Origin of the sequence: Nostoc sp., assembly GCF_036916575.1 — a bacterium.
Lineage (GTDB): Bacteria > Cyanobacteriota > Cyanobacteriia > Cyanobacteriales > Nostocaceae > Nostoc.
In genome coordinates, this window is sequence record NZ_JBALGC010000147.1 from 57,672 (window position 1) to 140,241 (window position 82,570).

Annotated in this window: 73 protein-coding genes and 8 pseudogenes (1 of these 81 running past the window's edge); 45 read left to right on the top strand and 36 right to left on the bottom strand. The window is 41.8% G+C overall.

Annotated elements, in window-relative coordinates; all coding sequences use genetic code 11:
• Window positions 1-161, top strand: the 3' end of a protein-coding gene (locus V7L29_RS33120) for a hypothetical protein (protein WP_334738151.1). The gene continues 169 nt to the left of window position 1, outside the view; only the last 161 of its 330 coding nucleotides appear in the window; the start codon falls outside the window, past its left edge; it ends in the stop codon at window positions 159-161.
• 285 nt (window positions 162-446) lie between these two features.
• Here V7L29_RS33120 and V7L29_RS33125 read toward each other — a convergent pair whose 3' ends face one another.
• Window positions 447-599: a hypothetical protein gene (locus tag V7L29_RS33125; protein WP_334738152.1), complete on the bottom strand. Its 153-nt coding sequence runs from the start codon at window positions 597-599 to the stop codon at window positions 447-449.
• Window positions 600-803: 204 nt separating this feature from the next.
• On the opposite strand from V7L29_RS33125, the gene V7L29_RS33130 reads away from it, so the two are divergent.
• Window positions 804-1,922, top strand: a complete 1,119-nt coding sequence (locus V7L29_RS33130; protein ID WP_334738153.1) for a glycoside hydrolase family 64 protein — start codon at window positions 804-806, stop codon at window positions 1,920-1,922.
• Between the two features lie 24 nt (window positions 1,923-1,946).
• Window positions 1,947-2,138 carry a hypothetical protein gene (locus V7L29_RS33135; protein WP_334738154.1) on the top strand — a complete coding sequence of 64 codons (192 nt, stop codon included), beginning with the start codon at window positions 1,947-1,949 and terminating at the stop codon, window positions 2,136-2,138.
• Between the two features lie 340 nt (window positions 2,139-2,478).
• On the opposite strand, the gene V7L29_RS33140 is transcribed toward V7L29_RS33135, so the two are convergent.
• From V7L29_RS33140 to V7L29_RS33185, 10 genes and pseudogenes are all read right to left on the bottom strand, one after another.
• Window positions 2,479-2,994 carry a hypothetical protein gene (locus V7L29_RS33140; RefSeq protein WP_334738155.1) on the bottom strand — a complete coding sequence of 172 codons (516 nt, stop codon included), beginning with the start codon at window positions 2,992-2,994 and terminating at the stop codon, window positions 2,479-2,481.
• Between the two features lie 186 nt (window positions 2,995-3,180).
• Window positions 3,181-3,396 carry a hypothetical protein gene (locus tag V7L29_RS33145; RefSeq protein WP_334738156.1) on the bottom strand — a complete coding sequence of 72 codons (216 nt, stop codon included), beginning with the start codon at window positions 3,394-3,396 and terminating at the stop codon, window positions 3,181-3,183.
• Window positions 3,397-3,453: 57 nt separating this feature from the next.
• Window positions 3,454-3,705 (bottom strand): hypothetical protein, encoded by a 252-nt coding sequence (locus tag V7L29_RS33150; protein ID WP_334693798.1) that lies wholly within the window; start codon window positions 3,703-3,705, stop codon window positions 3,454-3,456.
• 490 nt (window positions 3,706-4,195) lie between these two features.
• Window positions 4,196-4,315, bottom strand: a pseudogene (locus V7L29_RS33155) (GNAT family N-acetyltransferase); the annotation flags it as partial.
• On the bottom strand, window positions 4,312-5,667 hold the full coding sequence (locus V7L29_RS33160; RefSeq protein ID WP_334693797.1) for a UDP-N-acetylmuramoyl-tripeptide--D-alanyl-D-alanine ligase: 1,356 nt from the start codon (window positions 5,665-5,667) through the stop codon (window positions 4,312-4,314). The pseudogene V7L29_RS33155 and the gene V7L29_RS33160, both read right to left, overlap by 4 nt.
• A gap of 211 nt (window positions 5,668-5,878) precedes the next feature.
• Complete coding sequence (locus V7L29_RS33165) at window positions 5,879-6,325, bottom strand: tellurite resistance TerB family protein (RefSeq protein ID WP_334738157.1); 447 nt, start codon at window positions 6,323-6,325, stop codon at window positions 5,879-5,881.
• 177 nt (window positions 6,326-6,502) lie between these two features.
• Window positions 6,503-6,640: a hypothetical protein gene (locus V7L29_RS33170; protein ID WP_334693795.1), complete on the bottom strand. Its 138-nt coding sequence runs from the start codon at window positions 6,638-6,640 to the stop codon at window positions 6,503-6,505.
• 357 nt (window positions 6,641-6,997) lie between these two features.
• On the bottom strand, window positions 6,998-7,918 hold the full coding sequence (locus tag V7L29_RS33175; RefSeq protein WP_334738158.1) for a histone deacetylase family protein: 921 nt from the start codon (window positions 7,916-7,918) through the stop codon (window positions 6,998-7,000).
• Between the two features lie 73 nt (window positions 7,919-7,991).
• Window positions 7,992-10,628, bottom strand: a complete 2,637-nt coding sequence (locus tag V7L29_RS33180; RefSeq protein WP_334693793.1) for an EAL domain-containing protein — start codon at window positions 10,626-10,628, stop codon at window positions 7,992-7,994.
• A gap of 607 nt (window positions 10,629-11,235) precedes the next feature.
• Complete coding sequence (locus V7L29_RS33185) at window positions 11,236-13,155, bottom strand: ShlB/FhaC/HecB family hemolysin secretion/activation protein (RefSeq protein ID WP_334693792.1); 1,920 nt, start codon at window positions 13,153-13,155, stop codon at window positions 11,236-11,238.
• 293 nt (window positions 13,156-13,448) lie between these two features.
• Between V7L29_RS33185 and V7L29_RS33190 the strand changes: the two genes are divergently transcribed.
• Window positions 13,449-13,652: a hypothetical protein gene (locus V7L29_RS33190; RefSeq protein WP_334738159.1), complete on the top strand. Its 204-nt coding sequence runs from the start codon at window positions 13,449-13,451 to the stop codon at window positions 13,650-13,652.
• Window positions 13,653-14,121: 469 nt separating this feature from the next.
• On the opposite strand, the gene V7L29_RS33195 is transcribed toward V7L29_RS33190, so the two are convergent.
• Complete coding sequence (locus tag V7L29_RS33195; protein WP_334738160.1) at window positions 14,122-15,897, bottom strand: SWIM zinc finger family protein; 1,776 nt, start codon at window positions 15,895-15,897, stop codon at window positions 14,122-14,124.
• Window positions 15,898-16,091: 194 nt separating this feature from the next.
• Here V7L29_RS33195 and V7L29_RS33200 point away from each other — a divergent pair, with 194 nt between their 5' ends.
• From V7L29_RS33200 to V7L29_RS33220, 5 genes are all read left to right on the top strand, one after another.
• Window positions 16,092-16,226 (top strand): hypothetical protein, encoded by a 135-nt coding sequence (locus V7L29_RS33200; protein WP_334738161.1) that lies wholly within the window; start codon window positions 16,092-16,094, stop codon window positions 16,224-16,226.
• A gap of 303 nt (window positions 16,227-16,529) precedes the next feature.
• The gene (lpdA, locus tag V7L29_RS33205; protein WP_334738162.1) at window positions 16,530-17,960 is read left to right on the top strand and encodes a dihydrolipoyl dehydrogenase; all 1,431 of its coding nucleotides are present in this window, start codon (window positions 16,530-16,532) and stop codon (window positions 17,958-17,960) included.
• Window positions 17,961-18,232: 272 nt separating this feature from the next.
• Window positions 18,233-19,123: an indole-3-glycerol phosphate synthase TrpC gene (gene trpC, locus V7L29_RS33210; RefSeq protein ID WP_334693788.1), complete on the top strand. Its 891-nt coding sequence runs from the start codon at window positions 18,233-18,235 to the stop codon at window positions 19,121-19,123.
• A gap of 242 nt (window positions 19,124-19,365) precedes the next feature.
• Window positions 19,366-19,617: a DUF5340 domain-containing protein gene (locus V7L29_RS33215; RefSeq protein WP_069072137.1), complete on the top strand. Its 252-nt coding sequence runs from the start codon at window positions 19,366-19,368 to the stop codon at window positions 19,615-19,617.
• Window positions 19,618-20,101: 484 nt separating this feature from the next.
• Window positions 20,102-20,770: a carbonic anhydrase gene (locus V7L29_RS33220; RefSeq protein WP_334693787.1), complete on the top strand. Its 669-nt coding sequence runs from the start codon at window positions 20,102-20,104 to the stop codon at window positions 20,768-20,770.
• Between the two features lie 437 nt (window positions 20,771-21,207).
• On the opposite strand, the gene V7L29_RS33225 is transcribed toward V7L29_RS33220, so the two are convergent.
• Window positions 21,208-21,366 (bottom strand): YqaE/Pmp3 family membrane protein, encoded by a 159-nt coding sequence (locus V7L29_RS33225; RefSeq protein WP_334738163.1) that lies wholly within the window; start codon window positions 21,364-21,366, stop codon window positions 21,208-21,210.
• Window positions 21,367-21,507: 141 nt separating this feature from the next.
• Window positions 21,508-21,855 (bottom strand): translation initiation factor, encoded by a 348-nt coding sequence (locus V7L29_RS33230; protein WP_334738164.1) that lies wholly within the window; start codon window positions 21,853-21,855, stop codon window positions 21,508-21,510.
• 246 nt (window positions 21,856-22,101) lie between these two features.
• Between V7L29_RS33230 and trpB the strand changes: the two genes are divergently transcribed.
• The 4 genes and pseudogenes from trpB to V7L29_RS33250 form a co-directional block, all read left to right on the top strand.
• Window positions 22,102-23,337 (top strand): tryptophan synthase subunit beta, encoded by a 1,236-nt coding sequence (trpB, locus tag V7L29_RS33235; protein WP_334694263.1) that lies wholly within the window; start codon window positions 22,102-22,104, stop codon window positions 23,335-23,337.
• Between the two features lie 744 nt (window positions 23,338-24,081).
• Window positions 24,082-25,101 (top strand): CAP domain-containing protein, encoded by a 1,020-nt coding sequence (locus tag V7L29_RS33240; RefSeq protein ID WP_334738165.1) that lies wholly within the window; start codon window positions 24,082-24,084, stop codon window positions 25,099-25,101.
• A 472-nt stretch (window positions 25,102-25,573) separates the two neighbouring features.
• On the top strand, window positions 25,574-26,122 hold the full coding sequence (locus tag V7L29_RS33245; protein ID WP_334694261.1) for a CAP domain-containing protein: 549 nt from the start codon (window positions 25,574-25,576) through the stop codon (window positions 26,120-26,122).
• A gap of 86 nt (window positions 26,123-26,208) precedes the next feature.
• Window positions 26,209-26,310, top strand: a pseudogene (locus V7L29_RS33250) (ribonuclease D); the annotation flags it as partial.
• 379 nt (window positions 26,311-26,689) lie between these two features.
• On the opposite strand, the gene V7L29_RS33255 reads toward V7L29_RS33250, so the two are convergent.
• A complete protein-coding gene (locus tag V7L29_RS33255; RefSeq protein WP_334694260.1) occupies window positions 26,690-26,860 on the bottom strand; it encodes a hypothetical protein in 171 nt (56 codons plus the stop codon).
• A gap of 76 nt (window positions 26,861-26,936) precedes the next feature.
• Here V7L29_RS33255 and V7L29_RS33260 point away from each other — a divergent pair, with 76 nt between their 5' ends.
• The 3 genes and pseudogenes from V7L29_RS33260 to V7L29_RS33270 all read left to right on the top strand — a co-directional run.
• Window positions 26,937-28,568 carry a group II intron reverse transcriptase/maturase gene (locus V7L29_RS33260; RefSeq protein WP_334738166.1) on the top strand — a complete coding sequence of 544 codons (1,632 nt, stop codon included), beginning with the start codon at window positions 26,937-26,939 and terminating at the stop codon, window positions 28,566-28,568.
• A 4-nt stretch (window positions 28,569-28,572) separates the two neighbouring features.
• Complete coding sequence (locus V7L29_RS33265; protein WP_334694269.1) at window positions 28,573-28,677, top strand: HNH endonuclease; 105 nt, start codon at window positions 28,573-28,575, stop codon at window positions 28,675-28,677.
• A 60-nt stretch (window positions 28,678-28,737) separates the two neighbouring features.
• Window positions 28,738-29,265 (top strand): annotated as a pseudogene (locus tag V7L29_RS33270) (ribonuclease D); the annotation flags it as partial.
• 609 nt (window positions 29,266-29,874) lie between these two features.
• On the opposite strand, the pseudogene V7L29_RS33275 reads toward V7L29_RS33270, so the two are convergent.
• Window positions 29,875-30,321 (bottom strand): annotated as a pseudogene (locus V7L29_RS33275) (rhodanese-like domain-containing protein); the annotation flags it as partial.
• 688 nt (window positions 30,322-31,009) lie between these two features.
• On the opposite strand from V7L29_RS33275, the gene V7L29_RS33280 reads away from it, so the two are divergent.
• Window positions 31,010-31,729, top strand: a complete 720-nt coding sequence (locus tag V7L29_RS33280; RefSeq protein ID WP_334694258.1) for a response regulator transcription factor — start codon at window positions 31,010-31,012, stop codon at window positions 31,727-31,729.
• Between the two features lie 145 nt (window positions 31,730-31,874).
• On the top strand, window positions 31,875-32,861 hold the full coding sequence (locus V7L29_RS33285) for a protein rep (protein ID WP_334738167.1): 987 nt from the start codon (window positions 31,875-31,877) through the stop codon (window positions 32,859-32,861).
• A gap of 269 nt (window positions 32,862-33,130) precedes the next feature.
• Here V7L29_RS33285 and pdxA read toward each other — a convergent pair whose 3' ends face one another.
• Window positions 33,131-34,225 carry a 4-hydroxythreonine-4-phosphate dehydrogenase PdxA gene (gene pdxA, locus V7L29_RS33290; RefSeq protein WP_334738168.1) on the bottom strand — a complete coding sequence of 365 codons (1,095 nt, stop codon included), beginning with the start codon at window positions 34,223-34,225 and terminating at the stop codon, window positions 33,131-33,133.
• Window positions 34,226-34,432: 207 nt separating this feature from the next.
• Between pdxA and petM the strand changes: the two genes are divergently transcribed.
• The 6 genes from petM to V7L29_RS33320 all read left to right on the top strand — a co-directional run bounded on the left by petM (window position 34,433) and on the right by V7L29_RS33320 (window position 39,343).
• Window positions 34,433-34,537 carry a cytochrome b6-f complex subunit PetM gene (gene petM / locus V7L29_RS33295; RefSeq protein WP_334694256.1) on the top strand — a complete coding sequence of 35 codons (105 nt, stop codon included), beginning with the start codon at window positions 34,433-34,435 and terminating at the stop codon, window positions 34,535-34,537.
• 259 nt (window positions 34,538-34,796) lie between these two features.
• The gene (locus V7L29_RS33300) at window positions 34,797-35,795 is read left to right on the top strand and encodes an SDR family oxidoreductase (RefSeq protein WP_334738169.1); all 999 of its coding nucleotides are present in this window, start codon (window positions 34,797-34,799) and stop codon (window positions 35,793-35,795) included.
• 130 nt (window positions 35,796-35,925) lie between these two features.
• Entirely contained in the window at window positions 35,926-36,843 is a 918-nt protein-coding gene (locus V7L29_RS33305) for an NAD(+) kinase (RefSeq protein ID WP_334738170.1), read from the top strand.
• A 331-nt stretch (window positions 36,844-37,174) separates the two neighbouring features.
• The gene (gene nblR, locus V7L29_RS33310) at window positions 37,175-37,861 is read left to right on the top strand and encodes a response regulator transcription factor NblR (RefSeq protein WP_334694253.1); all 687 of its coding nucleotides are present in this window, start codon (window positions 37,175-37,177) and stop codon (window positions 37,859-37,861) included.
• Window positions 37,862-38,099: 238 nt separating this feature from the next.
• A complete protein-coding gene (locus V7L29_RS33315; RefSeq protein ID WP_334694252.1) occupies window positions 38,100-38,606 on the top strand; it encodes a DUF192 domain-containing protein in 507 nt (168 codons plus the stop codon).
• Between the two features lie 509 nt (window positions 38,607-39,115).
• On the top strand, window positions 39,116-39,343 hold the full coding sequence (locus V7L29_RS33320; protein WP_334694251.1) for a DUF2949 domain-containing protein: 228 nt from the start codon (window positions 39,116-39,118) through the stop codon (window positions 39,341-39,343).
• 418 nt (window positions 39,344-39,761) lie between these two features.
• Here V7L29_RS33320 and V7L29_RS33325 read toward each other — a convergent pair whose 3' ends face one another.
• Complete coding sequence (locus tag V7L29_RS33325; RefSeq protein WP_334694250.1) at window positions 39,762-40,916, bottom strand: pyridoxal-phosphate-dependent aminotransferase family protein; 1,155 nt, start codon at window positions 40,914-40,916, stop codon at window positions 39,762-39,764.
• Window positions 40,917-41,515: 599 nt separating this feature from the next.
• On the opposite strand from V7L29_RS33325, the gene V7L29_RS33330 reads away from it, so the two are divergent.
• The 3 genes from V7L29_RS33330 (at window position 41,516) to V7L29_RS33340 (ending at window position 43,248) form a co-directional block, all read left to right on the top strand.
• The gene (locus tag V7L29_RS33330) at window positions 41,516-41,725 is read left to right on the top strand and encodes a hypothetical protein (protein ID WP_334694249.1); all 210 of its coding nucleotides are present in this window, start codon (window positions 41,516-41,518) and stop codon (window positions 41,723-41,725) included.
• 720 nt (window positions 41,726-42,445) lie between these two features.
• Entirely contained in the window at window positions 42,446-42,568 is a 123-nt protein-coding gene (locus tag V7L29_RS33335) for a hypothetical protein (RefSeq protein WP_334738171.1), read from the top strand.
• A 131-nt stretch (window positions 42,569-42,699) separates the two neighbouring features.
• The gene (locus V7L29_RS33340; protein WP_334738172.1) at window positions 42,700-43,248 is read left to right on the top strand and encodes a hypothetical protein; all 549 of its coding nucleotides are present in this window, start codon (window positions 42,700-42,702) and stop codon (window positions 43,246-43,248) included.
• Window positions 43,249-43,313: 65 nt separating this feature from the next.
• On the opposite strand, the gene leuS is transcribed toward V7L29_RS33340, so the two are convergent.
• Complete coding sequence (gene leuS / locus V7L29_RS33345; protein ID WP_334738193.1) at window positions 43,314-45,932, bottom strand: leucine--tRNA ligase; 2,619 nt, start codon at window positions 45,930-45,932, stop codon at window positions 43,314-43,316.
• A gap of 86 nt (window positions 45,933-46,018) precedes the next feature.
• Between leuS and V7L29_RS33350 the strand changes: the two genes are divergently transcribed.
• Entirely contained in the window at window positions 46,019-46,474 is a 456-nt protein-coding gene (locus tag V7L29_RS33350; RefSeq protein ID WP_334738173.1) for a gamma-glutamylcyclotransferase family protein, read from the top strand.
• Window positions 46,475-46,490: 16 nt separating this feature from the next.
• Here V7L29_RS33350 and V7L29_RS33355 read toward each other — a convergent pair whose 3' ends face one another.
• From V7L29_RS33355 to V7L29_RS33365, 3 genes are all read right to left on the bottom strand, one after another.
• Entirely contained in the window at window positions 46,491-47,105 is a 615-nt protein-coding gene (locus V7L29_RS33355; RefSeq protein ID WP_334694246.1) for an anti-sigma factor family protein, read from the bottom strand.
• 157 nt (window positions 47,106-47,262) lie between these two features.
• The gene (locus V7L29_RS33360; RefSeq protein ID WP_334694245.1) at window positions 47,263-47,919 is read right to left on the bottom strand and encodes a sigma-70 family RNA polymerase sigma factor; all 657 of its coding nucleotides are present in this window, start codon (window positions 47,917-47,919) and stop codon (window positions 47,263-47,265) included.
• 367 nt (window positions 47,920-48,286) lie between these two features.
• On the bottom strand, window positions 48,287-48,439 hold the full coding sequence (locus V7L29_RS33365) for a hypothetical protein (protein ID WP_334694244.1): 153 nt from the start codon (window positions 48,437-48,439) through the stop codon (window positions 48,287-48,289).
• Window positions 48,440-49,144: 705 nt separating this feature from the next.
• Between V7L29_RS33365 and V7L29_RS33370 the strand changes: the two genes are divergently transcribed.
• Complete coding sequence (locus tag V7L29_RS33370; RefSeq protein ID WP_442944309.1) at window positions 49,145-49,792, top strand: L,D-transpeptidase; 648 nt, start codon at window positions 49,145-49,147, stop codon at window positions 49,790-49,792.
• A 73-nt stretch (window positions 49,793-49,865) separates the two neighbouring features.
• On the opposite strand, the gene V7L29_RS33375 is transcribed toward V7L29_RS33370, so the two are convergent.
• From V7L29_RS33375 to V7L29_RS33430, 12 genes are all read right to left on the bottom strand, one after another.
• The gene (locus tag V7L29_RS33375; protein WP_334694243.1) at window positions 49,866-50,405 is read right to left on the bottom strand and encodes a late competence development ComFB family protein; all 540 of its coding nucleotides are present in this window, start codon (window positions 50,403-50,405) and stop codon (window positions 49,866-49,868) included.
• Window positions 50,406-50,524: 119 nt separating this feature from the next.
• Window positions 50,525-51,460 carry a M23 family metallopeptidase gene (locus tag V7L29_RS33380; protein ID WP_334694242.1) on the bottom strand — a complete coding sequence of 312 codons (936 nt, stop codon included), beginning with the start codon at window positions 51,458-51,460 and terminating at the stop codon, window positions 50,525-50,527.
• A 736-nt stretch (window positions 51,461-52,196) separates the two neighbouring features.
• Window positions 52,197-52,889, bottom strand: a complete 693-nt coding sequence (locus V7L29_RS33385; protein ID WP_334738174.1) for a DevA family ABC transporter ATP-binding protein — start codon at window positions 52,887-52,889, stop codon at window positions 52,197-52,199.
• A 263-nt stretch (window positions 52,890-53,152) separates the two neighbouring features.
• Window positions 53,153-54,325: an ABC transporter permease DevC gene (devC, locus tag V7L29_RS33390; RefSeq protein ID WP_334738194.1), complete on the bottom strand. Its 1,173-nt coding sequence runs from the start codon at window positions 54,323-54,325 to the stop codon at window positions 53,153-53,155.
• Window positions 54,326-54,645: 320 nt separating this feature from the next.
• The gene (locus V7L29_RS33395) at window positions 54,646-55,842 is read right to left on the bottom strand and encodes an ABC exporter membrane fusion protein (RefSeq protein ID WP_442944310.1); all 1,197 of its coding nucleotides are present in this window, start codon (window positions 55,840-55,842) and stop codon (window positions 54,646-54,648) included.
• Between the two features lie 907 nt (window positions 55,843-56,749).
• Entirely contained in the window at window positions 56,750-58,717 is a 1,968-nt protein-coding gene (locus tag V7L29_RS33400; RefSeq protein WP_334738176.1) for a hybrid sensor histidine kinase/response regulator, read from the bottom strand.
• Window positions 58,714-59,190: a response regulator gene (locus V7L29_RS33405; RefSeq protein WP_334694236.1), complete on the bottom strand. Its 477-nt coding sequence runs from the start codon at window positions 59,188-59,190 to the stop codon at window positions 58,714-58,716. Before V7L29_RS33405 ends, V7L29_RS33400 begins: the two co-directional genes overlap by 4 nt.
• Window positions 59,187-61,592, bottom strand: coding sequence for a PAS domain S-box protein (locus V7L29_RS33410; RefSeq protein ID WP_334738177.1), 2,406 nt, complete (start codon window positions 61,590-61,592; stop codon window positions 59,187-59,189). The genes V7L29_RS33405 and V7L29_RS33410 overlap by 4 nt, the downstream gene beginning before the upstream one ends.
• Window positions 61,593-61,662: 70 nt before the next feature.
• Window positions 61,663-61,836, bottom strand: a complete 174-nt coding sequence (locus V7L29_RS33415) for a helix-turn-helix domain-containing protein (protein ID WP_334738178.1) — start codon at window positions 61,834-61,836, stop codon at window positions 61,663-61,665.
• Between the two features lie 139 nt (window positions 61,837-61,975).
• Complete coding sequence (locus V7L29_RS33420; RefSeq protein ID WP_334738179.1) at window positions 61,976-62,785, bottom strand: pentapeptide repeat-containing protein; 810 nt, start codon at window positions 62,783-62,785, stop codon at window positions 61,976-61,978.
• A 443-nt stretch (window positions 62,786-63,228) separates the two neighbouring features.
• On the bottom strand, window positions 63,229-64,704 hold the full coding sequence (locus tag V7L29_RS33425; protein WP_334694232.1) for a pentapeptide repeat-containing protein: 1,476 nt from the start codon (window positions 64,702-64,704) through the stop codon (window positions 63,229-63,231).
• A 478-nt stretch (window positions 64,705-65,182) separates the two neighbouring features.
• Window positions 65,183-65,926: a pentapeptide repeat-containing protein gene (locus tag V7L29_RS33430; RefSeq protein WP_334738180.1), complete on the bottom strand. Its 744-nt coding sequence runs from the start codon at window positions 65,924-65,926 to the stop codon at window positions 65,183-65,185.
• Window positions 65,927-66,323: 397 nt separating this feature from the next.
• Between V7L29_RS33430 and V7L29_RS33435 the strand changes: the two genes are divergently transcribed.
• On the top strand, window positions 66,324-67,076 hold the full coding sequence (locus V7L29_RS33435; protein WP_334738181.1) for an FAD-dependent oxidoreductase: 753 nt from the start codon (window positions 66,324-66,326) through the stop codon (window positions 67,074-67,076).
• Window positions 67,077-67,222: 146 nt separating this feature from the next.
• Here the strand turns inward: V7L29_RS33435 and V7L29_RS33440 are convergent, their stop codons facing one another.
• A complete protein-coding gene (locus V7L29_RS33440) occupies window positions 67,223-69,040 on the bottom strand; it encodes a tetratricopeptide repeat protein (RefSeq protein ID WP_334738182.1) in 1,818 nt (605 codons plus the stop codon).
• Window positions 69,041-69,795: 755 nt separating this feature from the next.
• On the opposite strand from V7L29_RS33440, the gene V7L29_RS33450 reads away from it, so the two are divergent.
• Window positions 69,796-70,356: a DUF4334 domain-containing protein gene (locus tag V7L29_RS33450; RefSeq protein ID WP_334738183.1), complete on the top strand. Its 561-nt coding sequence runs from the start codon at window positions 69,796-69,798 to the stop codon at window positions 70,354-70,356.
• Here the strand turns inward: V7L29_RS33450 and V7L29_RS35735 are convergent.
• Window positions 70,307-70,612 (bottom strand): annotated as a pseudogene (locus tag V7L29_RS35735) (transposase); the annotation flags it as partial. The gene V7L29_RS33450 and the pseudogene V7L29_RS35735 sit on opposite strands and share 50 nt — an antisense overlap.
• A 181-nt stretch (window positions 70,613-70,793) precedes the next feature.
• On the opposite strand from V7L29_RS35735, the gene V7L29_RS33460 reads away from it, so the two are divergent.
• The 14 genes and pseudogenes from V7L29_RS33460 to V7L29_RS33525 all read left to right on the top strand — a co-directional run.
• Entirely contained in the window at window positions 70,794-70,967 is a 174-nt protein-coding gene (locus V7L29_RS33460) for a hypothetical protein (protein WP_334738184.1), read from the top strand.
• Window positions 70,968-71,130: 163 nt separating this feature from the next.
• A complete protein-coding gene (locus V7L29_RS33465) occupies window positions 71,131-71,385 on the top strand; it encodes a SemiSWEET transporter (RefSeq protein ID WP_334738185.1) in 255 nt (84 codons plus the stop codon).
• A 21-nt stretch (window positions 71,386-71,406) separates the two neighbouring features.
• Window positions 71,407-73,062 (top strand): B12-binding domain-containing radical SAM protein, encoded by a 1,656-nt coding sequence (locus V7L29_RS33470; RefSeq protein ID WP_334738186.1) that lies wholly within the window; start codon window positions 71,407-71,409, stop codon window positions 73,060-73,062.
• Between the two features lie 98 nt (window positions 73,063-73,160).
• Window positions 73,161-73,349, top strand: coding sequence for a CPXCG motif-containing cysteine-rich protein (locus V7L29_RS33475; RefSeq protein ID WP_012411100.1), 189 nt, complete (start codon window positions 73,161-73,163; stop codon window positions 73,347-73,349).
• A gap of 19 nt (window positions 73,350-73,368) precedes the next feature.
• Window positions 73,369-73,815 carry an SRPBCC family protein gene (locus tag V7L29_RS33480; RefSeq protein WP_334738187.1) on the top strand — a complete coding sequence of 149 codons (447 nt, stop codon included), beginning with the start codon at window positions 73,369-73,371 and terminating at the stop codon, window positions 73,813-73,815.
• 425 nt (window positions 73,816-74,240) lie between these two features.
• Window positions 74,241-74,407, top strand: a pseudogene (locus V7L29_RS33485) (chlorophyll a/b-binding protein).
• A gap of 343 nt (window positions 74,408-74,750) precedes the next feature.
• The gene (gene crtW / locus V7L29_RS33490; RefSeq protein WP_334694224.1) at window positions 74,751-75,512 is read left to right on the top strand and encodes a beta-carotene ketolase CrtW; all 762 of its coding nucleotides are present in this window, start codon (window positions 74,751-74,753) and stop codon (window positions 75,510-75,512) included.
• 328 nt (window positions 75,513-75,840) lie between these two features.
• Window positions 75,841-76,827: a 7,8-didemethyl-8-hydroxy-5-deazariboflavin synthase subunit CofG gene (gene cofG / locus V7L29_RS33495; RefSeq protein WP_334694223.1), complete on the top strand. Its 987-nt coding sequence runs from the start codon at window positions 75,841-75,843 to the stop codon at window positions 76,825-76,827.
• 788 nt (window positions 76,828-77,615) lie between these two features.
• Window positions 77,616-78,941 (top strand): annotated as a pseudogene (locus V7L29_RS33500) (ATP-binding protein).
• Window positions 78,938-80,107, top strand: a pseudogene (locus V7L29_RS33505) (tetratricopeptide repeat protein); the annotation flags it as partial. The pseudogenes V7L29_RS33500 and V7L29_RS33505, both read left to right, overlap by 4 nt.
• A gap of 174 nt (window positions 80,108-80,281) precedes the next feature.
• On the top strand, window positions 80,282-81,415 hold the full coding sequence (locus V7L29_RS33510; RefSeq protein WP_442944311.1) for a HetZ-related protein 2: 1,134 nt from the start codon (window positions 80,282-80,284) through the stop codon (window positions 81,413-81,415).
• A gap of 198 nt (window positions 81,416-81,613) precedes the next feature.
• On the top strand, window positions 81,614-81,892 hold the full coding sequence (locus V7L29_RS33515; RefSeq protein WP_334738188.1) for a hypothetical protein: 279 nt from the start codon (window positions 81,614-81,616) through the stop codon (window positions 81,890-81,892).
• 27 nt (window positions 81,893-81,919) lie between these two features.
• Window positions 81,920-82,174: a UPF0175 family protein gene (locus tag V7L29_RS33520; RefSeq protein ID WP_334738196.1), complete on the top strand. Its 255-nt coding sequence runs from the start codon at window positions 81,920-81,922 to the stop codon at window positions 82,172-82,174.
• Window positions 82,167-82,570: DUF3368 domain-containing protein (locus tag V7L29_RS33525; RefSeq protein ID WP_334738189.1), on the top strand; the 404-nt coding region annotated here is incomplete at its 3' end. The genes V7L29_RS33520 and V7L29_RS33525, both read left to right, overlap by 8 nt.

Sequence of the window (82,570 nt, forward strand, 5' to 3'; positions counted from 1 at the left end):
CTGGTCAATGGGTGGATATGATTTACAATGATGAACTAATTACAGCAGAACGTGCTCTCAAGGAGGTACAAGAAAACACAGAGTTGGGGCAAGAACTTGTAAGAATTAGTTTTATGGGATATCAAATTAAGCTAGAAGGATTAATGCAGAGTAACAAATAAGGCATTGAATTAGGGCAAACGCATCTTTTCAATAAGGACGTATCAATTTCAATAATGCCTAAAATAATCACATTAACACCGTTTACTGACAATATTTTAGGCAATCTCTTTAACTCCTGGAAAAGAAATCGAACGACAAATTCTGAATTCAAATAATTCTCGATGGACATAGGCAAACCTTGAGCGATCGCATCCGAAGACTTCCCAACTGTAGGTGAGAAATCAGTGATGGGTTTGAGGATAACACCCAATACGGTTCAGTTAAGGCTTAATTCTTTGTCAAAGTCAATTTTTTAACGAACCGCAAAGGACGCAAAGAACGCAAAGGAAGAGAAGGAAGAAATGCTTAACTGAACTGTATTGGGATAACACCAAGGGTGCGATCGCACCAGACAAGATAGGCGATCGCACTTCCTTCAAATAATTCTCAATCGACATAGGCAAACCTTGAGCGATAAGCCTCTGGCTTTACGCTTTGCGTACCGCATGGCGAATTACCAAACAATATTTGCTCATCACTCTTGCAGGTGCAGTTGCCTCGTTTAAATGTTTGCGTTCCACTTTTCATCAGTGAACCCGTGCGATCGTCGCACAAAATCTGTAGCAAAGAACCATACAACTCAATTTTCAAGGAGTAACATCATGAAATTTTCATTTATCGACGAGACAAACCAATCATTTATCAACAATACAAACCAAAAAGGGGAAATTTACTTTGCAATTATTGGTAATAATCCATCGGGTCAAACTTGTCATCTCGATAAAAATGGCACCTTAATTCCATGTGATGTTAGCGATAATGATGCAGAAGGTCATCTCACTAAAAATGGACAAAACTGGTGTAATTATTTCTACACTATTAAGGAGGTTGATGAAATAGAAGTTCCGCATATTATTTCGGGTAGAGCTTACATTAGTCTGGGTTCGCCAATGTATTTAAAAATCAGTCACGCAAATACTTTTATTCAACCGGACACGGCTAATCCATCTGACCCCAATGTAGACGTTTACTTTGATTGGTTAGAGTTTACCATTGATGATAGAGGCTTCCACGGCAATACTACTCAAGTAGACCAATTTGGGTTTCCAATGGTAATTGAATTAATAGCAACTGATGGACATCCACAAGAAGCTGGTATACTTAAAGATAGAAAAAGGAGCGATTTATTTAATAAATACACTGAGACAGTGCCAGCAGAATTTCAATCTTTGGTTCAGAAACCACACGACGAAAAAAAAGCGCCATTTAGAATAATAGCGCCATTTAAAGGGAGTTTTGCTAATGGTGGTAATAACGCAACATACTTCGATGATTATATTGGCAGGATGTGGCGATATTACACGGCAAATCAACTTAAACTTTCAATACAAGAGGGAACATTTATAGGAAAAGTAGAAAATAACATTTTTACTTTTACCAAAGCTGATTCTCCCGATACAAAATATACAATTAACTATCCTAAATCCTGGGAAGTTTTTGAATGTAGTGGAGTATTTGCAACAGGCGAGGCGATTCAAAAGGCAATTCAAGCTCAAATTAGCACCATGTTTAACAGGCATATATTAGAGCATCCGGAAAAAAAATGTGAACCAACAGAGTACTACAAAGAAGCTCCTGCTAATTATTATGCTGAATTCTGGCATCTTCATAGCATAAACAATAAAGCTTATGGATTCCCATTTGATGATGTGTGCAATCAAAGTACTTTACTTGAACATACAGTTCCTCAAGAATTGAAGGTAACTATACGTTGGGATTGATAAGCGCGTTTCTCAGTCCCGCTAGTGCATGTTGACGACGAGTGCGATCCCAAAGCGCGTGCTACACCCCAATCCGGTTCAGCCGGATTGGGCTTCGATTCAAAAAATATATTGATTTCGGGTGGTCATTTATTGAATTCGGGTGGTCGTTTATTGAATTCGGGTGGTCGTTTATTGAATTCGGGCGGTCGTTTATTGAATTCAAGCAGTGGTTAGGGTGGAGTAAAACCCAGATTCAAAGAACAACGTAGAGACTTGTGTGTACACCGTAGCCCCAAAGCATCGGGGAGGGGCGGTTTTAGCTTTAGACAAAACCGGGGTGGGGTGAGGAGGATCGTAATGGTAAGTGAGTGAACTCAAAATCCTGTCTTGACAAGGGTTTCACGTTAAGTTGACACCAATGGGCAGTGCCGTGCCCCTACGGGTGTACCTTACGTAAACGAGAACTGCTATAAACACTTTTACTATCATCATAAACCACATGTAGTTTCCAAGATAAACTACATGTGGCAAAAATTATCTTTAAATTAAAGGTAAATTCATCAAGGAAGTTGCATTACTCCCAACTATAGTTGGCAAGTTTGCCGAGGAAAAATATTGTGCCTACAGAGTTAATTGATAGGGTGAAACTATCGTTGATTAAGTCTAACAGGCGTCCTCTTTGTTTTTTCTCGATTGGTGTTGTAAGTTGTTGGATAGCTGCTGGTAGTGTAGATTGTTGGTTCGCTACAACATTTGTTAACAAGGTATCTACACTCTTAAATTCTGCTAAATTGGTGTCTTCTTGATTATTTCCTAAATTGTCTTGCTCGTACTGTGATGTGGTAGTTTCTTGACAAACTTGTAAGAGCTGATTTAGTATTTGATTCGATAAAACTTGGATATCTTCCAACTCAGGTTTACCCTTATTACTAATTACTACCGCAGATTCAGAATTCCCCTCTACTTGATTATAGTTTGCCGACGGCATTCCTGAAAATTCTAGTTCTATGTCAATAGGCATTTTTAACATTAAAGATATCTGAAATTTGCGTCCTTCTGAATTGGGATTCTGTGAGGGTGTAACAGACATAAGCTTCTATAAAGATTAATGTGTTTAAACAGGGACAAAAAAACAAAAAATGGTAGTCTAGTTAAGAAGGCTACCACCTTAAAAGGTGGTTAAAAAGCCTTCTCTAACAAAGATTTACCTAAAATCAACAGTTAAACTCCCAAACTATATTGCGACAAATGACTGTAGTTGGGTAGACGACTACTGTTAGTAGTAACTATTTTCAGGGAGACTATTGCACTTCTGTGATAGTGCTAACACTTGTGGTGTCAATAAGAGATCGGGCTGTAAATAAACAGGTACTTTCTCTTGTTTAGCAGGTGCTAAATGCACATTTACTAGTGGATAGATGTCGATAGGTATATTCAATTTGATGGGAATAGTGAACTCGCAAGGGGTACAATTACTATTTGGATAGGTCATGATTAGATCTCCTTTTGATTAATGAATGGTTGGAATTGATGAGATTGGTTATGCAGATTATTGGATTGGTTGGGTAGGTAACTGCTGTTTGTTGTATTCTTGACCATTTTCAGGGAGACTATTGCATTTTTGTGGTAGTGCCAACACTTCTGGTGTCAATAAGAACTCGGGCTGTAAATAAACAGGTAATTTCTCTTGTTTAGCAGGTGCTGGATGCACATTTACTATTGGATAGATGTCGATAGGTACATTCAATTTGATGGGAATAGTGAACTCGCAAGGGGTAGAATTACCATTTGGGTAGGTCATGATTAGATCTCCATTTGATTAACGAATGGTTGGAATTGATGAGATTGGTTTATTCATTGTGGAAAATCAGAGGTTTTTAGCTGAACCTTCTGATTCTTAATTGGTAGCAGTGACATGAGTTTATTCATTATGGAAAATCAGAGGTTTTTAGCTGAACCTTCTGATTCTTAATTGGTAGCAGTGAGATTGGTTTATTCACTGTCAGTCAACCAAAAAGTTTTCTCCTCAGGGCGATCGCCTCATTCAAATAATTCTCGATAGACATAGGCAAACCTTGAGTTCAAGGCGATAAGCCGGAGGCTTGACGCTGCGCGTATCGCACTCGAATACTTCATTAGGTGAGAAATCAGAGATATAAACTTAGTTACAGCACAAAGGAGAAGTGAATGAAAGCAAAAATGAAGAAATTGGCTCTCAGAGGATGTTTAAAAAGTGATGATGCGTAAAATTTCCAGTTATTTAGATAATTTGGGAATCCTTTTTAGTTTTTATTAGTAAATAAGGTCAAATAACGCACAACTTCACGATCGCTGGCGTATTTATGAACTATTGGCCAATCTGATTCTACAAAGTCTCGCAGTATGAGACGTTGGGTTTCTAGCGGTATCATTTGGGAAATTCTGCACGTAACTGATTCACTACCCGATCTAGTCCCACGGAATGGGCGGCTTTGAACAATAAACGATCACCTGCTTGCACAAATGTCTTCAACCTAGCCAGCAAATCAGCATGAGTTGCAAAGCACTCCGATGGGATACCTTCGGCACTAAGGGCGATCACTTCGGCATCTTGTCCATCTACCAAAACCAACAAGCCGTCTAAATTCAACTTTCGCACTGTTTCTCCCACTCGCTGGTGCAACTGCTGTGATCGCTCTCCCAATTCTTTCATTGCACCTAATACGGCAATCTTCCGCTTTCCGGGTGTGTCTGCCAATAATTGCAACGCTGCTATCATAGCTTCTGGTGCAGCATTATAAGTTTCATCTAAGATTACCACGTCATTGGGTAAGGTAAATCGCTGCGATCGCCCTGTGGGCATATCCACCACCACACCTGCTTTGAGGCTTGACCAATCAATTCCTAACACTTTTGCTACCGCTAAAGCTGCCAAAAAATTAGTTGCATTGTGACGCCCAGGCAACGGCAGAGATAGTTGGATTCCTGCGACTTCCACAGTCTGGTGATCAATTAACTGCCCTTGGATATCCCCGCCAGAAAAGCCGTAAGTCAAAACTTGTCCTGCCCAAACTTTCGCTGCTGTGGCCATTAATAGGGGATTGTCGTGGTTGAGAATTGCCACACTATCAGCAGGCATTTCGACTAATAACTCACATTTTGCCTGAGCGATGGCTTCTTCCGAACCCAGTAACTCAATATGTGCCGTCCCCACATTGGTAATCACTCCGATTGTTGGACGCGCTATTTGCGTCAGTTCAGCAATTTGTCCTCTACCCCGCATCGCCATTTCAATCACAGCGTAGTCATGTTCTGCGCCAAGTTCTAGGAGAGTTTTCGGGACACCGATTTCGTTGTTGTAATTTCCATAAGTTTTATGAACTCGTCCCTTTGTTCCTAAAACTGCGGCAATCAATTCTTTGGTTGTAGTTTTGCCCACGGAACCTGTTATGCCAATTACAGGAATGTTAAAGCGATCGCGCCACCATCTGCCAATTTTTTGATATGCCTTAAGGGTGTCTTTTACCTGTAATATAGGAAATCCGGGATTTTCGTATTCAAAATCTACAATTGCAGCTATTGCACCCTTTGCGATCGCAGTTGGCACAAATTCATGTCCATCAAACTTATCGCCTCGGAAAGCTACAAATACTTCACCCGGCTTCAGGGTACGGCTATCTGTTTGTATACCGTTACTTACTTGTGTTAACGCAGTTTCAGATAAGTTTACAGTCTGGGCCAAAATAACTTCAACCAGTTGGGTTAGGGTGGCAGAACAACGCATAAGTAATTTACAATTTAAAGTTCAAAATTAGAAAATCGAATTATGACACAACACTGCATTGAACAACAAGATATGCCACTTCAAGGGAAAAATCGCATATCTAAGCCTAGTCACAATAACACCAAAAATAGTGCCAAAGAAGCTTAACTCCTTTGGCACACTTTGTTTATCAGCTATTTAGATAATTTAATTAAACATATATTCTATCGCCCTATCCCCGGTTTTTAATCAAGATTACTTGCACAATTTGTATAGCTATCTCATTAGAAACACCTAAAGCTTGATATAAATCATTTAAGAAGTTTTTTTCTTCTTCAGCTATAATACCTTCAGCTAAGACTAAATCGGTGGCTACTGCAAAGGCTGCTTCCCGCAAGTCTTGAGATAGAGAATCTTTTGCTGCATTAAATAAAGCATTAAAACCATCCCCCTGGAGAATGCCCAAGATTATGTCAAACAGCCTGTTCATCATCTCATAAGGATAACTTTTAAAAAGTTTCGTCCGGGACAGCACAGAAGTGATAGAATTTGCTTGCTCAACAGAAAGGTGACCGTCTGAGGCTGTTGCCATCAAGATAATGACAGCAAAAGCTTCCTCTGGATTGAGTGCTGCTTGGGTTTGCCTTTCTGTACCCAACACAGCGTCGAATAGACCCATTGTAGTAGCTCCTTGGTTAGAGTCCCAATAGCGCTACAGTTACCTGTGTGTTTGGTAAATTTCCAGGTAAGACTGCAACGCTGTGAGACTTTCATACTTTAGTGTTCCCAGGATTTATTCACGGCGAACACTTGCACCCAATGGTTTTTGGCAAGAACTTCACTGCCATTTGTAAACTTAACGTTCTCCTGTCTTTTCTATTGTTTCAATTACCGCCAAACCTATACCAGAAGCTGCTATTAACAGTATTGCTGATATCAAATAGGCGTTGGTCAGCATCCGTAAGGCTTCATCGAAAAAAATGTAGGTGGTCATTGCTTCACCTTTTGAATTTTGTGCTGCTAGTACTTTTTATTTCTCCACACCCCAATAGGTGAATTTCGCTGATAAACTGCTAGCAATTGCATCTTAACAAAACTTTAGCTCTTTCAGACCCCCACTCAAACTTTTTCTTTTTGAAGATTCGATGAACTTTATAAAAAAGGCATTGGGGAGCCACTACGCCCTTGCGCTCTGCCGACTTCAAGCAAGTGGCGTCATTGGGCATGGTAACAGACAAGGAAAACAAGGCAAATGGGAAAGACAAGTAAGAAACTTGTTCAATAATTCTCCCTTGTCCCTCTTATCCCCCTCTGCTCTCCAGTCCCCGGTAATGAAGTAAACAAGAAAAGCTTAAAGTAAACAGCGTTCAATAGTCGCTACAACTGATTGAGAAAGAGTTTCAAAGTCGTAACCACCTTCTAAGCCAAACAGAATTTTACGAGTTACTCCTAGACAATAATCAGTAAATAAAGCATAGTCTTCTGGCTGCAAATTGATACTTGCCAAAGGATCTGCGGCATTGCCATCATAACCAGCACTCACAATCAGTAAATCCGCCTGAAAGTTAGCTAAAAACGGTACAACCTGTCTTTCAAATAGTGGCTGATATACTGCAATATCACTACCAGGGGGTATTGGTAAATTTAATACATTATTATGAAAGCCGCGTTCTGTCGATCTTCCAGTACCGGGATAGCATGGGTACTGATGTAGGGAACAGTAGGCGATGCGTGCTTGGGTTTCGACGATCGCCTGAGTACCATTACCGTGATGCACATCCCAATCAAGGATGGCGACGCGGTTAATTTCGGGTTGTTCTAGGGCAAATAAAGCTGCGATCGCGGCATTAGAAAATAGGCAAAAGCCCATCCCCGCATCACTTTCTGCATGGTGTCCTGGGGGACGCGCCACTACAAAGGCCGGATTAGCTGACTTTAACACAGCCTCAACTCCATCTAACCAGGCACTGACTGCCAACAATGCCACATCATAACTGCGGGGGGAAACTGGCGTATCTCCATCTAAAGGCCCGCCGCCACTAGAAGCGATTTGCCAAAGTTTTTTGATGTAGGCTGGGCTATGCGCTTTAACCAACACAGACATCAGTGATGGTTGTTCTGATGCTGGTGTAGGCTCGCGCCAGGCAATTTTATCTGCGAATGTAGCTGCTTTTAGGGCGGTGGCGATCGCTATCAAGCGTTCTGGTTTTTCCGGGTGGTATTTTCCAGTCTTGTGATTTAAAAATTCGTCTGAATAGATGACTGGCAGCATAGAACGAAAAAGGTTGGCAGCAGGACAATGAATGCTATTGTATCGTTACTAGTAAAAACAGTTTTTCCTTGTACTAGAGCTTTGGTCGTTTACTTTGGAGGATTTCTGTTGCAATCTTTGCACAAAGCGGTCGGTAGAATAAAAAGCCTTGTACATCCTCACAGTTAATAGATTTCAAGAACTCCAATTCCTCTTCTTTTTCTACCCCTTCGGCTGTCAACTTTAATCCCAAGCTATGTCCCAAACCAACTATGGCCTTGATAATATGAGCTACTTTGACATCCTGCGTCAAATGTTGAATGAATGACTTATCTATTTTCAGATTGTGGAGTGGCAAAACCTGTAGGCGCGATAGCGAGGAATGACCCGTACCAAAGTCATCAATGGAGATGTAAACACCCATCTGCTGTAGATTGTCTAACACCGTTCTGGTGAAATCTAAATTTTCAATAGCTGTGGTTTCGGTAATTTCTAATTCTAAAAAGCGTGGCTCCAGTCCCGTTTGTTCTAAAACTTCGGCTATAGTCTCCACCAATTTGGGTTGGCGGAATTGCTTAAGAGAAAGATTGACAGCGATCGTCATGGGTGGCAATCCTATATCTTGCCAGGTTTTATTTTGGCTACAGGCTGTCCGCAGCACCCATTCGCCGATGGGGACAATTAATCCACTTTCTTCGGCGAGGGGAATAAAGACACTGGGTGCGACCAACCCCATCTCTGGGTGCTGCCAACGCAACAGAGCCTCCATTCCAGTAATTTCTCCTGTAAGAATGTTCACACGAGGCTGATAGTATACCGTAAATTCATTACGTTCTAGGGCATAGCGCAAGCTCTTTTCTAAAGTCAGGAGTTCAGGATTTTTAGCGCTCAGAGAAACACTGTAGAATTGGTAGTTATTCCGCCCTTTGTCCTTGGCGTAGTACAAAGCGGTATCCGCGTGCTGGATTAGTGTTTCGGCGTCAGGACTGTTGTGATCAAGTAACGCAATACCGAGGCTGGCAGTCACGTAAAGTTCATGCCCTTGGAGATGAAAAGCATCCTCTAAGGCTTGTAAGATTCTGTATGCCACTAGGGTTACCTCTTCAATATCATTGACTCGTGGAAGTAAGATAGTGAATTCATCACCTCCCCAACGGGCTATGGTGTCTCCGCCTCTGAGTGAGTCTTTTAATCTTTGAGCAACGCTTTGTAACAATTCGTCTCCCAGAGTGTGCCCCAAAGTGTCATTAATGACCTTAAAACGATCCAGGTCAAGGAAGATCACAGCTAAACTTTCGCCATTGCGAGTGGCGTTGAGCAGAGTTTTACGGAGCAATTCGTTAAATAGTAGGCGATTAGGCAACCCTGTCAGCAGGTCATGAAGGGCTTGATAGCGAATCTTTTCTTCTACTTGCTGACGCTGCCGCGCACCAATGATACTGGCAGCCATCGTCAAAAGGGTAGATTCTTCGTGCCTTGACCAATGACGCTCAAAGGTGCAGTCTGCCAAGCCAATGTAACCCCATAACTCGTTTTCCAACCGGAGAGGTACCAAGAGAAGGGATTGAATGCCATCTCGAATCAGGAATTCTTGTTCGGCGACAGGAAATTTTTGGGTAAGTGCGCTAATCGACTGACCGCTAGAGAGAACAGTATACCAACGAACTAATCCAGAAGCTTGATAAGGCTGATTCTGCCAATGGTGGTGGGTAGATTCAATAGAGGAGTGCGTCCATTCAAACCGCAGGCTGACTGCTATTTCCCCTGTAGCAGGATGGGAATGGTTCTGAAAGAGATAGGCACGATCCGCCTTGGCAGCTTCACCTAGTACAGCTAGAGCTCGCTCAATACCAGTTTCGTAATTCATTTCCCCTAGTAAATAATTGGCAGCTTCTGCAACTGCCTGTAGCAAGCGATCGCGCTGGCGCAGTTCGGCTGTGGCTCGTTTTTGCTCTGTAATATCCCTAACAATAAAAGTTCTAATTAAATCACTTTCAGGAAGGTAGAGAACGGATTGTTCAAAAACTTCTGCGCCTACTTCCACCTCCCGCACAAAAGAATTTTTTTCGAGATTCTTAACTGTACTCAGGAGTCCTGTTAAAATGGGGTGTTGCGTCCCAACTTCCCTGAGTTTGGGAAACTTGAGAGCTGCGGCTGGATTGAGATAAGTAACTGTTCCCTCCAAATCCATCTCAATAATTGGATTGGGGATGAGTTCAGGGAAGGATGCTAGGCGAGCTAGGGCGGACTCGCTAGCTGCTTCAAAGGTGGGATCAACAGCTAAAGTTTGAAAAGGATTGGCAGGACTGGCTTGCTCTGATAGGAAACCAGACAAGTCTTCAACATCACAAGATTCTAAAAATGCTTGTTCTGAGATGTTAGAAATAGCGTAATATTTAGCTTGAGCTTGATTACTGCCAAAGGCAATGACATCTCCGGTTCTGAGATTATGAGAGAAGCATTTAGTGCCATTTACAAATAAGCCATTAGTACTTGCTTTACCCTTGTAGTTGCCATCAATAATCTGGAAACCGTATTGGTCAGTCTCTGGAACAGTTACTCGCAATAAAATTGCATGTTGCATTGATACTGACCGGGAAGCTAAAACAATAGTATTTGCAAAATGCCGCCCTAGAGAATAAGTAGTCTCTCGCAAGGGGACAGTTCGCCGCCCTTGCAAGTCTTGAATGACCAACAGATGGCGTATTTTTTCCCGCTCATTTTCTAGCATGGGTGTTCCTCAAATTCTCATATATTTGTGTCTTAGTCTGAAAAATACTACTTCCAGAAGTTCAGACTTTCAGGCTGCACTTCTGGGAAAATTTGCTCAATCAAACTTGTCACCGTCTGTGATTCCAAAATTGGTATAAGGGTGCAAACCAGCCCTTCTCTTGATGATTGAGCTTCTGGAATGAGATGGCTAATTGTTCAATCAGTTTTTGCGGTAGAAGTTCTAGCTGTTTTCTGCACTCATACATAAGTTATAAACTTTGTCCTTTCGTCTATATCATCCAACCTTGTCTTTCTTAGGATACCCAGAATAAAATTAAACACTGAATAGAACACATGGGATATTTGCGGATTTTTCTTCTGAATGGTGGAGAAACTCCGAATTATATAAATAACCGTCTGATATTTATTTTTTAATCAGTCAAATAGTAGTGCTTCACAGAATTTTGCGAAATAGATAGGAGTAAGGCAGGAATTAAATTAATTGGGTGCATCCCACTGGAGAAAAAATATCTGATGATTGGAAATCGAACGCCAGTTGCTTTAATGGCAGGAACTTTCTGGCGGAGCCTCTCGTAGAGAAGGGAAGGAGAATGAACCCCTAAATTTTAAAAAGGATTATAGAATAAACTAAAATACAGACCGTTTTCTTGTAATGTTCTCTCATTTGTTGAGTTAACAGATATTAAAGGAATGCCCCAGTCAAGACGAACGGTGAAGCGATCGCCTTGTGACCAACGCAACCCCAGACCAACAGCAGCTAAAGTATTATGGTCGGGATTCTTTGTATTAGAACTGTTCCAGCCAACACCAAAATCCACAAACGGAACAACCTGTAACGTGCTATTTATCTGGGGTAAACGCAGAATTGGTACTTGAACTTCAGCAGAAACAAAAGTGGCATTATCCGTCAGCAGGTAATCTTGACGGTAGCCTCGAACGCTATCCTGCCCACCTAAGCCAAATTGCTCTAAAGGCACAAGGGTTCTGGATGCGAGTTGCGTATTTAAACGAAGTAAAAGTAAGGTTTCAGGAGCTAAAAGGCGTACCCACTGTGCTTGCCCTTGCCAAGCAAAAAAACGACTATCAGGAGGATTTTGATTAATCGTAGCATTCAACGCATCTATGCCCAAACTGAATTGAGAGCGTAGGGCGATGACTTCACGGCTGTTACGACTCGTCCATTCTTGAAAAAATCGCAACGCAGATACCCTGGTGCGTCCCTGTTCATCAGCACCTAAACTAGGGAAAGGTATTCGCTCTCCTTGGAGATAAGAGGCTTCACTTTCCCGTCGAGAGGCTGTCAACCCAAGGGCGAACTCTTGTGTAGGAGTTTGAACTATGGGCTGGCGGAATGTCAGTTCGTAATAGCGAGAAGCCGATTGGATATCTAAAATGTTGAAAGGAGGTTCAATGACATTACTCCACGTAGTGCCATAGTAGAAGGTAAGGGTTCCGTTCTTGGGATTGAGTGGTAATATATAGCTGGCATCAATGGAATTGCTACCATCGGTATTAGTGTAAGCTACACTCAGAGCATCTCCCAGTCCCAATAAGTTGGCTTCACTCAATTGTAATCGGCGGCGAAAACTGCCAACACTAGGCGATCGCCCATTATCAAGAATTATTTGGCTACTAAGGGTTTTTGCCTCACTAATTTTGACTTCCAACAGACTCGTACCAATCCGCGATCCTGTTGAGAGTTCAGCAGACACGTTTTGAATCAAAGGATTTTGTTGCAAAAGTTGCAGTGCCTCTAATAGACGCTGGCGATTCAGAGGCGGTGATGTCGCTATTGCTAGTCGGCTGCGGACATAATTCCGATTCAACCGCCGAGTCCCAGTTACCTGGATATCTTCTAATTTACCTTCGATTACCTGAATTTTTACAATATAGGATTTGAGTGCTTCTAATTTACCTCCAACCACCTGAATTTTTACAACACGGGATTGGAGTGTTTGGGGTGGAATCAAGGCACCAGAAGTAATGTAACCATTTTTGACGTATAGTTCAGTGATTTTAGAACCTGCTTGAAACAATTGAGTCCGTGAGATCGGTCGTTTGGTAAATTCAGCAGTGGCGAGGGCTAACTCTTTGGCACTAAAGACTGTGCTACCAACAACTTCAAACCGATCAACAACAATAGTTTCAGGAACGTTGCCAGGGAGTGGTTCCTCAGGTGTGGGAGTTGGGGCAGAGGGTGGAAATAGTTCTGCTGGTGGGGGGAGTGGCTGTGGCAGTTCAGGTGAGGGAAGTGGAGGAGATGAGGGTGGTTGGACATCCTGTGGCGGTGGAAGTGGAGGAGATGAGCGTGGTTGGACATCCTGTGGCGGTGGAAGTGGAGGAGATGAGGGTGGTTGGACATTCTGTGGTGGAAGTTGTTGCGACAGGATGAAATTACTAGTTGGTAATTGTGTAGTATCAACAGCTTGAGCTTTCTGTGGACTAGAAGATATGCTGCTAAGTAATAGAAGCATACTGAGCGGTAAGCAGGATACTATAAGATTTTGAGGATATTTATTAATCATCGCACTGGACTATTTTTTGTCAGAAACTATGGGATTATACGGCGACTGCTTCAGATGTGAATCTTACTTCATCTTTTGTCGCTAAAGTTGATATCTGGGACAAATCTCAATTTACAGCTATTTTCAGGTAAATAGACCACGCTCTACAGGCACAGCAATGCTGTGCCCCTACGACAGATGTGATTCAAATACATGAAAACTGCTATAAAAGCTAAATCATCTGGTTATTGCAGACTTAAAAGTATTGATGGTGTTGGATCTGCATAAGCAAGCAGATATGTTGGAATTATCTGTTGCTGCCGGAGAATATAGATTTAGTACCGCAAGGCGGAAGTCAAAAGGAGCCAGTGCGTTGGGCGGCTGTGCCGACTTGTACCCTTACAGGGAAGCAAGCTACGCGCAGCGGCGACCACAGGAGAAGCAACTGGCGTTCAAAAGTCAAAAGTATTACTGTGCGTTCGCTTATTTTGAGAGTCGAAGGAGAATTAAAGCCTTAATGCAAAAGGAAAAAAACTATTTTTAAGTAAACCGTTAATTACTAGTAAAATTTATGACCATCGCCGAAGCACCTGAGAGGCGATTATTTCGGGCATAGGGATAGCATAAATCATAAAATGGCTAAAAGCTCTGTGCTCAACAAAAATGCCTGAATTGATTGAATAGTCTGGATTACAAGCCCTATAAGGCTTAATTAACTCTTAGAGATCAAAAATGAGCGAACGGACAGGTATTATGGAATAAGCTTTTTAGAGCTTTTCAATGGTCTGCTTATTTACGCGCCCGCTGTACTAGAGTATTTGGATGAATCAGGGTTTTGTGTATAGTGCAATCGGTTACACTTCTGACTTCATAAGAGAAGCAAAAACATTTAGGTGAAGAAAGTGTGTAATCCCAAATTAAGCATTATCGAGTTTCTTCAGCCTCTTATCCATTTTGTAAATGGTTTATGCTTACAAACAATAATTTTCAGACCATACCTTCTTGCTTAAACATTCCCATCAATTTACGTTTACGAGCGTGGGTTTGCATCAAGTTTTCCCGATAGTTTAACCAGTCAGCTTTCTTTCCAGATTCCAAGTAGGCATTACGTGCCTTTTTCAACCATTCAACCGCGTAGTAGTAGTATTCGGCTTTACCTGCATCCATAATCTTTTCGGCACGGCGACGAGCATTAATAATCACCCAACCAGGATTGTGAGAGATAGCAGCATCCATGACTCGGTGAATCAACTCTGAATAATAAGAACTGAGTTCACTGACGATCGCAATTGCATCATCAATTAATCCTTCATATAAAAATATATCCACCTTGGCTGATTCTGTTCCCCAACTACCAAAAGTACGGACAATTCTCAGCAGGTCTGTTTTGAGACTTTCCCAGTTTTCCCCAGCCAATTCTTCCATCTTTTGGTAGTCAACAAAGCAGGGCTTCACGTGAAAAGCAGCCTTGATTGCTAATAAAGCAGCTTCACTATTACCCCACTCCAGAGCCAAATCACTTGTCCAAATTCCCAATTCATACTGACAATTACCCGGTAAATTTAATCCACTCTGGGCTATATCTAATGCTTGCTGTAATGCCCCCTGAACACTTAGTGTTTTCGCTAGGGCAAAAGCCTCTTCCATTGAGTTCATCTGGGTTTGAGCAGCATCAATTGCTTCTTCTACCTTGCCCAAACGCCCTAGCATTGTCAGATACTGCTGGGTTTGCCCTTCCGCTTCTGCTAAATATAGATACTCTTGGTAACGTTCCTGACGTTCAAGAATTTTCAGCCGAATTAATGCCAAATCATCTGCATAATCTGGCACGTCTTCTTCCCAAGCTCCCCTTTCGGTGATATTACCTTGGAGAACTTGTACCAGCGGCGGATAATCCCAACCTTGGCGTAAAGCCTCCATAATCAAGCCAAAATCAGCATTCCACTCATCTTGCCAGGCTTCCAAATTTATTTGAATATCAACTTTTTCTTCTGGGGTGAGTTCCACACTGAGAATTGCTTCACACCAAGCATTATTTAATTCCCCAACAATTTCATCGTTTTCAGCACCGTATTCTGCAACATCATCCCAATTATCCACACAGGTAGAGGTAATCACTTCTAAAATAGCGATCGCATTTTCACCCTCTCCCCGTTCGCTAAAATCTACCGCAGTTTGCACTACACTCAGTAATTCTTCGGCAATCGGTTCTTCTTCGTACCCCTCCTCAAAGTAGCGCACGGTATCCCGGAGAATCTGCCGCACTTGCCCCCGAAAGTGAGCCGGATCAATAGTACTGCGGCGCAAGGGTTTTGTGGTTTTTTCCTGGACACCAAGATTAGTCATCCAGCTGACATGGCGGTCAATCGCCTCAATCAGTGGTGGGTATTCTGTTACCAACTCTTGCAGCAGCCTTTGGGTTTGGATATGATCCAGGCGTTCAAGTAGTTGTTCTAGGGTGGGGCGCTGCTGAATATTTTCTGAGTTCCGCGCACAGACCAGCATTGTCGCTACAATGTGTTTGCACCACCCTTCAAAGTCGTAAGCACAAGTGCAGTTGACTGAGGTTAATCCACTGCTATCGAAACTCAGATTGACATGATAAGGTCTAGGTTGACTGCCGACAACATCTGCCTGAAGTAGATGACCACGTTGGGTAACAGCATTGACAGCACCTGCCTCATAGTATGCCTCGCCCCGCTGGAAAGATTTAGCGTTGGCATGACGGCGGATAGTAAATTCACTAATTTGGGGAATAGACATCGAGCGATCGCCTGTGTAAATCCTCTGGATAAATCTTAAATCCAGCTTAGGTCTTAGGCTAACGCGCTGTAAAGAAATTCAAAGTTATGGGCATGGGCCAAACAGGGTATTGGAAGCTTTGAGGTTTTAAGATGGATGAATGAGTATCAAAGATGGATGAATGAGTATCAAAGATGGATGAATGAGTATCAAAGGTGGATGAATCAGTATTAAAGGTGGATGAACGAGTATCAAAGGTGGATGAACGAGTATCAAAGGTGGATGAATCAGTATTAAAGGTGGATGAACGAGTATCAAAGGTGGATGAATCCAGTTCTAACCGAGTTTAGAGTATAAAAAAAATAAGTATCTAGATTTGACTATAATTACTGAAAACGTCCATCTTTTCGCCAGAAGTGAGTGAATCATAATTTTAGTTAGCAATACCCGAACCTTAAATCAGTAAATAGTTATCAGGCGTATGGTAGGGGATTTAAATCAGTTAGCAGTTTCCAGTATTCACTAATAACTGTGTGCTGGGGGCTTAAACCCAGCAACAAAACTGACAAGTGATAACTAATAACTGTTAAAGGGGTTGCGCTGATTGTCGGTCAAGTTGAGAATAAATAGGCGAAGCACACGGGGAAACTAACGTGAGTCAAGAATTTGATTACGATTTAGTAATTATCGGCGCTGGTGTAGGCGGACATGGCGCAGCCTTACACGCCGTAAGTTGTGGTCTGAAAACAGCGATTATTGAAGCTGCTGATATGGGAGGAACCTGTGTTAATCGGGGCTGTATTCCTTCTAAGGCGCTGCTGGCGGCATCTGGACGTGTGCGGGAGTTACGCAATGCCCACCACCTCAAGTCAATGGGAATTCAAGTTGGGAGCGTGGAATTTGATCGCCAAGCGATCGCCAATCATGCTGGTAATCTCGTCTCAAAAATTCAAGGCGACTTAACCAACAGCCTCAAACGTCTAAAAGTCGATATTATTAGGGGTTGGGGAAAAATCGCTGGGGCGCAAAAAGTCTCTATTACTGGAGACGGTGGTGAAAAAACCATCACAGCCAAAGACATTATCCTTTCGCCAGGTTCAATTCCTTTTGTGCCTCCAGGAATTGAAGTAGATGGCAAAACTGTTTTTACCAGCGATCAAGGCGTCAAGTTAGAATCGCTACCAGACTGGGTGGCGATTATTGGCAGTGGTTATATTGGCTTGGAATTTTCTGATATTTACTCAGCTTTGGGTTGTGAAATCACCATGATTGAAGCCCTAGATCAGTTAATGCCAGGATTTGACCGCGACATTGCCAAACTTGTCGAACGAGTGCTGATTACTCCCCGCGATATTGAAACCAAAGTGGGGATATATGCCAAAAAAGTTATCCCTGGTTCACCTGTGGTGATTGAATTAGCAGATTTCAAAACCAAAGAAGATTTAGATGTCATCGAAGTAGATGCTTGTTTGGTGGCTACAGGACGCATCCCGGCGACGCAAAATCTCGGTTTAGAGTCTGTGGGTGTGGAAGTTGATCGGCGGAATTTTATCCCAGTTGACGATCGCATGGCAGTGTTATCAGTCGGTGAAGTAGTGCCGCATTTGTGGTCAATTGGCGACGCTAATGGGAAGATGATGTTGGCACATGCGGCTTCTGCTCAAGGCATCATCGCGGTGGAAAATATAGTTGGGAGGGAAAGAATAGTAGACTATCGCAGCATCCCCGCAGCGGCGTTTACCCACCCAGAAGTCAGCTATGTGGGCTTAACGGAAACCGCAGCTAAGGAATTGGGACAATCCGAAGGGTTTGAAATCGCCGCAAGTCGGAGTTACTTCAAAGGGAATTCCAAAGCGTTGGCAGAAAATGAAGCCGACGGTATTGCCAAGGTGATATATCGCAAAGACACAGGAGAAGTCTTGGGTGTTCACATTTTTGGACTGCACGCCTCAGACTTAATTCACGAAGCGTCAGCAGCGATCGCAAACCGTCAATCTGTCCAAAGCCTTGCACATCTAGTTCACGCCCACCCGACACTTTCGGAAGTCCTGGACGAAGCTTATAAACGAGCGATCGCCATCTAAAACTTAGGAGCGGAGCCGGAGACGCTCCGCTTCCGGTTATAAGTTAGGAGTCAGGAGTTAAGGGACTTCCAAATAAAAAAATATCCCATCCCTGCGGGACGCTACGCGAACGCTTTTATGCCAGGGGAGCAGGGAGCAGAGAGCAGGGGGAGGGAAAGTCGTTTTGATTCGGTGAAATTGGATAATTTATTTTTTGGAGTTCCCTAATAACTCATAACTCCTAACTCTCAACTCTCAACTCATAACTCATAACTCATAACTCAGTACTAATTATGCAAATTCGTCGCCGTTCACCTAACCCAGCTATTAATGTATCCATATTACGTTATCAGGCTGCCGTGCCTGACGGGGCGCCAAACAACATTTTGGAGGAAATTGTCTGGCATAAAGAAGTAGAAGTTGACCAAATGCGCGAAAAGCTGCCTTTGCAAGAATTGCAGAAGCAAGCACTAACTGCACCACCAACCCGTGATTTTGTCGCCGCCTTGCGCCAAGGTAAGACTAAGCCAGCATTGATTGCGGAAGTTAAAAAAGCTTCACCAAGCAAAGGCGTTTTACGAGAAGATTTTGACCCAGTAGCGATCGCCCTATCTTATCAGCAAGGCAAAGCTAGTTGTCTTTCTGTGCTGACGGATGCCAAGTTCTTTCAAGGTAGTTTTGACAACTTAGCTAAGATTCGGGCTGCCGTAGATTTACCCTTACTGTGCAAAGAGTTTATCATCTATCCTTACCAGATGTACTTAGCGCGGGTTCAGGGTGCAGATGCTATTTTGTTGATTGCGGCTATCCTCAGCGATCAATATTTGCAATACTGCCTGAAAATTGCTAACAAACTGAAAATGGCAGCTTTGATTGAAGTCCATAGCTTGGCAGAACTTGACCGTGTGTTAGCTTTAGATGGGGTCTGCTTAGTAGGAATCAATAATCGCAATTTGGAAGATTTCTCTGTTGACCTGCAAACTACTTGCCAACTTTTAGCTGCAAGGGGTAGCCAATTGCAGGAGAAAAACATTCTTGTTGTCAGCGAGTCAGGACTACACAACCCAGATGATTTGAGTTTGGTGCTTACAGCAGGTGCATCCGCTGTACTCATTGGAGAATCTTTGGTAAAACAACCAGATCCCGGCGCAGCGATCGCCCATATCTTGCCGAGGAATTTCTGAAAAAAACACTTTAAAAGCGCTCTTAGCACGGGATAATTACACAAAATTGTTGGGCGATTAGGCTAACTATGCGTAGATACGCAGCAGTTTACCGCCTGATATTATCAATATCTTTGCTAAATCTTTATCGCTACTCGTATCAAAACTGTAAGCAATTAGTTCTTTCATATGTAACAATTCATTGACAAGAGAGAAAATCTGATTAATACAAAATCCCAAATATGAAATCAAAATTTAACTTCATGGAGCAAATTCCTCTACCTTCACCTATTCACTACGAACTTATACTTCAACTCTTAGAAAGACAAACCATGTTAGCAGTAAATGATAATCCAGATTTACGGCATCAGGTGAATCAGCTAATTATTACTCTCCGTAAAGCTGCTGTGCAGCAAAAGCGACTAGAAGAAATTTGCGAGTTTTCCTCTGTAACTATTGATCACCGTTGGTCAATCAATCATCATAATGATAGCAAAGTTGTTGCCCCCGATTGAAGCTGATAATTTAATATCTCAACCTCAAATTTGGCATATTTGTTAAGTTATCTTACTATCATCAGAAAGTGTCTCTGGGTATTGAATGGATCAGTACTTAGAAGTTTCACCGCACTTCCTTGGCTCAAATGCACAGTTTGGAGTGTGATTTAAAAGGATCTACATAGATTCTGCTTACAAAACTTTCTCTGCTTTGCAACAATATCTAGAAATGCTAAATAAGGATTTGAAATTGCTAATACTAACGCTCAGACTTGAATAGATATAAATTTCACTTTATTTAGCTTGTTTCTTCAATTTATACATAGTTATTGTTTCTTTAACTACTAACTTATTTTTGATAATTTATATAATGATTATATTAATGCTGTAGAAAAAATATTATTTTTATAAGACTTTAGCTCTAAAAAAGTTCATCTTGATTTAGAAGAAATTGTAGATCAGCTAAAATTTTGATGAGATTCTCTCTCGAATTTGACGAAAGATGAAATATAACAGTATTCATGAACTCCTCAGAAATAATCAGGCTTGGGTTGCCGAAAAACTAGCTGTAGACCCAACTTACTTTCAGAAATTATCTAGCGGACAAACACCTCCTTTTCTATACATTGGGTGTTCTGATAGTCGTCTGGCATTAACAAAGTTTACCCGTACAGAACCAGGAGAGTTATTTGTACATCGTAATATTGCCAATCAAGTTTCTTTGACGGATATTAACTTTTTAGCCATTTTAGAGTACGCAATTTTACATCTTCAGGTGGAACATATTATCGTTTGTGGTCACTACGATTGCGGAGGAATTAAGACGGCTTTAGAAGGGAGAACTATTGGAATTCTTGATAACTGGGTAAATCCGATTCGGGAACTGTATTTACAGAAACAAGAAGAAATTGATGCCTTGCCAACAAGAGAAGAACGTCTGAATCGTTTGGCGGAAATCAATGTTGTGACGCAAGTGAAAAATCTTTACCAAACTCCCATCATGCGTCAGGCACTCTATAAGCGAAAAGCGCCTATGGTTCATGGTTGGGTACTAGATATAAGCACGGGATTGATCAAAGATTTGAACGTTTCAACTGTGCAATGGCAATTGCACATCTGCCCTTTGCTTCTAGAGTTTAAACTCTACGCCATGTTAAAAAATGAGACTTAATTCGGTATTTACCTCCACACCAACAAAAATGTACATTGGAGACGTAATAAATTATGTGTTTACAACTTTTATTTTAAGTTCAATAAATAGTTGTTTTTTTGCTACATTCTTGGAAATTTTACGTCAAAGTTCTAAATAATTCTAGATTTTTGTCCAATTAGAGCTATGAATACAAGGGTACGTTTTGCCTCTGGCAAACGCACCGTCATATATTAGATCAAGATAATGTGTGAATTAAGTAAAGCACGCTACAAGTTGGATATTTTTTTTATTAGAAGTCCCTAATTGATTCTGGGTGATGAATTATTTTTTAATAATTTGCACACATCCAATTGATAACCCTTCCTCTAGAGGCAATTCATGAATTGCCTCTACGCCAATATTAGTCAGAATCAGTAACGCTGAGATTAGTACACCTAACCTACACCTACAAATAATTATTTCTTAGAAATTATCCACACTGCATGAATAATCCCAGGAATGTAACCAAAAAACGTCAAAAGTATATTAATCCAAAAGTCTATACCAAAACCTACTTGCAAAAAAACTCCCAAAGGCGGTAAGAAAATGGCACACAGAAGACGAACTAAATCCATTTGAACCTCCTGTTAATCTCATAAAAGACAGCTTGTCGGCGAAGTGATTCACCACTGCTCAAGTATATTTGTACCTTTCAAAGATAACATTGCCACTCTCAATCTAGACCATGGTTGAGATGCGGTAAACCGCACTCAAGATTAGCCACCACTAATTTTGGCTTTATAACCTAGCTTGGTCAAAATCTCGACAATTTTCTGCTTGTGTTCGCCCTGAATTTCAATTTCGTTGTCTTTAATTGTCCCACCTGTCCCACACTGGGTTTTCAACTGTTTCACCAAATCTGCCAAGGTTTCTGGTTTGGCTTGAAAACCGCTAATCACTGTGACGGTTTTGCCTTTGCGTCCTTTGCGGGAAGCTTGTACTTTGAGATTTTGTTGTTGTGGGGGCAGTTCTGAAATTGGTCTTTCTGTGGCGGCGGAGTTGTCGTTGCCAAATTCGCGGTAGACAAAGCTTTTGTCAGAAGATTTGGGATTGGAAGAAGACATAAAATGAATGTTTAAGAAAAATTTTAAAGGCAGTGGAAACTTCTACGCAACCATTCTGCTGGGATATCTATTTCTAGGCTAACATCACAAATCCATTGCAAGGGATTTAAAGTAATTGGGCATAGGACATAGGGCATAGGGCATTGGGCATTGAGTCTCAACGAATAATTTAGTCCCCAATCCTTAGTATCCATTCCCCAGACTTTTCTATAATAATTAAATCATTCCCGTCATCAAAATCAAATCGTGGCTACTACTCCCCTATCTCCAAGTTCAACTGCTCAGGTTCCCGATACGCTAGGTCGCTTTGGACGCTTTGGCGGTAAATATGTACCTGAAACGCTGATGCCTGCTCTTGCTGAACTAGAAACAGCTTATCAGCAATACCGTAATGACCCTGGTTTTCAAGGAGAACTACAGCAGTTGTTGCGGGACTATGTAGGACGCGCCACACCATTGTATTTTGCTGAACGCCTGACTGCTCACTATGCCCGACCCGATCGCACGGGGCCGCAAATTTACTTGAAGCGCGAGGATTTAAATCATACTGGCTCTCACAAAATCAATAATGCCCTTGGTCAGGTATTGTTGGCAAAGCGCATGGGCAAGCAACGGATTATTGCCGAAACGGGTGCTGGACAACATGGAGTTGCTACAGCCACAGTTTGCGCTCGTTTTGGGCTGAAATGTGTAATTTACATGGGCGTTCATGATATGGAACGCCAAGCTTTAAATGTGTTCAGAATGCAATTGATGGGAGCAGAAGTGCGTCCGGTGGAGGCGGGAACGGGAACCCTGAAAGATGCCACTTCTGAGGCGATTCGCGATTGGGTAACAAATGTAGAAACGACTCACTACATCCTGGGTTCGGTAGCAGGGCCCCATCCTTACCCGATGATGGTACGTGATTTTCATGCAATAATCGGCCAAGAAACTCGCGCCCAAGCAATCGAAAAGTGGGGTGTATTGCCTGATATTCTCTTGGCTTGTGTGGGCGGTGGTTCCAATGCTATGGGACTATTCTATGAGTTTATTAATGAGTCTTCTATACGGTTTATTGGGGTTGAGGCAGCAGGAGAAGGTGTCAATACCCAAAAACACGCAGCAACCTTGACAAAAGGACGAGTTGGTGTGTTGCACGGAGCAATGAGCTATCTCCTGCAAGATGAGGATGGGCAAATTATTGAGGCACACTCAATTAGTGCGGGGTTAGATTATCCCGGTGTAGGCCCAGAACATAGTTATATGAAGGATACTGGCCGCGCCGAATACTATAGTGTGACGGATGCAGAGGCTTTGGCGGCATTCCAGCGATTGTCGAAATTGGAAGGGATTATCCCGGCATTGGAAACAGCCCATGCGATCGCCTACCTTGAAACCCTGTGTCCCCAACTAACCGACAGTCCTCGGATTGTAATTAACTGCTCTGGACGCGGCGATAAGGATGTACAAACAGTAGCCAAGTTCTTAAATGATGCGTAAGTATACGTAAAATCATTGGGAAAAAGCAATAAATAGGATCAATAATTCCAACCCCTATGCTACTGCAACCAACTCACAACGAGTTGGCAGGCCAAAATTTTGTGCAAAGTTTGAGAATGCACATTTTTAGGAATATATCTCGCAATACGCTTGGTGTTAGCGCCAAAAAACTTAAACTGCGTAGGTTGGGTTGAGAAACGTAGCTTGCTTCCCGTTTGCGTAGCGTCTCCGACAGGAGAAGGGTAACCCAACATTTTCGGTGGTTTGTTGGGTTTCACTTCGTACCCCTACAAGGATCTTGCTACAACCCAACCTACGATTATCCTGAATATAAAAGTTTTTATTTATACTTGTATTTTGTATTTTATAAGTATTAATCCTGAATTGTGTAAGATGTTGATATTTAATCATAATTCATGATCATGATATTTTTCTAAATATTAATACTGAATAATATTATAAATACATAATTTTTTTAACTTACACTAACTAAGTATGACAATCTTCGTGTATTACAAAACGAAGTTTGGAAAAGAGGTTAGATAAAATAATCATACTAATGGTAGAGGAAATTTTTTTATAAACAGTATTATTTTTTCATAATTTTATGGATTTTAAAGTTTACTGGTAGTTTTTGAACAAAAAACGCCAAAAGCAGAAGTATATAGACCTATAATCAAGTTGTCAGATTGATACTAGCTTGGTTAAGCTTTCTGGAGCTAGAGTTTCAGTTAGTTTCAGCAAATGATTAAAACAACAATCTGCAGCGTTGCTTTGGGCACTATTATTCTCAGTAGTGGGGCGATCGCTACTCCTGTAACAAATTTAACTTTTACGCCAAAATATTCAAATGTATCAAATAGTACTGTTAAACTTGTAGCATCTAGCGTTGACACTGCTGCTCTAGAACAGTCGATTTTCAACAAAATTAATGACTACAGAGTTTCCCAAGGATTAAAAAAGCTGACTCGTAATTCTGCCATCGATAATCAAGCCAGGATTCACAGTCAGGATATGGCTCAAGGTAAAGTTCCCTTTGGACATACGGGATTTTCAGAACGTATTAAAGCAGTCGGTATTCCCTACAGTTCAGGTGGTGAAAATGTCGCTTCCAACTATGGATATGATGACCCTGCGACGATAGCTGTTCAAGGCTGGCTCAATAGTCCAGGGCATCTTGCCAATATCAGAGGTAATTTTGAAAAGACTGGGATTGGTGTCGCTAGCAACAGTAGAGGCGAAATCTACTTCACACAAATTTTCCTTACTCCTGTAACAACTTCTGTAACAAATCCTGTAACAAATCCTGTTACAAATTCAACTTTTACACCGATATCTTCAAATGTATCAAATAATACTGTTAGACCTGCAGCATCTAAAATTGACATTGCTGCTCTAGAACAGTCGATTTTCAACAAAATTAATGACTACAGAGTTTCCCAAAAGCTACCAAAGCTGACTCGTAATTCTGCCATCGATAATCAAGCCAGGATTCACAGTCAGGATATGGCTAAACGTATAGTTCCCATTGGACATACGGGATTTTCAGAACGTGTTAAAGCAGTCGGTATTCCCTACAGTTCAGCTGGTGAAAATGTCGCTTCCAACTATGGATATAGTGACCCTGCGACAATAGCTGTTCAAGGCTGGCTCAAAAGTCCAGGGCATCTTGCCAATATCAGAGGTAATTATGATAAAACGGGGATTGGTGTCGCTAGCGACAGTGGAGGCGCAATCTACTTCACACAAATTTTCTTTCGCTGATAGATGTGGTAGAATTTAGGTTTTTTTATAAAATTCCCCAAACTTCAGCCTGCTAGTAAAGCTTTTGCTAAATGTTGAATAATGTAGTTTCAATGACATTTGTCTATTGAATACTACATTAGACCTCTTGCATAAATCCAAAATAAGAAGCCCAAAGAGCCAAAGCTACGCTTTGTCTCCCCTAAGAGCTTGCTCTTAAAGGTTGGGGGTGGGGTGTTAGGGACTTTTGCAAGAGGTCTATTATTTTTTTAGTAATTCATGAAAATCCTAAATTATCAGCAAAAATAACCGTGATTTCATGAAGCTGACCTATTGAAGTATTGACAATTGGAAATGATTTCTTGTACTTCCTATACAAAGATGTAGCCAGATTGCCGAAATTCATCAATACTTAATAGTATCGTGGTATATATCGTCGGAACAATAAGGTAAAGTAGAAGTCTTATATCTCTAATATATTACGCAATTCTCCATGTTCCGACAAACTGCTTTTGGCATCGCTTTAAGTGCGCTTGTCCTTGCTAGTGGATTAACGACTGTTCCGATTCCAAATTATCCTTCTACGAATACATCCACCCGTAATAAGCTGTTGTCGCTTTTTTCCAGTCAGGTTGCAATATCGACTCCTACTTTTAAAACTACGGAGTTAGAAAAATCAGTTTTTGACCAAATTAATCGATATCGGGCTTCTAAAGGACTGCCAATGTTGACCCTAAATGCAAATATCACTCAACAGGCAAGAATTCATAGTCAAAACATGGCTAGAGGTAAAACCCCATTTAGCCATCAGGGATTTGAACGGCGAGTCAAAGCTATCCCTATTCGCTACAACAGTGCGGCAGAAAATGTTGCTTTCAATCGGGGATATAGCAACCCTGTGGACGAAGCTGTTAGTGGTTGGGTCAACAGTCCCGGACATCTAAAGAATATTAAAGGAAATTACAATCTCACTGGAATTGGCGTTGCTACTAATAATCAAGGCGAAGTCTACCTGACACAACTTTTCTTTCGCACTAGGTAGATTTAATTTCTGATTTTTTTGCACAATAATATAGTGTGTGACAATACTTTTGTCTGTTGGACACTGTTATTATTTTTGAACAATTCATGACATTACAAGATTTTCAGGTGAGCGATCGCGACCTCAGTGACGCAGCCCTTGGACAGTATTTAGAATCTACAGCGATCGCAGTTGATACAGAAACGATGGTGCGACCCGTTTAGCCGAAAACTTAACACCCGTAAGGGTCTGGTGAGATGGCTAGCTTGGTTCCTTTTGAACCTTCTCCCAAAGGGAGAGGCTTCGCCAAGACAACTGATTACCTATGTAGGTGAGCCATAAATTGGCAAGTCCTACCCACCAAATGCCCGGTGTGAAAGCACTTTCCCTGCCAAAGCGACTGGACATCAAATTGGTAAAGCGGGATTGAAAGCGAGTCTCCCTAGATGCAATGGGTTTGAAACATCGCAAGCAAGACGATATGGTGAGCCAAAGCAAAGGTGCGATAAAACTTCGTTACGGTGAATGGGTGAAAGCATCTGAGACACCCAAGCCAAAAGGCAGAGGATAAGGAATCGGCTAGAGTCGTTAGACCGATTGGGCATTCCAAATAAACCCGGAGTCCCAGCATCCACCTAAATCGTCAAACAAATAGGTAATCGGAACGGGAAAACCCCATGTCTCCTCCTCTGGCGGTCGATAACAGAGGTAGGCATCCAAGCCAGATGGAGCATGGGAGTAGGATTGGGCAACAAGCAAATGCCCGTTTGTAATGAACGTGGATAAGCTGACATGCCCAGGGTTGATAGTTGGTAACTAAGAGTAAGTAGTTAAAATGCCTAATACAAGCGGTAAAAACGGATTGTGGGATGAATGGCAGCAAATCAACTGGAAAACAGTTGAAAAGGCAGTCATGAAGCTTCAGAAACATATCTATCAAGCGTCAACGGCTGGAAACGTCGCTTTAGTTCGCGCTTTGCAAAAAAGACTGACGCACTCCTGGTTTGCGAAACTCCTGGCAGTTCGCAGGATAACTCAGGAAAATTTAGGGAGAAAAACCGCTGGGGTTGACGGCGTTAAAAACCTAAAACCCACGCAACGCATGAAGTTAGCACTCAACCTGGATATAACCAGGAAGGCTAAATCCATAAAGCGTATAACAATTCCTAAACCTGGGAAAACCGAGAAGCGACACGGCAGTCGCTACAACGGGGGGAACCCCCGCAACGCGCTGCCTCCTCTAGGGATTTCTACCATGCATGACCGTGCCAGTCAATGCTTAGTCAAAATGGCGATGGAACCAGAATGGGAAGCCAAATTTCATGCGGAATCTTACGGGTTCCGTCCTGGTAGAAGTACTCATGACGCCATCGAAGCAATCTTTCAAAGTCTCTCTAGGACAACGGGTGACCGATGGTTTATTGAGGCAGATATCGAAAAATGCAACGACCGAATAAATCATGATTACCTACTAAACAAACTAGCAACCTATCCTGGTATAAGGCAAATCATTAAAGGCTGGTTGAAGGCGGGATGTCTTGATGGGACAAGCCTATTTCCAATCGAAGTTGGCACACCACAAGGCGGGGTAATTTCCCCATTACTTGCCAATATTGCGTTACATGGGATCGAGGAAAGTTTCTCTTTGAGAAAGGTTCCATCATCACTTAACACGCAATATAAACTAGTTCGATACGCTAACGATTTTGTGATTATTTTCGGTGTGGATAAAACCCCTGAAAACACAAAATCACCAAACGGTCGGGCAGGATATCAAGCCTGGATCGACTCACTTAATGAGTTCCTAAAACCTATCGGATTAAGAGTTAAAGAAACAAAAACTAAAGAAGTAAAAGCTTCAGACGGATTTGACTTTCTTGGATTCAATATCCGAAAATATCAGGAAAAAGCCGCGCTCAAAACCATCATTAAACCAAGCATTGATGCTGTTTCCAGACACATTAAACGTCTCAAGGGAGTAATTGACAGTCTACGTCATGCACCTCAACAGAAAGTAATTGCTACACTAAATCCAATAATATGTCGGTGGTGTAACTATTATAGAACTATATGCGCTAAGGAAACTTTTCATAAATGCGATTACGACTTATTCCAAATGCTGTGGGGATGGGCATATACCCGATGTCACGGCACTGGAAAAAGGGATATCAAGCGCAAATACTGGGGACAAGGTAGAGGGTGGAAGTTTGACTCAGGTGAATTCCCGTTACTACGCCATGAAGGAACCAAGATTGTAAGACATACCAAAGTCAAAGGTGTAAAATCACCCTATGACGGCGATTACGTCTATTGGGGACAAAGACTAAGCAATTACGCCAACCTAAAAACCAGAGTACAAACACTGCTCAAAAAACAAGGTGGCAAATGCAATGAATGCGGATTAAAGTTTAGGCATAACGATGCAATGGAAGTAGACCACAAAATTCCTCGTAAATCTTGGGGGTAAGGATATTTATGAAAATCTACAATTATTGCATCGCCACTGCCATGATAAGAAAACAGCATGTTTACGTGGCGTACTACGCTGCAATCAACTCAGGAGCCGTGTGTCTTGAAAGGGACATGCACGGTTCTGAAGCAGAGTTCATCACAGCAATGTGATGTTCGACTGTAACGGATTATTGCCTTCTCGCGATCGCTTGTGTCTTGTCCAGCTATGCAACCTAGAAGGGAAAGTGACTGCAATCCGCATAGCTAAAGGACAAGCTGAGGCTCCAAACTTAAAAAAACTCTTGGAAGCAACAAATGTGGTAAAAGTGTTTCACTTTGCTCGCTTTGACCTTGCGACTTTGCGAGCTAATCTGGGGATTCAGGTTCAGCCTGTTTTTTGCACCAAAATTGCTAGTAAGTTAGCCCGTACTTATACAAATCGCCACGGACTTAAAGATGTGGTGCAAGAGTTAGAACAAGTGGAACTGGATAAAAGCTCTCAAAGTTCTGATTGGGGTAACGCTGCTAGTTTATCTGAAGCTCAACTGAGTTATGCTGCCAATGATGTGCGCTACTTACTTAGTGTGCAGCAGAAGCTAATAGAAATGCTCAAACGAGAAGAACGTTGGGAAATTGCTCAAGAATGTTTTAAATTTCTACCAACAATAGTTTCTTTAGATTTATTGCAATTTAAAGATTTGTTTGAACATTGATCAAACAGTAAAGCCTTTGCAAAAGTTATTGATCTGGAGCACAATCATCACCAGACAGAATATTCTGTCTTCTGACCTCTGACCGAAGTTTCGCAGTCTCCGGCTCCGTTCCTGAATTGAGACTTTTTTGCTCATGAGAAATCAAGATTAGACCTCTTGGAAAATTTCCTAACACCCCACCCCTAACCTCTAAGAGTAAGCAAAGAGGAGAGACTTTGATATAAGTCAAAGGTAGGTGGGGTTCTTATTCTTGATTTATGCAAGAGGTCTATTCGCTAATTTTTTAAGTTATTTTTTGCCTGAGAGCCAACATTAGAATCATTCAGTGTCTCTAGGAGCTTTAGCTTCATTAATGCCTTCTTTGACATTACTGGCTCCCTCTTGAATGCCTTCTTTGACGTTACTGGCTCCCTCTTGAATATTTTCTTTGACGTTGCTGGCTCCCTCTTGAATATTTTCTTTGACGTTGCTGGCTCCCTCTTGAATATTTTCTTTGAGGTTACTGACTCCCTCTTGAATATTTTCTTTGAGGTTACTGGCTCCCTCTTGAATATTTTCTTTGAGGTTACTGGCTCCCTTTTTAATGGCTTCTGTCGGGCTAGTGCCTCCCTGTTGCTGAAGCTCTTGATTATTTTTTAGTCGATCTACAATATTGTAGTCATCTGCACCTGGGGGAGTTTTTGATTCAACAATGCCTTCTGTTGGCCCACCGATCGCCTTCCATGCTGCAAGACCACCTTTGAGTTGGGAGACATGCTCAAATCCATTAGAACGCAGTTGTTGTGCGGCTTGGGCAGTTTCTTCTTCATTAGCACCGTAAACGTAAATATCACGGCTCTTATCCAAAGAAGGTACTGCACGCTCTACCAATTCATCTATTGGCATCGGCATTGCTCCCATAATGTGACCTTCGTTGAAGGTTGGGCGATCGCGCACATCCAGTATTGTAAAAGCTGGTTCGCCCCATTCTAGACGAGTCTTCAGCACATGAACATCAGATTCTGCTTCTATTGGTGGCTGTGGGGGAATGATGCCGCCTGCTAAATTGTTAGTCATAATTATTCCTTACTGACGATATTAAGAGCAATTTACCGGACTAAATATCTTTAATTGCTCTTTCTCTGGGATGAATTTACTCAAAATATCTCCTGAGATAGAGTGGCTAATTTAAATATTCTCTACCATTTAATCCATTGCAAATATAGTCAACTTATACTATCTGAAAGAATTATTTATATTAATTTCAAGAAATATATTTGAAATTTCCGTTCTTGATATCTAATTATTTAGATAAATTATGAGGAAATTTAAATTTCTGAAATTTCCTACCTAACTAATAAAAAAATAGTCTAAAAATGAAAAATATTCAGCCATTAGTACAGGAATTGCGTACTTTTTCAATATCTGTGATCGCTAATAATAATGTCTCTTCAATCTATTACCGCACTATTGGAGTGACACAAGCAGCACTATTGAGGCAATCTTCCAACAATTTTTTATCGTAATATTCGTGACATCTCCCTCACTATTAAAGCTGTTTTTCCTGCTTTAATACTTTCTGGTGATGCTCTCAGTCCTTGGCTGATCATAGTCTCAGGCTGAAACTTGTAGTATAGTATATGCTTAAGAGGGTAGCTACATGTAAATGCACTAGCGTAGATTTTCGTAGACCTTCTTCAAGAGAGCATACCCGTTGGCTAGAGTACAGTTGAAGCGAATCGCCCAATCTACAATAGGCAGCATTATGGTTATGGTTACCACTACTACTCCCAAAATTCTGATCGTTGATGATGACTTCGGTGTCCGAAATCTCGTCTATCGTTTTTTAAGTCGGAAATATCAAATAGAGTCGGCAGCAGATGGTAAGACTGCTTTATCGTTGTTTGAGCAATTCAACCCAGCTTTAGTAATTCTGGATTGGAATTTGCCGGATGTTACTGGTTATAATCTCTGCCAAGAAATGCAGAGTCGTACTAATGTTTTAGTGCTGATACTGACTAGTAGAACTGACGAGGCTGATAAAATTAAAATCTTAAGCGCAGGTGCTGATGATTTCATGACTAAACCATTTAGTCTTGCAGAAGTTGAAGTTAGAGTAGAAGCTCTTTTGAGGCGGATACGCTACATCAATCCCTCTCCAACACAACGTATCGTTTTCAAGCAGCTAGTAATTAATCCAGATGGTCGGGAGGTAACACTTAACGATAAAACTCTCGCCTTAACAGCGCTGGAATTTAATATCTTACATTTTTTGGCAAGTCATCCTAACCAGGCTTGGAGTCGTCCACAGCTAATCCAAAAAATCTGGGGTTGCGACTATGTAGGAGATGGCCGGGTGGTTGATGTGCATATTGGTCAACTTCGCAAGAAGATGGAAGTCGATTCCAGCATACCGGAGTTTATTAAAACTGTGCGGGGCTATGGTTACAAGTTTGAAGCGCCCGACGAAAATACTAATTCCTGAACTTTCGATTTCAGGATTACTTCATAAAAAGAATGCTCAGATGAGTCAGCATTAGTCTTATTGCTTACTTAAATACTTTTACTGAGGCTTGACCGTATAACTTGCGTTAATTTGGGATATTGATACAAACTGATTTGGTAATTTCGTGTCTGCTCAAGCCTTATACAGTAATTTTATTGCTTTTAATATATCGTCTCAAAATAAGTTTCAGCAAAATCAAAATGTACAGAGCTTATCCGAAGTTTCGCCTATAGGTAAAATTTGGGACAAGCACAGAGCTAATACTGATAAAGTCTTACATTATTACGCCAAAGCAGACGAACATTATTTTCAGCAGTATGCGTGGCGCATGAGAATGTGTTCCGAGTTGCTGGAATTTCAATTAGTGCCAGAGGAATCAGAAGGCATTCTCAAGTTAAAGCTATCAGATGCCCGATTCTGTAGGGTTCGTCACTGTCCGGTTTGTCAGTGGCGGCGATCGCTCATGTGGAAAGCAAGGGCTTACAAAATTCTCCCACAGGTTGTCACTGATTACCCCAAGCACCGTTGGCTGTTTGTCACCTTAACTGTAAAAAATTGCCCGATTAAAGAACTCAAGGAAAACTTGGATTCTATAAATAAGGCTTTTAAGCGATTGACTAAATTGAAAGCATGGCCTGTGAAAGGTTGGGTAAAGTCCATAGAAGTTACTAAAGGTAAAAATCGAGTCTCGGCACACCCGCATTTACATATTTTGGCAATGGTGCCGCCTTCCTATTTCAGTCATGGCTATCTTTCTCATGCCAAATGGGTAGCCTTGTGGCAGCAGTGCTTACGGATTGATTACCAGCCTGTTGTTCATATTAGTGCGATCGCAAAACATCATAACCCTTCACTACTCATCCCAGAAATTCTCAAGTATCAGGTGAAAGAGTCAGATTTAGTGGGTGATAAAGAATGGTTTCTAGAGTTAACCCGTCAACTGCATAAAACCAGAGCGATCGCTGTTGGGGGTATACTCAGGCAGTATATGCGGGAATTAGAGGAGAAAAACCAAGACCTCATTAATGAAAGTGAAGAGATAGATGAGGTGGATAGAGAAAGTTTGTATTTCCGATGGGAGCGCAAGTTACAAAGATTTAATATAGAGTGACATCAGTGATATAAGAACAATGAGTGAGCTAAAGCCTACTTGTACAGTTGTCGGGGAAGAATATTTCCTGATATTCAATGGTCATAAAACAACTCAATACTTAAAGACTTTTAATTACTACTTCGTGATATACCGTATTTCGTTTGTATGTAATACACTTTGACCTCTCTCCTAAAAGCAGAGAGGCTTTGAATCTTACTCCCCTTCCCTACAAGGGAAGGGGTTGGGGGTTAGATCTATATTTGACTCAACTGCAAACTGTCATATCATCATTCCTCATTTTTCTTAGCCAATCTTTGACTAACCAACTCAGCCGCTAAATGTATTGCTGCTTTCATACTCGTAGCATCAGCAATTCCCTTACCCGCAATATCAAACGCTGTCCCATGATCAGGTGAAGTCCGAACAAAAGGAAGGCCAATAGAAGTATTAACTGCCCGATCAAATGCCATCAGCTTCACCGGAATTAAGCCTTGGTCGTGGTAAAGTGCCAAGTAGGCATCAGCTGAATTTTGTACTGAAGAATTTCCATACCAAGCTTGACCTGGTTTAACCCACATCGTATCTGGCGGTATTGGCCCATCTAGTTGCAATTGTGGTCGCTTTTGTCGCTCTTGCTCCAACCAGGGGATTAACCAATCCTGTTCTTCATGTCCAAGTTGTCCCTGTTCGCCACTGTGGGGATTCAACCCAGCGATCGCAATTCTCCCATTTTCTATCCCAAAATCTTTCTCCAAACACTCCACCAGCAAATCCAATTTCTGTGTCAGCAACTGCGGTGTTAATGTCTCGGCTACTTGACTTAGGGGAATATGTGTGGTAACTAATATTGCGCGAAGTATCCAACCAGTATGGGGCGATCGCGCTACAAATAACATCCCAAAACGCTCAACACCTGATTTTTGTGCCAAAAGTTCTGTTTGCCCTGGATAATTATACCCTGCGGCTTTCCAGGCAGATTTAGCGATCGGCCCGGTGACAATACCATCAAATTTACCAGCGAGTGTTTGAGCGATCGCATATTCCATATACGCAAAACTAGCTGCACCACTTACTGCATTACCTTTTCCTGGGATGATTTCACCTTTAATTTCCCTATCCAACAGCACATCGCTAACTGACAACTCCTCTGGATTTACCAAAGGTGCTAAATTTTCAGTTGAATTCAGTTTGCGATAAATCTGTGCTAGCAAATCCCGGTTACCCACAACTGTAACGTCATATTTTTGACTAATTTCCGGATCTGCTAAAGCTTTCAAAATTACCTCCGGCCCAATACCTGCCGGATCTCCCAGCGTCATCGCCAAACGCGGACGATTCTCTTTGCAAAAATTTACTAAATTACCTTGATTATTTTGATACATAAAATCTCTTCATAATTATTATCATCAATTTTCCTCAATTTCCCCATCTCCCCTTCTGCCAACAGTAGGGATTGCCTTCTAAACCAGTAGGGATTACCTGCTAAACTAGTTTAAAATTATTTACACAGGTCTAATCCTACAGCAACCATTGAAAAGCTTCTGGTAGACCTAGTTTACACACCACTTTGCATAAGGAGAATCACACCAATGGGCGGCGAAATTTTGAATGCAGCTCTATTGTCCTTCGGTTTAATATTCGTGGGCTGGGGCTTAGGCGCGTTGTTACTGAAAATTCAGGGCGAAGAAGAATAATTGAATGCTGAGTTAGGAGCAAAGCCGGAGACGCTCCGCCTCCGGTTAGGAGTTAAGAGTTATTATTCTCCCCATTCTCCACTCCCCACTCCCTTTTTCATCAAAATGAGAAAAAAGCTTGTCCGTTAACCGGACAGCAATTTCCTCATGAATCTCTCCAAAATAAATTGACTTTCTGAGAAAAGATGTAAACTTTTGTTTGCATAGGTTATTCTGATAACATTCTTTTCATAAAACATTAAAATTTATTACAACCCTCATGACATTATTAATCGTCGGTGCCACTGGCACCTTAGGAAGACAAGTGGCTCGTCGTGCTATCGATGAGGGATATAAAGTACGCTGTCTTGTTCGGAGCAGCAAAAAAGCAGCTTTTCTCAAGGAATGGGGTGCGGAACTGGTACTAGGAAATTTGCGTTACCCTGAAACTCTAGCGGAAGCATTAGAAGGTGTAACCCAAGTTATTGATGCGTCAACATCTCGCCCTACAGATTCATTGAGTATTAAACAAGTGGACTGGGACGGGAAAGTAGCATTGATTCAAGCTGCAAAAGCAGCAGGTGTAGAGCGTTTTATCTTCTTTTCGATTTTAGATGCTGATAAATACCCAGAAGTGCCGCTAATGGAAATTAAGCGATGTACAGAACTCTTCCTGGCTGAGTCAGGCTTGAATTACACCATCTTGCGGCTAGCTGGATTTATGCAAGGATTAATCAGTCAGTACGGGATTCCCATTTTAGAAGCACAGCCAGTTTGGGTGACTGGCAATTCTTCTCCCATCGCTTATATGGACACTCAGGACATTGCTAAGTTTGCTATCCGAGCATTGAGTGTACCAAAAACGGAAAACCAAGTTTTTCCTGTAGTAGGTACTCGTGCATGGAGTGCAGAAGAAATTATCAGCCTGTGCGAACGCTTATCTGGAAAAGACGCCAGAGTAACGCGGATGCCAATAAACTTACTGCGTACCGTGCGGAGCTTAATGCGGTTCTTTCAGTGGGGATGGAACGTAGCCGACAGGTTAGCGTTTACAGAAGTATTGGCTAGTGGTAAACAGTTAAATGCTTCAATGGATGAAGTATACACAGTCTTTGGTTTAGATCAGCAACAAACCACAACGCTAGAAAGCTATCTACAAGAGTACTTCAGCCGAATAATGAAGAAGCTCAAAGAGTTAGACTACGAGAAAAATAAAACTAAAAAGCAGAAATCTAAAAAAACTCCTTTTAAACAGTCTTCAAAAGTCAATAGTCAATAGTGATTACAAAACAGACATTAGTCATTAAACTCTAGACTCTGGACATTTGACTTTAGATTAATGACTAGATGACCAAAAATGTGTAAGGATTACATAATACAGAGCATCGCCTAAACTTGGATATTTGAGTGTGCCGAAAGCAGGCATTATCTATAATGACGTTAAACCGATAGCGGGCCGTGTCGCTATCGAGTTGAAAGACAAGCTAACCGCAGCCGGTTGGAATGTATGTATCACATCGAGTGTCGGTGGGATACTGGGCTACTCTAACCCGGAGAGTCCTGTGTGTCACACCCCCATTGACGGTCTGACACCCCCTGGTTTTGACTCAGATATGGAGTTTGCAGTGGTGTTAGGGGGAGACGGCACTGTTTTAGCAGCGTCTCGTCAAGTAGCCCCCTGTGGTATTCCACTGCTAACAGTGAATACCGGCCATATGGGATTTTTGACGGAAGCTTTCCTGAATCAATTGCCCCAAGCACTAGAACAGGCGATGGCGGGTGAGTATGAAATTGAAGAACGAGCTATGCTCACGGTCAAAGTGTTTCGGGGAGATTCAGTGCTGTGGGAAGCTTTGTGCTTGAATGAAATGGTGCTGCATCGGGAACCTTTGACCTCTATGTGCCATTTTGAAATTGCCATAGGGCGTCATGCGCCAGTAGATATTGCGGCGGATGGTGTAATTGTTTCCACGCCTACTGGTTCTACAGCTTACTCATTGAGTGCTGGTGGCCCAGTGGTGACTCCTGGCGTACCTGCTTTACAGCTAGTACCCATTTGTCCTCATTCCCTAGCTTCTAGAGCATTGGTATTTCCAGATACTGAATCGGTCAACATTTACCCAGTCAATATTCCTCGGCTGGTGATGGTAGTAGATGGTAATGGGGGGTGCTATATCCTACCAGAAGATCGAGTATATATGGAGCGATCGCAATATAGTGTCCGATTTATTCGCCTGCAACCGCCAGAGTTTTTCCGAATTTTGCGAGAAAAATTAGGTTGGGGTTTGCCACATATCGCTAAACCAACTTCTGTAGAATTGCCGTAGTCATTGGGCATTGGGCATTGTTAAAGAGGCGAGGGAGCAAACAGAAAATTCTTCCCCTCTGCTCCCATGCTCCATGCCTTATTCTCCATGCCCCATGCCCAATTTGCTGATTTATTTCCAGAATTACTGCTGTATGGATAGTATTTGGAGTTAGTTATTAAGATTGCATCCAAGAATTCGATGGCTGACATCTGAACGTGCTAAAACATCCTTAGCAGCGTGTCAAATCAGGATTGCTCCATCATTAAAAACTCGTAATTGCACTTTTAACTGATGTAAAGATTTTCTTTGGAATGTCTTTACAATCCCAAATCCAATATCCCAAATTGTTATGACAGTTGCTCAAAGTCCCTGTGTTTTGGTGATTGAAACCGATGAGAGCCTAGCAAATCAGCTTTCTTGCGATTTGCAAGAAGCCGGCTATGAATCAATTTTGGCTCATGATGCGACAAGTGGTTTGCAACACTGTCGCGATCGCCAGCCTGCTTTAATTGTTTTAGATCGGATGCTAGCTGGAGAATCAGGACTCTCATTGTGCAAAAATCTGAGAAGCACTGGTATGCGATCGCCTGTGTTAATTTTAATGGCAAGGGATACAGTCGATGATCGTGTAGCTTGTCTAGAAGCTGGAGCGGATGATTACATCCTCAAGCCTTACCGCTCAGAAGACTTTTTGAAGTTGATTCGCCTCTACTTAAAACCTGATGTGGATACCACGGAGCAGTTGCGCTTTGGGGATTTAATTTTAGACATAGCAACTCGCCGTGCCATACACAACGGACGGGCAATTGACTTGACAATGAAGGAATTTGAACTATTAAAATTTTTAATGGAACATCCCCGTGAGGTGTTAACTCGCGAACAAATTCTGGAAAATGTTTGGGGTTACGACTTTCTGGGTGAGTCGAATGTAATTGAAGTATACATCCGTTACTTGCGGTTAAAAATCGAAGATGAAGGTCAAAAGCGCCTCATTCAAACAGTGCGAGGCGTAGGATACGTTTTAAGAGAATCCTAGTACACTGTAGCGTCAGTTTACCTACGTTTCACAAAGGGATTGAGTCGGGGCAATTCATGAATTTCTCCTACTTGTCTAGCTAGTTGAGATGGTAGCTAGATTTACACCGCACTATACTAGTAATACTTACCTCGTTGCCTCATTGGGAATGCACATTTGGAGGCTCTGCTTCCACTCAACCAGTTTCTGCCTACAACGCTGTAAAATTGAAATCTAAATTACAAAATCGAAAAACTATATGACTCATCGGCTAAGTTTGCTCTTAATGTTGCTGAGTATTTTCCTGATGGGTTGTTCTGTGCCAACAACAGCTAAACCTCCCAACCTCACCTCTGATTCTCAAACTCCAGCACCAGAGAGTTTAGGTCAAACACTACCAATTTCTGCTAAAGCCATTGTTCCTAATGGCACAACGATTCAGTTAGAGGTAGCGCAGACCCAAGAACAGCAAGCGATGGGGTTGATGTATCGACCAGCGTTGCCAGAGAACCGGGGGATGCTGTTTGGGTTTCCTTCAGCACAACCAGTCCAGTTCTGGATGAAGAATGTACCTGTGCCCTTGGATATGGTATTTCTACGTAACGGTGTAGTTAAATATATTCAGGCTGCTGCACCTCCTTGTGCAAGTGAGCCTTGTCCTATCTATGGCCCCAATACACCAATCGATAAGGTGATTGAACTTCGCTCTGGAAGAGCTGCCGAATTGAAGTTGAAAGTGGGCGATATTGTCAAAATTGAGTTTTGAGACTTCGGTGCTTTGTGGGGATAAAGATTTGGGTGGTTACTCTGTTGAAAACCTACACTGCGGAAATTTATGTTTTTTTTGTAAAAAATGTCACTTGATGTGGTTAAACAGTCACTTGTAACGCTACTATTTAAAAACTGTAGTAATAATCTAAAATTCTACTGTCTCCAACCTGAAATCGCGGTCTTAAGGTTTGGTTGCAAAAATATTCCTTTGGGCGTTAGTGTAAATAGTCGCCAATAAGAGAGTATAGGCTATGGAATCTTTGTTACTACATGTGTAATTAAATAAAGCACAAAAGTAAACAAGATGGAGCCAATCTAACTAGATAAAAATACTGCTTGAGAATCGGGCAGATGATTTGTACGAAAATTTCTATTTCTCAGAACCTCTATGAGAAGCCTCTGTTAAAGGCAAATCAAAAAAACTGTGCTGGGGTGTATAGCTGATAACGGCACAGTGATAAATAAAATACTGGCTACTAGCTCCGAGCAATGGTGAACTGATATATGACGATACATTCTACACAAGGAGGTGAGATACAAATGTCACCATCAAAATATTCTCGACTGATTCATTTTTTGCAAGAAGATTTGGCAATTTCCACAGCATCACTGGCGGTGGCGCTTCGGCATCGGGAGCAAGATCCAGGTCCTTTGGCAATGATTCTTTGGCAGTATGGGTTGATTACTCTAGAGCAGTTAGAACAAATTTATGATTGGCTGGAGACGGCATAGCTATAGGACTCATATTTGATTTTTGAAAAAAACTCAGTACACTTTTATTCCTTCTTCCCAGTCCCCAGTCCCCAGTCTTCACGAGTAATTCAGGAATCAAATCGGATTGCTATAAGAAATTCAAAATTCAAAATGTTAGTGTAGCGTCTCTACCAGAGCAAACCCAATTGTGCTAGCCTCTTAGCTATTGATTGGATGCAAATTAATAACAGTAGCTTATGAGTAGCTGATTCAGGAAAATCTAAGCGTGTCACATCCACTCTAGCTTGTGCAAAGGTTGATATATAAGAAATTTGTCTTTGGCGGTTTTTACTCATGTACACATAAATCAACAAAGCGAGTTAAATTATCAACTCGCTCTTTTGATTTAGTGCTGAGTAATGAGTAAAAATCATATTCATTACTCATGACTCAGTACTCAAGAGTGACTAAACACTCTAACTGCTGCTGCTATACCAGATCCAGGGGTGAAATCCTCGTAGCCAAGTTCTCTTAGGGTAACTTCTAAAGATGCTATGCAGCTGAGGATATCGCGATCGCTCACAAAACCCAAGTGACCAATGCGGAAAATTTTGTTACTCAAATGGTCTTGACCGCCTGCTAGGGCAATATCAAAGCGTTTTTTGATCAATGACCGAATCTTATCCGGTTCAATTCCCTGCGGTGCTACAGCCGTAATCGCCGGACTGGCGTAACTATCTGCCGCCAACAAGGGTAAATTTAACCCTTGAATGGCGGCGCGGGTAGCATTCTTGAGCCGTTCGTGTCGAGCAAATATTGACTCCAAGCCTTCCTCTTTCATGATTCGCAACGTGGTGTGCAGCGCTACGATCAAGTTCACAGGCGGAGTAAATGGAGTTGTATTTTTGGCTGTGGCTTTGCGATATTTGCCCAAATCCAAATAATATTTCGGTAGCTTCGCAGTTTTGTAAGCTTCCCAAGCTTTGGGGCTGACAGAGACAAAACCCAATCCCGGCGGAATCATATAAGCTTTTTGGGAACCGGAGGCTACTACATCTAAACCCCAAGCATCCACGGGTAGATTGAACGCACCCAAGCTAGTTACGGCATCAACAATAATTAAAGCTTCACCGTGTTCTTTGACGTAGCGGTTGATAGTTTCTAGATCATTCAACACACCCGTCGAGGTTTCGCTGTGGGTAATGATTACGGCTTTAATTTGCTTTTGGGTATCTGCTTGGAGTTTTTCGGCAAATACTCCAGGGTCTAAGGGTTTTCCCCATTCCACTTTAACTTCTTCTACATTCAAACCGTAGGCTTGACCGATTTCTACCCAGCGTTCGCCAAATTTACCGTTAGAACCAACCAAAATGCGATCGCCTGGAGAGAGAAAATTAATTATTCCAGCTTCTACAGCACCCGTACCACTGACATTTAGCGTCAGCACATCACTTTGAGTTTGATGCAGCCATTTGAGATTTTCCGTCACCTCTGCCAATATGTTGCTAAATTCACTGGTACGGTGTCCAATCGGATGCTTGGCTAATGCCAGTAAGGCAGCTTCTGGCACCGGGGTTGGACCTGGAATCATCAGCATCAGCTTATCGTTCATGTGTCTATCCTAAAAGTAAATTATAAAAGTCAAAATTGTGGGAAGTTGGTTAAGTCTGGTAGCAAATTCTAGATATTCATTTACAAATTACACTCAGTTTGTCACCAGTCTTGTTGTATATTTTCCGAATCCATAAAAAAATAGAGTGGTTAATGAGCGGTCAGCTTCACCTTTGCAATTTATATGAGACTCCAACTCAAATGAAACCTCTGTTCTAGGCAATCTTACCACACACCTAGACGCGGGGTTAAGGCGTCTGCTCGTAAAGGAGCGGCTATTTTAACCTAGCGTGAAGCATTTATCTAGACTCTTACAATTTTAGGCACAGGTATGATGAATTCTTAAATCTTATCCATAATCTGCCTCTATTGTTTTTATATAAACACACAAATCGTCTCGAATATCGCGGAAATCCTCTGTGAAAAAGCTACGTTTTGCTTCAACGAAGGAAGTAACTCCCTACACTATGCGGAAGACTTGGATGTTACTGTTTGCTAGGAGATAGAAGATACCCAACCCAAAGTTTTCAATCTGCTTGGGTCGAGGATTTGTTTTTGGGTTCGCATCTCTAAAGAATACCTCTATCCATTCAGGAGGTAATGATTTATTGCAGTCAAAATCGCTTCGATGCTAATATCCAAGCCTTCTTTGCCTTACTTTATGGCGATTCTCTACTAATGGTTTACAGTGCATTTGCGGTCGAATTTGAGATATTTATGCTACTAATTACTGCACATTGTGAAACTGCACTCAGTGGTAGGCGATGCCATACTCCTACGGAGAAGCAAGCTACGCGGAGCGTCTCGTAGAGAAGGCGGGCTACGCCTACGCTAATAAACTATAACTTTTTATACTATACTTACAAAATTGCTACATTCGTGCTTAGTCTTATTAGTTACCATTCATCGTGAGTTCTTTTTTACTAAGGTCAGTTCATAAACTGTCACTCACTAGATCCCCGGTTTTCTTACAAAAGAGATATTCTTAGTTAGTGCAAGGAGTGATACCATTTCACCACATGTTTGTCACAAGTTATCCCCGCAATACTCCCTCCCAAGGGAGTGTTGCAGATTTCAAATGTTGCATCAAACGAGTGAGTTGGTATAAGCTTTTACGAGAAAGCGCTTGAGTGAGCAAAACCTCAAGCGCTTTTTCGTGTATAAATAAACAGTCTTATTCTCTGGACGATCATATAACTGTTATTAAATACACATATATTAGAGAAATAAACTATTGTTACAATACTTCTTGCAACAGATGTTTCATGTCTTTAACATCTCTACAGAAAAATTAATCTCAATATATTCTTTAAACTTTGAAATTGTTACTCCGCCGCAACTAGCTACAAAGTAAGACCCGTTCCAATACAGCCTACACTTACCGTTTACGGAAGTGTAGGAGATGTCACAAATCGATTTAGTAGCACTTGTCGAAACGGGCAAAAAATGATTTAGCAATGTGTACTCTCTGTCTAATACTAAGTTGTAATAGATAGTATTATTTAGAGGAAGTAAAATCGGTGTACAGCGATGCCTCGTACTCGGATGAATATCTTTCCTCATTTGGATTATGCAGAGTTGACCCAACGCTACCGTCGTTGTCGAGACGTAAAAGAATGCAGCCGATGGTTAATCATTCGTCTGTTGAGCTGACCAGAAAAACCAATGAAAGTAGAGCAAGTAGCTGAAATTACAGGTAGGAGATGTCGGGATAGATCGAATTCGGTCTGCCACTCTCTTAATATACAAAGTCCATTGCTCAGGTATTAAGAAGAACAAACACAATGAAAAGAGTTATCTTAGGGTTCTTACCTTGGATCATTTATTCTGTGTTGGCAAACAGAGGGGAGAGTGGTATCCTCCACGGGGCAATTATTGCACTCGTCCTGACGTTCATTCTTGGACGTGAAAATTTACGTAAAGGCTTCATTTTAGATTGGTGTACGGTCGTCTTTTTTGCCTTCGTTCTAGTTGTGGGTGTTTACTTGCGGCATCCTTTCATTACGCAACATCCAGGACTTTTTGCTGACGGTGCCTTGGCAGTGATTGCGATTGGCTCCTTACTCGTGGGTATCCCATTTACGATTCAATATGCCCGTGAGCAAGTTACTCAAGAACATTGGAATAGTCCTATTTTTATTCGCGTGAATCAGATTCTTACCCTGACCTGGGGGATTGCCTTTGCGCTGAGTGCATTGATCAGTTGGCTGCTGCCGCTCAACGTTTCTACAATTCTACACATTGTCCTGGTTGCGATCGCCATTTTGATGACGATACGCTTCCCCGCTTGGTATCGCAATCGGGCATTAAAAAATAGGAATACAGAGTTATGAATTCAGATGTGATTTAGCAATGGTTGGTCAGCATGAACGCCTACCCTGTTCTCTTCCCTCTACTCTTAGCTAACTACAAAATTCACCAACTTTCCAGGCACCACAATTACCTTTTTAATCTCTTTGCCTTCGATGTAACGCTGGGCAATTTCTGATTCACGAGCATATTTCTCCAACGCTGCTTTATCTGCTTGTGCTGGTACTTGAATCGCGCCGCGAGTTTTACCCATAATTTGAATCACTAAAGTGATTTCATCAGCTACCAAAGCAGCAGGGTCAAATGATGGCCAAGTTTGAGTGTGAACTGAATCACTTTCACCCAATAAATGCCATAATTCATCAGCAATGTGTGGTGCAAAGGGTGCTAGTAGCATCACCAAAGTCCGAATACCTTCTGCGTAGACAGGTGAATTTTTACCGTCGGCATCAGTTAAAGCATTACTCAACTTCATCAATTCTGAAATAGCTGTGTTGAATTGATATTCATCTTCCACGTCTTCCGTCACTGCTTGAATAGCCGTGTGAATCGCCCGCCGCAATTCCTTTTCTGCCTTAGTTAAATCAGATTGGGCTTGTTTACGGGATACCCCAGCCGCAATATAATCTGTCACCAAACGCCAAACCCGATTTAAAAAGCGGAATTGTCCTTCCACATCGGCTTCATCCCATTCCAGGTCTTTTTCTGGCGGCGCTTTGAACAAAATGAACATCCGCGCTGTGTCTACACCATATTTAGAAATTACATCTTCTGGCGCGACACCGTTACCCTTTGATTTAGACATGGTGGCATAAACAAGTTGCAGTGGTTCACCTGTCTTAGGATCTCGTGGATCAGCCGGATTTACAAGATTAAAGGGAACCCACTTATCTTTACCATCCTTATTGGGATTTGTGTAAGTTAAACCCTGTACCATACCTTGAGTTAACAGGCGTTGGAAGGGTTCGTCAAAGTTCAGTAACCCTCTGTCCCGTAACACCTTAGTAAAGAACCGCGAATACAACAAATGCAAAATCGCGTGTTCAATTCCACCTACGTACTGATCCACTGGCATCCAGTCGTTAATTTTACTGGAATCAAAAACCTGTTGTTCATTCTTAGCGTCAGGGAAGCGCAAGAAATACCATGAGGAATCAATAAAAGTATCCATCGTGTCAGTTTCCCGCTTTGCTGGAGTGGCACAAGTTGGACAAGGCACATTTACCCAGCTTTCCAACTGAGTCAAAGGTGAACCGCCACGTCCAGTAAATTCCACCTCTTCTGGCAACTGTACTGGTAAATCTTTCTCAGGAACTGGCACTATCCCACAGTTGGGACAGTGAATTACAGGTATCGGTGCGCCCCAGTAACGCTGCCGCGAAATTAACCAATCTCGCAAGCGATATTGCACCCGCACTTTTCCAAAACCATGTTGTTGGGCGTATTCAATTATTGCTTGTTTAGCATCAGTGGAAGTCATGCCAGTAAAAGGCCCAGAATTAATTAAAATTCCTGATTCAGTGTATGCTTGGTTATATTCAATTTGGATGAGTTGTGTAATTTCATCTATCTCTGATGTTGGAGTTAAGTCAAAACCTGCAACATCATTTGGGGAAGCAATGACAAAATCAACTGGCAAATCGTAATTTTTGGCAAACTTAAAATCTCGGACATCGTGTGCTGGTACTCCCATCACTGCCCCAGTACCATACTCATACAGTACATAGTCAGCAATCCAAATAGGCACTTCTTCCCCTGTAAACGGGTTAATTGCCAGCCCACCTGTGGGGATACCTCGCTTAGGTTTGTCTTCAGCGGTACGTTCCAACTCACTTTGATTGGAAACCTCTTTAATAAAGGCTTCTACCGCCGCTTGTTGTTCTTTTGTAGTGACACGCTTTGTTAAGGGATGTTCTGGTGCTAACACCAGGTAGCTGACACCATAAACGGTATCTGGACGTGTGGTGTACACGCCGATTTTTTCCTCTATCCCAATAATGGGAAATTCTAAGTAAGCGCCTGTAGATTTACCAATCCAGTTTGCCTGCATTGATTTGACGCGTTCTGGCCAACCTGTCAACTTATTCAAGTCATTGAGTAATTCTTCGGCGTAGTCGGTAATCTTGAAAAACCACTGCCGCAACAATTTGCGCTCAACTATTGCCCCACTGCGCCAAGAACGTCCTTCATTATCAACTTGCTCATTTGCCAGTACAGTTTGGTCAATGGGGTCCCAGTTTACTGCTGCTTCTTTTTGATAAGCTAACCCTGCTTGCAAAAACTGCAAGAAAATCCATTGCGTCCACTTGTAATAATCCGGTGAACAGGTAGCAAGTTCGCATTCCCAGTCGATGGATAAACCAAGACGCTGCAATTGCTGCTGCATCTGGGCAATATTTTGATAAGTCCACTTTGCTGGCGGTACACCACGATCAATGGCGGCGTTTTCTGCTGGCAAGCCAAAGGCATCCCAACCCATTGGCTGTATTACCCGATATCCTTGCATTCGCTTGAGGCGGGCAATCACATCGGTAATCGTATAATTACGGACGTGACCCATGTGTAGGCTGCCGGATGGATAAGGGAACATGGATAAAGCATAGAATTTTGGCTTGTTACTAGCTGTCGGTGTTTGATCTAAGCCAAGTTGTGCCCATGTTTTTTGCCATTTTTCCTCAATCGCTGCTGGGTTATATCGGGAATCCACCAAAAATTCTCCTACTGGATCTGTTATCGTATCTGCCTCCATATTGTAGATGGTAGGCAAAGAAATTCAGATGGTTAAAATAGGCGATGGCTGAATCAAATATAAAATTTTATGATTTGGTACGGGTTTTTGTCTACGGCACACTCAAACCAGGTGAAGCTAACTATAAAAAATACTGTGCTGGCAAGGTAGTAGATGTCAAAAGAGCTTTTGTACAAGGTAAATTGTTTGCTTTGCCAATGGGCTACCCAGCAATGACGCTAGGGAATAGCCAAGTTTACGGATATTTACTTTCTTTTTCCAACCCAAGGATTTTAAATGAGCTAGATGTGCTGGAGGATTACCAGCCCAATAGACAAATACCAGAAAACCTCTATAATCGACAAATTATCAAGGTCTATGAGCCACAGTCGCTCTCTCTGGGTTGGGCTTGGGTTTATTTAATGACTTTAGACCGAGTTGACCAATCAGGAGGCTTACTCCAACCTGACGGCTGGTGGAGCGGCTGTAGTTTAACCACAAAGTACAGTTATGATCTGTGAACTGTTAACTTTACAATTAGTTTATGTCCTGTTTAGAGTCATGCCGTTGCGGCTGTACCTGATAGATTGAATTTTCTGGAGAGGCTACTGCTGCTTTCGGAATTTCAATTACCGGGTTATTTAGTCCCACCATCAGAGGGGAAGGTGGAGCCATAGACGCTGAGGACGTTTGTATCGGTTCTATTTGTGGTCGTTGTGCTAGTTGCGCTGTCCTCGAACCACCAGATACTAAGCCAGATACTGCGCCAATCACACAAGCAGCAACGGCTGCACCTCCCACCATCCAGTTGAAACGGGAACGGCGACGCAAACGTGTCAATACTTGCTGAACTGTTGCTTCTGGTGACTGTTGGGCTGTTGGCACTGGGAGAGTCCGCAAGCCTTGGCGCAGCTTTAACAGTCGGGCATACAAGCATTGAACTGAGGCATCATTTGCCAGCCATTCTTCTACTTGCTTGCGTTCTATAGCCGTGACTTCACCATCAAGGTAAGCACTTAATAACTCGAAGCGATCACGCTTCACCATATCCATAAGACCCGTTGATTCATTGGTATGCTTGGCCATTCCATCTGGCAAATCTTGAGGAAGTTGCAAAGTCGAACGGTCGAAAAACTGAGAATCAGTAGTCATCTTAACATTATTACCAATTCATACACGGGGAAACTGGGCGGGAATTTCGGGAAAATTAGCCAATTTTCCTCCTAAAGCCAGAAGCAATCTACGTCTTTGGTGTAATTCTTAATCAATGCTTAAATTCTGACATTGGGCAGAGGCAAGATACTGTAAATTAGGAGTCTAGATAATTCTGCAAGTGAGCTTGCAGCCTCGATCTAGCTCTGGCTATTCTTGACTTCACAGTTCCTAAGGAAACTCCAGTGATTTCGGCAATTTCTTCGTATGCCATGCCTTCAATTTCTCTGAGGACAATAGTAGTACGAAATACCTCTGGTAAATCCGCGATCGCCTCCCGCAGTTGTTCGTAAAATTCTCTAGTTGTCAGTTCTTCTTCAGGACCTGGGGTATCGCCGGCGATTTCCCAATCCATTTCGCCGTCCTCTAAGGAGCGGGGAGCATCCAGTGACAAAGGACTCATAACCCGCTTGCGTTTCCGCAACTCGTCGTAAAACAAGTTGGTGGCAATGCGGCTTAACCAGCCCCGAAATTTAGCAGGCTCTTGTAATCGGTTAATATTCCGATACACTCGAATCCAAACTTCTTGGGCCAAATCGGCTCTGTCAGCCCAATCTGGAGCCAGGTGGTATAGAACTCTATCAACTTGACTTTGATAGCGGCGTAATAGTTCTGCAAACGCAGCACGATCTGGTCGCAGTCCCGCTTGACAGCGCAAAATTAAATCGTGATTAGGGAGTTTGTCAACTTGCACTGATGCTTCTGGATACTTTGCATCAACCGTTGACCAGGATACAGTAATCAACTGACTCATAGATGTACTGGCTCTAAATCATCCCTATCTATTAGACCTGCTAATGGGACAGAAGTTCCATGCTAAGGTGACGGATTTCTGACTGGAACACTGAAGCATAGGATTTTGGATACATTTATAGCAATAAGGAGAGCCACATTTTCCTTATACTGCTTGCATAGTTGCCCTTGCACTCATCAACTAACCAAAGCGCAACCATATGCACATTTTGAAACTTTTAGCAACTGGGTATATACGCTTGATAAAAATAATTAAATCTGGTTATAAGGATGAAGATAAAAATTTTGTAATTTTCACTTCTTGATACCTTTAAAATTCAGGCAATAATTTCTGGAAGTTGAGTTGCTGTAGTTACTATAATGGTGATTTATTTTTTTAATTCTGTTACCAGCATAGTTGCTGATTGTTGTGGTTGTGGCCCGTAGATAGCACCAGAGTTATGTTGCTCTGGTACGCGAACTTGAAAAAAGAAATTGAGGGAAAATGTAATTGTGACTGCTAGCAATAGTTTTTCAAACATGGTTTTTCTTCCACCTACACCATTAATGATTGATTGCTACATTTCAAAAGTTCCACCAGAAAGTCTAAGTATTGGCTTACAACCTCCAGAACTTTGGAGGAATGAGGTTGGTCACTTGAAGTTTTGCTGCTGGGACAATTCGCATAGTCTTAGTTTGCCCAGAGGTGTTGGCAGATTTATAACGGAAATGATAAGTATTGATAAATTTTTGATAATCGGATGATGAACGCATCCAATTGCTCGGCTGGATATGTCAGGGATAAACAATAGGCGATGGCAATGGTAAGAAACGAATCTGTAGGGCGTATGGTCATGTTGCTCTGTTTTGGCACAGCATTTTTATCTTTAGCTGTCCATTGGCGCATTACTACGGCAGAACGGCAGTCTGAGAAGTCTGCATCTACTTCGATGCGGCGAGATGCTACCCTAACCAATCCTAAGGGAAGCCGCCCAGAGGGAGTCTACAAGAATCTTTCCCAAGTGAGTTTAGGGGAAATTGCGCTGGGTGCATCTGTGCCCCCTGATGAAGTCACCCAAGGCTCAACTGCCCAGAGGGCGTTTACACCAAAGTCCTCTGCTATTGGGCCTGGTACTAAGTCGAAAATAATTAAGAACAAACGAGCTAAAGCAACTTCTCGGCGCACAATTGCTCGAAGGACGCCTACACTCAAGTCTTCTGCTATTAAGCCTCAAACTGAGTCAAAAATAATTAAGAATAATGTAGCGAAAGCAACTGATGAACGCACAATTGTTCAAAGTGCTTCTACACTCAAGTCTTCTACTATTAAGCCTGAAACTCAGCCCCAAATCATTAAGAATAATGTAGCTAAAGCAACCGACCTACCAACTAAGACGCGGCTGGTGGCGCAAGCAGAAACACAAAATCCAGTTGCAGATAGTTGGCCAAAAGCTTTATGGTCTCAGGCTTCAGCCCAACAAATACCATCTGATAGGCTGGCAGATGCCAAGAGGCAAGTAGTGGTTGATTTAAGCGATCGTCGCACTTATGTATATGCAGGAGATGAGGTGATAGCCAGCTACCCCATTGCTGTCGGTAAGAAAGGTTGGGAAACGCCCATAGGTTCTTTCCAAGTAATACACATGCGACACTATCCAATCTGGCGTCACCCGATTACAGGCAAAGTATTTCAGGCAGGTACTGATAGCCCCTTGGGAGATAGATGGATTGGTTTTTGGTCAGATGGACGCAATGAAATTGGCTTTCATGGCACGCCGGATATTGACCTGGTAGGAACGGCTGTATCCCACGGCTGCTTAAGAATGCGTAATTCTGATGTCCGATTGTTGTATGAGCAAGTAAGTTTAGGGACACCAGTGTTAGTACGTGATTAATTATAGAGTCATTGGTCATTAATCATTTGTTTTAGACAAAGGACTAATGACCAATGACTAATGACTCTTAAAGTTATAATTTTTGCTCAAAGTTAGGTGCGTAGGTTTGGAGTAAAGCACTAACTTGGCGTACAATTTCATTGCCAGTGTTTTTGCCCAAAGCTTGCCGTCCGGGGAAGAAATTGGGTTGATCGAGGTAACGGTTAATCGCTTCACTTACTTGTTGAGAAATTAATTCTTGCAGTTGTGCCTGAGCCGTTTGGCGCTGAAAGTTAGCACCTTCTTCTGTAGTAGCATACAAAGGTGGTAGCCGATTGAGAGCATAAGCAGCAATATCCCCGACATCTAGAGAACTTTCGCTGGTGGCTTCAATTTCTGCTACTCGTGCGATCGCTTCCGTCAGTACCAATTCTTCCATGACGTTAATGAATTGTTTGCGAGGTACCGCCACTACCTCACCAGTCAATAGCGCACCCATCAGCCGATCCAGCGCCATATACTCTTCAATTGAGAGTTCCGAGGCGTTGTCACAGATTCTACCGACTTCTGCTTCCATTGCTGGTGTCAAATAACCATCCTGGAGAGCTTGTTCTACAATTTTTTCGATACTCATAACGCTTATGATTATTTATGTTAGCCAAGCAAGGTAGGGACGGTATCAATCCAATTTATTTTGCCTAATTCTTAGGAAAAAACACAAATTATCCACAGACGCAATTAACTTTGCCTCTACTAGTTAAAGACCTTAGTTCGCCAAGGTGTTGGATCAACAGATTGTCCGTTGACATACAGACCCCAGTGTAAATGTGGGCCCGTGGCAGCACCTGTTGAACCTACTGCGCCAATTAATTGACCAGCTTTCACAAAGTCACCTTCTTTAACGTTAATCCGACTCAGGTGCATGAAAATACTGGTTACTCCTTGACCGTGGTCAATGCCAACTACATTACCGTGTACCCGAAACCCTTGAGAAACCCTACCTACCAAAGCAACTCGCCCTGCGGCTGGGGCAATTACCGCTGAACCGGCAGCACCAGCGTAGTCAAGACCACGATGATAGTAGTCTTTTGCAAATGTACCATTATAGTAGCGTCGTACACCATAGTTTGTACTCATCCGCCCGGCATTTGGCTTTAAGAATATTCCATTCCAATACTTTTGTGGTGTTTGTAACGCCTTAAAAGCTGCCACGCGCTTAAGCTCATACTCTGTGGCATCCACTCCGGCTTTGCCAGGTGGCAAAGTAATGCGTTGTATAGGGAACTTGCGATTATGCACATTCACAGCTAAGTTTTGCACCCGACCATCTCCTGCAACCCGAAGTGTTCTAGCACCAGCTTTTTCTAGTGGAGTTGTAGGAACAAAAGCGCGATATTGATTGGGCGCAATTTTAAACGCTGGGTATGTATTATTACCACTACCTACTGTTGGATTTGTACCATTTTCCGGATTATCTAAATTAATCTCCACCGATAGTGTATCCCCTAATTTAGGATTAGTTGGAGTCACCTTTACTTGCAAAGCATCTACAGGCAATGCCAAAGTGAGAGGGAGAACAGCAAATATTCCCTTTAACAGATTTATTGCACGGCGATTGGCTGTCAAACTTTTGACATTAAAATCGAGCAACTTTTTGTTTGAACTACTAGCGCTATTCTCAATAATCATAGAGCTACGAAAAATCCCTTGCTTGTGTTGGAAAATAGACTAGCTTATTACTACTAGTGTTTCCTGTTTGAAGCTGATATTGTTGAAAACCATAAATGTTGAAAAATCCTCCAGTAACTTATGAATTGCAAGGGCGAATTATTTATCTGTAATTTTAGAGAATTGGTTTTAACTTTAACAACCAAAATATATGACATTGGCAATGAGCATAAAATTTAACTAGATTAATGGCAAAAACGCTCTCGTGGTTTGCCATAGGTGTCACTTGTTAGGCAACAAAGAAAACTCGTTTTGGTTACAGCCATTACATAAGAATACTTAAATTAAATCTTGGAATCAACAGGACACTTATTCAACTGGACACTAATATCACACTGTTAGGTTAAAATCGCTATAGGGAAATTACGCAAACTAGGTAAGTAAGTTGGTGAGGAAAAATCAAACTATATTAAATAATGTAAATATATTAAAATCTATTCGTAGTGTTGGTATAGCGTCTCATAGAAAGCGGCTCCAACTCTGTGTTCTCTACCAGAGCTGCGCTAAGAGACGCTTTGCGAACAAAATAGGGCTAGAGCCACTGACTACTTAGAGCGAGTCCGCAAGCGTCACCTGAAGGGTAAGCGCTTTAGCCCGAAAAAAACCATAAATTTAATCCACAAATTTAGTCTTGCGACGCCACACTTAAGATTTATTTTATAAATCAACTCTGAATAATGGAATGAGCTGATCAACTTTAGACTGATAGGTTTACTTTTGACTTGAGTTTGCCATCTTCCATGTGAACAATGCGATCGGCAATGTCTAGGATGCGGTTGTCATGAGTAACCATCAAGATGGTACAGCCTTGTTCTTTTGCGAGTTTTTGCATGAGATTGACTACATCTCGACCCGATTGACTGTCAAGGGCGGCGGTGGGTTCATCCGCTAGGATTATTTGAGGATGACTGACTAAGGCGCGGGCGATCGCTACTCTTTGTTTTTGTCCCCCAGACAGTTTATCAGGATAGTAATGCAAATGATTTCCTAATCCTACCTGTTCTAGCATTTGGGCTGACGTAGCTCGCATCTTTTTTAACCCAAGATGTTTATGCAATTCCAAAGCCATTTTGACGTTTTGGAGTGCCGTTAAACTACCATGCAAGTTATGTGCTTGGAAAATATAACCGTTATGGCGTCGCGCCTGCACTAGTTCTTCAGCACTAGCAGCACAAAGTTCTCGTCCCAACACCCGCAAACTACCAGATTGGGCAGAACGTAACCCACCTACTAAGGTCAGCAAGGTAGTCTTTCCAGAACCAGAGGGCCCAGTCATGATAATAATTTCACCGGCGTTAATCTCCAAGTAGATATTATATAAAACTTGCTTGCGGAGTGAGCCGTGACCAAAATGGTGGTCGAGATTCTGGATGGAGATGACGGGAAGCATATTTTAGGAATTGAGCATTGGGCATTGGGAATTGGGAATTGGGCACTTGTACTGAGCGTAGTCGTAAAGCCTGTGGCATAGCTACACTTAGGGCGCAGCCCAAGGTAGAGAAGTATTGGGCATTGGGCATTGGGCAAAACAGTTCCTCTTTTCTGAGTTCTGAATAAAGAAGTGAGATTCCCTACTCTGGACTGGGCACTCAGCACTCATGAGGGTATTATGAATTGGGAACTGGTAAGTATTTCCATGCCCCATGCCCATTTCTAAAACATATCAGCGGGGTCGGTGGCTTGGAGTTTGCGGGTGGCGATCGCACCGGAAATTGCACACATAATGATAGTCAACACTAATACCTGTAATGCCCGAATTGCAGTCATGTACATGGGTAAATTTGTGGCACTGCGAGTCAGTTGGTAAAGTGCTAAAGACACTCCCAATCCGGGGAAGAAGCCTAGTGCTGCCAATATCAAGGACTCTTCAAACACGATACTTAGCAGATAGTAATTGCGGTATCCCATTGCTTTGAAGGTAGCGTATTCCCTAACGTGGGCATTCACGTCGGTGGAGAGGACTTGATAGACGATAATCACGCCCACCACAAAGCCCATCGATACACCCAGGCTGAAAATAAACCCAATTGGGGAATTTGTTCTCCAGAAGTTGTTCTCAAATTCAATAAATTCGGCGTGGGTTAATACTCTGACATCATCTCTCAGGTAGGCTTTCAATGTTGCTGCCACTTTTTTCGGGTCATAGCCTGGTTTAAGAAGAATCAAACCTAGACTGACACTGCTAGACTGTCGCCCAGAAAATAGCCGCAAAAAGTTTTGATCGCTGGTGATTAGGTTGCCATCAGAGCCAAAGGAAGCCCCAACTTGGAATAAGCCACTAATGGTAATTGTGCGTCGTTCTATTTCGGCGGTCAGGGTTTTACCTTGGTCAATTTGAGCGATCGCTTTTTGATAATCTCCTCTTGCACCACGGTCGAACAAGACGGTATCCGGCATTTTGATCGCTTGCAATTGCTGGTTAACATCCGGTAAGTCAAAAGCTGGCTTGTCTGGGTTAAACCCGATAACTAACACCCCCGTTTCACGGTGTGTTTGGGGATTCTTCCAGATTGTGTTATTGAAATACATTGGTTCTGCCGACTTTACCCCTGGTATATCCATTGCTTGGTAAAGTCGCCGACGAGAAAATGTAGACAAGCTTGGCAGGTTACGGGCTTGGGGACTGGTTAAAACAATGTCTGCTTGCAAACTGCGATGTAGTCTGGTGTTACTGTCATACAGCGCAGTTTGAAAGCCTAGCTGCATGAACATAAGAAGATCCGCAAAGGCAATGCCTGACAATGCCACTAAAAGACGGCTTTTTTCATGATTCAGTTGCAGCCATCCTAGAGGTGTTCGCCGTCGCAGTTGTTTGATCAATCCCATAGTATTTAAGGACAAGGGGACAAGTAGAATTAGAAACTCGTTCATCCACCTTTGATACTCATTCATCCCCCTTTGATACTCATTCATCCACCTTTGATACTCATTCATCCACCTTTGATACTCATTCATCCCCCTTTGATACTCATTCATCCACCTTTGATACTCATTCATCCCCCTTTGATACTCATTCATCCACCTTTATACTCATTCATCCCCCTTTGATACTCATTCATCCACCTTTGATACTCATTCATCCCCCTTTGATACTCGTTCATCCACTTCAAAGACTCATTCCCAATGCCCAATGCCCCATGCCCTTTTCATAGTTCAATTACTGCTTTAACTTGCATATTGGTTAAGGTGGCAGCTTTTCGGCTGGAGGCTTTATCTAGTCGGATATAGACTTCTACTACTCTGTTGTCGATATTGCTGACAGGATCTGTATTAATGACATTCTGGCGTCGCACTTGCAAGCCTTTGCGATCTACGATTCCCTGCAATTCAATCGGGAGGTAATCACCAAATACTCTCACTTGCTGCCCTGAATGCACTTTGCCGATATCACTTTCGTAGACTTCGGCTATGACATACATCTGGTTGGTTTGTCCGATATCAGCAATGCCATCATTTGATATTAATTCGCCAGGATGGGTATGGATCTCGAATATCTGTCCATTTTGAGGCGATCGCACCTCAGCTTGTTTTAAATTGGCTTTTGCCAGATTCATCGCTGCTACGGTACGATTGACTTCTGCTTGAACAGCTTCTACATCCACTCCTCGCACTTCGGCGATTTCATCAAGTGTTGCTGTGGCTTCTTTGATCTGTTGCTGGCTAGTTGATTGGGTACGATTTAACTGTGCTTGTGCTTCTTGTAGGCTTTTTTGGGAGGTTTCCAAGTTTAAACGCTTGTTATCCCGTTGGGAGGCGGAAATTGCGCCCTGTTGAGATAGTTGTTGATAACGTTCATCTTCTGCTTGGGCGTTACGCACTTCGGCTTGAAATCGCTCAATTGTCGCTGCTTGGGCATTAAGATCACCTTGGCGTTGTGCTTCTAGGCGGGCGATCGCGGCTTTTTGGGCGGCAATTTCACCGGGTTTAGCACCTGCTTGTATGCGATTTAGATTTGCCTGAGCTACTTTCACTTGTTCCTGCGCCTCTTTTAATGCTGCTTGCAAGCGATCGCGGCTGTTCAAAATCGCAATCACCTGTCCGGCTTTTACCCTATCTCCCTCCTTCACTAACAACTTTTCTACCCGACTTCCTTCTGTGGACACCGCAGCAGAAAGTTTAATTACCTTTCCCTGTGGTTCAATCCGCCCTAAAGCTGTTACTGTTTTTAACTGTGGCAATTGTGTTGCTGGAACTTGTGCCTCTGAATTTGCATAATTTTGCCAGCGTTTTATTATATAAAAACTTATTCCGCCAACCAATAAAGATGCAATTATACCTATAGCAACGGATGGACGCAGAATAGACTTAGGGAACGGTCTGTACCCTAGCTTTGAGTTTCGCACCATAGATTACCTCTTAACTAGTGGCGCATAAAAAACTAAATAGATTAAATTTTTCTCCTGATTATTTGCTAATTTTTATTTCCTTTGTTAGTTATTGTTGATTTACAGATTCAGAGTTCATAAAAAAATGGAAAATACTGACGATTTTCCAATTAAGTGCAATTTAGCTGAATAGGATAACAACAAGTCATTCTCCAGTATTAAGAGACTTATGTTACTGACGAACTACTTTGGTTTTTTGAAAGTACTCAGGTATAGTAAACTTTTTCAAAATTACGGGTTGTAACAGTGCCAACAATCAGAGATAAATTTCAATCAGAAATAAATCTTTTTTGTCAGGAAAAACAAATAAAATATAATCAATAAAAAATCTCTTTAAATTTGATATTTTTATAATTTTTAGCGATAGATTTCACTGTTGAAGGTTCTTTTCCTGAATTTTCTTTTAAATATAGCGCTTCTCGTACCCTGCCTTAAGCCGCTATACGTCTATGGATCAATACGCTTGGGTTAAGCCTAAAACTCAACTTCTGCGTAGGTTGGGTTAAAGAACGTAGACGCCCAAAGGGCGGCTTCCCGTTCGCGTAGCGTCTCCGAGAGGAGAAGGGTAACCCAACACTTCCGTGATGTTGGGTTTCACTTCGTACCCCTACTCTTAAGCAAGCTACTACCCAACCTACAATTTTCTTAAAAGTAGCAATAATTGCGGTGCGATCGCAGTTGTGTTGAAAACCTTTCGGCGTTTCATAATTGTTCGTTATTTAAATTTTTGAATATTTGAATTGCTAGAGCAATTTATTAGGTTTTTGTCAATTTTTTTTATTCAAAAGCGCAAGTTTCAGGTTTACGAAAGACATGTCATAAGTCTTCATATCTGACTTCTTTTACTCAGGTTTATCACAAATACCTAAGTAGATTGGACTAAATTAGAAATCGCCATGAGCAATTCCTCTGGTGCTACAGGTTTAACGATGTGCTGTTGAAACCCTGCCGTTAGTGCTTGCTGCTGATTGATTTCGCCTGCATAAGCAGTCAGAGCGATCGCTGGAATCTGTTTTGCCCCTACTTCTGCTTCCAGTGTCCGCACCTCTTGCATCAGCATATAGCCGTTCATCTCTGGCATTCCAATATCGCTGAGTAAGATATCTGGCTTTGACTTTGTTAGCACTTGTAATGCTTCATCTCCTGATGCTACTGGGGTGACAATCGCTCCAAACTGCTCAAGCACAAAGCTGAAAAAGTCGCGGGTATCAGCATTGTCATCCACAATCAGCACTTGTATCCCCATTAGGGGAGAGGAAACAGGAACCTCAGTTGAGGAATCGCCATTAATGTCATCCTTGATTGTTGTCCCATCCTTGATTAGCGGTAACTTAACTGTGAAGATAGCTCCTTTGTCCTCGCCAAGACTTTCGGCCGAAACTGTTCCACCGTGCATCTCGACCAAGTGACGAGCGATCGCTAGACCTAACCCTAGCCCACCAAACTTTCTAGTTGTGGTGCTGTCACCCTGACGGAAATAGTCAAACACATGAGGTAGGAAATCAGGGTGAATGCCTTTACCTGTGTCGCTCACCGTAATCTGAGCTTGAGCGTCGATGCACTCCAATCGCACATTTACTTTTCCCTCAAGCGGTGTAAACTTGACGGCATTAGATAACAGGTTCCAGAAAACTTGCTGTAAGCGGGCTGAATCACCCAGAACTTTCCCCATCGGGTCAAGCATCGTCTGAATTTGAATGGTTTTAGCCTCTGCTGCCAAATGCACTGTGTCCATTGCTGCTTCAATGGTGGATGCCAAATTGACTGGCATCATGTTGAGATTGAGTTTGCCTTGGAGGATGCGAGAAACATCCAGCAAGTCTTCAATTAGTTGAGCTTGTAATTTGGCATTGCGTTCAATAGTTTCTAGTGCTTTTTGGAGCGCTACCTCATCAAATTTACGGGTCTGCAACAGTTTTGCCCAACCGAGAATCGGATTCAGCGGCGATCGCAATTCATGGGAAAGTACCGCCAAAAACTCATCTTTTATCCGGTTAGCAGCTTCTGCTTCTGCACGGGCTACTTGCTCAAGTTGCAAAAGGCGATCGCGTTCTTCTTCAGTGCGTTTGCGATCAGTGATGTCAGTTAGCATAGCGATCGCACCTAAGAACTCACTGTGTTCATTCAAAATCGCTCTAGCAGAAATCAGTGTCCAGATGTACGAACCATCCTTGCAGCGCAATCGACCTTCTTTAAGATCACTCCCTTCTCGCTTCAGCCATTGCAGTTTCTTTTGGGCTACTATACCATCACCCTGATCCATAAAATCAAATATGGAACGACCGAGCATTTCTTGTGCCCCATAACCTAACATCTCGGAGAGCCGCTGATTCACAAACTCTGTTCGTGATTGAGAGTCAATCATCCAGATTCCCTCATAAGAGGTATCAACAATTCTGCGATACTTGGCTTCACTCTTCTGTAAAGACTCCTCTGCTCGCTGGCGCTCACGCCGCTCTTTAGCTTCCCGCAATGCCCGTTGCACCGAGGGAACTAACCGCCCTAGTCGTTGCTTTAATACATAATCGGTTGCACCGTTCTTTAAGGCTTCGATCGCTAATTCTTCGCCCAGTGCGGCAGAAACAAAAATAAAAGGAACCTCAGGAGTGCGATTTCGGGCAATCTCCAGAGCAGAAATTCCATCAAAAGATGGCAGGGCATAATCGGAAAGAATTAAATCGAAAGTCTCTGATTCCAGAGCAGCTAGGAAATCAGCGCCGGTTTCAACTCGGATCAGTTCGCAATTAATTCCCCCTTCAGTTAGCATTGCTTGGGCTAGCTCTGCATCTAATAGACTGTCTTCCAAAAGCAGGAAACGGAGGACATTCATCATTTCCTCTCCTGTTGACGATGAGGTGCCGGAGGTAGAGCACCAACGGGAGGCTGATTGATCACTGCCCAAAATAGTCCCACACCCTTAATAGAATCGACAAAATCATGGTAATCTACTGGCTTAACAACATAGGCATTAACCCCTAACTCGTAGCATCGAACTAGGTCTGGCTCCTCGCGGGAAGAAGTTAATACTACCACCGGAATCATTCGCATTATTGGGTTAGATTTGAGTTCTGCTAAAACTTCTAGTCCATCTATTTTAGGTAGTTTCAAATCAAGCAGCACTACAACAGGATAGCCTTCCATTCGCAACCGAAACAACCCTCGGCGATAAAGATAATCCAGTGCTTCTTCTCCATCACGTACCACCACCACTTCGTTGGCCAGATGGTTTTCCGACAAGGCAGCTAGGATTAATTCTGCATCGTTGGCACTGTCTTCAATCAGCAGAATTCGCTTGAGTTCTTTCATTCACTCTCCTTTGTCAACAACTTAGGCAGTGAAAAATAAAAGGTGGCTCCACTGTCAACTACAGCCTCTGCCCAGACTCGACCGTTATGTCGATGAATAATGCGTTGCACGTTTGCCAATCCAACACCTGTTCCTTCAAATTGTGAGTCGCTATGCAGGCGTTGAAATACTCCAAATAGCTTGTGGACATATTGCATATTAAAGCCTACGCCGTTATCTCGGACAGAAAAGACAACTTCGTTTTCATTGTCACTAGTTCCAACAATAATTTCTGCTGGGTTTCGAGTCTGGGTATATTTTACGGCATTGCCCATCAGGTTGCGAAGCACGAGCCGCAGCATGGAGGGGTCGCCTTGGACTTCTGGCAGTGACTCGATGTGCCAATGGATTATGCGTCCTTGGGTTTCTGTGATCAAATCGCGTTTTATTTCTTGCACCAGTTGCTCCATATTGATGTTGATGTAGCGCATCTCGGTGCGCCCCATGCAGGAAAATGTCAGCAACTCATCGATCAGTATTCCTGCCTGTTTTGCAGTTTGGGCGATTATCCCCAAATAGCGCTGACTTATTTCATCTAAGCTTGTTGAGCTATGGCGTTTCTGAAGCAATTCTATAAATCCAGCGATGTGGCGAAGCGGTGCTCGCAAGTCGTGAGAGACTGAATAGGAAAACGATTCCAGTTCTTTGTTGGCGGCTTGGAGTTGGATGGTGCGCTCTTGAATCCGTTGCTCCAGCATGTCGTTGAGTTGTTGCAGGGCGGCTTCGGCAACTTTGCGATCGTGAATGTCGCTGGCGATGCCCACCCACTTGATAATCTCTCCGGCTGCATCTCGAAATGGTAAACCACGCACAATATGCCAACGATAGCTCCCATCAGAAACTTGACGAAAGCGAATTTCTACTTCGTAGTTTGTGGCGTTAGCAACAGCCTGCATGGAAGTTTTTAAGACGTGATCGCGGTCATCCGGGTGAATGGCATAAATCCAGCCATAGCCAGTGGTTTGCTCTATTGTCAGTCCGGTGTAGTCTAACCAGTATTGATTGCAATAGGTAATACCACCAGGGCGATCGCCCATCCAAATAGCCTGTGGCGACACTTCCGTTAAAATTCGGTATCGCTCCTCGCTCTCATGTAGCGCTTCTTCTGTCAACTTGCGATCATGGATATCAACACAGGAGCCGATATAGCCGAGAAACTCCCCAGTTGGTGCCAAGCGTGGCACACCAGTACCCAAAAGCCAACGGTATTCGCCATCAAAGCGTCTGAGGCGATATTCCATTGTAAATTTTTCTCGGGCATCAAAGGCATTAACGTATGTATCTAAGCAACGCTGAAAATCATCGGGATGAACACCTTCAGCCCAGCCATTGCCCATTTCTTGCTCCAGAGTCCGCCCGGTAAAATCTAGCCAGGGTTTATTAAAGTAGTAACAAAGTTTGTCAGTGCCGGCCATCCATAGCAGTACAGGAGCGGTGTCTGCCATCTGGCGAAAGCGGGCTTCACTTTCACGCAACGCTGCTTCTGCCTGATTGCGTTCGCGCAGCGCAGCTTGCTGTTCGCGTAGCGCAGCTTGCTTTTCACTGATGTCAGTGATCAACGCTGCATACCCTTCAACAGTTCCCTGTTTATTAAATTGAGGAACAAAAATAGCATTAATGTAGCGTGTGCCACCATCTTTATAAGGCATTTGACTTTCAAAAGTGACCTGCTCTCCTGCGAGTACCTGTTCCACATAGGGACGAACTCCTTCATAGGCGGATTCACCCACAACTTCCCAAAGATGCTTTCCATAAATCTCTGCCGCCGGATGCCCAAACCACTCTTCATAGGCTCGATTATTAAAGCGGTAGCGTTGTTCTGAATCTACAAAGGAAATCAGAACTGGTAGCGTATCTGTAATCAGGTGAAGTTCTGTTTCTCGTTGCCGCAGTACTTCCTGATTGGACTCTGTTAAACGATTAAACCATGCTTCGCTTTCGCGTAGCAACTTCAGACTTGCCTCAGCTTGCCGTTGGGCTGTGCGGCGTGATTCGTTGAGCCAGCTGATTAACCCTGCTGTCAGCATGAACACGACTAGCGGGATTACAATATTTAGATTTGTAATGTTTAGCGAATAGAGTCGTTTGAAAAAGAAGTAATTGATTGTCAAAGTAGACAAAACGGTTGCAAGTAACCCTGGCCCTAAGCCACCGTACCAGGCACTCACCATCACCGCAGCAAAAAACAGCGCAGCAGGTGTCGCGGTAAGGTATGGATTGAGCAGCAGAGTTCCCCCCAGTGCTAAGGCAACAGATAACAAAGCAATACCATAGTCCAGCAGTTGTTCGCGGATTATTGTGTTCTTCTTGCTACCGCCAGCAAAGATATTTTGGGGTTCAGATGCCCTCACTTTATGACTCATAACCCTAATCTGCTTCTGGAAAATACTGACTCAGCAGTCTTTTGCCGGGTTCACCCATCTTCCGTAACATTTATTCTATTAGTCTTATCGCTATCCGTGAAGGCACTGTATGCCCGTTCTCCCAACGATTGACTGTTTTGAAGGAAACTCCTAATCTCACAGCAAACTGTTTCTGAGAAAGATTGAGTTGCTGCCGAAGCTCCGGAATTAAATCTAAAATTTCCAGCCGCTTTGTTACAGACATTTCTGTATTTTATCCCCATAGGATAATTAAGATAAGACAGGTGTCCTATTCTTTGTCTCTTACTTAGGGAATATTTTCTCTGTTTTCGTCTCTAACGGAAGCGTATTAGTTCAAAGGCTCAACGTTGAAGTTCAGAGGCTCAACGTTGAAGTTTAAAGGGTGAAACTTTAGTTTTCCAATGTTCGAGTGGTTGAAGATTTTCCGGTAGGATGGTTGTGCGATCGCCTTTTGCCAATTCAATTTGGTGTTGTTCTAGGTTTTTCGCCCCAGAAAGGTTTGTCCCTTGTAAATTGGCTTCAGCAAGGTTTGCCAGGTGCAGGTTTGCTCCTGGAAGAAATGACCCTTGTAGGTTTGCTTTATAAAGGTTTGCTTGTTGCAGCTTGGTTCCAGAAAGGTATGCTTTTTGCAGGTTGGCTTCGGAAAGGACTGCTGACCGTAGGTTAGCATCATAAAATTCTGCATTTTGCAATCTAGCTTCTCTAAGCAATGCTCCTTCCAAATTGCTTGAAATGAAGTCTGCTCTTTCCAAGTTGGCTTTAATAAGGTCTACCCCTGTGATATCGATATTACTTAAATCCAGCCTTTGATTTTCGTGCTCATTTTTGCTATTGCGGCGTCCAATAACGGTAAGGGCTGCTTGAATATCGGTGCGAATTTTTGGTGATTCCTGCTTCTGGTCTTTTTTCACAGGCGCATTCTCTCGCACAAAAGCTGTGAGGACTTCCATGATTGTCCAATGATCATCTTTGGAATCTTTGGCGATTCGTTCTAAAGTATAAATTGCCCCTAATCGCGTTTCAATCTTTTCATTGCCAAGCTGTTCAATCGCCTTCGCAAAGCGTTCTGTAATTTGCTTATCTTGTGCAGCTTGGGCATTTTTCAATGCATTCTCAGCATTTTTTAAAGCAGCTTCAGCAGTTTTATTTGCAGCTTCAGCACTTTTATCCATAGCTTCCGCACGCTTGGCTGCAAAGAACGCATTGATGAATACAGCAATTCCAACAAAAATTGTTCCAGTAGTTGTTAAAGCTTTAATTCCATAATCTAATCTTTGCTCTGTTGATAACCATCAGCATTCACAAAGGCTAAAAAAACAGCAATTAAAAAAAGAATAAATATAAATGATAGAACTATTAACCGATTTCTCAGAGCGTCTGTGTTGTTGTCAGACATATAGCAATCCTATACGACTTATTTTTTTACGAACCGCAAAGGACGCATAGACACGAAGTGGCTTCCCGAAGGGTAGAGCGCAAAGTAAAGAACAAGAGAGAGGGGTTCATGAATGAATTAGGAGTACTAAAATAATTGTTACGGAGACTTTTGGTAAAAACTAGAGCATTAAGTGAAAACGGTAGAATGCGCCCAAAAAACTAATGATGCTGCGATGACTTAACCAGACTGCCGCCAATGTGTGGGTGCTTCGATATAATCAGGTAGGCGAGTGGTGCGATCGCCAAGTGCCTTTCTAATCTGCTGCAACTCTAAGTTTTTAGCTCCTGTCAAAATTGTCCCTTCCAGTTTGACATCACTGAGGTTAGCTTGGGAGAAGTTAGCTCCCATCAGGTTTGCCTGAGTCAGGTTAGCTTGATAAAAAGTTGCCCTATGCAGGTTTGCTCCGATGAGGTTTGCTTGATGCAGGTCAGCTTCCGTTAAGCTGGCTTCTGAGAGGTTGGCAAAATAGACTTCTGTTTGGTGGAGTTTGGCTGCATTCAAGTTAGCCCCAGAAAGGTTGGCCCCATTTAAGTTAGCCCAACAGAGGTTGGCTCCAATCAAACCTGTCATGTGCAGGTTGGCTTTCCCCAGTTTTGCTCCTTGCAAGTTAGCTAAAAACAGCTTTGCCCCAGAGAGGTTGGCGACTTTCAAGGTTGCTTGTTGCAAGTTTGCTTTATAGAGGTTTGCTCCTTGCAGATTAGCTACACGCAGACTTGCTCCACAGAGGTTGGCTGATCGCATGTTTGCCCCAGAGAAGTTGGCACGGTTGAGATTAGCCCAACAGAGGTTAGCTCCACATAAGCTGGCTTTTAGCAATTTGGTTTCATAGAGAATAGACCTAACGAGTTTAGCGCCGTTGAGGTCAGCCTCACTCAAGTCAGCTTCACGCAAGTCAGCCCCACTCAGGTCAGCCCCACGTAGGTCTGCTTGTTGCAGGTTAGCCTTGAGCAGGTCTGCCCCTTTAATGTCGATATTACGTAAATCAAGTTTCTGCTCTTTCGGGTCTTCGAGTAAATTACGCCTTGCGATGACAGTTAGGGCTGCTTGAATATCAGTGCGTATTTTTGGCAATTCTTCATGAAGGTTTTGCTCCAATTGCTGTGTCGGACGTGACTCACCTCTACGTCTATTTGAGTACACTGCTGCTTGATATTCCGCCTTTTCTTGCTCTGCTTTTAGCTGCTCTTTTGGTGCATTCTCTCGCACAAAGGCAGTGAGAATTTCCATAATTGTCCAGTGTTCTGTAGGAAAATCCTGAGCAACTCTTTCTAATGCATAAATTGCGCCTGTCCGGGTTTCAACCTTTTCATGACCAAGCTGGGCAATTGCCCCCATAAAACGCTCTGCAATCAATCTGTCTTGATTGAGTTTTGCATTTTGAATGCCAATTTCGAGGTTTTTCTCAGCTGCGATCGCATTTTTCTGCATCGCTTGGGCACGCTTTGCTGCATAATAAGTATTAAACATTGCTGCCGATGCTAGAAAAACTATTGCAGTAGTTGTTAATGCTTGGTTTCTATACTGGATTTTTTGCGGAATTGACAATTCCTTAACACTGGACAAGGCAAAGAAAATTACAGTCAATGAGAAGCCAAATATAACTGTTATACTTATCAACCAATTCCACAGAGCGTCTGTCTTTTTAGAAGACATGGTAACGATTTTCCTTACAACCTAGAATTATTACTTAGATGTTGGGGAAAAATAGTATAGCATTTAGCAGAAAATTATAATAGGTGTCAAGACACTCCTTGAACAAGGGAATGACATCGAATATACTTCTACGTTACGACAGCAATAAACCACTCATTCCAAAACAATGAAACGCTTACGGTACAAGAATTAGGAATTATATATTCCGAATTCGCCCTTCACGCAGCGTCTTGTAGAGAAGCTCTACTAGTAGAACACGGCGTAAATAAACATACCATACCCTCCGGGAAGCCGATGCAGCGTCTACAAAATGACGCGAAAGCCCGGAATACAATACTTTTGACTTTTGACTTTTGAACGCCAGTTGCTTTTCCTGTGGTCGCCGCTGCGCGTAGCTTGCTTCCCTGTAAGGGTATAAGTCGGCAGAGCGCAAGGGCGCACTGGCTCCTTTTGACTTCCGCCTTGCGGTACTAGTATTTTACTCAAAGAATTTGGCTTCCCTAAGGTTTGCACCATCGAGTAGGACATCATTGAGAATTGCCCCATGCAACCCAGCTAAATATAAACTTGCACGATGCAGGTTAGCTCCAGAAAGGTTAGCTCTTTCTAGGTTGGCTGCACTGAGGATTGTCCCTTGTAGGTTGGCTAGATATAAGTTAGCTCCTTCTAAGTTAGCTGCACTAAGAATTGCCCCCGCTAGATTAGCTTCTCTGAGGTTAGCCCCAGCAAGATTAGCTTGATAGAGATTTGTTTGTTTTAGGTTCGCCCCATTTAAATTTGCCCCCCTGATGTCTGTGTGACTCAAATTAAGTTGCTCATTTTCTGGGTCTTTGTTTACATCTCTTCTAGCGATAACGGTAAGGGCTGCTTGAATATCTACACGAACTTTTGCCCTGAGGTTGCTCTTTACTTCCTTTTGGGACATATAAAGAGTATTTTCTCGGACAAAAGTAGTAAGAATGTCCATGATTATCCAGTGGTACTGTGGATGGTTTTGGGCAATTTGCTCTAAATCATTAATTACAGCTAGATTGGTTTCTATTGTGTTATTCCCTAGTTGTTCAATTGCTATTCTTAAACGTTGTTTTGGCGACCGATGCTGAGTTTGATTAACTTTTTCCTGGAAAGCATGTATCATAAGATATATTTTTGTCAATTGACTGTTATTTGTTGGTGAAATATTTTTCATGGCATGAAAAGCATCAAGAATTATTGTCAACATTTTCAATTAATCACAGAAGATTTAAAAAACTTAGTCGCAGATGCTATTGTTTCCTGCAAGGTCAATATTTGAATATGCTAATGCAACCAAGAAAATAGAGAATATAACTGTTGAATTAAGTAGACATTAACATATATGCTGCCTGCCATACTCAATCATTAGTTGTACTCACTATTCTTTACTATCAATTAACCCTGATCATGATAATTTTGATTGAGGCTTAATCATTGATAGAGCAGTCATACATCATTTGTGAAAAACCATTAATGATAAAGAGAGAAGTCTAAGGGTTGGTTTCCTGTGCTCAGAACTTCGGGGATGGCCTTGTGTTACAGTTGCCACTACGCGAACACAGAAAAATCTCACAACTCAAATAGGATTGCTATTAAGTACTTAAATGCAGCAAAACTTACAACCGATAGTTAAAGATTTAGTGCTGATTGGTGGCGGTCACAGCCATGCGATTGTCCTGAGAATGTTTGGGATGAAGCCGTTACGCAAAGTCCGTTTGACGTTGATTACCGCAGCTAAAAAGACAGCCTACTCTGGAATGTTACCAGGACACATTGCCGGATATTACAGCCACGATGAATGTCATATTGACTTGCAACCTTTAGCGAACTTTGCTCAAGCACAGTTGTATTTTGACAGAGTAGTTGCCCTAGACCTAGAAAATAACAAAGTTCTCTGTGCTAACGGACTTGTGGTAGATTTTGATTTGCTGTCTATTGATATTGGCAGCACTCCGGCCACAGGTCTGTATCAGGTGCAGCAGAATATGCGATCGCAGCTAAACCAGTATCGCAATTATTGGAACATTGGCAAGTCCCTAATTGAAACTGTAGGTAAAAATTCTCAAGCACCAATTAGCATTGCGATCGCAGGCGGTGGCGCTGGCGGTGTAGAATTGGCGCTATCGATGCAATCTCGTTTACATAGGATTTTACGTCAAACTCAACAACCAATTCAAAATCTGGAAATTCATTTATTCCAGCGTGGACAAGAACTGATGCCCAATTACCATCAATCAGTGCGGCATCAAATTCAGCAAATTTTAACTGAGCGAGGTATTAAGCTACATCTTGGGGAAACTGTGTGTATCGCAGCTACAAACCACAATAAAACTAAACAAATCTTTGAAATTAAATAGACTCGTCAGCGAGTATTAAAGACTCATTAACGGAGTTAAAAGACTCGTCAGCGAGTATTAAAGACTCGTTCACGAGTATCAAAGACTCGTCAACGAGTATTAAAAACTCATCCCCTATTTCCAATGCCCAATGCCCCATGTCTTCATCAAAGTTGTTTAATTAGCTCAATAATTTGTTGGTAATACTGGATATTTCCTTCTTGGTAATACAAGTCTGCGGATTTCTGGAAATCAGCAATTGCTCCTTGAGAGTCTCCCAGATTTTGGTAGACATCTGCCCGAAGGATGTAAGCTGAAGCCCAATTAGGCTGACGCTGTAAGGCTTGGTTTAAGTCTGCAAGCGCTCCTTGTAAGTCTTTTAATAAAGAACGGCTACGACCCCGATTGTACCAGTCTTCTGCAAAGCTGGGGTCGATCGCAATTGCCCGATTATAATCTTCTATTGCCCCTTGATAATCTTCTAGGGCATAGCGAGCATTAGCGCGATCGCTGTAAAATGCAGCAGATTGGGGATTGATTTGCAAAGCTTGGGTGTAATCTTCTATTGCCCCTTCATATTCTTTTAAAGCATAACGGGTAGAACCTCGGTTGTAATATGCTTCAATTAAATCGGGATTAATTTCTAATGCTTGATTATAATCTGTGATCGCTCCGTGTTCATCCCCTAAAAGACGACGAGAATTTCCTCGATTGCAGTACGCTTGAGAAAATTCCGGAACAAGCTCTATTGCTTGGGTGTTATCATCAATTGCTCCTTGTAAATCTTGCAGAGCTTCACGGGCAATCCCCCGACCATAATAAGCTGCGGCTAAGTTATCATTAATTTCTAATGCCCGATCGTAATCTTTAATTGCTCCTTTATGATCTCCTAAAGAACAACGAGCCGCCGCGCGATCGCAATATCCTTCAGCTAAACTAGGATTGAGTTGTAATAAGCGATTGCTATCTTCAATTGCACCTTGATAGTCTCCCAGTCGGCGACGAGCATTCGCCCGAAAGCCGTATACTAAAGCTAGAGTCGGATTTTCTCGTAACGCTTGGTCATAATCGGCGATCGCACCTTCATAGTCTTCAAGAGTACTACGGACAAGACCCCGCTCACAATAGGCTTGCACATCATCAGGATTTAGCTTTAATGCTTGGTTAAAATCTTTAATTGCTTCTTGATAGTTTTTGAGGTAAGAGAGAACAAGACCTCGATTGTAGTATGCCCCGGCAAAACTGGGATTGATTTCTAGGGCGCGGTTGTAAGAAGCGATCGCACTTTGATAATTTGTTAAAGCGTAGTGGGCATTACCTCGGTTATGATAAGCCTCCGCCAAGTTTGGATCTAATTGTAATGCCCGGTCGTGGTCAGCGATCGCTTCGTGATAATTTCCTAAGATATGGTGAATATTACCCCGATTGCTGTAAGCTGCGGCAAAATGAGGATGCCACTGTAAAGCCTGTTGAAAATCGGCAATCGCTTCTTGATGATTACCGCTCTCAAAACAAGCTACACCCCGATTATGATAGGCATTGGCAATATCAATATTGATATTATCAGCTAACTTGGTACTAGTTTCTATTGTTTGGATATAATCAGCGATCACTTTGTCGTAGTCTTCTAATGCAAAGTAAGCATTACCCCGGCTGTGATAAGATTGGGCGAGATTTGGATCGATTTGTAATGCTTGGTTATGATCGGCGATCGCTCCTTCATAATCGGCTAAAAAGTAACGTGCATTACCTCGGTGACTGTAAGCTGTGGCAAAATTGGGATTGATTTCTATGGCGCGATTCAAATCTGCGATCGCACTGCGATAATCTTTAAGTTGACCACTGAGAATAATTCCTCGATTATGGTAAGCTTCAGCATAGTCAGAATTTAGGTTGATTGCTTGGGTGTAAGCTGCGATCGCTCCTTGATAATCCCCTTGCGAACTGTGGTTTAATCCTTGATTTAAGAAGTCTTCAGCATTCATGTAATTTTTTTAGATTTCGACATTCCCTAGCTTTCAGGCAAGGGGATTTTTAACGATATGTTTTGAAAATAGTTCCAGTTACTATTGTGCCTCTTGTTAAGAGGATGTTTGAAAAGTAGGAAGTTGAGTAAAAAAAGCTCTCAACGCATAAACTGTAATAAGTAGATATAGCACCATTGAGAGCCATGAGTAAAACATACTCCAGTAACCTAACCCAAGATCAATGGGAATTACAATAACCGCTAATTCCAGTAGCCAAAACAGGTGGTCATCCAAGAGTTGTAGAGATGTGGCAAGTAATCAACGCGATTTTTTATGTATTAACACTCTTGATGTACTGGGCGAAACCTACCAGGAGACTTTTGCAATTGGCAAACGGTATACATGTACTTTCGTAATTGGCGTTCGGAGACTTTTATCTACCTTGCCATGATCCGGATCATGGTGCGACGTTTGGCATAAATTTTTACCCCTCAAAACTTTTCAAACACCCTCTTATAATTTGATTTTTTAAAACTATTTTCAATCTGATAAGTTTTATTTATAAATATAAATTTTTATACCTAAATGTACGTAGGATTTAATTAGCGCTCGCTCTTGAGAAAAACTTTGCGATTTACTGAATTTGTTATAGTTCAATGGTACGGGGTGATTTACGCTCGGAACTAATCGTACCTAAAATGCCTAAAAGACAATTTGCGCCTAATTAGGCAAGGTAAATGTAATAATAAAACTTCAGATGAATCTAATTGATAATGACGGGAACAGAAAAAATGCAAACATTAGAACTCTACCAGTCAATTCTTTTAGTTGGTAAAACTACGACAGAAAGAGCTTTACAGTTGTTTGACGCTCTTGAACCAGTGAATTTAGACTTTATGCTTGGTCGTTGGCAAGGCTCTGGACTTTATACAGATCACCCTATGGATGGCTTATTAGAGATGTCTAATTGGTATGGGAAGGAATTTGTTGATCCTGAGAATGTTCACCCATTGTTATTTTTAGATAGTCAGGAAAGAATTTTTAAGGTAGCGCCCAATGCTACTATGATGAACTGGATTTTAAAGTTTCCGATTCCCAAAAATAATTCTTTGAAACCTTTGCTAATGCTGACTAATTCCTTACTGAAAACAGAGAAAAGTCAAGCCAGACTCCGAAGCATGGAATATCGAGGGAAAATTAGTGCCACGATGATCTATGATTATTTACCTATTAATGACCATTTTAGGAAAGTAGATGACAATACTGTGTTAGGAATTATGGATTTTAAAAACTCACCTCAACCTTTCTTTTTTGCCCTAAATCGACGTTCTTAGACCTTTTAATTATTTTTTTTATCAAACCTTGTCTGAATAATATTTTCAGACAATGCATGGCAAAAAAATGCGTCTTGGCTACTTTTACCCCAATTAAACCAGCGATAACATTAACTATGAAATTACAAACATTGCGGTGACGAGTGTGTTAAATTGGGGAAATATTTTTTAATTGGTCATTAACTGTTTCTAGAAGAGAACGTTTTCTCAATAAAATTTTATTTAATCGCAAAATCATGCCCTTCAGTTTTTGATTCTGTGTCTAGTTCAAAAGCAGCGTTAGAATTGCTGTAGAACTTGCAACAAAACTTACAAGTCGCTCAAAACCAAAACCAGGAAGATAGGGAAATAGCGAATTATATATAAAATTAGAACCACTTTACTAACAAGAACGAGAACAGGCGATACAACAAAGAATTCAGCAGGGAGAACGTTTGGTGGTGGAAAACTTACTCAAAGTTCGCTTTGGTGAAATAAATAATGAGCTTCAAGCAATTATTGAACCTTTATTAGCGTTATCACCAGAAAAGTTTACGCCTTTACTATTGCAGTTATACCGTAAAGAATTAATCGGTTTTGCTAGTATCAATTACATATGTTTGAATTATTAGGATAAAGCTGAAATAAGAAGGTAAAAGAGTTTAAACTTTTCCCTTTTTTTGTCAATTTTTTAACTCAAATTAAAATGTAAAATTAAAGAAATTAATACAGGATTATACAAATCATTTTCTAATTTTTTAAGCAATAAAAACTTTATTTTATAGGTTCGTATAAATGGATTTTCTGACAATTATAGGGTTAGCGGCTGCCACAATAACCACAATCTCTTTTTTACCACAGATGTTTAAAATGTGGCAAACAAAATCAGCAAAAGATGTTTCTTCTGTTACAGTTATTACATTTATGATTGGTGTTTTTTTGTGGTTAGTTTATGGAATATATCTACAATCGTTACCGATTATTCTTGCTAACGGCATGACATTAGTTTTTAACTTCATTATTCTATGGCTTAAAATTAGATATAGATAAACTTGCCTCTAAAAAACACCTGTGACATCATCTGTATTTACCTCTGAACGCCTCCTTTTTACCCCCGCCACCCCAGACACCGACGCTATCCCCATCATTTTTGCCTTTCCCAATGAGTACAGCGTAGGTATCACTAGCCTCGGCTATCAGGTAGTTTGGGCAACTTTGGCAATGCGTGATGATGTGCAGGTGAGTCGCCTGTTTACAGATACTCACGAACAACTCCCCAGAACACCGGAAATTGTGGGATTTTCGATTTCTTGGGAACTGGATTATGTGAATATTTTAAGTTTGCTGGAATTTTTAGAAATTCCCATTTTGGCAACCTCTCGTGATGATTCTCATCCAATAATTTTTGGTGGTGGCCCCGTTCTCACAGCTAATCCCGAACCTTATGCAGATTTTTTTGATGTAATTTTACTGGGGGATGGCGAAACCCTACTGGGAAATTTCATTGAGGCTTACAAAGAAGTAAAAAATGCTTCTAGACAAACTAAACTAAAAAGACTTGCACAAGTCCCAGGAATTTATATTCCCAGTTTATATGAGGTGGAATATTACGCAATAGATGGTGCAGTAAAGTCAATAAAACCAATTTCTCCAGAAATTCCCGCAGTGGTGCAAAAGCAGACTTATCGGGGAAATACTCTATCGGCATCGACTGTAGTCACCGAAAAAGCCGCATGGGAAAATATTTACATGGTGGAAGTAGTGAGAAGTTGTCCAGAAATGTGCCGCTTTTGTTTGGCAAGTTATCTCACACTGCCTTTTAGAACAGCCAGTCTTGAAGGTTCATTAATTCCAGCCATTGAAAGAGGTTTAGAAGTTACAAATCGGTTAGGATTATTAGGAGCTTCTGTTACACAGCATCCAGAATTTGAGGTGTTGCTGGATTATATTAGTCAGCCAAAGTATGATGATGTCCGTCTCAGTATTGCCTCAGTGCGAACCAATACCGTAACAGTCCAGTTAGCAGAAACTTTGACGAAACGAGACACGCGATCGCTTACCATTGCTGTAGAAAGTGGTTCTGAGAAAATCCGGCAAATCATCAACAAAAAGCTGGATAACGATGAAATTATCCAAGCAGCGGTAAATGCCAAAGCTGGTGGATTAAAAAGCTTGAAACTCTACGGAATGGTAGGAATTCCCGGTGAAGAGGCAGAAGACTTAGAGCAAACTGTGGTGATGATGCGTAGTATCAAAAAAGCTGCACCGGGATTGCGCTTAACATATGGATGTAGCACCTTTGTACCCAAAGCACACACACCGTTTCAATGGTTTGGCGTGAATCGCCAAGCCGAAAAGCGGTTACAGTTTTTACAAAAACAGCTAAAGCCGCAGGGGATAGAGTTTCGCCCAGAAAGCTATAATTGGTCGATTATACAAGCTTTGTTATCGAGAGGCGATCGTAGACTCTCGCAACTCCTCCAACTTACTCGTAACTTTGGTGACTCGTTGGGTAGCTACAAACGGGCTTTCAAACAACTCAAAGGACAAATCCCCGATTTAGATTTCTACGTCCACGCCGAGTGGTCAACAAAGCAAGTATTACCCTGGAGCCACTTGCAAGGGCCTCTGCCACAGTCTACACTACTAAAGCATTTGGCTGATGCTAAGAGTTATATCAACCCATCCCCAAAGGAATTACAGCCAGTACTGGGGACTAGGAGCTAGGGACTGGGGACTAGGAATTAAAAGTTAATACTCAACACCCACTACCCAGTACCCAATACCCAGTCCCTAATACCCATGAATTCATAGCTGAAAACTTGATGCAAAACACAGCAGAGTATTACTGCGCCTATTGCGGCGAACCGAACTTAACTTTTATTGATTTGAGTGCTGGAGGACAGCAATCTTATGTTGAAGATTGTCAAGTTTGCTGTAACCCCAATATTTTGTATGTGCGGGTTGATGAAGATACTCTAGATATCGAGATTGATACCGAATCCGAAAGTTGAATTTTAGGTTTTTCTTTCCATGCTGCACTTTAAACATTCCTCAGTAATTAATGCCCCACCAGAAGTAGTTTGGAAATTTCACGAAAGGCCAGATATTTTGCAACTGCTGAATCCACCTTGGCAGCCAGTCCAAGTGGTTCGTCGTCAGGGGGGGCTGAACGTGGGCGCTATCACCGAATTTCGCCTGTTTCTCGGCCCATTACCCTTAACTTGGTTAGCGCGTCATACTGAATGTGAAAAATATCACCTGTTTACCGACCAACAAATATCTGGCCCTTTTGAATCTTGGGTACATCGACATGAATTTGAACTAGAAAATGGCAAAACCAAATTAACCGACGCTATTTCCTTCTCTATGCCTGGGGGAGGAACAGTTGAATTTGTCAGCGGTTGGTTAGTGCAAGTGCAACTAGAAGCAATGTTTCGCTACCGCCACTATGTGACTAAACGGGAGTGCGAGTCCTGACAAACTAATAATCCTTCCTTTTTTCAGGATGATTCACTTTTTGTAAGCGTTCCAGCCCTTTAACCTATCTGGGGAAAATTAATTATCCTGATTCTTCAAACCTTGCTGCAAAACCCACTTTATCAAATTAGGAAATAACCGATACAAAGCCTGGGAGAAATTCGCCGAACCAACCATTTTCAAAGTATTTCCTGACAATCTCAAAAATCTCATCCTTTAGACCTGTTTACACTTTAGTACTACAGACAGATAGCTCTAATTTATTGGTTAAATAGGATGAAAAATATACAGCAGATTGCAACTTCTCTACCTTGGGCTACGCCAAGGTGAGGTACAGATAATCGTAGGAAACATGGCTGTGCCCCTACCCGTGTACTTCATTTACCTGAAATACGCTGTAACTTAATTCTTCAGGAAAATCAACAATGGGACTTTACCCAAGTGGTATAACAGAAAACGCATATAATGTCAAGGATTGTAATGCTTTAGAGTTGGGATTTACTCCTGAGTTTGAACTTTGGAACGGTCGTTTAGCTATGGTCGGTTTTCTCGCTTACTTTGGGATCTCAACGGCTACAGCGTAATACGGTAATTACTCCACTTTCTACCCTATTCTCGCTAATGATGTTACCGTCCTTTTCGGCAGCTTCGGCTGTTTAACAAATAGTAGATTAAAAAAATTAGTTTTTATAAATACTAAAATTATCAGTATTATTATTTAAGTATCGCAACCTTTCAACCGAAAATACTTGTTAGTATCGGCTTGGATGTGTAATAATAGTTAAACTATCTTAATATTTTTAAACATTTTTAAGTATTGGCTCTGTCCAATGCGAAACACTGACCGCTAAAAGAGTTTTATGGCTGGTGGTTAGTACTTTTTGTGGTGACTATATTTTAGGAATTTTCACTTGAATATTAGGCGGAGTAAAAGCGTGATTCAATTAGAACAACCACCCAGTCATCAAACAAAACTGACCTCAGTAGTGAAAAGTAAATCTCAGTTTAAGGGACTTTTCATTGCTATTGTCATTCTAAGTGTATGGAGCATTAGCCTGAGTTTATTACTTTCCCTTGACATCTCTAGGTTAAAATTGTGGATATTATTGCCTGTTATTCTATGGCAAACATTTTTGTATACGGGATTATTTATTACATCACATGATGCTATGCATGGGGTAGTGTTTCCCCAGAATACTAAGATTAATCATCTTATGGGGAGATTAACCCTATCTCTTTATGGTCTTTTACCTTATAAAAAATTATTGCAAAAACATTGGGTGCATCACCACAATCCAGCAAGTGAAATAGACCCAGATTTTCATAATGGGAAACACAAAAATTTCTTTGCTTGGTATTTTCATTTTATGAAGGGTTACTGGAGTTGGGGACAAATAATTGCTTTAACTATTATTTATCAATTTGCTAATCACATCCTTCATATACCTCATACTAATCTAATAACCTTTTGGGTAATTCCCTCGCTTTTAAGTTCATTCCAATTATTTTATTTTGGTACTTTTTTACCTCATAGCGAACCCATAGGAGGTTATATTCAGCCTCATTGTGCCCAAACGATTCCCCGTTCAATTTGGTGGTCATTTCTCACCTGCTATCATTTTGGCTACCATGAAGAACATCACGAATATCCTCATCTTTCTTGGTGGCAGCTACCAGAAATTTACAAAGCAAAATAGTTATTAGTTTATCTCATCTCATGGCAACAAGAGTCAAAATAATTCGTAATTTATAATAACGCTCTCTACAAGACGCTGCGCTAACGTAATTCGTAATTATTACCTTATGGCTAAAGTCACTTGTTTTGAAATACGGAATAAAATTATTTTTCACCATAACTAAAGTCAGGGGTTTGTACCTTTAATTACGAATTACGAATTATGTAGCTTGCTTCTCGCCTTCTCTACGAGACGCTACGCGAATGGCGAGTATTACGAATTAGTAATTATTTGATCATACGGTAATCTATATATTTTGAGCAAGGCATTCTTTTAGATTATCCTGCTTATGTCAATTAAGAATTCTCGTCTTGTCACCTATAGCCCTGCTTATACAATTGTTCCCACTTACGAGTGCTTTAATCGATGTAGTTACTGCAACTTTCGCAGCGAACCGGGTAAAAGTCCCTGGATGAGTCTTTCCGATGCAAAAAATATTTTAAAATCACTTCAAAGCGAAAAAGTCTGTGAAATCCTCATACTCAGTGGTGAAGTGCATCCCCATTCGCCAAAGCGTCAGGCGTGGTTTGGGCGGATTTATGATTTGTGTGAATTAGCGCTTTCAATGGGGTTTTTACCACACACCAATGCAGGGCCACTGAGTCTTGAAGAAATGGAAAAGCTCAAGCGTGTGAATGTTTCGATGGGGCTGATGTTGGAACAGTTAACGCCAATATTGTTAAATAGTGTACATCGGCACGCACCGAGTAAATTACCAGAAGTTCGTTTACAGCAATTGCAATGGGCGGGAGAGTTGCAGATTCCTTTTACAACTGGGTTACTGTTAGGAATTGGGGAAACAGTTGATGATTGGTGGGAAACATTAACAGCTATATCTCAACTGCATCAACGTTATCACCACATTCAAGAAGTTATCCTGCAACCTCATAGTCCAGGATATCAGCAAACCTTTGATGCACCACCTTTTGACCCCCATCAGTTACCAGAAGTCATTTTCAGGGCGCGTCAGATTTTACCGCCAGATATTACTATTCAAATTCCGCCGAATTTAGTTAAAGATGACCGATGGTTACTCGCTTGTATCGAAGCTGGTGCGCGAGATTTGGGTGGAATAGGGCCAAAAGATGAAGTGAATCCCGATTATCCTCATATACAGGAACAGGCATTAAGAGAAATTTTACAACCTGCGGGGTGGAAATTGATGCCCCGTTTGCCAGTTTATCCGCAATTTGATAGCTGGTTGTCGAGGGAGTTACAAACAGCGGTGAGACAGTGGCGAAAGACTTTAACCCCGGCTTCTCTTTTACAAGGATAGGGGAGTAAGGATTTATCCCATTTTCTAGTAGTTTCTTTGTTAATGAGTCTTTGAACTCCATTAATGAGTCTTTGAAGTTCATTAATGAGTCTTGTAGCTCCATTAATGAGTCTTTGAGGTTCATTAATGAGTCTTTGAACTCCATTAATGAGTCTTTGAGGTTCATTAATGAGTCTTTGAGGTTCATTAATGAGTCTTGTAGCTCCATTAATGAGTCTTTGAGGTTCATTAATGAGTCTTTAATACTCGTCGGCCAGTCTTTGAGGTTCATTAATGAGTCTTTGAACTCCATTAACGGGTATTTGAACTTCGTCAGCGAGTTTCAGAACCTCGTTGGTGAGTTTTGAGAACTGTTTCATTATTACCAAGTCCAGCCTGGGAAGAACATACGGGAAGCTTGACTCACATTTTACATTTAGTAGTAACCCAAGTTTGATAGGTTCGTAGTTGGCGTTTTAGCGCTAAAGCGCCAACTATAAACAATCTCTACGCCTCAATCCACTAGTACAACACAGCGGAAATAAACATACCCTTCGGGTTCACCAGTCGCCTGCGGAGGGAAACCCTCCCGCAGCGCTGGTTCACCATTTCAAATGGCGCAAGAGCAAGGAATACAATTCTTTTGACTTTTGACTTTTGACTTTTGACTTCCGCCTTGCGGTACTAGCCTTGGCGATTTATAATCGCCTGGTGCTGTATTTTACCTTTTATCTTTTACTTCTTTTGTCAAGCATTTCAATTCTCTATAATCTCGATTATTATGAGCATCATTGCTATATTTTTTACCTATGTTTAATAGTACTGACTTACTCGCAAACCTCTACAACGCCTTTAACCCCTTTGAACCCTTACCCGCAGGTGACCCAAAATATGTAGATTGTCAGGATGTGCGGGGAGATGCGGATATTGAGCAAGAGTTGGGAAATCGAATGCGACTAGCAAATACAAATACTTGCCAATTGTATTCTGGTCATCGGGGTGCGGGGAAGTCTACAGAATTACTCAGGTTAAAGAAGTATTTAGAAAACCGGAAATTTTATGTTGTCTATTTTGCGGCTGATGAAGAGGATATCGATTCTGAAGATGCCCAATATACAGATATTCTCCTCGCCTGTACCCGCCGTTTGCTCAAAGATTTAAAAGAAATTGCCAGTCCTGATCCTATACTCAACTGGTTAAAAAGTCGTTGGGAAGATTTAAAAGATTTGGCGCAGACTCCCATAGAGTTTGAGAGTCTGGGAGTAGAAGCCAAACTTGCTCAGTTTGCCAAGTTGACGGCAAATTTAAGGGCTGTTCCGGAATTACGCCATAAGATTCGCCAAAAAATTGATCCTTACACCGTCACTTTAATTCAGGTGTTAAATGAGTTTCTAGCGGATGCAAAAAAGAACTTACCTACGGGTAAAACTCAACTGGCGGTAATTGTCGATAATTTAGACCGGATGGTGTTAGTCAAAGAAGGAGAACGCACCAACTATGAGGAAGTCTTTTTATACCGCAGCGAACAACTCCAAGCTTTAGATTGCCATTTGATTTACACTGTCCCGATTTCAATGGTCTATTCTACAAGGGCAACAGACCTCAGAGATATCTACGGCGACCCCCAAATTTTGCCGATGATTATGGTAAACACTCTCAAGGGAGACATTTACCAGCCAGGACTCAAGAAAGTTAAGGAGGTAATTAACAAGCGAGTCCGGCAAATTGCACCCGAACTATCACTAGAGAAGGAAATTTTCGACAGTCCCCAAACCTAAGACAGACTTTGTTTGATGAGTGGAGGTCATGTGAGGAATTTGCTATTGTTAACTCAAGATGCCATTGGACGTACAGAAGAGTTACCTGTTTCAGAAAAGGCGGTGCGACGAGCAATTACTCAAGCTAGAGATACTTTTCGCCGTGCTGTGGAAAATCATCAATGGTGTCTATTAGCAGAAGTGTCTTCTTCTAAGCGGATTATTAATGATGACTTGTATCGGAGCTTGATGTATAACCGCAGTCTTTTAGAATACCGATATTTGGATGAAGAGGGAGAGATGCAGCGTTGGTATGATATTCATCCATTGATTCAAGGAATTCCAGAATTTAAAGAAGCTGTAGCGAAACTTTCATGAACCCAAATTTAAGTGATTGGGATGATGATTTACCCCCAGAACCAGAAGAAGCTTATCAAGACTTGCTTCGCGCACTGAAGCGAAAATCAGGATTTGGTTTGTTTTTTGTCCAATGTACACCTGTGGAAGCAGACAAGTTTATTGTCAAACTTCCGCAAGAGATACCGCAGAAGAAGATTGCAGTTTTACGCTTGGTTGAGGCAATAGATAATTTATATCAGCCAGTAACAGAGTTTATTAAAAACAAGCAAGTTGATATTTTATTGATTAAAGGTCTGGAATATTCTTTATACAAGTATGAACAAAGAAATTTTGGAGAAATTACCGAAGGACAATTTAGCAATTTAACTAGTGTTCCGCATATTTTAAATCACTTAAACCAACAGCGAGAACGCTTTAGAGATGATTTTGCAATTAGCTTTGTTTTTCTTGTGCGTTCATTTTCGCTCAACTATTTTATTCATCGCGCCCCAGATTTTTTTGATTGGCGTTCTGGAGTCTTTGAATTACCGACCACGCCAGAAGTGGTCGAACAAGAATCAAATCGCCTGCTGTTAGAAGGAGACTATGAGGAATATTTAAAACTTTCTCAGGAAAAAAAAGTTGAAAAGATTTTAGAAATTCAAGAACTTCTGAAAGAAAAATATCAAAAAGAAAGTTATAGGGCTAATTTATTATTTAAATTAGGAAATTTATTAGTTGCTGCTAATGAATATGAAGGAGCAATATCTTCCTATAACGAAGTTGTAAAAACAGTATGTGATTACTATCAAGCTTGTTATAACAAAGGTATTGCCTTACAAAAATTAGGACGTAAAGATGAGGCACTATACTCTTTTGACGAAGCTCTAAAAATTAAACCTGATTTTTATCAAGCCTGGAACAGCCGAGGGGCTGTGCTATGCGACCACTTCAACAAATATGAAGACGCAATCACAGCTTTTGATCAAGCTGTTTATATTAAACCAGAATTTCATGAAGCTTGGTACAACCGGGGTATTGCGCTATTCCAGTCAAGACGCTTCAAGGAAGCGATTACCAGTTTAGACAAAGCCCTAAAAATAAAACCTGATAACTACAACGCTTGGTATACTCATGGCGATGCGCTACATGAATTAGACTTGTTGGAAGAAGCAATGGCTAGTTACAACAAAGCCTTTAAGTTAAAACCTGACTACGCTGAAACCTTGCAGCCTACAATCAACGCACCAGATATCTTGAGTTACAATCCACAGACGGATCCTAGCAAAGTTATAGAAGGCTTGCTGGAAAACTACAGTTTTTGGTACAAACTAGAAAGCTTGTCGCCCGGTGTAGTTGGTTACGAACAGCAAAAACTTATTCCTTCAATACCAGAAAAACTTTCACACGATTGGCACTCAAGGTTGTTGGTAGAGTGTCCAGAGCAAAATGAAGCTGCTAGGCAAAGTATTATCCTCTGGCTATGGGGATCTGAATCAAAACGGTTTGATCTGTTTAATCCTAAAGAACTCGATATCGCTAAACAAGCGATGGAATATCGCTGGAGGATTTTACGTCAACGCTACTTGGGGCTGGGACGAGAACGTGCTTATCGCAACTTGATAACCCGATTGGGGAGTTTAGTAACATTACGGAATAAGATTCAGACTTGGGTTTCCCTCAGCCGCGATCGCCAGCGTAGTGTCATCGATGTGTTACAAGAAGTACTTCAAGAACTACTCCAAAGTGACAGCCAGATGCAACAACAAATGGTTGATATTGCCAAATATACAACCGATAGACGATTGGGGGATGCTCTATTATTTGCCAGTGTAGAAGAATATTGTCTGCGGCCAGTACGGAATCAACCCCTATTAACTTACCGATTTGTGAATTATTTGCGTCGCACTCAGCGCGGTGGTTTAACCCAAGTACCAGGCTGTGACTTGGTTAGACTAGTGTCAGAAGAAGTTCTTACAGACGACAGTGACAATCGAGTTAACTTAGTCGATAGTCAGGCGATCGCAGAATATCAAGAAGCACAACAACTAGAGGAACAACAAGCGCTGCGCCCATCAGTACAAAAAGAATTTGAAAATTATTTACAAGAAAATCTGGGAATAGAAGCAGTGGAATGGCTACGGCTGTATCTGCAAGGTAAGTCCCAAGAAGAAATCGCCAAAAAACTGAATAAGCCGACTAAAGAAGTCTACCGTCTGCGAGAAAAAATTAGTTACCATGCTGTACGTGTTTTTGCCCTCAAAGAGAAACCAGAACTCGTAGATAGCTGGCTTTCAATTTCCTTGCAAGAACATAACTTGGGATTAACACAAAATCAATGGCAGCAACTTTATGAAAAATTGACTCCTCTAGGACGACAAATTCTAAATTTGCGGAGAGCAGGTAATTCAATAGAAGTCATAGCCCAGGATTTAAAACTCAAAACCTATCAGGTGATGGGCGAATGGACAAAAATCTATCTTGCTGCTCAAGCTTTGAGAAGTCAAGAGTGATATTGATTAACAAAATGCCTTATTGGTGGGCGTTCAGAGTTCAGACTCTCACTTTTAACAACAACTTAAACTGATAAAAACACAATTGAGATCTAGTGATCGCCTTCATACTTCCACTCAAAATATTAACTGAAATTACAAGTGATGCCTATACATTACTAAATATAAAGTTAACCCATCTTCAGGAACGGAAAGAAAATGTTAGAAAACGCCCAAGAGCAAAAACAGCTATCTCTCCAAGAAATTGCTAGCCTATCTTTGGCAGAACGTCACAAAATACTAGAACCTTTTATCGCCGCCACAGCCGAAGATTTTTTGAACGACCCTGAATTAACAGAATTCTCAGTTTCAGATGGTGAAGATTGGGAAACTGAGAATGACAATATAATTCATGTGGAAGAACTCGAAAGCACCCGCAGCCATGACGCTTTTTTGAACGGCTATGCACCAGAAGATGAAGGACTTTATGACGACTGAAAATTAAAAGTGAACATCCTGATAAAAATCATGTCACAACTTAAAATTGACTATCCAGAAACTTTACCAGATGCCTTACAGCAAACGCGAGAACAGTTTGAACAAGAAGCTAAAATGGCAATGGCAGTTAAACTATTTGAAATGAAACGTATTTCTTCTGGTTTAGCTGCACAATTAGCAGGTGTAAATAGGGTAACGTTTTTACTTAATTTACACCGTTATAGTGTAGCGATGATTGATTTAACAGAAGAGGAACTTATATCTGATTTAGCAAATGCTTGAAAGTAATATAATTGTTATCAACACGGCACCCATTATTTCCATAATAGCGGCAATAGGAGATTTAATAATTCTTCAATCTTTGTATACTCAGGTTTTGGTTACCTTTGAAGTTTGTCAAGAAATACTTGCTGGAGGTGCAAGTGGATTTGCAGTAAGTGAATTTGAGGATGCCGATTGGCTACAAAAATCGCAAATACCCTTAACTAATATTTCTCCATTCTTACTTAATTCTTTAGATTTAGGAGAAGCTTCTGTTATCCAACTTGCGCTCAATGAAAATATCCAGACTGTTTGCATTGATGAAGTAGCTGGTAGACGAGTTGCCAGGTTAAGCGGCCTTTCTGTTACAGGTACTATCGGTATTTTGTTGCGTGGACACCGAGAAGGATACCCTAT

What these genes read in the sequence shown, in the direction of transcription:
- V7L29_RS33125 (WP_334738152.1), bottom strand. Translation starts at nt 599, where the DNA reads ATGTCGATTGAGAATTATTTGAAGGAAGTGCGATCGCCTATCTTGTCT.
- V7L29_RS33130 (WP_334738153.1), top strand. Translation starts at nt 804, where the DNA reads ATGAAATTTTCATTTATCGACGAGACAAACCAATCATTTATCAACAAT.
- V7L29_RS33140 (WP_334738155.1), bottom strand. Translation starts at nt 2,994, where the DNA reads ATGTCTGTTACACCCTCACAGAATCCCAATTCAGAAGGACGCAAATTT.
- V7L29_RS33145 (WP_334738156.1), bottom strand. Translation starts at nt 3,396, where the DNA reads ATGACCTATCCAAATAGTAATTGTACCCCTTGCGAGTTCACTATTCCC.
- V7L29_RS33150 (WP_334693798.1), bottom strand. Translation starts at nt 3,705, where the DNA reads ATGACCTACCCAAATGGTAATTCTACCCCTTGCGAGTTCACTATTCCC.
- V7L29_RS33160 (WP_334693797.1), bottom strand. Translation starts at nt 5,667, where the DNA reads ATGCGTTGTTCTGCCACCCTAACCCAACTGGTTGAAGTTATTTTGGCC.
- V7L29_RS33165 (WP_334738157.1), bottom strand. Translation starts at nt 6,325, where the DNA reads ATGGGTCTATTCGACGCTGTGTTGGGTACAGAAAGGCAAACCCAAGCA.
- V7L29_RS33170 (WP_334693795.1), bottom strand. Translation starts at nt 6,640, where the DNA reads ATGACCACCTACATTTTTTTCGATGAAGCCTTACGGATGCTGACCAAC.
- V7L29_RS33175 (WP_334738158.1), bottom strand. Translation starts at nt 7,918, where the DNA reads ATGCTGCCAGTCATCTATTCAGACGAATTTTTAAATCACAAGACTGGA.
- V7L29_RS33180 (WP_334693793.1), bottom strand. Translation starts at nt 10,628, where the DNA reads ATGCTAGAAAATGAGCGGGAAAAAATACGCCATCTGTTGGTCATTCAA.
- V7L29_RS33185 (WP_334693792.1), bottom strand. Translation starts at nt 13,155, where the DNA reads ATGATTAATAAATATCCTCAAAATCTTATAGTATCCTGCTTACCGCTC.
- V7L29_RS33195 (WP_334738160.1), bottom strand. Translation starts at nt 15,897, where the DNA reads ATGTCTATTCCCCAAATTAGTGAATTTACTATCCGCCGTCATGCCAAC.
- trpC (WP_334693788.1), top strand. Translation starts at nt 18,233, where the DNA reads ATGCAAATTCGTCGCCGTTCACCTAACCCAGCTATTAATGTATCCATA.
- V7L29_RS33215 (WP_069072137.1), top strand. Translation starts at nt 19,366, where the DNA reads ATGGAGCAAATTCCTCTACCTTCACCTATTCACTACGAACTTATACTT.
- V7L29_RS33220 (WP_334693787.1), top strand. Translation starts at nt 20,102, where the DNA reads ATGAAATATAACAGTATTCATGAACTCCTCAGAAATAATCAGGCTTGG.
- V7L29_RS33225 (WP_334738163.1), bottom strand. Translation starts at nt 21,366, where the DNA reads ATGGATTTAGTTCGTCTTCTGTGTGCCATTTTCTTACCGCCTTTGGGA.
- V7L29_RS33230 (WP_334738164.1), bottom strand. Translation starts at nt 21,855, where the DNA reads ATGTCTTCTTCCAATCCCAAATCTTCTGACAAAAGCTTTGTCTACCGC.
- V7L29_RS33240 (WP_334738165.1), top strand. Translation starts at nt 24,082, where the DNA reads ATGATTAAAACAACAATCTGCAGCGTTGCTTTGGGCACTATTATTCTC.
- V7L29_RS33245 (WP_334694261.1), top strand. Translation starts at nt 25,574, where the DNA reads ATGTTCCGACAAACTGCTTTTGGCATCGCTTTAAGTGCGCTTGTCCTT.
- V7L29_RS33260 (WP_334738166.1), top strand. Translation starts at nt 26,937, where the DNA reads ATGCCTAATACAAGCGGTAAAAACGGATTGTGGGATGAATGGCAGCAA.
- V7L29_RS33280 (WP_334694258.1), top strand. Translation starts at nt 31,010, where the DNA reads ATGGTTATGGTTACCACTACTACTCCCAAAATTCTGATCGTTGATGAT.
- pdxA (WP_334738168.1), bottom strand. Translation starts at nt 34,225, where the DNA reads ATGTATCAAAATAATCAAGGTAATTTAGTAAATTTTTGCAAAGAGAAT.
- petM (WP_334694256.1), top strand. Translation starts at nt 34,433, where the DNA reads ATGGGCGGCGAAATTTTGAATGCAGCTCTATTGTCCTTCGGTTTAATA.
- V7L29_RS33300 (WP_334738169.1), top strand. Translation starts at nt 34,797, where the DNA reads ATGACATTATTAATCGTCGGTGCCACTGGCACCTTAGGAAGACAAGTG.
- nblR (WP_334694253.1), top strand. Translation starts at nt 37,175, where the DNA reads ATGACAGTTGCTCAAAGTCCCTGTGTTTTGGTGATTGAAACCGATGAG.
- V7L29_RS33315 (WP_334694252.1), top strand. Translation starts at nt 38,100, where the DNA reads ATGACTCATCGGCTAAGTTTGCTCTTAATGTTGCTGAGTATTTTCCTG.
- V7L29_RS33320 (WP_334694251.1), top strand. Translation starts at nt 39,116, where the DNA reads ATGACGATACATTCTACACAAGGAGGTGAGATACAAATGTCACCATCA.
- V7L29_RS33325 (WP_334694250.1), bottom strand. Translation starts at nt 40,916, where the DNA reads ATGAACGATAAGCTGATGCTGATGATTCCAGGTCCAACCCCGGTGCCA.
- V7L29_RS33330 (WP_334694249.1), top strand. Translation starts at nt 41,516, where the DNA reads ATGATTTATTGCAGTCAAAATCGCTTCGATGCTAATATCCAAGCCTTC.
- V7L29_RS33335 (WP_334738171.1), top strand. Translation starts at nt 42,446, where the DNA reads ATGCCTCGTACTCGGATGAATATCTTTCCTCATTTGGATTATGCAGAG.
- V7L29_RS33340 (WP_334738172.1), top strand. Translation starts at nt 42,700, where the DNA reads ATGAAAAGAGTTATCTTAGGGTTCTTACCTTGGATCATTTATTCTGTG.
- V7L29_RS33350 (WP_334738173.1), top strand. Translation starts at nt 46,019, where the DNA reads ATGGCTGAATCAAATATAAAATTTTATGATTTGGTACGGGTTTTTGTC.
- V7L29_RS33355 (WP_334694246.1), bottom strand. Translation starts at nt 47,105, where the DNA reads ATGACTACTGATTCTCAGTTTTTCGACCGTTCGACTTTGCAACTTCCT.
- V7L29_RS33360 (WP_334694245.1), bottom strand. Translation starts at nt 47,919, where the DNA reads ATGAGTCAGTTGATTACTGTATCCTGGTCAACGGTTGATGCAAAGTAT.
- V7L29_RS33365 (WP_334694244.1), bottom strand. Translation starts at nt 48,439, where the DNA reads ATGTTTGAAAAACTATTGCTAGCAGTCACAATTACATTTTCCCTCAAT.
- V7L29_RS33375 (WP_334694243.1), bottom strand. Translation starts at nt 50,405, where the DNA reads ATGAGTATCGAAAAAATTGTAGAACAAGCTCTCCAGGATGGTTATTTG.
- V7L29_RS33380 (WP_334694242.1), bottom strand. Translation starts at nt 51,460, where the DNA reads ATGATTATTGAGAATAGCGCTAGTAGTTCAAACAAAAAGTTGCTCGAT.
- V7L29_RS33385 (WP_334738174.1), bottom strand. Translation starts at nt 52,889, where the DNA reads ATGCTTCCCGTCATCTCCATCCAGAATCTCGACCACCATTTTGGTCAC.
- devC (WP_334738194.1), bottom strand. Translation starts at nt 54,325, where the DNA reads ATGGGATTGATCAAACAACTGCGACGGCGAACACCTCTAGGATGGCTG.
- V7L29_RS33400 (WP_334738176.1), bottom strand. Translation starts at nt 58,717, where the DNA reads ATGATGAATGTCCTCCGTTTCCTGCTTTTGGAAGACAGTCTATTAGAT.
- V7L29_RS33405 (WP_334694236.1), bottom strand. Translation starts at nt 59,190, where the DNA reads ATGAAAGAACTCAAGCGAATTCTGCTGATTGAAGACAGTGCCAACGAT.
- V7L29_RS33410 (WP_334738177.1), bottom strand. Translation starts at nt 61,592, where the DNA reads ATGAGTCATAAAGTGAGGGCATCTGAACCCCAAAATATCTTTGCTGGC.
- V7L29_RS33415 (WP_334738178.1), bottom strand. Translation starts at nt 61,836, where the DNA reads ATGTCTGTAACAAAGCGGCTGGAAATTTTAGATTTAATTCCGGAGCTT.
- V7L29_RS33420 (WP_334738179.1), bottom strand. Translation starts at nt 62,785, where the DNA reads ATGGATAAAAGTGCTGAAGCTGCAAATAAAACTGCTGAAGCTGCTTTA.
- V7L29_RS33425 (WP_334694232.1), bottom strand. Translation starts at nt 64,704, where the DNA reads ATGTCTTCTAAAAAGACAGACGCTCTGTGGAATTGGTTGATAAGTATA.
- V7L29_RS33430 (WP_334738180.1), bottom strand. Translation starts at nt 65,926, where the DNA reads ATGTTGACAATAATTCTTGATGCTTTTCATGCCATGAAAAATATTTCA.
- V7L29_RS33435 (WP_334738181.1), top strand. Translation starts at nt 66,324, where the DNA reads ATGCAGCAAAACTTACAACCGATAGTTAAAGATTTAGTGCTGATTGGT.
- V7L29_RS33440 (WP_334738182.1), bottom strand. Translation starts at nt 69,040, where the DNA reads ATGAATGCTGAAGACTTCTTAAATCAAGGATTAAACCACAGTTCGCAA.
- V7L29_RS33450 (WP_334738183.1), top strand. Translation starts at nt 69,796, where the DNA reads ATGACGGGAACAGAAAAAATGCAAACATTAGAACTCTACCAGTCAATT.
- V7L29_RS33465 (WP_334738185.1), top strand. Translation starts at nt 71,131, where the DNA reads ATGGATTTTCTGACAATTATAGGGTTAGCGGCTGCCACAATAACCACA.
- V7L29_RS33475 (WP_012411100.1), top strand. Translation starts at nt 73,161, where the DNA reads ATGCAAAACACAGCAGAGTATTACTGCGCCTATTGCGGCGAACCGAAC.
- V7L29_RS33480 (WP_334738187.1), top strand. Translation starts at nt 73,369, where the DNA reads ATGCTGCACTTTAAACATTCCTCAGTAATTAATGCCCCACCAGAAGTA.
- cofG (WP_334694223.1), top strand. Translation starts at nt 75,841, where the DNA reads ATGTCAATTAAGAATTCTCGTCTTGTCACCTATAGCCCTGCTTATACA.
- V7L29_RS33515 (WP_334738188.1), top strand. Translation starts at nt 81,614, where the DNA reads ATGTTAGAAAACGCCCAAGAGCAAAAACAGCTATCTCTCCAAGAAATT.